This window comes from Sulfurospirillum sp. MES (genome assembly GCF_000789415.1).
Classification (GTDB): Bacteria; Campylobacterota; Campylobacteria; order Campylobacterales; family Sulfurospirillaceae; genus Sulfurospirillum; species Sulfurospirillum cavolei.
In genome coordinates this window covers 114,413-229,755 of record NZ_JSEC01000001.1, presented here as the reverse complement: position 1 = coordinate 229,755, position 115,343 = coordinate 114,413, and the positions used below count along the sequence as shown (strand labels likewise).

Here is a 115,343-nt window from a genome sequence, read left to right as displayed (position 1 = left end):
AAAACGGGCAAACCTACTACGTCAAATCCGCCATCATACCGATGCTAAGCGCCAAAGGCGAGGTCGAGGAGTTTATTGCGATTCGCTACGATATTACGGACCTTTTCGAACAAATGGAGCATCTCAAAAAAGAGAACGTTTTGGATCTTCCCGGACGTAAAATGCTTTTTGAATCCGTCGAGCAATGCCTCGATCCTCATCTTGCCATTTTAAATATTTGCGGCTTTCGCGATATTAATACCCTGCACGGACAAGCATTTGGGGACTCGGTTCTGCAACACCTCTGTTTTAAAATCAAAACGGCACTGACGCAATGTTTTCAGCTTTTCTACCTCCAAGGCGATGAATTTGCCCTTTTATGTTGCGAAACCCTCTCCTACGACGATTTTCTTCAAAAATGCGACACTTTGTTGACACGCCTGAACGATGAAGGACTCATCATCGCAGGCAAGCACTATGCGATCACGCTTCGTATGGGCATCGCCAACGGTAACGACTATACCTACAATCGAGCGGAAATCGCTCTGGAAGAGGCACGGAAAAGCCACAAAGCTTTAGTCGTCTACGACGATAACGAAGGTTTTTCCAAAAAACTTCAAGGCGACATCGCATGGAACGAAACGCTACGCGATGCCTTAGTGCACAACCGTTTTACCGTCTTCCTCCAAGAGATCGTCCCTTTAAACGATACGGCGGAGCGAAAAAAATACGAAGTGCTGATCCGACTTATCGACCGCAACGGAACGATTATCGCGCCGTTTCACTTTTTAGATTTGGCAAAACGCATGCACGTCTATCACCAACTAACGCGCTTTGTGATCCAAGAAGCGATCCAAGCGGCATTAGAACTTCATTGCGACGTCTCGATCAATCTTGCCAAAGAAGATATTCTCAATGTCGAAATCGCTTCATTTTTGCTATCGACGCTCCATCACTATCCGATGCTGAAAAAGCGTATTACGATCGAGCTGCTGGAGAGTGAGGGTATCGAGAATTCGCCCGAGGTCAAAGCTTTTCTGCAAACGGCACGGGCGGAAGGGTGTTTACTGGCAATCGACGATTTTGGCTCCGGATACTCGAATTTTGAATACCTCTTACAGCTTCAAGTGGATTTTATCAAGATCGACGGTTCGTTGATTAAGAACATCGATACGGATAGCAATGCCTACGAAACCGTCAAAGCCATCGTCACGTTCGCCAAAAGCTTGGGCATTCAAGTCGTTGCGGAATTTGTTCATAAACACGAAGTCTTAACGCGCGTGAAAGAGTTAGGCATCGACTTTGCACAAGGATATTATCTGCATGAACCCGCCCCTAAAACCAAACTCTAAAGTATACGAAGCGTTAAAACGCTTTTTGATCGTCGTCGAAAACGAAGACTTTGTCGAAGGTCATGAGGTTTTAGAGCCTTCGTGGCATGCTTTTAAAAAACTGCCCGAATCGCTCAACGATGCTTTAATTTTAAAAGGATTGATTAACGGTGCTACGGCATTGGCATTGGCGAAAAAAGGCAAAATTGAGGGAGCCAAGCGCGTTTGGACGACGTTTGAGAAATACACCCCGCTGATTGAGCTCTCTACTTCGGAACTAACGCCCTACTATCGCCAAGCATGTCGCTTACTGCAACATAAAAAACGTTTTGACATGTAAGGCTTTTAAGCGCGTTTATAGTACCACGAAAGCGTATCTTCTCCGATGGTTTCGCAATAACACAACTCTAAACCTTGCGGTAAAATCAACGCTTTTCCCTCTTTGGTATGCGGCGAGCGAAAAATCAAGTACCATTGAACGCTCTGTTGTACCGCATCGAGCATGCCCTGAGCACCCTCGATCATCACCATACGGTACGCATCTAACGCTAGCTCCTCCGAAATGCTTACATGTCGATTCGCAACGCTAAAAAGCGGGATACTGTGATCCCATGTTTTGTGATGTGAATAGATCAAAATATCGGGAGCTTTTCCTTGAACCAACCGTGCATCCAAAATCGGACGATCGACGCGTACCGTATTTCCGCCGATCACTAAAAGATCGCAACGATCGCGAAGCGCATGCACTCTTGTACGAGATTCCAAAGAGCTAATCGTTCCGCCCGTCGCAACGCCGTTGGCGCTCAACGCCACTTTAAAAAAGAGAAACGGCCGTCGATGAAGCTGACATGTAAAAGGTGCCAACAAACGATCGCATGCCTCTTTTTCACACCCGTATTCAACTTCAACACCGTATGTTCGCAAATAAGCCCCGCCGCCTTTGGCTTGTGTGCTCTCGTCGTAAGAACCGATAACAACGCGTTTGATCCCCAACGTTTGAATCAAATGCGAACACGGAGGCGTTTTTCCGTAATGATGACACGGCTCTAGCGTGACATGTAAGGTTAAAGGGTGAAATAACAAACGGTGGTGAAGGATTAAATAGTCGTGAATTTCTTGCGAATCTTCAAGAGCGTTTATCGCGTGATCGTGCGTCAATGCGACGTACGCTTCTTTAAGCGCGATCACTTCGGCATGAGGAGAGCCTGCTCGAACGTGGGCACCGATACCTAAAATAGTACCCGCATCGTCGCTGACGACGGCTCCGACGGCAGGATTAGGGAAGGTAAGAATCTGATACGCCCAAGCGGCTTTTAAAGCCTTTTGCATCAAAGGCGTATCACACGCCCTTACCATTCAAAATACGTTCGGGCTTTTTCGATCGATTCTAAAGGAATGCGTCTTACGTCATTATCGATACGAACCGACACAACGCCGTTTTCATACGCCTCCAACACTCCGACCATTTTTTCTTTATCGTTTAATTTCAGCTTGACTTTTTCACCGATCGAAGCGGCAAAATGTTCGGGTTTGACCAACTTACGCTCGATACCGGGGGAACTGACCTCAAAAAAGTATTCGCCCTCAAGCGGCGGTTCCAAATCAAAAATCGGCGATAAAATGCGGCTAATCTCTTCGCATTTATCCAAACCGATGCCCTCTTTTGAGCTAATGTAAATACGAAAAATTTTCTTGTCGAATTCGCTTGCGACTTCCGTATCGTATAAAGATACGCCGCAACTTTCGACGATTTTTGTAATTTGTTCTAGATTAATCATCGCTTTTAGTACCTTTTTTCAACTCTTCTTCTACTTTGGCAAACAGTGCATCCATCTTCGTGTAGCGTTCTAAACTATCATCAAAACGAAAACGAAAATTGGGACAACGAAACCAACCTTCCGTTTGCATACAATGGGTTTGAATATGCCTTTTCACGCGCTCAAGATGCGATAAAATATAGCTTTTTTCTTTTTCGTCGTACACCGAACCGTCTAAATAGACGATTGCGTCGTATTTTCCGCGACTGCATTCCACGTCCACGACGCAAACACCGCGTAAGAGCTCATCGTGAAGCGTGCATAAAGCCTCTGGAATCAGCTCTCGTAAAACGCTTTCGGTACGTTGGATTTTAATACTTTTATCTATCATAATTTCGCTTTTTCTTCAACCTCTTTGAAGCTTTCGATGTAGTCGCCGACCTTAATATCGTTGTATCCGTCGATGCCTACGCCGCATTCATACCCTTTGCCGACCTCTTTGACATCGTCTTTGAAACGTTTCAACGATGAAACGCTTCCTTCAAAAATAATAACACCGTCGCGAATAACGCGAATTTTCACGCCGCGATTAATCGTACCGTCCGTTACGATACAACCCGCAATCGCTCCAAGCTTCGGAACCATAAAGACTTCTCGAACCATCGCTTGACCGATATTCTCTTCACGAATTACCGGAGCCATCATACCCGTTACGAGATTGGTGACGTCATCGATCAGGTCGTAAATAATACTGTATGTTTTAATTTCGACGCCCGAACTTTTCGCCTTTTCTTTCACCGGACCCGTCGGTCGTACGTGAAATCCTAAAATAACACAGTTGGAGCTAGCACTTGCCAAAGCAACGTCGCTTTCGGTGATACCGCCGATTCCCGCACTGACGATATTGACTTTGGTCTCGGCATTACGAATTTTTTCAAGGCTTCCTTTGATCGCTTCAAGGCTTCCTTGAACGTCCGCTTTGATAATGACCGGTAACGTTTTCAACGCGCCCTCGGCAATCATATCGCTTAATTCGTCAAGGCTCACTTTAGTCGATTTGGAAAGCTCTTTTTGGCGGAGGTATTCCGCTTTTTTCTTCGCATACTCGCGCGCTATTTTATCCGTTTTAACGCTGATGAGCGTTTCGCCCGCACCGGGAACTTCGCTTAAACCTAAAACAACGACGGGCTCGCCCGGTTTTGCCTCTTTAACCGAAATACCTCTATCGTTAAGTAAAGCTTTCACTTTACCGAAGGCAATACCGGCAACGACAATGTCGCCGACGCGCATCGTACCGTCTTCGATCACGACGGTTGCCACGGGACCTCGTCCTTTTTCCAACGAACTTTCGATAACGGTCGCTTTAACTTCACGCGTAGGATCGGCTTTAAGCTCCAATAAATCGGCTTGCAATAAAATCACTTCCAAAAGTTCTTCGATTCCCATACCCGTTTTAGCCGAAACCGGAACAAATTCGTGTTCGCCGCCCCAATCGATCGGCGTAATGCCGAGTTCTGCCAATTGCGCTTTGACTAAATCGGGATTGGCGGATTCTTTATCCATTTTATTGACCGCAATAATAATCGGTACGTTTGCCGCTTTGGCATGTTCGATTGCTTCTTTGGTTTGAGGTTTAACTCCGTCGTCTGCGGCAACAACGACAATAACGATGTCGGTTACTTTCGCACCGCGTGAACGCATTTCGGTAAACGCTTCATGCCCCGGAGTATCGATAAACGTGATATTGCGTCCGTTTTTCTCGACCATATACGCACCGACGTGTTGCGTAATTCCGCCTGCTTCTCCGGCAGCGACTTTTGCGTGTCGAATATAATCCAAAAGCGACGTTTTACCGTGATCGACATGTCCCATAATCGTGATGACCGGAGCGCGTTCTACTAGATGCTCATCCATGCCCTCTTGCTCTTCGTCGTAAGCTTTAACGTAATCAAATGCCTCTTGATCGTTGACGGTCGTCACGTTAATACCGAAAGTTTCGGCCAAGATTTCAATCGAGTCTTTATCTAAAAAGTCGTTTTTCGTAAACATGACGCCCAAAGAGAACAACTCTTTAATGACTTCACCGACCGGTTTATTGATTTTTTCCGCAAATTCGTAGACACGAATCTCTTCGGCGATTTCAATCGCGCTGATCGCTTCGCTTTCTTTAGCTTGTACCGGACGGCGTCTTCGTTTACGTCCTTCTCTTTGAATGCTTTGCATCACAAAATTGGTTTTTTTCGTCGTACGAATTTGGCTCGGGTCGATCTGCTTTTTCTTTTTGACCTCTTCTTGGATATTTATTCCCATATTGAGATCCGGAAGAACGATCATCTCCTCGTCCTCGGCATCGATATTCGTATCCGCCATTTCGATATTAATCGATAGGTCTAATTTTTCCGCATTCGTTTTCTTCTCTGCCGGACCTTTTTTAACTTTCTTTTTCTTTTTTTGCATTTCGCTTTGTAAACTACCGGAAGCAAACATCGCTTCGATGCTTTTAGGCGCACTTTTAAAAGATGCTCCGTAAGATACGTTTTCATCTTCGTCATCGGCTTCGATTTGCTTCGTCTCGGGGCGCTTTTTCTTAACGATGACAAGGCCTCTTCGTTTACGCACGTTGGTCGGGTCGACTTTTTCTTCGCCCTCGTCGTCTTCGCTTACGACGTCGGTTTTACCTTCGTTAGGAAGCTCTTTAGGCATAACGCTTGCAGGTGCAATCCCTAATTCGCGCTCTTTTTCTTTCAATGTTTTGGTTTTAGGCTGAGGCATTGTCTCGACCGCTTTGGGGGCTTCGACCGGAATTTCTTTTTTCTCCGGTTTTTTCTCTTCAACCGGTTTGGTAGGAGCCGCGGATTTCGTCGTTTGTGCACCTTCGCCCGTTAAAATATAGTTGGCTAATTTTTCGGCATCTTCCGCGCTAATGGAGCTTGCATGCCCTTTCACGTCTAGTCCGATATCTTTGGCTTTTTCCAAAATATCTTTATTATTCATGCCTAATTCTTTTGCTACGTCGGTAATACGAACTTTATCCATTCGACCCTGTCTCCTTAAAAATTTTACCAAATTCACTTAATGCTTGGTGGTGAGTTTTGCATTTATGGTTGAGTACTTTTATAACTTTTTTCTCATTTTCTTTCATACATGTTTCGCAGAGATAAAAGCTCCTTCCGTTTCCCGAAAAAAGCACGAGTTCGCCCTTAAACTGTTGAAACCGTCGCAACGCTTTTTGTTCGATGCGCGTTCTGCATACAATACACATTCGGATAGGTTGACTCATTTTTGCGCCTGATTATATCAAAATTTAGCTGTTTTTCAGCTTTGTAGAATTTGAAAACCGCCGTTATCCAGCTCAAAAATTTCTACTCGGAACGATTCAAAACGATTTTTGAGTGCCTGCGCTACTTTAGCGGCGTTTTCTTGCTTGACTAAACTGAAAAACGAAGAGCCGCTACCCGAGAGCGTACTCATTAATGCTCCGTTTTGAAGAGCGACTTCTCTGACCTCAAACAACTCTCTTAATTGACGCATCCGGCGATGTTCGTGCATGCAATCTTTGGATGCCGCTCGTAAAACATCCCAATTTTCGCTAAAAAAAGCGGCACTCATTAACGATGCCCGAGAGAGATTGTAAACGACGTTTTTCATCAAATAGGATTTCGGAAGTAAGGTTCGTGAGTGCGCCGTCGACATCGGACGATCGGGAATGACCATAACTGCTCGTAACTGTGAACTCAACTCTTTTTTGAGTGTTCTGACTTTCGCGTTTTCGACGATAGAACTTGTAAAACCGCCGTATACGGCAGGTGCGATATTATCGGGATGGGTTTCATAGAGAATTGCTTTGTTCAAAACGGCTTCACGCGACACTTTAATACCCGCCATACTATACGCACTCGCAATGGCTCCGACGATAACGGCGGAACTGCTTCCAAGACCGCGCGAAAAGGGGATACGATTGTAAAATTCAAAACGAAACGGGTCTTTTTTCCCGGTTATTTCTTGGTAAATTTCATAAAAAATAGAGACAAAAATATTGTTGCTTTTGAGTTTGGCATTTTCTTCGCCCTCTCCTTTAACGGAGATACTTTGATAACGTGAGGGTTTAATCGTCACTTCGTTGTATAAGGCAATCGCAAGCCCTAAGCAATCAAACCCCGGTCCTAAATTCGCACTGGTTGCGGGTATACAAATTTTCACCTATTTTCTCCTAAACTGCCGGTAACATGTAAAGCGGTTCCGTCTCCTCGCCGAAGAGCGAAACATCGAGCAAAGTCGGCAACGTAAACGGTTGCGTCACGGGCTCGTCGAGACGGACAGTTGAAATCGTGTCGTTTTCTTTGATGAAATAAAGATTGCGCATCGCTCGAATCGGCGCAGAGCCGTTCAATGCAAAACCGTCGCATGCCAAAAGAGGAATTTGCAAACCGATGCTCATCGTTTTTAAAAAAATATAGCTGATTTTTATCGCCATAAAACTTCCGGGGCCTCGGGCAAAAAAGAGTCTTTTCGGTACGTAGTTTTTTAATACAACGTCAAAAAGTGCAGGCAATGCATCGCTTGTTTGTTCGTTCGATTCGTATGTTTGAATCAAACGATTGTTTTCGTATACGCCTATATAAAGAGGAGACGCTAATGTTATAACGACGATGTCGACCGATGTTTTTATGCAAAAACCTTTTCGAACGCTTGCGCTTTTTCGTCACTCAACGCTCTGACTTCATAATTACTCGGATCCCTTAAAATCGCTTTGGTTAATTCGTGATTGAGATGGTGGCTTCCGGCGAAAGAGGTATAATTTCCCGCAAAAGGCGAACCTAAAAGCGATAAATCGCCGATAGCGTCCAAAATTTTATGACGCACGAATTCATTGGAAAAGCGAAGTCCTTCGGGATTTAAAATCTTATGCTCATCCATAATAACGGCATTGTCTAAAGAACCACCGAGTCCGAGTCCTCGTGAACGCAACATCTGCACGTCTTTGAGAAAACCGAATGTTCGAGCTTTGGCGATCTCTTCAAGAAAATTTTTCTTGCTAAATTCAAAACTGTACGATTGTCGTCCGATAGAAGGGTGGGAAAATTCGATTTCAAAACTGTAATGAGGCGTTAAACTCGGACTCACGCGTACGAATTTTTTACCATCACTTACTTCGACTTCTTTTTTGAGGATCAAAACGTTTTTCGTCACGTCCAATTTACGAATACCCGCTTCGTCCAACATCATGCAAAAGCTGGCGCTACTACCGTCCATCACGGGAACTTCAGGACCGTCCAATACGACACGCACGTTATCGATACCGTAGGAATAGATTGCCGAGAGCAAGTGCTCAATCGTCGAAATCGACCCGCTTGCGTTACCGATGACCGTAGCCATTTGCGTATTAACGACGTTTTCGGGCTTAGCCTGAACCAACAAACCGATATCGCTTCGATAGAATACGACACCGCTGTTTGCTTCTAGGGGTTCTAAGCGGATTTGAATCGGTTCGCCCTTGTGTAATCCTATGCCTAAGCTACTAATCGCTCTTGCGAGTGTCGTTTGCTTCACACTACTTCCTTTATTTCTAACGCATGATCGCGTATAACGATTTTTTGCAATACGTTGGCTCGAATCTGTTCGCTATCCACGATTTGGCCGTTGAAGATCAAGTGCCCCCTTGGACCGATTCCGCTTAAGACAATGTATTCGCCGTCACACTGCACTAATCCGTCTATCATACCATAAATACTCATACTCTCTTCACAAAAGACTTTTGCGCCGCTGTTAATGCGTCCGAAAATAACCGTCGGAAGCGTCTCGTGCAACTCTTCACCCGAACGAATCGTTCTATCGTAAAGCTTTACTTTACGCTGTTGCGTTAATTCGTGCGACTCTTTAGATAAAGGTTTTTCGTCACATGTCTCTTTTTGGGACGGCTCTTCTACGGCTACCGCTTCTTTTTTAATCGACCCGAATCGAATACGGCACTGATTAATCTCTTTGTAACACACACCGCTTTGTTCTAAAACAAAGGCGATTTTCGGTGTTATTTCCCCTTCGATAAGCAAAAAGAATTCCTTCAAAAGAGGACTGTTTTTTCTAAAATATTCTAAAAAAGCACTCTCGTCGTCGATTTCGATATGAAATACCCGAACGTTCTTTTGGGTTACTTTCATCGATCGACCAACTTCTTCGCGGCATCGATCACGTTAAAGACGCTCTCTTTAAGCCATTGCTCGTCCATCCACTCTTCGGGTCTTACGTCTACGCCTTGCACGTACATGCCAAAATGCAAGTGATCTCCCAATGCCAATCCCGTCATACCGGTTTTTGCGATCGCATCGCCTGCTTTAAGCGCATCGCCTTCTTTCACGAGGAAACTAGAGCAGTGACCGTAAAGCGAATAAACCCCCAAGCCGTGATCGATAATAATATTGTTGCCGTAAATACCGTTCTCACGCGCTAAAACAACAACGCCGTCGTTGGAAGTTTGCATCGTCGCTTGAGCATTGCTCGCCAAATCCAGTCCGAGGTGATAGGATTCGCTGGTCGGTTGTTTTTGGTATTCGTAAAAACGATGATCTCCAAAGCTTGCAACGACTTTACCGTTACGCAACGGATAAAACGGCTTTAAGAAAAATCCTTGAACCGGCGTCGTGGGTACTTTGGAAGTTACGTTTAAGATCAACTCTTCATTACCGCCGCGCATGGTTTCGTTAACAAATTTAAATTTTTCCAAACGATCTAAGCTCGAGCGCTCCGGTGCCATTTCGGCGACCAAATCGGCAATTTTACCGTCCAAGAAACGATCTTCCAATTGAATCGTCGAAGTGCGGTATTTACGATCTTGTAGAAAATAGGGAATATGCGTTTTCGTGATATTTCCGGCGCGATCGATTGCGACGACCGAGGCACTAAAGTTTTCGACTTGCGTCGGCCATGCGACCAAAGAGAGATAATACCCTTCTTTGTAAAAAGGCGTAGGATAGAATTTTTTGCCGAAATTCGTCTCGATATAAAGCGACTTCATCGCTTCGTCTTGCGCTTTAAAAACGACGACGGCGGCACCGCCCTTCATAATTTTATACGAACTTCCCGCTATCGTCACTTCCGGGCGTTTGGTGTCGACTTTGACGATTGCTTTGACATGTGCGGCATTGCCCGCAAAAAAGTTCCATTTGCTTCGATCGATCGCTTCTACGGTTAATTCAAACAGTTTTTTATTAGCACCGAAGCCGGTTTTAGGGAACGTGACGTTCAAATCAAGAAGAGCCTCGGACGTTTTTAGCTCTTTACTTTCCAAATCGACGCTTTTTTCACCGTCGAATAACGAGACTTTCACACGTTTTAATCCGCTTTGATCGCTAATTTGAATATGAATAGGATCTTTTAAATTCCATTCGATCTCTTTGGGTAAATTGACTTGCGGTGCATCTCTTTCGAAAAGGCTTGAGTTAAAAACATACGCTACGCCGCCGACTAAAATCAAAAAAATCATCCCTAAGCTTAATGCCGCTAATGAAAATTTACGTTGTCGTTTCATACCTCAGTAATCCTTTTAATTTTTGCTACGATTTCGTCCCGCAATACCGTCGGATCACACGAGGGCACCTCAAAACCGGCTGCGGTTTTATGCCCTCCGCCTTGATACTCCAACGCAATTTGCGAGACGTTAATATCTTTACTTCTTAACGAGACTTTATAGCCTCCCTCTTTCTCTTCCAAAATCATAATCGCACTGGTCACGTTAACGATGCTTCGCAACATGTTGATGATATTTTTCGTATCGTGCCGCTTTGCACCGGTCGATTCCAATGCCGCTTTATCAAAGATAATCGTGGCAATCGTGCCGTTTTCATGCAAATCAAAATGATTTAACATGTAGCCGTAAAGCCTGATTTTCGATAAAGGTTCTCTTCGTTTTACTTTCGAAGCGATCTCTTGCGGATTGGCTCCGCATTTGACAAGATGCGATACGATCGAAAACGTTAATGCGTCCATATCGCCGTAGAGGAAAAACCCCGTATCATCGGCAATCGCCGTATAAAGGCATATTGCGCACTCTTTGCTTATCTCGATTTCGTTAGCTTTGAGAAGCTCGTAAACGACCATTCCGGCACTCGTAAAACGATCGACCACAAGGTTCATTTGCCCGAAATACCGATTGGTGATGTGATGATCGATGTTAATGATTTCGTAATCACCCTTGGGTAATTTCAAACGATCTCGCGTCGAACAATCGCAACTGACGACCAAATCAAATGTCTTCGGCAACACGTGCTTTGTTTTCGCAAAACCGGGTAGAAAATCGTACACTCTAGGCAATTCGTTATTGGTATTGTAATGCGTTACTTTTTTTCCGACGCGCGTCAATACGTCGTACAAAGCTAACGCACTGCCCAACGTATCTCCGTCGGGATGCACGTGGGAAACAATAACGATATGATTGGCTTCGAGCATTCGCTTCCACGCCTCTTGATACATCGATAAACCACCTTGAGATAAAGCCAAAATTATACTTAATAATTGCTAATAAGTAGATTATCTCATTTTTTTAGAACTTCGATAGACAAAGGCAAGTACTTCGGCAACCGCTTTGTACAGGGTTTCGGGAATGATTTCTCCCAAGTCGCATTTTTTGTACAGCTCGCGAGCCAAGGGAGGATTCTCGACGATTTGAATCTGATGGTTGAGTGCGATCTCTTTAATACGAAGTGCCACGTAATCAGTTCCTTTTGCGATCACTTTGGGCGCAGCCTCTTTTTCTTGGTTGTAGCGAATTGCAACCGCATAGTGCGTCGGATTGGTAATGACGACGTCGGCTTCGGGAATCTCTTGCATCATTCGCTTGCGGGTCATTTGCATTTGAATTTGGCGAATTTTCGCTTTGATTTTCGGATCACCCTCCATCTGCTTATACTCGTCTTTAATCTCTTGTTTGCTCATACGTAAATTTTTAAAATAGTTATAACGTACAAATAAAAGATCCATCAGCGCGATAACCAGAAAAATAATTAAAATAACCGCCGCAAGAATGAGCATCTTTTCTTTCAACCACGCCAGTTGGTCATATAAAGGGAAATAGATCACCGTCGGCAATTCTTTGGTAAACGACCATAAAAAGTAGTAGGCAACCCACATTACGATACTGACTTTAATCAAAATTTTAACCGTCTCAACCAATTTTTTTAACGAAAGAAGATTTTTAAGCCCTTTCATCGGATCTAATTTGCTGAGATCGGGCATCAGCGGTTTTGTGGTAAAAATAAAGCCCGTTTGAAGCACGTTTGCCAAAATACCCGCTATTGCGACGGCAACCGCTAAGGGAATAACCATAAAAATCACTTCTCGACACGATATAAGCGACATTTGTAAAACAACCTCTTTGGTAATCTCGACGCCGATGAGGGAGTGATAGTAGTAATACAAATAAACCGTTCGCGACTCGATCCACGATAGCATCGCTAAAAACGTTCCCAGCGCGACGATCAGCGTAATGAACGCCGACGTATCCATACTCTTGGGAACGTTTCCGTCTTTGCGCGCATCTTCTATTTTCTTGGACGTGGCTTCTTCGGTCTTTTCTTGGTCATCCGCCACGCATTATCCTTTGGGTATTAAATTACGGTTTTGTGCGTAATCTTCATCGAAAAATCAAGCCATGTCGCATGATGGATCAAACTGCCGCTGCTAATCGCGTCAACGCCCGTTTGTGCATATAAAACGATATTTTCCTTCGTGATATTGCCGCTTGCCTCCAAAAGGACATGCGGGAAAAACTGTTTTTTGTATGCGACCACTTCGCGAATCGTATCGTGAGACATGTTGTCGCACATAACGATATCGGCGCCGCATTGCATCGCAAACTTTGCAAAATCGACCGTTTCGCATTCGATTTCGATCTTACATGTAAAGGGAAGTTTTTCCCGTGCTTCTTCGATAAATCGTTTTAAATCGTCGATGGTTTGCAGATGCGTGTCTTTGAGCATCAAACAATCGTCAAGTCCCATACGGTGGTTGTTGCCGCCGCCGCAACGAATGGCGTATTTTTCGAAAATACGTAAATGGGGTCTCGTTTTTCGCGTATCTAAAAGTTTAAGCGTATACCCTTCCAACGCTTTTTTATACGAAGCAACGTTGCTCGCGATGCCGCTGGCATGTTGCATGAGATTCAAAATCACGCGTTCACACCGTAAAATATGGGTTGATTTTCCCTCAATAAGAGCGACCAAATCGCCTTTGTGAAGCGTATCGCCGTCTTCAAAATAAAACGTAATATCAAGCTTGTTCATTTTACACAATGCTTTGACGTACGGTTTACCGGCAAAAACGCCTTCGTCTTTGCAAATGATCGCAGCGGTGGCAAAACTCTCTTTTCCGACCAACGCAAATAAATCGCCTCTGCCGACGTCTTCTTCCAACGCCTTTTTGACAAACGTTTTAATCATAGTTCAAACATCCTGTGCAGTGCTTTGTGCGCCCAAAAACGCGTCTCTTCCGAAATCGATATTTCATTCTCGAATCGCCTCTCTTGAATGCTGATAAGTGTGCGATACACGTCCTCAAGCGTCGTTTCGTTCATGGTCGGACACTCGGGCTTAGAAGATGAGAGGACGTACGTATTGTCGTGGCGTAAACGTTTGATCATATTGTATTCGGTGCCTATCGCCACTTTTTGCTCTTTGGGAAGCTTGGTGACAAAATCGATAATTTGGCTAGTCGAGCCCACAAAGTCGGATTGGTCGCATACTTCGGGTTTGCATTCGGGATGCGTGACGATTAAAATACCCGGATACTTCGCACGGTAAAAAGCAATATCCTCAACGTCGAAAAGCTGGTGTACCGAACAAAACCCGTTGTAACAGATAATATCCGCCGCCTTTACGTCCGTCCCGTCTCCGATGACGCAGGAACGCAATCCCATCTCTTTGGCAATATTTTGACCCAAGCAACGATCGGGTACGAAAAGTATTTTTTTGCCGCTTTCACGTGCTTTAACGATAATTTTTTTAGCATTGGAGCTGGTGCATACCAATCCGCCCATTTTCCCGACGGCCGCTTTCACTTCCGCCGAAGAGTTAATGTACGTCACGGGCAAAATGTCTTCTTTGGCGATACCCGCTTCTTCCATGAGGCGAACGTTTTGCTCGTAATACGCCACGTCAATCATTCTTGCCATAGCGCAACAGGCGATTTTGGGCATCATGACGCGTTTGGTTGGAGCTAAAATTTTGACGCTTTGCCCCATAAATCCCACGCCGCAAAACAATAAATTTGGATTGGCGTCATTGGCGGCCCATTGGGCAAGTTGCAACGAATCTCCCGTAAAATCGGCTAATTCAAAAACTTCGTCTTTTTGATAAAAATGGGCAACGATACTGACATGTAAGGTTTTTTTGAGTTCTAAAATCGCTGCTTTTAACGCTTGATGATCCATGCTCCCATCCTTTGACTATCTCGAAAAACCGCATTATAGCGTTAAAGGAATAATAACAAAATAATTGCTATACTGCCCTCATCATCTTAAATGCAAGGACAGCATTCGTGGAGTTTTTGTTTAATATCAACGTTCAATTTTATATTTTAGCGTATCTAATCGGCGGCATACCTTTTGGGTTATTGCTCGCAAAAAGCCTTACGGGGAAAGATATTCGAGAGAGCGGAAGCGGCAGTATCGGCGCGACAAACGTTCTTCGCGTTTTAAAAGAGAGCAACCCCTCGTTGGCGAAAAAACTAGCCATTTTAACCGTCGTATGCGATGCATTGAAAGGCATCGTCGTTCTCTTGATTGCAAAAATGATAGGGCTCGAGAGCGAAACGCTTTGGGCGATTGCGGTTTTCGCGGTTATCGGACATTGCTACAGTCCTTACCTTAAATTCGAAGGAGGCAAAGGCGTCGCAACGGGTGCGGGCGTGCTCTTCGTGATGCTTCCTCTCGAGACGCTTATTGCTTTCATCGTTTGGTTTATCGTCGGCAAAGGACTCAAAATTTCTTCAATCTCTTCGTTATCGGCACTTTTAACGCTGATCGTTGCGTCCTATTTGATAACACCCGATATGCACGGCATTTATTCGCATGCACCTCTTTACATGATCGCATTTATCATCGTATACAAACATATTCCCAATATCGTACGACTTTTTCAAGGTAAAGAATCGAAAGTCGTTTAATGCGCATTCTCATCAAAGAGCTTCGGTTTGAAACCATTATCGGTATTTTGGATACGGAACGTGTAACGCCTCAACCAGTCGTTTTACATGTCACCATCGACTACACCTATCAAACGGGCTCTTTTATCGATTATGCCGAGATCGCAACTTTTTTAGAGCAAACGATGCAACGTGAACGCTACGCTTTGATTGAAGAAGCTCTTGAAGATTTATTGCAAAAATTGTTGGAAAAATATCCGCCGATAGAGAAAGTAAAACTCACCCTTTTAAAACCTACGATCTTAGCAAATGCCGTCGTAGGGCTTACGCAGAAAATCAAACGTAATAAAAATTAAATTCTCATTAAAAAAACTTTAAATCTAGCTAAAGTTGTGGTATAATCCCGTTTAAATTTTAGCAACTAAGGATTTTATAATGCGAATTTTAATCGTAGAAGATGAAGTAACCCTCAATAAAACCATTGCCGAAGGTTTGCAAGAATTCGGCTACCAAACCGATAGTTCCGAAAATTATAAAGACGCCGAATACTACATCGGTATTCGAAATTACGACCTTGTACTCACGGACTGGATGCTCCCTGATGGCGACGGTGTCGATCTCATCAACCTCATTAAACAAAAATCGCCTCGTACCGCAGCGGTCATTATCTCTGCCAAAGACGACAAAGAGAGTGAAATCAAAGCTCTTAAAGCAGGAGCTGATGACTATATCCGCAAACCGTTCGATTTTGATATTTTAGTCGCACGCATCGAAGCACGTTTGCGCTTCGGCGGTACGAACGTGATTAAAATCGACGATTTGACGATCGATCCGGATGAAGAAAAAATTACCTATAAAGGTCAAGAGATCGAGCTTAAAGGTAAACCGTTCGAAGTGCTAACGCATCTTGCACGCCATAGCGATCAAATCGTCTCTAAAGAACAACTTTTAGATGCGATTTGGGAAGAACCCGAACTCGTTACGCCGAACGTCATCGAAGTTGCTATTAACCAAATTCGCCAAAAAATGGACAAACCGTTGGAAATTTCGACGATTGAAACCGTTAGACGAAGAGGTTATCGATTTTGCTTTCCCAAAAAAGTATAAGAGATAGTTTTATTTTACAATTGGTGTCCGCTTCGGCGACACTGATTGTAATTTTTTCCGTTATTCTCTACAACTACATCAAAATTTCCATTTTTGAAGATATTATTCAAGAATTAACAAAGCAGGCTCATATTATTGCCACCTCGCGCGTGAGCTCGATTGAACGTATGGGAATTAATATTTTCGATCCATCCCTTAGCTCTATCAATCGTCCCTCCGATGTCCAAGTAACCATCGCCATACGCGTCAATCAGCCCGATGTCCCGACCTTTGAGCAGAGCGAACAAAACGGAGAAAACTTCTTAACGATTTTTTATCCGCTGGAAAAACGCCAACATCATTTCATTTCCATTACCAAGAACATCTCCAACACCTATGTTTTACTCGATAAAATCTTAAAAAACATCTTGATTATCAACTTAACGGCAATCTTTCTCATCCTTTTTTACGCACTTTTTCTTTCACGTATGTTAGTGCTACCGATACGCTCTTTAACCAGTAAACTTGCCAGTATGAACGAAAATTTTTTACAAAAGATCAACACCCAAAAACTCCCTAACGAATTTTTACCCTTAGGCAATAGTATCAATAAACTCGTCGAGCGTATTCAGATTTTCGTAAACTCTCAAAAAGAGCTTTTTATCGGTGCGGCACATGAGCTTAAGACACCTCTTGCCGTTATGAAAACAAAAAACGAAGTGACGCTTTTAAAGCCAAGAGAAAATGAAAAATACGTCGAAACACTCAAAAGTAACAACCAAACTATCAACGATATGAATAAAATGATCAGTAATATCCTAGAAATCGGACGCCAAGAGGGAGCCCAATTTGAAAAACCCGTCGAAATCGATTTAATAAACTTTTTAAAAGAACAGATCACCAACTACACGATTTTAGCGAAAATGGAAGAGAAAGAGATTGTCGAAGAGATTTCACCCGAACAATATAAAATTCTGACCCAACCGACTCTTTTAATGCATATCTTGCAGAATTTCGTCCAAAATGCCGTTAAATTTACTCCCAAAGGCGGAAAAATCTCGATTCGATCTTATCTGAATAAAGACGGTTTTTTTGTTCACGTCATTGACGAGGGTATCGGTATCGACGAAAGTAAAGACCTTTTTGCGCCCTTTAAACGCTACGGTAACCAAACGGGTGCCGGATTAGGGCTCTTTCTTGCCAAAAATGCTGCCGATGCTATCGGTGCTCGTATTTCTCTCAAAAATCGTGACGATGCTCAAGGTACGATTGCAACGCTTCTGCTTCCTCTACGAAAACACGCTCTTTAAATTTCGTTAAAGTATTTTTAGTGTATAAACTCGTCAACAAAATTGACTTTAGTCGTAAGGAAAGCCAATGTCTTTAATGATTACCGAAGAGTGTATCGCCTGTGACGCGTGTCGCGACGAGTGTCCAAACGGCGCGATTGAAGAATCTGATCCGATTTATATTATCGATCCCGATGTCTGTACCGAGTGTGTAGGTCACTATGACGAACCGGCATGTATCTCCGTATGTCCCGTAGAGTGTATCATCCCCGATCCCGATAATATCGAGAGCGTCGAAGAGCTTAAACTCAAATACGAACAACTAAACAGCGACAATTAATGTCTAAGCGAACGGCCATTATTGATATCGGATCTAACTCCGCTCGAATGGCTATTTTTGAGAAGAGCAGCCGTTTTGCTTTTCATTTGATTCATGAAACCAAAAGTCGCGTTAGAATCGGAGAAGGTGCCTACAATTTTAACGGCATTTTGCAAGAGCCCGCGTTAAAACGTGCTTATATTGCCTTGGAAGAGTTTGGACATATTATTAAGAGCTTTAAATGCACGAAAACACTTTGTCTTGCAACTTCTGCCCTTCGCGACGCACCCAATGCTTCTGCTTTTATTCGCAAAATCCACTCCGAGCTCAATATTCAAATCAAAATTATTGAAGGGCCTAAAGAGGCGTATTACGGTGCCGTAGGTGCCCTGAATTACCTTAAAGAGCTACAAGACGCCGTAACGATTGATATCGGAGGAGGCTCGACGGAACTTGCCAAAATCGAAAACGGAACGATTGTGGAGACTATCTCGCTTAATATCGGTACCGTTCGTCTTAAGGAACTATTTTTCGATAAAAAAATACCGCTTCAAAATGTTCGCGCTTTCCTTCACCAAGAGATAGAAAAAATTCCGCAACGTTTTAGCGCGCATGCAATGATCGGTATCGGCGGTACTTTACGTTCACTTTCCAAAATCATTATGGAGCGTATGAATTATCCTCTTAAAACCGTTCACGGGTTTGAATACGACGTAGAAGAATATGCCGAATTTATCGATGCCATCGTTAATTCGGACGTTTTAGGATTAAAAGATTTAGGAATTCGCAAAGACCGTCTCGATACGATGCGAGAGGGGTGTATCATTTTCCAATCTATTTATCAAAAATTGGGAATTTCGCATATCGTTACCAGCGGTGCCGGCATACGAGAAGGAGCTTATTTGTGTGATCTTTTACGCTCTTGTCACCATAAGTTTCATCCGGAATTTAAACTGAGCCTTCGAAGCCTCAAAGACCGTTTTAGTATGACCGAAAAAGAAAATCTTTTTATTAAACAAACAGCGTTAACTCTTTTTGACGTACTCTTACCGATTCACGGTATTTCTTCGGACTACAAACAAGAACTAGGTGTTGCTGCCGAACTTCATACGATTGGAACAAAGCTCGGCTTTTACCAAAACCAACTACACAGTTTCTACTTCATCTTAAATAACCTCAATTACGGCTTCTCTCACGAACAAAAAATGCTGATTGCGATGTTAGTGAAGTATCATGTCAATAAATTACCGAGTGTTGAAGATATGCTCATTTATAAAGCTTTGCTCCCCGATATACAAACTGTACAATGGCTGAGCTTTTTACTGGCTCTTTCCAAAGCCATCAATAGCGATTTACGGCAAAGCCCCGTTGTATTAAGCTATCAAAACCATACGCTCACGATTCAAAGCCAAAGTAAACTTTTCTTAGCAAAAGAACAAATCAAACAACTTCTGAAACCTGCATCGTTTGCAATCATTATTAAATCTTTATAAAAAATTGAGGGAACTAAGAAGAAGAGGGTTTGTAAAGCTCACCCTCTACAAGATAATTTAAAATTTTTGTCCGATCGTAAATTCAAACGTTGCGGTTCGATCGCCGGTTTCTTTCATTAAAGGTTCAGCAAAAATCAAGTTAATAGGACCAAGAGGCGAAATCCATTCTAAAGCAAAACCGGTGCCGGCTCGTTTAATGTCCAAGCTGTCCTCGCCGATCATACCGTAATCCAAGAAGAAAGCACCGCGCATTTTCAGACGCTCAATCAACGGTATACTCATCTCAATCGAATTCACGAACATTGTGTTGCCGCCAAGCAGGGTACTATGATCTTCCGGAGCTTTTGGAGAAATTGAGTTGGATTCATAACCGCGAATGGTACGCACGCCGCCCATATAAAACTTTTCGCCGAAAGAGTATTTTTCGTCAGAATCGTTAATCGCAAGGTATTTAAATTGCGCTTTGTAGCGTAAAATTAAATCGTAATCGATTAAATCTTGCAATCCGTAATAAATGGCAAACTTATTCACGCTGCTCATAAACTTTTCATCTCCGCCGAGACCTGCGATCTCCAATGTTGTACTCGCCGTCATACCGCTACGTGGAAGATAATAATCGTCGGTGTTATTAAAGGAGATTCCAGGAACCACAGAACTTTTAATCGTTGTTTCGTCTGTCCATAAAACGTCTTTATATTTTGTATACAATAAATCGGTACTGTCAATATCCAATTTACTTTGTTGGAGGATATATCCAAGAGAGACGCCCCAGTTACGGGCAATTTTGCGTCCTAAAACAACATTAAATCCGTATTTCTTTTCGTCGTAGTCGTAGTAGTCGTTATCGGCGGCATAAATTTTCCCGCTTAAGCTGTACACCGAATCAAACAACCTCGGATTCGCAAGAGAAATCGCTCCGTTAAGTTCTTTATCGCTTCTTTCGACGTCAATACCGGCACGCAAGCCCGATCCGAAGATATTACCGTCGGAGAGGCTGGCGCTCAAAAGCAATCCGTCTGAAGAACCGTAACCGATACCGCCGCTAATGGTTCCGGTCGAAGCCTCTTTAACGTTAATCACTAAATCAACGCTATTTTTGCTCAGACGCTCTTCTTTAATCTCGACGTCTTCGAAGTAACCGGTTCGTTTTAACGCTTTTTTCGTATCGTCTACGTCCGTACGACTGTAAAGATCACCGTTTGCCAAATAAACTTCACGTCGAACGACGCGATCGATCGTACGGCTATTACCTGCAATACGTACACTATTAATATAAACTTTTTCGCCGGGAACAACATGATAGACAATATTGGCAATATGGTTTGTTTTATCGTTTTTAACATCGGGAGAGACTTTTACAAAAGCATATCCCAGATCGGCAACTTTTGTTTCAATCAACGTCATATCTTTACGTAATTTGGCAACGTTGAAGACTTTACCGTTTTGAAGAAACATCTCTTCGATTACCGCATTCACATCGATAAATCCGTCCGGAATATCGATATTGATCGTACCGACTTTATATTGTTCGCCTTCGTTAATACTGTATGCTAAATCGGCGGTATAGCTGTCCATATACGTTCGAAGGAACGGCTGGCTGACTTCACAATCCAAATAACCTTTTTGCATATACGTATCTTTGATACGAGCCGAATCGTGTTCTAAATCGCCCGTGCGCAATTTTCCGTCGTTAAAACCCCACATCCACGGAAGCCATTCTGCCTCTTTATTGGCGATATTGGGTTCGACGTCGTCATAATCAAGGGCTTTGGAACCGCATAAAGTGACTTTTTTAATAACGATATTTTCACCGCGGTTAATGGCAAAGTCAAGCGATAACGATAGTTTTTCACTCATCGGCGACGTTTTAATTTCTACTACCGTGTCAAAATAGCCTTTGTCTTCGTAAAATTTAATAATTTTGAGCTTAGAGACTTCTGCACGTTCAGCATCGTACACTTCGCCTTTTTTAATACCGGCAAGCTTTGCAATTTCGTCTTTATCGCTATCGCTAATACCTAAAAAATCGACTTTGGCGATAACCGGTTTTTCTTTCACGTGAAAAAGGAGCGCTCCTTCACTAACTTCTTCAACCCACACATCCTCAAAGTAGTTTTGTTTATAGAGGGTTTTGATCGCTTTGTCGATCTTTTCCATATCGACGGAGTCGCCGGCTCGCATATCGATCATTTCCGAAGCCGTCTCAGGAGAGAGATGGATCAAACCGTCAAATTGAAGGCTTTTGAGTTGAGCCGCACACAATGAAGTGGCGACAACAAGAGACAACGCAGTTATTTTTTTCATACTGATTCGCCCTAGAATATAATTTTTAGATATTTTGAAATATAATACCATCTCTAGAATTAAGTGCCTATTAAACCTTTAAACGGTCTTGAAAAGGCACTTGGCAAGAGTGAATAAAGGAGAAAAAATGGTCGTCGGAATTGTCGGACTTGGGCTTATGGGAGGATCGCTCGGTATTGCCCTTAAACATACAAAATTTGTCTCTAAAATCGTCGGTTTCGATCATAATCTCAGCCACTGCGAAGAAGCTTTAAAATTAGGTCTTGTGGAAGAAATCGTCTCATTCTCGGAAATCAAACAATGCGACGTCATCTTTTTAGCTATACCCGTCGGGGGTATCATCAAAGCGATGCAGGAGATGCAAGACGTTTCTCCCGAAACGACGATTATTGATTTGGGAAGTACGAAAGCTCAAATCGTCGATTCCGTTCCCGAGTCTATTCGCCAAAATTTTATTGCGGCACACCCGATGACAGGTACGGAAAAATTTGGTCCGAGTGCTGCCGTCGCCGAACTCTATCACGATAAGATTGTTGTATTGTGCGACACGTATCACAATAGCGAACAACACAAAAACAGAGCGATTCAAATCTTTTCACATATCGGTATGAAAATCGTTTTTATGGATCCAAGCGCACACGATGCGCATGCTTCATTTATCTCCCACTTACCGCATGTGATTAGCTACGCTTTGGCCAATACGGTTATGGGGCAAGAAGACCCCAAAAGCATCTTGTCATTAGCGGCCGGCGGGTTCAAAGATATGAGTCGCGTCGCAAAGAGTTCGCCGCAAATGTGGTCGAATATTTTTAAGCAAAATAAAGAAAATGTTTTGCGTTCGATTGAAATTTTTGAAGAAGAGTTGGAAAAATCAAAACAGATGATTCAAGCGGAACAGTGGGATGAGTTGGAAGCATGGATGCGTAAAGCTACGACGCTTCATAAAATTCTTTGATGCACGTTATGCTTTACATGTAATGCCGAAAAGCTTACATGTAAAGATTATTCCTTAATTTAATTTCCGCCAAATCGTACGAGAGCACTCGCCCACGTAAAACCGCCTCCGAACGTATCAAGAAGCATCAAATCACCCTTATGAATACGCCCCGCCTCATAAGCGTCGTTAATCGCCATAGGAATAGACGCTGCGGAGGTGTTGCCGTATTTTTCAACCGTTAAAACGGTTTTTTCGATCGGAAAATTGAGTTTTTCCCGCACTGCATCAATGATACGGAAATTGGCTTGATGAGGAATAAAATGATCGACTTGCGACGCTTCAAGGCCGTTACTTTGCAAGATATCAACGACATCGTTGGTTAATGTTTTTACGGCGACTTTATAAACGTCGTTGCCCTTCATTTTAATAAAGTTGAGGCGTTCGTCTAAAGTCTCTTGTGAACACGGATATTTAGATCCACAACCGGGAGTAATAAGGTAATCGGCATAATTTCCGTCCGCCGACGCATGCACGTCTACGATTGCTTCGTTTTTATTGTCGGTTGCTCCGATAATAGCTGCACCAGCTCCGTCTCCAAATAAAATACACGTCCCTCTGTCGGTATAATCCACCACGCTACTAATCTTTTCGGCACCGACAAGCAGAATCTTTTTCTTCATGCCTGATTCGATATAAGCCTTTGCCATGGAAAGCATGTAGACAAATCCGCTACATGCCGCACTTATGTCGTAGGCCATAACGTTCGTAATTCCTAATTTTGCGGCAATAATGCATGCGGTTGAGGGCATGCAAAGATGATCGGGAGAGAGTGTCGCACAGATAATCAAATCGATCTCTTCTTTTGCGATACCGGATCGTGCAATGGCTATTTCAGCAGCTTTAGCTCCCAAATCACTGGTTGATTCTTCGGCACTGGCAATACGCCTCTCTTTGATTCCGGTACGTTTTTCAATCCATTCGTCGCTGGTATCGACCATTTTTTCAAGGTCAGCATTACTTAAAATGCATGAAGGGACATAAGCTCCGATCGATTTTAACGATGCGTACACGACTCTCCTTTATTGTGGGTGAGCTAAACGCTCTAGCTTAGTTTCGATATCGGTATTAATATTGGAATTGGAAAAGTTGATAGCTTGAAAAATCGCGTTTTTAACGGCTTTGGCGTTACTCTTTCCGTGTCCGATAATAGCACACCCGTTAATACCGATTAACGGCGCTCCGCCGTATTCCGCATAATCGACTTGCTTTTTTAAGACCGTAAATACTTTGCGCATTAATACGGCACCCGCAATTGCAAGAGGGGATCGCCTCACGTTTTGTTTGATAATCTTAGTAATCGAATCGGCAACGCCTTCACTGGTTTTGAGTAAAATATTACCGACAAAACCGTCACATACGATCACGTCGACGGAGCCGTCAAAAATATTGTTCCCCTCAACGTTTCCGACAAAGCTCTCCAATTTTTTTAAACTGAGAAATGCTTCTTTGGTTGTTTCGTTACCTTTGCTTTCCTCTTCACCGTTAGACAAAAGCCCTACTTTCGGCTTAGCGATTTTTAAAACGTCCTTAACGTACGTTTCGCCCATCACGGCAAACTGCACTAAATGCTCCGCTTTACAATCCACGTTAGCACCGACATCCAGAACCAAACTAAGTTTTCCGGATATTGCCGTCGGCATCATGGTCGCAATAGCAGGACGAAGTACGCCTTTGAGTCTTCCGATGCGAAGCGTTGCCAAGCTCATTGTTGCACCGCTGTGCCCCATCGATACGATGGCATCGGCTTGTCGGTCGCGCACTAAATCAACGGCTTTGTAAATTGAGGTTTCTTTACGTTTTAACGCATTGGTGGCCGCTTCATGCATGTCTAAAACGTCGTTTGCTTCAATAAAGCAGATTCGATCAAAAAAAGATTCGGGGATAAGCGGCTTTAAAAGGGTCGTATTTCCAACCAATAAAGCCTTAAACTGACGCTCTCTTAGCGCTTGGAGCGTTCCTTCAACAATAGGCGCGGGACCGAAGTCCCCACCCATGGCATCAATTGCTATTGTTAGCATTTAGTTTTTATATTCGCCTGTTGTTTTGTTAATTCTATGAGGCATTTTCCATGTGCCGTCATTGTCTTTAACCGGCATAGGAAGAGTTACTTTATAATGTGTTCTTCTTTTTGCGGCTCTGGTTTTGCTCACGCGTCTCTTTGGTACTGCCATTTTATTCTCCTTTTAATAATTCACATTGTCCACAATAGTGGTAATCGCTTTTAAATGCTTCAATCTCACTTTGCATCATCATGTCAAAATCGATAGAACCTTCAAAAAATTCTATTACGTTTAGAAGTTCTTCACCCTCTTTGTCGGTATACAACCCCTCGCTGGCAAAGACTTCAACCGTCTCTTCAATCGGCAAACAAAACGTTTCGGCACAACGATCGCAAGCATGTTGAAGCGTGCCTGAAAGTTTTCCGTTACATTTGACGAGAGTCTTGTCTACTTTGACGGCTTCGCCGCAAAAATGTACGTCTCCCGTATGTGTTTCAAAATGAATTCCGCTTACGGGAATCTTTTTGAATTCGACGACCATAAGGATTAGAGAATCTCTCTTCGTGCAAAAAAGAAATCAATTTCAATTTTTGCATTTTCCAAACTGTCGCTTCCGTGAACCGCATTGGCATCGATACTCTCGGCAAAATCGGCACGAATCGTTCCTTTTGCAGCTTCTTTGGGGTTTGTTGCACCCATAAGCTCACGGTTTTTTGCCACCGCGTTTTCGCCTTCTAGCACCATAACAACTACCGGACCGCTAATCATAAACTTAACAAGATCGCCGAAAAACGGTCTACTGGCATGAACGGCGTAAAAAGCTTCGGCATCGGCTTGGCTTAGTTGTACTTTCTTCATTGCAGCAATTTTTAATCCGTTTGATTCAAATCTGTCAACAATTTTACCGATAACGTTTTTAGCTACGGCATCCGGCTTAATAATGGATAGTGTGTTTTCCACAATTTTCTCCTAAATAGATCATTAAATTTTATAAACTTTACAGGGAATTAGAACGTGGGAGTATAGCAGAATTTTTTTTTAATATCAATTAAATTTTATTTTTGATCAAAAACAAAGAGGGAAGTCCCTCTTTGCATATGAGCTTATTCAGCACAAGGCGTCGTGCCTTTTCTCATCTCGGCACCGATTTCGTCACGGCTAGGTTGACCGGGATATGGCGCATCCCATACGATACAACCTTCCGTTGGACAGGCTTCCGCACAAGCGGGCGCATCATGATGACCTACGCATTCAACGCATTTATCTGCATAAACATAATAAATATCGGCACCTGTCGGGTTATCGCTATCGTCAACGATTGCACTTACAGGACACTCATCAATACACGCACCGCATGCGATACAAATATCACTAATCTTTACTGCCATTATTTCTCCTTTACTCGATGGGTTTACTCACAAAAAACTATATCGAAACTAAATTAAAATTGATATTAAATCCAAATGCTCGTTTTGAACGCACAAATGGCTTAATTTAACCGGCTTCAACCGGAACCTTTTCTCTCCGTAGCAACCAAGATATCTTGCCCGACACTATTGTATCAGAGAAATCTTACATTAATTGCGTAGCATGAAAATAGCTTACTGACTTCATTTTTTATTTTGTATGCTTGTAGTAAACAAGTGTTGCATTTCTTTACATGTTACGATTTATAAGGTTCTTTTTTCTAAAAAGGTAAATAATAATTTATCTTTTTGCGTGTCGTTTAACTTATCGAAAGGTTTTTTTTCATACTATTATTCCAACATAATTTTAATGCGAGGTTCCAGATGAATTCATTAGCTAAAAAAGTGACGATTTTACAAGTCCTAATCGTTTCAATTTCTATTTTCGCATTTATCGTATATATCAACTTTTATTTAGGTACGTATATCAAACAAGAGACCGAACAAAAAATCACGATGAGTATCACCGAACTTGAAAGAACCGTACAAGTCTACAACAGTGCATTGGAAGATACGGCTTTGAAACTCTATAGAATCTTTGAATCCCGATTCGGTAGCTTTGCACTCCATCCTAACGAAACTATCAATGTAAACGGGGTTAAAACTCCGCGCATCACCGCCGGTGATTTTACGCTCAATAACAATTTTGCTTCCGTCGACGCTTTCACGAGTTTAACGGATGCCGTTGCAACCGTTTTCGTCAAAAGCGGCGATGATTTCGTCCGTATTTCAACTTCTTTGAAAAAAGAAGACGGTTCCCGTGCTATGGGTACTTTTTTAGGAAAAAACAGCCCTGCTTATACTCCGATTATGAGTAAACAAAACTATATCGGCAATGCCCGTCTCTTCGGTAAAGACTACATTACCGTTTATGCGCCCATTATCGAAGACGACCAAGTTTTGGGTATTCTTTTTATCGGTTACAACTTCACCGACGGTTTAAAAAACCTTAAAAAACAGATTAGCCAAATGAAAATCGGCGAATCGGGTTATTTCTACGCGATTAATACCAAAGGCGAATCTTACGACATTCATCCCCAATACGATACGAAAAAAATCGCATCTGAATTGGATAAAAAAATTCTGACGCAAAAACAAGGCTTATTTCATATTTCGCAAGACGGTGCAGAAAAAATCGTCAGCTTTAAACCGTTTGACAAATGGAATTGGATTTTAGTCGCAGAAGCAAACGAAGCCGATTTTCAAGTCGCCAACCAAAAACTGCTCAATACCCTCATTATCGCATCGCTTATCATGACAATCGTTATGTTAATAATTATTTGGCAAATTATCAACCGCATTATCGCAAAACCGCTTCATCATTTAATTGTGAAAGCAAAAGAGCTTTCAAGCGGTAACGGAGATTTGACGCGTAAATTGGAAGTCAAAGGAACAGATGAGATCGCACAGGCGAGTGAACAAATCAATCGATTTATCGATAAAGTCCATGATTTGATTTGTAATGCCAAATCTATGTCAAGCGAAAACTCTTCTATCTCCTACGAACTTTCAACAACTTCGTTACATGTCGAAAAATTAGTCGAGCAATCAACCGATATTGTTTTGCAAACAACGACGCAAGCAGAGCAAGTCAAAAACAATATGACGCAATCGATGTCTTATGCCAAAAACAGCAAAGAGGATATGACAAAAGCTAACCAATCCCTCCGATCTGCCAGTCAAGCCGTTATCGAACTAACCAAAGAAATTCAACAAAGCTCTATGACCGAAATAGAACTTGCGCAAAAACTCAGCCAATTAAGTGCCGATGCGGAGCAAGTGAAAAGCGTCTTAACGGTTATCAGCGATATCGCCGACCAGACAAATCTTTTGGCTCTCAATGCCGCAATAGAAGCCGCACGCGCGGGTGAACACGGACGAGGCTTCGCGGTCGTTGCCGATGAAGTACGAAAACTAGCCGAAAGAACGCAAAAAAGTCTTTTTGAAATTAACGCGACCATTAACGTTATCGTCCAAGCCATCGTCAACTCAAGCGATCAGATGAGCCAAAACTCTCACAAAGTCGAAGACCTCGCCAATCGTGCTCATAAAGTAGAATCAAGCCTACAAGAAAGCTTCCAATTGATTGATGCTGTAACGAAAATTACCGAAAATACCGTTGACGATTACCTCAAAACAGGTAATGAAATCGAAATTATTATTGCTAAAATAGCTCAAATTAATAAAATCTCAACCGAAAATAGCCGTAGCGTTGAAGAGATTGCTTCTGCGGCAGATCATTTGAGTAAAATGACGGAAAATCTCAATCAAAAACTCGGCGAATTTCGAACTTAAAAGTTGGGAAAAAGCTTATGGGAGCTAATTAGTCTTATTTATTAAAAACGATTTTTTGTATTTAACTATATAATTTCCGTATCAATAAAAATTCTTATTTAAAGGATATACATGTTAGTTACCAATAAAGCTCCGGATTTTACGGCGACGGCTGTTTTAGGCGATAATCAAATTGTGGATAATTTCAACCTCTATCAAAATTTTGGCTCCAAAGGAACCGTACTTTTCTTTTACCCTTTGGATTTTACGTTCGTATGCCCTTCCGAAATTATCGCTTTCGATAAGCGTTTAGGAGAATTTACAAGCCGCGGTATTAATGTTATCGGCGTATCAATCGATTCTCAATTTTCGCACTTTGCATGGAAAAATACACCGGTTGACCACGGTGGAATCGGACAAGTTAAATTCCCACTGGTTGCGGATATTACTAAACAAATTTCCCGTGACTACGACGTACTATTCCAAGAAGGTGTTGCACTACGCGGATCGTTTTTGATCGACAAAGACGGTACTGTAAGACATGCAGTCATTAACGATTTACCGCTTGGTAGAAATATCGATGAAATGCTAAGGATGATCGATACGATGCTCTTTACGAACGAGTACGGTGAAGTATGCCCTGCCGGTTGGCAAAAAGGCGATAAAGGCATGAAGGCGACGACTGAAGGTGTTGCAGACTATCTTGCACATAACTCCGATAAACTTTAATCTTTAAGAAAGAGAGCATTAGCTCTCTTTCTTTTTCTTTAACTCTCTCAACATTCTCTATTTACAAAATCGACAATGCGAAACGGAAGCGATAACATCCATGCGTAAAATATGAATATTTTGCTTTTCTTCCAATGCCGCTTGATAATCGAATAAATTTTGATCGTAATCGCTATCCTCGATCGCGCCACAAGACGCACACACTACATGAATATGAGGTTTTGAATAAATATCGTAACGCATTTTACCGTCGGCGACATTAACTTCAATAACAATACCTTTTTCTTTTAACATCGCAAGGTTTTTATAAACCGTCGCAAGCGACATAGAAGGATTCTCTTTTTTCAGGGAATCGTATAAATCGTCGATGGTCGGATGCGTTTTTTTGTCCAGTTCTTTTAAAACAGAAATGCGTTGGGGCGTTGCTTTAAGCTCTTTGCTTTTGAGTAGCTGAATAAAATCATTCATCTCATTCCCCTCCTCTTTAAAAATTTTCTATATCATGCCATACGATCGTTCAAATTAGATGAAAAATTTCTAATTAATATTTTTTATTTATTATTATACAATAGTAGAATTTTCTGAGCGATTTGAGGTGCCGAAATGCCGAGCCGCTCTTCAACAAGATGCGTTTCTCCATGTGTAATAAAGGCATCTTCGTACTCAAAAGTATGGATTTTAGCGGATAAATCGTGTTTTTCTTTAAACGATAAAAGCAACGTGCCGATACCGCCTATTTTAGCGCTATCGCTTATTACGTACCATGTTGCGTAATGCTTAGAAAGTGACAATAATGTTGTCTCGTCTAACGGCTTGGCAAAGCGTAAGTCAACAAGACCGACTTGAATGCCTTGTGCTTTTAAAAGGTGCGCAACCTCAATCGCTTTTCCTACGCCGCTTCCGTAGCCGACCAAAAGAATCGAGTCTTTTCCTTCTTGTAAGGTTTGTGCTTTTGCATATTCAAACGGTAGAGAGGCAAAAGCACTACAGTCGCCGAAAGAACCTCTTGGATAGCGAATAGCAAGAGGACCTTCATGCATATACGCATAGCGTAGCGCTTCATGCATACTTGCTTCATCACGCGGTGCCATCAGCGTCATATTCGGAATTGCGCTTAAATACGAAATATCAAAAGCTCCTTGATGCGTTTCACCGTCTTCACCGACAATGCCGGCTCTATCAATCGCAAAAACAACGTTCAAATTCAAAATACAGGCATCATGAATCACTTGGTCGTATGCTCGTTGTAAAAAAGTAGAGTAAATACTTACGAAAGGTTTAAAACCCTCTTTTGCCATAGAACACATCGACGTAACGGCATGTTGTTCGGCAATCGCTACATCCCAAAAACGATTGGGATACGCTTGAATTAACGGAGACAAACCCGTTCCACTCGGCATTGCGGCAGTAACACCGACGACATTGTCATGCTCTTTTGCCAGAGCCATCAATGCTTCCGAATACATCGTTGTGGCATTTTTACTTACACCTTGCTTGATCGCTTCGCCGCTTGCAACGTCAAATGGTCCCACGCCGTGCCATTTTTCATAATACCCTTCCGCCATTTCATACCCTTTTCCCTTAAGGGTCTGTGCATGAATAATAACGGGCTTTTTAAGGCTACGAGCCGATTGCATCGCGCGAATAAGGCTTTCTAAGTCATGTCCGTCAATCGGACCGATATAATCGATACCTAACTCTTCAAACAAAATTCCCGGCGTAATCAGTTTAAAACTCTCTTCAAATTTTTTCGCCATATACGTGGCACTTTCGGGGAGGTACTGTAAAATCTGTTCGGTTGTTTTTTTAATTTTTTGATAAAAATCTCCGGCCATGGCTTGAGAAAGAAATTTACTGATAGCTCCGATAGGTTTTGCGATACTCATTTTATTATCGTTCAGGATAATTACGACAGGATAACGTCTATCGCCTAACTCGTTTAATGCCTCATACACCATCCCCGCACTTAAAGAACCGTCGCCGATTAACGCGACCGGAAGACGTTTGGCCTGTTCGCCCTTTAATGCAATAGCTTTAGCGGCTCCTACGGCTAACGAAATCGATGTCGAACTGTGTCCGGCAATAAAATAATCGTAAGGAGATTCATCCGGCCTTGTATAACCGCTAATGCCGTCTAAAGTTCGAAGCGTATCAAACCGTCCCCATCGATCGGTTAAAAGCTTGTGCGTATATGCCTGATGGCTCACATCGAAAATAAAAGGATCATTTTGGGCGTCAAAGACGTAATGCATCGCAACGATAAGCTCAACGGCACCGACGTTACTGCTTAAATGTCCCCCGTTATGGCTGACCGTTTGAATAATTTTTTGCCTAATCTCTTCACATAAATGGGTTAATTCTTCAATCGATTGTTTGCGTAGCTCTTTCATAGTTTCCAATACTTCTTAATTTTCTTGTAATAAATATTTTACTTTTTCCAAACGCACGGCTAGATTACCGTCAAGATTCCCTACGTCGCTCAAAACGATAACGCCGCCTAAAGTAACGGCATCGTCGGAAACCACCGTAATTTTCTCTTCTCCCGCATAAAGTTCTTTGAGAAAATCAAAATCTTTCGGGTTGACTTTAAGTTCGATTTTCATCGCCTCTTTAACTTCTTTGAGCAAAGCTTTTGCCAAAGAAGCCGCCACTTGGGAGCTTGAGCTTGCTATCTCTTTTTTAATCACTTCTTTTGCGATTTCAAAAGCACTGACGCTCATATCGGTTTCAATTTTTTCTAACTTTTCATCGATACTTTTATAAAGCGTATCTAAATGCATAATAGACTTGAGATAACGCGATTTTATCTCGGAGAGCACGCCCTCGGACTCTTCTTTTGCTTTTTGATACCCTTGTGCATAGGCATTTTCTCTTTCACGCGTTAACTCTTCCGTGAGTCGCTTGCTAAAATCTTGTTCTTGTTTTTCGATTTGAATTTGTAACTTAACGACATTTGACGTCAATTCATCGGTTTTTTTTAAAAGTTCTTCGATAAATTGATTTTGCGCGCCCTCTTCAATACGCGTAATCGTAACGACTTCGTCGGAAGGCGTCTTTATCTCTTGCGGTTCAAAAGCATCTTGCATGTATTCGTCTTGCGTCGTGACGATAGCATCGAGATTCCCGTTCGTACCTAAGACTTTAAAACGATAGCGCTGAATCGAATGGTCGTCAATGCGATCTTTATCAATAATATTATCTGCCATCTTAACCTATCATTTCTTCGGCTTCGCCGATTTGTAATATGCCTTGCTCGGCCAGTTTTTGCACCTCTTCGACAATTTTACGTTGAGCTTCTTCAACGTCCTTGACGCGCACCGCACCAAGGAAGTTCATCTCCTCGACAAATGCTTCTTGAGCACGTTGAGACATGTTGTCGAAAAATTTGCGTTTGAGATCGTCGATTGATCCTTTTAAAGCAATCATCAAATCGCGTTTATCGGCAACTTTTAGAATTTCTCGTACCGCATTTCCGTCAAGTTTCATAATATCTTCAAACGTAAACATCATATCTTTGATAACCGATGCTAATTTTTCATCGGCCTGCTCAATATAAGCAATGGTTGTTTTAGATGCTTTTTGCCCCAAACGGTTCAAAATTTCGGCAACGGCTCTTGGACCGCCGACTTCGACCTTATACGATGTCAACGATTCGAGTTTGTTTTCCAACACTGCCGAAACACGTTTCACGACGGAGGGTGAAATTTCACCGAGGTTTGCCATTCTGATCGTTACTTCGCTTCTAAGCTGATCGGGGAAAAAAGAGAGCGTCTCTGCCGCACTCGTAGGATCCATATGCGCCAAAATAAGTGCCACGGTTTGAGGATGCTCATTGATAATAAAATCACCCAACTGTTGAGGCTTAATTTGGGAAAGATACCCAAAGCTTTGCGAATTTTCCATCGATTTAGAGAGCTTATCTAAAATTTTTTGTGCATCTTCGGCACCGAACGTTCGGTATAAGATCTCTTTTGCGTATTCCAAGCCTCCGCTTCGAATATATTGATTAGACTGAAGAATAACGTAAAACTCTTCTAACACGGCATTGGCAACGGCTTTATCAATATTTTTTGCCGTTGCGATATATTTGGAGATATCCGTTACGACATCGATTTCCATATGTGAAAAAAGATTTGCCGTAGAATCTTCCCCGAGTTGTATCAATAAAATAGCCGCTTTTTCCGCCATAGTTAGTTCATTGTAAAGGGTTTTTTGTTCTTCCGTTAATTTCATTATCCAAGATCCTTTGAACTATTACGCGTATCGAAATCCCCCTCGTTACGAATCATCGATTGCAATAAAGAGGCAAACTCCTCGCTCTTTTGTTCCGCCAAGTGTTTCAGTTTCTCAAGTAAGACGTCGTATTTTAAACTTTCTTCATTAAAGTCTTGCCCGATACCCAATTGATCTTCGACTTTTTTACGTGCCTGTTTGAATTTTTCTAATGTATCTTCCGCACCCTCTTCTTCGTCTAGTTTAATCGGTTCAACTTCATCTTCGAAATCGTCCAACTTTGTCTCAACCATTTTTTGACTAAACGGAAGAATAACTTTTTTGTAAAAAACGAAGAGTAAAATTGCAACCATAAGATATTTAAGCAAAGGAACCAACGGCATAACGTAACGAGAAACTTTTTCCATAAAGTCTTTCGTCGCAACACGCGTTCCATCGCTTGAGAGCGGTTTAAACTCGAAATTGCTGACGGTCACTTCATCGCCTCGCGTCGCGTTATACCCTACCGTTTGGCGTACGATATCACGAATAGCGTCCATCTGCTCTTTGCTCAAAGGCGTATATTCTAATTCGCTTTTTTTATTTCCTTTTTCGTCTAAACCGTATTTATACGCACCGTCAACGACGACTGCGGCAGTAATGCGTTTAATTTTGGCAAATTCGTCTTTGGAGTTAACAACTTTTTTAGAAATTTCATAATTCGTCGTGGTCGAACTTTTTTGGTATGTTTCACCCTTTTTCGTACTCTCTAACCCTTGCACCGGACCGATATTGCTAATAGCACCCGGTACGCCTCCGACGTCTTGAGGTTCTTTGCCTTCACGTTTCTCTTCGATGCTTTGTTCGCTTCTCGGTACCGAATTGGGATCGTAAATTTCACTGACGGAATCTTGTTGCGAAAAATCAAAATCAATCGTTACTTTAGCGTTGACTTTATCGATACCGCCGATAACAGGGGCTAATACGTTAATAATTTTCTGTTCGATATTGTGTTCAAACTCTTTTTTATAGCGGATTTGACTCTTAACAAGTTCGCCCTGAAATAAATTGCTGTCGTTATCGCCTAAAGGTTCTCCGTCTTGATTAACAATCGAGACGTTTTCTGCCGTAAGGTTGGCAATCGACGCGGCAATAAGATTTTTAATACCCGTAATTTGTTTTAAAGAAAGGCTCATGCCCGATCGAATATTTAAAACGACCGATGCAGTAGGCGATGCTTGCTTTTGTGCAAAAACCGTCTCTTTGGGTACAGCGATATGAACGCTTGCATTGGCGATCGGTCCTAAGCTTTCGATCGTACGGGCAAGTTCGCCTTCCAAAGCACGGATATATTTGATTTTTTGTTCAAAATCGGTTGCGCCGAATTCCGTTTTATCAAAAATTTCAAAACCGACTTTGCTGTTTTTCGGGATACCTTGTGCGGCGATAGCGATACGTTGTTTATGCACCATCTCCGAGGGAACGGCTATCGTTCCTTCGTTTAAAATTTTATAAGGCACTTTATCTTTTTCGAGTTGTTGAATAATCAACGCCGAATCGCCCGCGGTAGTATTTTCAAACAAAACACTATACCCACTCGTATTGGAAGAGTTGCTGTTTTTATACAACATTAAAAACACTAGAAAACCGATCAGCACGACAATAGACATAGCCGCAACGATGCGCTGGCGTAACGTTAAGTTTTGAATAAGCGTCGCTATCTGATTTAAAAGCGTTCTAAACTCCATGTATCTCTCTTATTTATAAAGGGTTTTAAAGCATTCAAAAAAGCGTGCGTTTTGTTCCGGCATTCCGATAGTGACACGAATCGCATTCATACCGTACGAGCCTAAGTTTCTAACGATTATACCTTTTTCCATCAACTTTTGTGCTATCTCTGCGGAGTTTTTCGTAGCATCAAACTCTAAAACGATAAAGTTTGTGTAACTTTCCATCGATTTAAATCCGAGTTCTGCGGCAAACGCTTCGTACGCTTTCATTTGCTCAAAATTTTCACGAACGGAAGCCTCAACAAACGTTTGATCGCTCAATGCGACAATGGCGGCTTTGAGCGTCAGGCTGGTAATATTAAAAGGTGCTCTCAGTTTTAAAAAAGCTTGAATCATCTCAGGCTGAGCAATGCCGTATCCGCAACGCATACCGCCCAATCCGTATGCTTTTGAAAACGTTCCCGTATAGATCGCGTTAGGATATTTGCTAATCAAATCATGCGCATCGATATTTTTAGCGGGGTCTTTAAAACGTGCGTATTCCAAATACGCCGCATCGACAACTACCAAGGTTTCGCGATCGATCTGATCTAAAAATGCGTACACGTCTTTAGCGTCTAAACACTCGCCCAAAGGATTGTTTGGAATACAAAGCATAATGATAGAAATATCCGGATTGGCTTTGTAAATTTCCAACATCTCTTTCAAATTGTGTCTGGCGGATGGCGTTTTAAGTACTTTGGCACCTGTTTGTAACGTATAAATTTCATACATCGCGAACGTAATTCCCGCCATTAAAACTTTCGTACCGGCATTGGCTTTAGCATGAATCGCCATTTCAATCACTTGGTCGCTTCCCGAGCCGATGATAATATTTTTATCTTCGACGCGATACATGTGCGCTAAAGCCTCTTTGAGTTCATACATACTATCATCGGGATAACGATTCATATGTACGGCTTCCGCACGTACCGCTTCGATCACTTTCGGGCTGCATCCCCTCGGATTTTCGTTGCTCGCCAGTTTGATAACGTCTTTGGCCTCAATACCGTACTCTCGTACGACAAGTTCAATCGGTTTACCCGCTTCATACGTCTTTAAATTTGCTAAAACCCCGTTAAATTGCATTCTTCATCCTCCGCAAATATAGCTACCGAGCCATTTAATATCATAACGATCTTTATTTTCTTCGATCACTCTTTGGACATTTTCGTCATCGATATGTCCCTCAAAATCCATATAAAACATCGATTGAAAGCCTCGTTCTTTCGTCGGACGCGATTCGATCTTCGTAAGATTCACTTTTTGGGCTTGAAACGTCTGCAAAAATTCGACCAGTCCGCCCGGTTTATCGTCCGTCTTTGCCAAAATCGACGTTTTGTTATGAATACCTTTTTTATTTTTAAAATCGCTGAGAATTAAAAAGCGCGTTTGATTCGCTAAATTGTCTTCGATTTTTCCGAAAAGTATCGGTAAATTGCACAATTTTGCCGCAATATGCGAGCAAATCGCCGCAGCACCCTCTTCTTCACTCGCCTTTCGCGCGGCTTCAGCCGTGGATTTTGTAGGTACGAACTCAATACCTAAGAGCATATGTTCTTCTAAAAATCGTCGGCACTGATTGTAGCCCTGCGGATGGGAGTAGATGCGTTTTACCTTTTTAATATCCTCGCACGCGGTTGCGAACGAGTGATGAATATCCATGTAAATTTCCGCAACAATTTTGGCACTAAATTTCCCCAAACAATCAAGTGTCGTTCCTACCGCACCTTCGGTATTGTTTTCGACCGGAACGACTCCGTATTTTGCTTCTTTGTTTTCCAGCGCATGAAAAACCGCTTCAATCGAACTTACGCCGATGTAATTGCCCATAGCTCCGAAACGACTCTCCGCTACTTGATGCGTATAGCTTCCCTCCGGCCCTAAATACGCAATCTTTTCCGGAAATTCCAAATTGCGGCTGACGGCAAAAACTTCCAAAAAAATAGCGTCGATCGCCTGAGGATTGAGTGCGCCTTTGTTCAGCAATTTTAGACGATCCAAAATCTCTTTTTCACGTTCAGGACGGTAAATTGACGTCCCGCTCGTTTGCTTGACACGTCCAATCTCTTTGACGATTTCCATACGATCGTTTAAAAATTTTAAAATTTGGTTGTCGATCTCATCGATTTGTTTTCGATACGTCTCGATCTCTTTCATACCATACCCTTTAATCATACACTCATTTTTTTCACATGTAAGGCTTACCCTTACATATACGCTTCTTCCAAAGCGATCATATCCTCGAAACTTTCGCGTCGACGAATCAAACGTCCTTCTCCTTGCTCCAACGCAACCTCGGCGACACGCGCACGAGAATTATAATTGCTACTCATTGCAAAACCGTAGGCACCGGCACTCTTTACGATCAAAAGATCGTCGTGTTCCAGAGGCGGCAATGCAATATTTTTCGCAAAAAAATCACCGCTTTCGCAAATCGGTCCAACAACGTCGCACAGACTCGTATGCTCCTTCGATTTTCCTTCGGCTTCAATTTCGTGATACGCTTGGTAAAGGCTCGGACGAATCAGATCGTTCATAGCGCCGTCGATAATCACGAAACGCTTATGACCGTTTTGCTTTTCGTACAAAACCCGTGTTAAGAAGAAACCGCAATCGCCGACCAAATAGCGTCCCGGCTCGCATACTAAGGTGACGTCAAGCCCACTCATCGCACTAAAAATCGCTTGGGCGTAATCGTAAAGCGCGATTGTCTCTTCGTCGTTATAACGAATGCCGATTCCGCCGCCGACGTCGAAAAATTTAATGTCGACGTTCAAAGCTTTCAAGCTGCGCACCAGATTCGCAAGTACGACGGCCGCTTCTTTAAACGGCGTTACGTCGGTAATTTGACTTCCGATATGAAAATGGATTCCTACGGGATCAAGCGAAGATACATTTTTAGCGTAAAGGTACATACGTTTTGCGCTTTCAACATCGACGCCGAACTTGTTTTCATGCAATCCCGTCGAAATATACGGATGCGTTTTGGGATCGATATTGGGATTGACGCGAATACTAATACGTGCGACTACGCCTAAATTCGACGCAATGGTTTCAACACGCTTCATCTCTTCTTCACTCTCTAAATTGAGCATCAAAATATCGCTTTTAAGCGCTTCTTCGATCTCGTCGTCTCGTTTGCCGACACCGCTAAAGATAATTTTATATTTAGGAACGCCTGCTTTTAAAGCACGTTTGACCTCTCCGATCGAGACACAATCGCATCCGGCGCCTAAATCTGCCATATGCTTTAAAACCGAAAGATTAGAATTGGCTTTTAGTGCGAAGCAAATTAACGATTTACGCGCTTTAAAAACCTCTTTAAGCGCTAAAAATTTTTGGGAAATCACGTCAAAATCGTAAACGTATAAAGGCGTACCGTATTGTTGAGCTAAAGCAGAAAATTTCGTCATTGTGAACCTTAATAGAGATAACTGCTTTATTTTATCGAAAAGTTCAACAAAAAACGATTAAACCCTTTAACGTTTGGTGTAGAAATAAAGAGCGGTAAACACTAAAAGAACAATCGGAAGTAAAATAGCAACTTCCGAAAATAAAACGCCGCTAGCGGCTAAACGGCTCAATAAAAAAAGTCCGCTCCAAACAATTAGCGTAATAAAAGCGAACAAGGAAGCGATCAGCGCACTGTTGTAATACCTGCCCATAATAGGGGCTTTAAAATACAAAATAACCAGCAAAAGCGGTGCGAAAAACGGAAAAAAGAGCTGATAGAACAGCGTCGCTTTAATTTTACTCGTATTGATACCCTGAGAATCGAAAAAATGTAATGCGTCGATGCCGTCGCTGATGGACAAAGCATATTCGCTTTGATAGACGTTATCCATAATTTTAGGCTTAAAATCTTGCATTGTTTGCAGTTTAGCGACCTTCTCGATTTTTAAGCCCGCATCGTCTAAAGAAGCGACATGCGGTTTATGCGTGATCGTGACATTTTCCAATACCCAATAATGATCGATAAACGTCGCCGTATCTGCGCGTATCACTTTTGATAAATCCGTGTGGTCGACTTCGAAAATCGCAATATCGTATGCAATTTGTTTGAGCGGATCTAGTTTTTTAAAATAAACGTATTGATTATTGTGTTTGAGAAACAGGTCTTCGGAATTGCTTGAGATACGATTGTACTTTTTAAGATTGGAACCGTATTCATACGCATACGCAAAATCGGTACTGTTGAGCCCGATATAGCCTAACGTAATCGCTAACGCCGTAATCACGAAAGGGCGAATAAACGCTCTTTGAGAAATACTCGATGCGTACATACAAATAAGCTCATTTGTTTTCAGCATACTAAAATAGGTCACGATCATTCCGAAAACAACCGAAAGAGGCAAAACGTAATTGACCGCATTCATACCTTGAAACAATGCGTACAATAATTGTAAATTTGCAGAATCCGGAATCGTATTGTAGTTGGTTAGGATATCGACGCCGACGTAAAAAAGATCGAGTGCGATAAAGATAATAAAAAAGTTTTTGAGATAATTGACAACAATGTATTTCTCAAAAAGTTTCATACCTCATCCCCGCCGCATAACGTTTGTTTGAGGGAGTATTGTAGCGAAACTTCTTTTAAATCGTGCAGGAGCAATGCTTGAACGCTTTTGGTGACATGTACAAGAATTTCGGGTAGAAATTTTCTTTGACAGGCCGAGAAATCGGAAAGTACGTATTTTGCCACATCGCTTTTGTGTGCCGGTTTCCCGATACCGATACGAACCCGCGTATACTCGACTCCGATATGCGCGTCAATCGAACGAAGCCCGTTATGCCCTCCGTGTCCGCCGCCGATTTTAAAACGCAGGGTTCCGAAAGGAAGGTCTAAATCATCGTGAATGACGATCACGTGGTCGGGTTTAAAATAATCGCTTACCGCCCGTACGCTCTCTCCGGAAAGGTTCATATAGGTCGAAGGTTTAAGCAAAAGCATGGAAGGCGCTTTGAAAAGCTCGCCTTTAAAATTGGTTTTGGTAATTTTTTCACACGAAGTTTGGCCGTCGATAAGTCCATCGACGACCATAAAACCGACGTTATGTCGATTGTTTTTATACTGTAAGTCAGGGTTACCTAAGCCTACGATCAGTGTCATTAAGCGTTACTTCGCTTTAATAACTCCGGCTACGGAAACGCGGGTTTCATCAACGATTTTAACATTAGCGGGAACCGTAATATCGCGAACAAGAACCGTATCGCCTACGTCAAGATCGCTTACGTCGATCGTAAAGTCGTTCGGTAAATTCTCAGCCGTACATTTAACCGCTAAACGTTTTTTAGATTGAATCAAAACGCCTTTATTTTTTGTACCTTTCGGTACGCCGACAAGTTTAACGGGAACAAGGTATTTCGTCAATACGCCCGGAAGTGCAATACGCAAATCTACATGTAAAAGATTACTGTTGACTGGATCTCGTTGGTAATCTTGAATCACGACGTTGTACTCGGTACCCGCAACTTTAACAGGGAAAATGAGGCTGTCTTTGCTCTTTGCTGCTTTGATGAATTCGTTTGCTTTAAATGCAGCATTGATGTTTTGTTCACCTTTACCGTAAATATTAGCAATTAGATATCCATCTCTACGAAGCGCTTTAGTAGCCTTTTTTTCGATACTATCTCTAATGATGCCTTCTAACATAGTTTTCCTTTGTAAAAAATAAGGGAGATATTATATAAAAACAAATCTAAAAACTCTCTAAATTATTTTTTAAGACTGATAATATCTTTATCGTACGTTTGCAACTCTTTGATGTTGGTCGCAGATTCGGATTTTCGGATCTCTTTTTGACTCTTATCGGCATCGTAAAAATCGAGTGCCATCGTAAGATCGTTGCGGCTGGTTGCGCTTTTGAGAGCTTCGTCACGGGAAATTCTTCCTTCCGCATAGAGGTTTAAAAGCGATTGATCAAACGTTTGCGTTTTATAAACCTCTTTTCCTTCTTTGAGCGCATCGGGAATTTCACTCTCTCTTCCTTCCAAGATCAGCGATTCGATTCGAGCGTTTTTTACCAATATTTCCACTGCCGCCGTTCGACCGTGATTCACGGTTTTAACCAGACGTTGCGCAATGACGCCTTGCAAAACCGATGATAAAGACATCTTAATGCGGTTTTGTTCGTTTCCGGGAAACATTCCGATAATACGCCCAACCGTCTCTTTGGCATCGATCGTATGCAAGGTTGAAAGCACCAAGTGACCCGTTTCTGCGGCATGTATCGCAGTTTCTATCGTCTCCAAATCCCGCATCTCGCCGACGAGAATGACGTCCGGATCTTCACGTAATGCCGCGCGCAAAGCATCCGAAAACGTTAACGCATCTTGTCCGATCGCACGCTGGTTAACAATACATGCTTCGTCTTGATAGATAAATTCTACCGGATCTTCGATCGTGATAATATGCTTTCTTTGAGTTTTATTGATGCGGTTGATAATCGAAGCAAGGGTCGTCGTTTTACCGCTTCCCGTAGGTCCCGTGACCAAAATCAGTCCTCTGGAAAGATCGCTTAACGTATTAATAATCGGCGGTAAATGAAGCGACTCCACGGTCGGCAAAACCATCGGAATCGTTCGAAATACCGCCGAAACGCCGTCGACTTGGAAGAACATGTTAACACGGAAACGATAATCGTCGTTGAGCTTAAATGTAAAGTCGATGTTTTTCTTTTCGACCAGCTCGCCGAAACGACTTCGTAACAACTCTTTTGCCAACGTTAAACCGTCGGCATGGCTCAACGCTTCTTTCGTAAAAGGAACGATTTCACCGTTAATTCGCCCTCGAATCGTCGTTCCCGTTTTGATATGTAAATCGCTGCCTTCATGCTCGACTAATTTACTCAAATAAAATTTAAGCTTTTTCGTCATTTCAAACGTGAGTTCATTAACGTTGACTTCAACACTCATTTTGAAACTCCCTTGTCTTATTTTAGTGCGTCTAAAATCTCCGTAAACGCCTCTTTAAAGGCATCAAGTCCTTCGTGCATTAGCTCCTCGCAAACGCTTTCGATTGCAATACCGTTTGCCGCTAACGCATTAAAAAAGTTATCGATTAAGTCCGTACGAACCTCGACTACAAGATTGTCTCTCGTATCGGCGACAAAAGCGTAGATCGTTCCAAGAGGAGCCGTATTAATCGCATTTTTAACCAAAAGTTCTTTAATATAATAATCCGGACTTAATGCATTGCCCTTCACGCCCGTACTGGCAAATAACGCTCTAACGTTAGGCATAGCGTCGTGCTGAATCGCGGCATAACATCGTAATGCATTCATGACGCCGACTCTTCCGGTCGGGAAATCGATCGCTTTTAGCGCATCGTCGAGTTTGCGATCGAAACGGCTGACAAAAATACTGATGACGGCTTGCGGCAATGCATGAACGTTTCGTGCCTTTAAAGCGTCGTTCGCTTTGCGAAAAGCTTCCAAACAACGATGTGTTTGCTCGATGGAAAAAATGAGCGTCGCATTGACGTTAATGCCTTCACTCAAAAGTGCTTCCATCGCAACGAATCCCGCTTGCGTCGCCGGAACTTTGATCATCACGTTAGGGTATCCGATCGCCTTAAACAGCCTTTTCCCTTCCTCGATCGTCTTTTGAGCGTCGTCGCATAAAAAAGGATCGACTTCGATACTAATAAATCCGTCATCGTTTTTTTCATAAGACGGTAAAAGTTTGCTTGCGGCCAAAGTCACGTCTTGAATCGCTAAAGCCTCATAAATTTCCTTAGCCGGTCGACCTTTTAAAGCGGCTTTATCTTCGGCGTAAGCCGAAGAGCTTAAAAAAGCCGACTTGAAAATTGCCGGATTGCTTGTTGCCGCGTTGATAATTTTTTTCTCGATTAATTCCGTAAATTCGCCCTCTAAAAAACTGCGTTCGACAAAATCGCACCACAATGAAAACTTGATATCGTCTTTATACATGTTAACTACCTACTTACTTAAATAAAATCTAAAAGACGGCGCATATCTTTTTCGTCAATGACGATATTAGCCGCATTTTTTAAAATCGGTTTTGCGCAAAACGCTACTTTTTTTGCCGCGCATTCGAACATCGAAATATCGTTAGCTCCGTCACCTACCGCAACGGTATTTTCGTAGCTGACATGTAACAAATTTTGAAGACGGCGTAACATGTCGCCTTTGGAGAAGCCGAACATCATATCGCCGCCAACACGGCCGCTGAGATGATTATCTTTCACATGTAAGACATTCGCAAAATCCGCATCAAAATCCAAAAACGCTTTAGCCGGCGTTGTAGCAATGCGAAAACCGCCGCTAAACACGACAACGTTGTAGCCTTGCGCTTTCAGTCCCTTAATGGCATCTTTCGCACCGTTCATCAATGGAAGCGAAGCACAAATTTCTTCCGCTTTTTTGGCGTTCATCCCTTTTAAAAGTCCTACGCGCGTGCTCAAACTTTCAAAAAAATCGAGTTCTCCGCGCATCGCCGCTTCGGTAATCGAAGAAACTTCGCGAAATACTCCGTGTTCTTTTGCCAAAAAGTCAATCGTTTCTCCGTCCATAAGCGTTGAATCAAAATCAAAAACGCATAACTTCATTCCGTACAAGCTCCTTTACGACTCTTCGCATTTTTTATGCGGATAAAAGAAACTATTATAACACGTGCTTGCTTACAATCTTTATTGGACAAACAAGCAAAGAAGCACGGGATAAAAGTGCAGGCGTTATTTGAAAAAGGTATCAGCCAATGTTTTAAGCCAGCCTTCATTTGCCGTCTGCTTTGCGGCTGAAATCTGTTTTTTTTCTAACATGTCGATCACGGCTTCTTGATAATCTTTGTCGTCATGCTGAATATGGTTAATCAGCCAAATTTGAAGTTCGTTCATCAATTGCCGCGTAATTTCTTCGCCGTTTAAAGAGCGCTCTTTAAAAAAATCGATTCGCTTGATAAACGACTCATGAACTTTTTTATGGGGCTCCAACATCGCATATCCGGCTTCTTGCATCAAACTTTCTTCAAACGAAAAATGCGAAAGCGTGTAATCGACGAGGTAAGACAATACTTCTTTTGCCTTTTCCGAATCACGGTACACGAGTGCGTTATTTAATTCGTTAATGTAGTCGATAATACGTTTATGCTGGTTATCAATCACGGCGATTCCCACTGAAAATGCCGGCTCCCAGACCCAATACGCCATGCGAAAACTCCTTTAATCCGGTCTCGTAACGTAGTACTAAAATGGTTAAGTATACCACAAAAATAATTTAAACTCACAAACCTAATTTTTAACGATACCGGCTTTTTTCGTTTTCGAATACAATTGGTTATAATACGGAAAAGTTATACGTATTGGATATAAAATGGTTGAATCTTTCATCGAAAAACTACGCAGCGATACTTTCTTAAGTCTAGAGACGACACCGATGCACGAGCCGACGTTCGAACCGATTATCGAAAAAATAGCTTCTTTGAAATTGGATCAAAAAGTAGACGGCTTTAGCACGACCGACAATCCCTTAGCGCGTTTAAAGTACAATGCTTTAATGGGTGCCCTCAAACTCCAGCATCGTTTTCACAAACCCGTCATTGCAACGATGAGTATGCGTGATCGCAACAAATTGGCGTTGCAATCTGATTTATTGGGAGCCAATGAACACGATTTGCGAACGATTTTATGCCTTACGGGCGATCCGGCCGGCGCAAGCGACCAGCCGCAGCTGAAGGGTGTTTTTGAGGGAAACAGTACGCTTTTAATGGAGATTATCCAATGCTTTAACGCAAGCATCGACTACTCCGGAAAACCGTTTAAGACGCCACCTAAGCCGATCTATCCGTTCGCCGTATGCAATGCGCATGCCAATACGCCTAAGCATCTCGCAAAAAAAATGGCGACAAAAATTAGCCACGGAGCGATCGGAATTATCACGCAACCCGTTTACAGCGAAGAAAATGCGCGTATGCTTTTGGAACTTTTTGACGAAGCAAAAACACTCTCCGGAAAGAAAGAGTCTCCGTGCGAATTGATTTTAGGCTTTTTCCCAATCGTGCATCTTCGAACGGCCCAATTTTTAAGTGCTCACGTACCGGGCGTTCATGTTCCCGATATATGGACGGAAAAGCTTTTACATGCAAAAAAAATCGGTGAAAACGAAGAAAAAAAAGTAGGGTTTGAACTTTCGCTTCAAACGTTTCAAACGTTGCGACGCGTGCATCCGAAAACACACATCATGAGTGCCAACCATTTTGAACTGATTGCAGATATTTTAAATGCGTAAGAAAGAGACTACAAGCCTCAAAACGGTTTGTAGTCTCTTTTAATTAGAAATCGCGTTTGAGCAGAGCTTCGACTTTAAGAATCGTCAAAATATTTTCATCGCGCATACCGATACCGTAAACAAGCCCTTTCTCGGCATGAATCGTTTCCGGCGGCGGTCCGATACGACTGCTTTTAATACGAATCGCCTCAGTCAGACGATCGATCACGAAACCGGCGGTATTGTCTTTACCTTTCATCACGATGTAACGCGTCTCTTCGGTCACTTTAGAAGGATCCATCTTAAACTTGCTACGAAGATCGATCAACGGGATCACGCTTCCTCTGAGGTTAAAGACACCCAAGATATACGTCGGGACACTCGGAACACGCGTATATTCAATCGGTTTGATGATCTCTTGAATGCTCAAAATGGGCACGGCGTACTCTTCTTGCCCGATAATAAATCCTACCAATTGGACAACGTCATCCTCTTTTTTTTGAGGCTCTTCAATCTGTTTTTGTTGCTTTTGAAGAATTTGATTGAGTTTATCGTTCATCTTCTTGCCTCACTTATAGTTTAATATTTTTTCGTACGACACTCTCAAGATATTCCGGAGAGTACGGCTTGGTGATATATTCACTCATACCCGATTCCACGCCTCTGAGTCGATCGGATTTTGAGGTACGCGACGTCACCGCAATAAGCGGTAGGTTTTTGTATTTGGAATACTTACGGATCTCGCTCGCCAAGGTATAGCCGTCCATACGCGGCATTTCGATATCGATTAAAACCGCATCGATACTGTATTCTGCCGATTTGAGCATATTTAAAGCCTCTTGACCGTTGCTGGCTTCGATCACCGTTAAGCCGATAGGTTCCATCGATTTTTTCATAATATTGCGATCCATCGCACTGTCGTCTACGGCAAGTACGACGTAATCACTCGGTACACTTTTCGTTTTAACCGTCGTTTCCGCCGTTGCACGAATATCGACCGTAATGCCTTTGGCAAGATTCATTAACGCCGCTACATCCACAATCAGCGTAACGCGTCCGTCGCCTCGAATCGTCGCACCCGCAATACCCTCAATGCCTTGGAGGTAATCGCCCAAAGATTTAATAACAATCTCTTCTTGTCCGACCAAAGTATCGACGACGACGCCGAGTTTGGATTCGGCAAGTCCGATAACGACGACGTAGGTGTGTTCTCCGCCCTCATAAACTTGTTTCACTCCGAAAATATCGGAGAGTCTAACAAGAGAGAGCACCTCGTCGCGAAGGCGTAAAACATTTTTGCCTTCAATCGTATAAATCTCGTCCAAAGGAATGCGAACGGTTTCTAAAACCGATGCCAACGGAATCGCGTAATACTCTTCTTGCGCACCGACCAATAGGGCTTGAATAATCGCCAACGTCAACGGAATTTTAAGTTTGATAACCGTACCGCGCCCTAACTCGCTGTCAACGTCGATAATGCCGTTTAATTTTTCGATATTCGTTTTGACAACGTCCATACCTACACCGCGACCTGAAACGTTGGTTACCACTTTTGCCGTCGATAGAGAAGGTCTAAAAATCAATGAAAACGCCTCTTTATCGCTCATAGCGTCGGCTTCACGCTCGCTGATCATTCCTTTTTCAATCGCTTTGGAACGTAAAAGATCGGCATCCAAACCTTTACCGTCGTCGGTAATTTCGATGACGATATGGTTACCCTCGTTGTACGCTTTAAGCTGAATGAGACCCATTTCGGGTTTGCCTTTAGCACGTCTAGACGCAGCGTCTTCAATGCCGTGGTCGCACGAGTTACGAATAATATGCACCAAAGGATCGCCGATCTCTTCTACGATCGATTTATCAAGCTCCGTCTCTTCACCCGAAATTTCAAGCTCGATTTGTTTACCGAGCTCGCGAGAAAGGTCGCGAACCATTCGCGGGAACTTGTTGAAAACTTTTGCGATAGGAAGCATTCTTGTTTTCATAACCGCAATTTGAAGGTCGGTCGTTACGAGTGAAATCGACGATACGACTTGGTTGAGTTCTTCCAAGAATTTCTCGCCCTCGTAACGTTCTTCGACGTCGTCGTAGATTTTTAACAATCTATTTTTGCCCAAAACAAGCTCGCCGATAAGGTTCATCAGATGGTCGAGTCGTTTTACCTCGACGCGTATCGTCTGCTCCATCGTACTTGCGGACTCTTTTTTAGCCGGAGCGTTAGTGCTCTCGCCGCCGCTTCGTTTTGCCGTCGATTTTTCCGCCGGAGCTTCTTCACTCTCGTCGTGATCGCCAAGTCCCGCAAACGAAGGTGCCGCAGAAGGAGTCGGTGCGACCGGAGTCGGTGCGGCGCTTTCTTTCGCATGGCCTTCTTTACGCTTACGATCTTCTTCTTTACGCATTTTCAATAAACGTTCGATCTCTTCTTCAACCTCTTGATCGCTAAGTTTAGAATAGTCCGCATTGTCGTCTACCGCTACCGGTGCCGTTGCTTCTTCTGCGGATTGCGTTGAAACTTCGACAACCTCTTCACCGTTTGAAATGATGTCCAAGCGACGGCAAATATCGGTAATATCTAATCCGATAGACGTGTCGTCTCCGTTATCGCGAATGGAATGTAACAATGTCTTCATCAAATCGATCGACTCCAAAACGACGTCCATAACTTCCGGCGTCAATTTCAAGTCTCCATGGCGTGCTTTGTTTAAAACATCTTCCATATGATGCGTTAATTGCGTCAAAATGTTAAAGTTAAGAAACGATGAAGAGCCTTTAATCGTATGGGCAACCCTAAAGATGCTATTGAGGAGTTCCAGATCGTCGGGATTGGACTCAAGCTCCACTAAGTTTTGATCGAGTTGTTCAATAAGTTCGAACGCTTCAACCAAAAAATCTTCTAAAATTTCTTGAATATCTTCCATCGTTCTACCCCTATTGTGCAGTTTTTACATGCGATTTTATTACTTTAGAAACTTCTTTGTAAAAAATCGACGCATCAAATTTCGTTAAATAAGCCTCTCCGCCCGCCTCTTTGCCTCTGATCTCGCTGAAGTGATCGCTAATGGAGGAGTTGAATACGATCGGAATATTTTTAAACCTCGTATCTTCTTTGACGTTTGCGGCAAAGTGGAATCCGTCCATTTGCGGCATTTCGACGTCGCTGATAATAATCTTAACTTCGTCGCCGATACGCTCATTGTAGGTCGTGTAAAGCTCATTGAGCCTTTGAATTCCCTCCAAACCGTCTTTGGCTTCCACGACGCGCATTCCCATTTTTTTCAACGCATCGCTTACGAGTTTTCGCGCCGTCATACTGTCATCCAAGATGAGTGCCGTTCCTTCGACTTTGACGATTTGATGGTCGTCGATGTCCATTTTGGGCTGGTAAATTCCCAACGCCTGTACGACGCTTTCCAAGTCCAAAATCAACAGTACGTCGTCGTTTTCGATGCGCGTTACGCCCGTAATTTGGCTTTTATCCAAAGAACCCATGCCAGCAACGAACGATGCGGGTTCGATGTCTTTCCAGCTAATGCGACGAATTCGTTTTGCTTCGTGAACGACAAAACCGATCAAAATATCGCTAAACTCGGTAATGATTATACGCGGTTTAATCGATCCGTCGTCAGGCTCTTTAATATTCATCCACTTCGCAAGGTTAACGACGGGTATGACGATACCGCGAAGATCGAAGATGCCTTCGATGTACTCGGGAACTCCGGGGAGTTCGGTTAGATTGGGGATTTTGATGATTTCACGAACCTTGGCGACGTTGACGCCGTAGATTCCCTCATACACACCCTTCTCTTCCTTTTTGAAAATACGAAAATCCACCAGTTCCATTTCATTGGAACCTACTTTTAAAATACTCTCTTTAGCCATTGCTGCCCCTTATTTACTTGGACATGACCTCAATTGCATGGATGCAAAGTGTGTCTCTGGAGAGGATTGTACACTAAAATAGCTTTGATTGCACGCAAAAGAAGAAAAATTGACATAATGAACGCTAGATACCGTAAAATCGACGTTTTGATGGTAGTGCCCTTCGGCAATGACCTCGGTTTTTGGGTAAAAAGAGAGTTTACGTTGTATTTGCGTTGCAAAGTCTTCGATTTTCTTGCAGAGATTTTTTTTACGTTGATCGTTTTGAATCTTTTTGGAGATCGCATGCGAGAAGAGTCGATCCAAAACGTTCAAAACACTTAAAAGCTTTGGATGACGAATCGCTTTCGTATAACAACGGTTCAGCAAAGTTCCGTATTTGTCGCCGTGCAACAGCAAGCATGCTCTGCCGTCGGGAAGCCGACATGCTAACGGTTGGCGTTCAATGGGAACGACCGTGACATGGGAAAAGACTTTGGCTAGATTAAAATCGTGATTGCCTTCAAAATAATAGACTTCGCATCGCGCGGCAATCGTGTCGATCAGGTCGATATAAGGGCGGTATTGCTCAACGCCGTAGTCCACGTTCCCGACCAAAAGATCGAACATATCGCCCATCAAAAAGAGTTGCGGGGGAGGATTGTGCTTGACATGTAAAAGAAAATCGAAGAAGAAAGAGCGCTCGCTTGAATCATGCGCGTCGGCAATGAAAAGCGCTCCTTCTTGAATGTACAGATTAAGGGACATACGCGATCATAGGAATACCGGCGGTTTCGTCCAAACCGCACATCAAGTTGGCATTGACCACCGCTTGGGATGAAGCACCGCGTAAAAGGTTATCGATAGCAGACGAAACGAAAAGGGATTTGCCTTTTTGCGTCACGAAAATATCGCAAAAATTGGTTCCCGCCGTCGCTTTAATCTCTACAGGTGTTTCGCGCACGCGTACGAACGTCGCATCGGCGTAATACGCCCTCAAAACCGCCTTCGCATCAATCGTCTCGTCGGTTTGCAAATAAGAACTTACCAACATTCCGCGCGTCAGGGGAAGCAAATGCGGAATGAAGTTGACTTCAAATGCATGCGTGCTTATCTGGCGCAATTTTTCCGCAATTTCGGGTTCGTGGCGATGCTTTAGCGGATTGTAGGCAAACATATTTTCGTTAATAGCAACAAAATGCGCCGTAGGCGTTAACTTTTTACCTGCACCCGACACACCGCTTTTCGCATCGATAAAAATCGGTGCTTCTTTGTTCAGATACGGCAAAAACGGCAAAATTCCCAAAATCGACGCCGTAGGATAACACCCCGGATTGGCGATCAAACGAGCGTTTTGGATGCGCGCTTTGTGAATTTCGGGCAATCCGTAGACCGCTTCGCTTAAATGCTCTTTATCCTCGTGTTCGCAATAGTGTTTTTCGTAGGCTTCCAACTCCAAGCGATAATCCGCCGAAAGATCGACAACCTTGACATGTAAGTCTAAAAGCTCTTTCGCAAACCCCATCGCGGCTTTGTGAGGAAGTGCTAAAAATGCCAGCGTCGCATGTTTTGCCACCTCTTTGGCATCGGCTTTTTGCACGTCTTGTTCAAAAACGCAAGCGAGCGAGGGATGAAGCTCGCTTGCACTCACGCCTCCTTCGCTCGTTGCGATATAACGAATCGTGAAATGAGGATGGTTGATCAAGATTTTGATCAATTCCAATCCCGTATATCCGCTAGCCCCTATAATAGCTACATCGATTTTAGGCATGCTTATCCTTCAAAGTCGATCTCGCGATAAGCGATTTCTAGGATTTCGTACTCTTGCGAGCCGTTCGGTAATTTAATCGTTACTTCTTCGCCTTCGCTACGTCCCATGAGCTGTTTGGCAAGCGGAGAGTGAAACGAAATCAACCCGCGATCGGGATTGCTTTCGGTACTACCTACGATGGTATAGCTTACCTCTTCGCCGCTGTCCGTATTTTCCAACATCACGCTCGAACCGAATCGTACTTTATCGTGTTCGTACGAGCTAGGATCGATCACGTGGGCACGTGCCAAAAGATCGCTTAGTTCGCCGATGCGCGTATCGATAAACGCTAAACGATCTTTGGCTGCGTGGTATTCGGCATTCTCTTTAAGATCCCCGTGACTGCGCGCAATATCCAATTCTATGACCGTCTCGGGACGTTGTTTTTTTCGTAAATCTTGTAATTCGTTTGATAATTTTTGATAACCGAACTCGGTCATCGGCTCTTTATTTTCCATTGAGTTCTCCTTCAAAAAGCACCTATTATAGCTTCATTATACTTATCATTGCCTCTTTGCTTCCGTGTTCCAAAAGCGTTCGAAGTTTCGTGGCACGTTCGAAAAAAACCTCTTGATCGGTTTGCTCGTAAACGTGAAGCAAGTTGTCCGCATAGACTTCTTCTTGAAGCAACTCTACATGTAAAGGCTCCTCTTGTTCAAAATCAAACAAAATATTCGCCAATCCGACATGTTTAAGCTTAACAAATTGCTTCGCAATCCAATAATCAAACGCTTTGGCTTTGTACGCCAACACGAAAGGCACCCCCACAAGAGCCGCTTCCAAGGTCGCCGTTCCCGAACAGACAAACGCAAACTCGCTTTGTAAAAATGCGTCGTACGTATTGCGTGAAATTTTAAACATACCCAAATCCCCGTATATATCGACGATTTCCCGATACGTAAAATGCGCCGGAATGACCAGAAGCTTCTCTTTATCCTCGATTTTTGCCGCAAGTTCTTTGTAGATAGGCAATAGAGCCCTTATCTCACTCTTGCGGCTTCCGGGCAGAAAGGCGATCGTTCCCGTTTTTTCATGGCGTATCTTGAAGTGCGGTATCTCGTCCAACAAGGGATTGCCCACATACGTCGATTTGGTATAACATAAATTCTCAAACGGGAAAATCGACGCCAAAATATCGCAATATTTCTCCAATTTCGCCGCGCGTTTGGGTCTCCAAGCCCATACTTTCGGCAAAATGTAGTAAATGATCTGGACGTTCGGATTGATCGTTTTAATCGCTTTTGCCAAAGGTAAATTAAAAGCCGGAGAGTCGATCAGCAAAACCTTATCCACAAAAAAACTCATACGCGCCATCACTTTAATCGCCCGTTTCGCCTCGCGAATTTTAGGAAGTGCATCCAAAAAACCCATAATCGAAAAAGCACCGGAAGACAAAAACGGCTTCCCGAAACGCTCGTCGAAAATACCGAAAATTTCGCAAGACTCCAAGCCTTCTAAAATAGGTTCGAGATGCAAATTTGCGGAGGGTTCCAATGCCGAGATTAAAAGTTTCAAACGCATACCTTCTTTTTTGTATAAGTCTATACAAAAATCTCTTAAAAATAGACGCGCTTTGGAGCTTTAAACGAAGTCTACTATAAGCCCGTTTCGTTATAATGTTTTAAAAAAGACAGGTCTTTTCATGAAACGTATTTTAATTACCAACGACGACGGATTTGAAAGTCCGGGCTTACATGCGCTTGCACGCGCGCTTCGTCCTTTAGGGCATGTCACGATCGTAGCTCCCACCACCGAAAAATCAGCATGCGGACACTCTTTAACCTTAACGCGTCCGCTTCGCTTTATCTCCATTAGCGACGATTTTTTTAAACTCGACGACGGCACGCCGACCGATTGCATTTACCTCTCGCTCAACGCACTTTTTGAAGGAGAGAGCAAACCCGATCTGATCGTTAGCGGCATCAACAAAGGCTCCAATTTGGGCGAAGACATCACCTACAGCGGTACGGCGAGCGCGGCGATGGAAGGTACACTTCACGGCGTTCCGTCCATCGCGATTTCGCAAGTTTACGAAGGTAGCCCCCAAAACATCGAATTGACGCACGGCTATGATTTGGCGGAGCGCGTCGTGTACGATCTTTCCAAAAAGATTTTGGAAAAAACCTTTCCTTTGAACGAACGTCGCTTTTTAAACGTCAACGTGCCGCCGTTGAAACCCGAAGAGTGCAAAGGCTATAAAATCACGCGCGCGGGATACCGTATGTACGGAAACGACGCGCATCTGCACCGCAATCCTAGAGGCGAAGAGTTCTACTGGCTAGGCGTTCACACGCTGGAGTGGAAAAAAGGAGCACTTAGCGACTGCGATTTGAGTGCTATCGAAGAGGGCTACGTCTCGATTACGCCGATTCAACTCGATATGACCGCGCACGATGAACTTGAAGCCTTAAAAGAGTGGATAAAATAATGGACGACCGTTACTCTCGTGTTAGACGCGTTTTTGGCGACGACTTTGAAAAACTCCAAAGCGCCAAAGTCCTTCTTTTAGGCATTGGCGGTGTCGGAAGTCCCTGTTTGGACGCACTTTATCGCACAGGTATAAGCGACATCACCATCGTTGATTTTGATACCTACGATGTGACCAATCAAAATAGACAGCTAGGCTCAGAAGCCGTGGGTGAAGTCAAAGTCTTGCATATGGCAAGCCTCTATAAAGGTGTTACGCCTATCGTGGCAAAAGTCACCCCTGAATGGGTCGAGAGTTTTGACTTTGAACCTTATGACATTGTCATTGACGCGATCGATGATATGGAAGCGAAAATCGCCGTAGCACACAAAGCCCACACTAAACTGCTAAGTTCCGCAGGTGGCGCTAAAAAGATCGACCCAACCAAAATTCACTATGCCCCTATTTGGGATACGTATGGCGATGCACTGGCGAAAAGTTTTCGTGAAGGACTTAAAAAGACAGGCTTTCAAGGCACATTCTTAACGGTATTTTCCGATGAAAAGCCGATTTGTAAAGAGATGGGAAGTTTGATGTGTGTCACCGCTTCGTTTGGTTTGACACTCGCTTCACTGGCGATTCGGAAGATTACGGGAAAGATGTAGGGTTTTTTATATATTAAGAAGAGAGGCTATTTTAATTTATCAATCTGATCTAGTAAATATTTTTCTTTTTTCTCTCTAGGCATAATATTTTCATAATAAATTGCATAAGAAAAAAACAAGATAATTATAAAAATTAAAATCCATGTTGCAATTTTGTACATATAAAGTACTTCTTTAGACGGTCCATTATCATATACAGCCAATACATCTTTAGATGTTACACGCACTCTTTCCAAACTATAACTAGATAAATAGATGCTACCAGATTCATTGTATATAAACAATTTAATTGAAACTTTTTCTTTTGGTTTTATTGAATCTATAGTTAGTAATAAGTCATCTTTCCTTTCTTCCAATTTAGTTAATGGACTATCAGATTCCATTAAAATTTTTGGCTTCACTTCAATGATATTGATTTTACCGTCTTTATCTCTTTCAGTTTTTGTTGTACTATAAATTTTAATAGGAATCCATGCTTCTATTTTTTCTTCTGCTTTATTTCCCCTATTTTCTATCAAAAATTCAAGAGATAGAGAGTTTTTTACTGAAATAGGACCTTGAAAGGAATATATTAGTGCATTGTCAGGAAAAATACGATTTATTAACCAAGGCATTACACTAGCAAGAAGTGGGATTAAAATACCAATGATTATTCCACTTAAAAATTTAATATTGCTATTTTGAGAAGTACTGTTCTCCAAAATTTTTCTCCTACTAGATATCCGTCATACTCACAAATTTATGATTTGATCTTAAATTTTATTTAATAGCTATTTTAACGTAATTTTTAAATCTTAGGACAACTAAATTTTTAATTTTTTCTCTATTTAATCTTTACATGTAAAGACAAAAACTCTATTTGAAATTTAACTACTCTTCCATTGCCATCATTAAAAACCCTGTAAATCCTGCATTGTCATGAGGACTTATCTTCTCACTGACTTCTGCTCTCATGCTCTCTAAGACTTTTTTATACTTCTCGTAAAATTCATAGCTCGGTTTAGACTTATAAGCCAAACCTTCTATCTCAAAAAATGTGATGATATTTTTAGTGGTTGTAGGCTTGATGAAAAACTCTTTGTCTCTGTAAAAATAATATGAAATCAACGTTACGATAGACCATTTTGCCAACCCATAAAAAGAAAGTACCTCTACCAAAGTTTCAAAGCCTTCTTTTTGATCGCCATAAAGCAGTTCGTACAGACCAATAGCGAACATATCTCTTCGCTCCATACGCATCGACTTAATCATGTCTCTTACTTTTGGTTTTTCAAAGAGTGAAATTAGGGTCGATTTTGAGACGATTTTGGCAAAATTTTCGCAGATAAGCTCAGGCTGAGAAAAGTTCTCTTTGGCGAACAATTCACCAACTTGCTCGCCAATTTTGGCGGTATTGTGTCGTTTGATGATAGGCAAAAGTCCAACATCTTCAAAACCTTGTGGGTAAAGTTCAAAAAAGTAGGCTTCTGCCTCTTTGAGCTTTTGCAGATTCATGGTTGTTACTCTCTTGCATAAAGAAGTAGTCAACGCTTTACATGTAAAGCGTTGACTTTGCTCATTTTACATCAACTATTTTACGTTTTACGTTCTAAATTGATTGAGCATCGTATTGAGCCCTTCGGTCATTTCGTTTAGATGTTCAGCCGCACTAGCTATCTCTTCAACACTGCGAGCATTGGCACTTGAGAGGCTATTGATATTTTCTATTTTATCCACAATCTTGTCAATATTATCACCTGTTGCAATATAATCTTCAATCATTTTTTCATTCATAGTCGTAGCTCGATTCATCACTCCAACGGTACCAGTTATTTTTGTTTCAACGGCATTGGCGTAAGTGGTTAGCTCTTGAATCGTTTTTGAGTTAATATTCATCTGCTCACTCGAATTAAAGATAGACTGAACAATAACGCTGATTTTTGCATTGATTTCTAAAAGGCTTTTTTGCGTGCGTTCAGCAAGCTTTCGGACTTCATCGGCCACAACAGCAAATCCTCGCCCATGCTCCCCTGCACGTGCCGCTTCAATAGCCGCATTGAGCGCAAGTAAGTTGGTCTGGTCGGCAATGTCATTAATCACTGTCAATATCTCCTTAACTTGCCCCGCATCTTGGCTGAGTCCATCCATGCGTTGTGCCATTTCCATTTCGATACTGGCCGCTTTTTCAACATTTTGAACCATCAGCATAATCTCTTTTTGAGCCTCGTACAATGAACGGTTGGCTAGCTGAATCTCCTCTTTTGCATCTTTTGATTCAGCGACAGATGCGTTAATCTCAGCCTTAATGCCTTGTGAGATTTTTGTCGTATCAACGATTAAAGAAGTTGAGCTCTCCACCCTTGCACCAACTTGAATCGTGGTTGCAGAAAGCTCATGTGCAACAGAGAAATTCTCGCTTGAAAGGCTTTTCGCGTCTTGAATAATCGTGCGAACTTTTTGAATAAAGGTATTGATCTCTCGACTAGCATCGGAAACTTCATCATTGTTATTCACAACAAGTTCACGCGTCAAATCACCATCTCCTGTTGCTAAGTTGTTTGCATGATTTTTCATGTCGACTAAAGAGCGCAGGGAACGGTTAATTAAAACATAAACGACCATCAATGAGAGCATTAAAGCAAAAATGCCAATCACAACAAATTTTAATACTAATGTACTCAGTGGCTCGTTCACTTCATCCAAATTGACTGTAGCCACCACAATCCAAGGGACTTCCTCTAAGCTCTCAAAATAGGCAACTTTATCTGTTGTATCTTCATAACGATACATTATATGCCCTTCTTTTTTCCCTTTGATTTGCTGAAAAATATCTTCTATTACCTTCTTCCCTACTCGCTCATTGTCAGGATGCGATAAGATGATACCCGTCTCTTTATTCATCACAAACAAATACCCTGTTGATAAAATTTTTACTTTTGACAATGCCTCATTGATAGCATTGGTATGAATCTCGCTTCCTACAACCCCAAATGGTTTGCCCTCTTTAAACACCGTTTTATTCACAGAGATATAATAAACATTCTTGCCTTCGTTATCCTTATACACATCAGGCCCAAGAACAACCGTATCTCGAGTAGAAATTGTTTTGCTATACCACGGTTCTGTTTTGTAATCCCAATCAGCAGGAGGAATCCAGCCTGCAGTATCAAAATAATGAGCATCCTTAAAAACACTAAAAACACCATAGATATTCATAGCGTTCTTTGCTTGTTCCATATACGTAAGATGTGTTTCTTTGTCATAAGAAACTGTTTCTAAAACAGGGGCGAGTAACTCCATAACGCGTTTTTTTTCTGCAATAAATTTATCAATGTGCTGGGCATTAAGTGTAGTGATATTGGCGAGTTGATTGTCAACTTTTCCCATTAGGTTTTCTTTTGCTGTAGCGTACCCCATGTAGGATAAGACTACGACTATAACGGTTACAATGATCGAGACTACTAACAAAATCATTTGTTTGATTTTCATACCCACTCCCCCTTAATATTTTTTTAAAAAAAATTATAGCGTATCAGGAATACAAAATTATAACTCCCGTTACGTACTCTTAATGTGACTGGTTGTATACGCTAACTGTTTGCATTTTTCTGTGACTTCGAAACCACTGGATACAAAGCCATTTTTGTTAAGAATCCTATCAATAGAAATCTAGCTTTAGCCTTTGCAACGGGTAGTTTTACCCTGTTTGATCAGATGATAACCTACAACGCCATCAACGACTCTTTAGCGCAAGCGATGCGTTTAGTGATGTCTTGGCCCTCTTTATCCATAAAATCAATTTGCATTTTATACACCAAATCGGCTCCCTTGTAAAAGCTAAAAACCAAATACCCTGCATAGAGTTTTGCTTCTTTGGTTTTTTTCCCGGGGTCTAAAGGGTCGTTTTCATAAAGTAATACATACAAACGAGGTGCGTCTTGCGATGAAGCGTTCCCAAACTCCTTTAGCATATCATTGCGAACGGCTTCAAGGTCTAAAATTTCAAACAGTTTTGAAGGTGAATAGTGTGCTTTTTGCGTTTCAATCTCCAAAAAAACACCTTTTGAGCGAATCGTTTCTTTCAAAGCTTTGACCTCGTCTTGGAGGTAAATACGTTCAAACACGACCGTTTCTTTGTGGCATTCAAGGCGCATTGCACGGCAACCGCTTTTGGTAGCCTGCGTATAAATAGCATGGCTTAAGAGCAATATAACTCCAAATCCTAGTACAAAACCAAGCTTTTTAAGCATTTTTAGTCCTCTTTATTATGAACATATGTTAAAAAAATTATACCCGCATCACTTCTACATGTCAATGACACATGATAACAATTTTTGAGCATATGTGTATTATAATCCTTGACATTATGCACTTAAGTGTATTATAATGATCCCAATCTATTCAAAAGTGAGACCTTATGGCACGCAATCCAAAAGCAAGAGCGATTAGTCATCCTCCCTTATTTACAACCTTTAAACCCGCAGGCGTTGCAGGCACGAAGCTAACAACCATCACACTTGAGCTGGATGAGTATGAAGCGATTCGCTTAGCGGATTATGAAGGGCTTGAACATGAAAAAGCCTCTGATGCCATGGGTATTTCTCGATCAACCTTCACCAGACTCGTGGAACGGGCTCGTAAAAAAATGGCTTTGATGCTTGTTGAAGGCTCAAAAGTGGTTATTAATGGAGGAAGCGTTCATTTTAAAGAAAATGTTTACCAATGCAAAGCATGCAACCATCGCTTTAGAGCGAGTATATTGGAAGAAAAAAAAGAGTGTCCTCTTTGCCATTCAAGCGAACTTGTAGATTTTGCTAAGGGCTTTGGGCATGGAGTATGTTGTCATACAAAAAAGGAAAAAGAATGAAAATAGCTATTGCCAGTGGCAAAGGTGGAACGGGGAAAACGACCCTTTCCACCAACCTTGCCGCTTTTTTAGGAGAGCACGAAGCTGTCGTGCTTGTTGATTTGGACGTGGAAGAGCCAAACTCCAACCTTTTTTTAAACAAAGAGTTGTTAAAAAAAGAGGATAAAATGAAGATGATTCCTCGTTGGGATAGCACTTCATGCACCCTGTGTGCGGATTGTGTCCAAAACTGCAATTTCAACGCTTTGCTTTTCATTGCCAATGAAATTTTAGTCTTCCCCAATCTCTGCCACAGTTGCTACGCCTGTTCGGAACTTTGCCCGACAGGCTCACTCCCGATGGAGCCTCAAAAAATGGGAGAACTCAGCCATTTTCTTGCGGGAAACATTGAGTTTGTGGAAGGGCGTTTAAACATCGGGGAAGAGCAAGCCGTCTCCTTAATTGCTCAGACTAAAAAATACGTTGATGCGCATTTTGAGGAAGAAAGCATCAAAATTTTTGATTCACCTCCAGGAACTTCTTGCCCCGTCATGGAAGCGATTAAAGATGCGGATTTTGTTATTTTAGTGACCGAACCTACCCCTTTTGGTTTGCACGATTTAACGTTAGCAGTAGAAACCACACGCATTTTAAAGAAAAATTTTGGCGTGGTCATTAACCGTTATGGCATGGGGAATGACGATGTTGTGAACTATTGCGAAAGAGAATGTATCCCTATTTTAGGAAAAATTCCTCACCTTGTTGAAGCGGCAAAGCTCTATTCGACGGGGAAACTCATCTACCAAGAGATTCCTTCCTTTAAAGATGAAATCGAAAAGATCGCTTTACATGTAAAGAACTTCTTACAAGGAGTGGGACAATGAAAGAGATAGTGGTTATTTCAGGCAAAGGCGGCACGGGTAAAACGTCGATTACCGCCGCATTGGCGAGTTTAGCCCAAGAATCGTGCGTGGTGGTGGATTGCGATGTGGACGCTGCGGATATGCACCTTTTACTTCAACCTGATTTTGCACACAAAGAGGATTTTTACAGCGGATTACTGGCGCACATTGATGAAAATACGTGCAGAAATTGTGGACGATGTGCAAAAGTGTGTCGCTTTGGTGCAATTGTTTTGCGAAACGGTCGTTACGTTGTCGATGAGCTCTCGTGTGAGGGATGCGGATACTGTGAGAAAGTCTGCCGTCCAAAGGCAATTTCGATGAATGAACGCTTAGCAGGAGCGTGGTTTGCTTCTCAAACCAAATACGGAAGCGACATGGTACACGCCAAGCTTGGTATTGGGGCGGAAAATTCTGGCAAACTCGTCGCTAAAGTGAAAAAAGAGGGCAAAGCCATCGCCTTGGCAAAAAATAAATCATTGATGATTGTCGATGGCTCACCTGGTATTGGTTGTCCTGTGGTCTCTTCACTCAGCGGTGCTCATTTTGCCTTGCTCGTGACGGAACCAACGCTTTCGGGTTTGCACGATTTGAAACGGGTCTATGAAGTGGTCAAACGATTTCGCATTAAAGCGGGGTGCATCATCAACAAATCCGACCTAAACCCTGAAGTGCGTGAACAAATTGAAGCCTTTTTGAGAGAAGAATCTATCTTACATGTAAAGAATATTCCCTACAACAAAGCCTTTACACAAGCGATGGTGGAAGCAAAAACCATCACTGAATACACCGATGCACCTTTAAAAAAATTACTTGAAGAGAGTTTTGAAACCATAAAAAAGACATTAGGAGTCTAATATGAAAATCGCCTTTACAACAAAAGAGCCCTCATGGGATTCGATGATGGAAGCACGTTTTGGACGTGCGGAGTACGTGTTAATTTACGATGAACAAAGCGGTCAAATCACCTTTCACGACAACCGTGAAATCGTCAATCAAGAACACGGAGCAGGTCCAAAGATGGCAAAAGCGATGGCGGATTTGAGTGTTGATGTCATCATCACAGGCAATGGACCGGGAGAAAATGCCCGTGCGGTCTTAGCACAAATGAAAACGGTCATTTACGTCGGTGCGGGGGAGTTAAGTGTCGCCGAGGCGTACAAAGCGTACCAAAATAACACCTTGGAAAAGTTTTAGCCAAGCAGTGTTAAAATAAGTGTGACAAAAAATAAATAAAAGGATAAATTATGATTATTGTTTTTCCGACAATGAAAGAAGACGGGTTAAGCGCTAAACGAGGAGCTCACTTCGGTCGAGCCAATTTTTACACGGTCGTTAATGTTGAAGAAAATATCGTTAAAAAAATTACGATCCATAAAAATCCGGGACATGTTACGGGAGCATGTGCAGATGCCGTTACCAACATTCAGTCTTTAGGCGCCGATGCGCTGATTGTTTCCGGTATAGGCGGCGAACCTTTAAAAAAGTTTTTAGCAGTCGGTATTGATGTCTATTTTGACGATAAAAATGAAGTTTTAGAAGACTCTTTACGTGCCTTTTTAGCAGGAAACGTTGCTAAAATCGATCCTAATCATACATGTAGCCACCATTAAATTCAGAAGGCTACACCCTGTAGCCTTTTTACTACCGTAATTTCCGCATCTTTTGTTTTCCGAGTTTGAAAATCTTTGAGGGTTTATCTTCGAAAAAACCTTTACATGTAAACACAACGACATCTGCTTTTTCGATGGCAAAGGCTTCATCAAAGCCCTTTCCGCTGGGGTTAGACGAAGTGGAATAACTCCATGTCAGTTTTCGTAAAAATGCTAGGTGATCCGTGTCTTGGATCACACGAATTGCCAGTCCACACGGATAGGCGAAGGTAGTTTTTTTGGCTCTTCGGATACGGTTTTTATGCTCTTTTGGAACGCGGGTAAAAGTACGAAGTGTCTGTAAGCTGTCCACACTCATCAAAAACGCTTTACCGTTTGGGCGGTTTTTGATACGAGCAAGCGCCTCGGCATTTTGAGAGAGAAACCCCGCCGTTGTTTCTGTTTGGGCTAGATAAACAAGGTCGGGGTTCATGGTTTTAGTTGAGATAGTCTTGTAAAGCACGTGGTTCAAGCGCGCTTTTGTCTTGAATATATGCGATAGATTCCGTTGCCGCCGCTGCCGCCGCTACGGTCGTAAAATAAGGAATTTTGAAGCGAAGAACGGCTTGGCGGATCTTTTTCGCATCGTCTTTGCTCGATTTGGCGTCACTCGTGTTAATCACTAAAGCGATGTCGCCGTTTTTGAGTTTATCTTCGATATTCGGACGTCCTTCGGAGATTTTATAAACAAATTCCGCTTCCACGCCCGCATCGCGCAAGGCTTTATGCGTTCCGCCGGTCGCGACGACTTTAAAACCGAGCTGAACAAATTTTTCGCCGATCTGCTTAGCATAGCTTTTATCGATATCGACTAAAGAGATAAACACCACGCCGCTTTTCGGTAAGATATTCGCCGACGCGATCTGACTTTTCGCAAACGATGCCGGAAAGTTCTTGCTAATGCCCATAACTTCGCCGGTAGATTTCATTTCAGGACCCAAAATCAAGTCCGCGCCTTGAAGTTTATTGAACGGAAAGACCGCCTCTTTGACCGCAACGTGGCTGAGCGGCTTGGGTTTTAAAAGTCCGCCGACTTCGGTTACCATGTTAAATTTGTCGTAAAATTTAAGCGCTTCGCGGAGATTGCCTTGGAACATCACGCGCGTTGCGACTTTTGCCATCGGAACGCCGGTGGCTTTACTGACAAACGGTACGGTACGACTGGCTCTTGGATTGACTTCGATCATGTAAACGTCGTCTTGATAAATGGCATATTGAATGTTCATCAGTCCTACGACACCGAGATTTAAAGCAATTTGGCGTGTTTGCGTTTCTATTTTTGCCAAAATCGTTTCGCTGAGGCTAACGGAAGGCAAAGAACACGCACTATCGCCGCTGTGAATACCCGCTTCTTCGATATGTTGCATGATGCCGCCGATGTAGACGTCTTTACCGTCGCTGATCGCATCCACGTCGACTTCGATCGCACGATCTAAAAACTGATCGATCAAAACGGGCGAATTGTGACTCACACTGACCGCTTCGTTCATATAGGTTCTTAGTTCGCTTTCATTGTAAACGATGCGCATCGCACGACCGCCTAAAACATAACTTGGGCGAACCAAAACGGGATAGCCGATGATCTTAGCTTTTTCGATCGCCTCTTCTTCGCTGGTCGCCGTTGCGTTATTGGGCTGTTTAATATGATTTTCTTTAATAAATTGCGAAAACTTTTCTCGATCTTCCGCCATATCGATCACGCGAGCGGTCGTTCCGATGATTTTTGCACCCATAACGGTCAATTTCTTCGCTAATTTCAACGGTGTTTGTCCGCCGAAATGCACGATAATTCCATCGGGTTGTTCTTTTTCGACCACGCTTCTGACATGTTCAAAATCGATCGGTTCAAAATAGAGAATATCGCTGGTGTCGTAGTCGGTTGAAACGGTTTCGGGATTGCAGTTGTACATAATGGTTTTCACGCCCATATCGCCTAACGCGTATGCCGCGTGAACGCAACAGTAGTCAAACTCGATGCCTTGTCCGATACGATTCGGACCGCCGCCGATAATCATCACTTTTTTCTGTGCATCCGTCGTCTTAGACGGTTGAGGCACTTTCATAATATTCGTCGTCGAATACAAATACGGCGTTAAGGCTTTAAATTCCGCCGCACACGTGTCGACTTCGTTGTATTCAAAGTCGATACCGAGCTTATTACGCGCAAAATAAATATCGTTTTCGGTTAACTCTAAATTGTCCTCTTTGTTGATCAATTTTGCGATCATCTTGTCCGAAAAACCCATCGTTTTTGCTTTGCGTAACATCGTTTCGTTATTGAGGATAAACATGTCGATCTCTTTTTCAAAATCGACGATCTCTTTAATCTGTCCTAAAAACCATGGATCGATTTTACTCAAACGATACACTTCTTCGACGTCATAGCCTCTTCGAAACCCTTCCGCGACGTAAAGCGCGCGGTCACAATTAGGGCGTCGAATCTCGTTTTTAAGTTTTTCTTCTTCGACTTTTTGAATTTCAAAACCGCTCAAACCGGTTTCCAAAGAACATAACGCTTTTTGAAACGACTCTTTAAACGTTCGCCCGATCGCCATGACTTCGCCCACGCTTTTCATCGACGTGGTCAACGTCGAATCGGCAAGCGGGAATTTTTCAAACGTAAAACGAGGAATTTTTGTTACGATATAATCGATGACCGGTTCAAAACTCGCCGCCGTACCCGTAATGTCGTTTTTAATCTCGTCAAGCGTAAATCCGACGGCTAAAAGCGTGGCGACTTTGGCAATCGGGTACCCTGTTGCCTTCGAAGCCAATGCCGAGCTACGGCTCACGCGCGGATTCATTTCGATAACGGTCATGCGTCCCGTTTGGGGGCAAATCGAAAACTGTACGTTACTGCCGCCCGTATCGACGCCGATTTCACGCAAAATCGCAAACGAGGCATTTCGCATACGTTGGTACTCTTTATCGGTGAGCGTAAGGGCGGGAGCAATGGTAATAGAATCGCCCGTATGCACGCCCATCGGGTCGAAATTTTCGATCGAACAAACGATGATGCAGTTATCGGCACGATCGCGAATAACTTCCATCTCGTACTCTTTCCAACCCAAAAGCGACTCTTCGATTAAGATTTCGTTGATCGGACTCGCATCCAAGCCGGCACTCGCCAACTCTTTAAACTCGTCGATATTGTACGCGACGCCGCTTCCGCCGCCCGCTAAGGTATACGAAGCGCGGATAATCAAAGGAAAGCCGATTTTTTCCGCCGCCGCGTACGCATCTTCCATCGTATAAGCATACGCGCTGATCGGTAAATCCATACCGATTTTCATCATGGCTTCTTTAAACGCTTGTCTGTCTTCGCCTTTTTTAATCGCAGTAGGATTTGCGCCTAAAAATTTGACGTTTTCGAGCAAGCCGAGATCGTGCATGCGCATGGCAACGTTCAAGGCCGTTTGTCCGCCCATCGTCGGCAAAATCGCGTCGACATTCTCTTTCTCGATAATACGCGCGATAACCTCTTCGGTAATCGGCTCAATATACGTGCGATCGGCGAATTCCGGATCGGTCATAATCGTTGCGGGATTTGAATTGACCAATACGACGCGGTATCCAAGTTCTTTAAGTGTTTTTGCCGCTTGCGTTCCCGAATAGTCAAATTCACATGCCTGTCCGATAACGATAGGACCTGATCCGATTAATAATATGGTTTTAATATCTTGGCGTTTTGGCATCTCTTTCCTTTAATCTACATGTAGTATTCAACCCAACACCTTTTAGGTTCTGGGTTCAAGACTAATTTTGTAAAATCACATGCATAAATGCAGGGACATGAGCATTGGCATAAGGCTTAACGACCACGGTTTTGGATGACTCCTCTTCGATGACCTGCGTCACGGTTCCGACTTTAATTCCCTCGAAGAAAAGACCGTCCAGTCCGCTGGTGACCACTTCGTCTCCGACTTGCGGTTGCAACCATTGCGAAATATATTTCACTAAAATCTCTTTGCGGTTTCCTTGTAAAACGCCTTGCATTTTTTGATCTCCCACGTAAACCGAAAAAATCGATTTGGGATCGCTCAACAACAAACCTTGCGGATGCCCGTCATTTGATACGACGATACCCGCGGCATACCCTTGAGTTAAAAGGCCGTAAATTTTACTTTGATTAAAGTCTTTAAAATCAAGCCATACTTTACCGTAATCGTTAAGGTCGGTATAGCCGATCGACTGAATCAATGCAATTTTAGGAGAGTATGCCGTAACGTTGTTTTCTTTTAAAAGATCGTTTAATTTGCTCGCAAACGCGATGGATAATACGGCCGATTTTTGCAACGTCTGATTCTCGGCACGCAACCGTTTAATCTCTTCTTGTTGGGCAAAATGTTCGTTCACACGATTTTCAATACTCGTTTTTAAATCAACGTAAGCGGATAATACTTTCGTATTTAATCCGCCGATATAATGCTTTGCTTCCGTTCCGTACCGAAACGATACGAAAACAAAAGCCGCTAAGAGTATAAGAATTTTAAATTTATTCATTCGATAGTTGTTGCAATATCTCTATCTCTTCCAAAGCTTTTCCCGTTCCTTTAGCAACGGCTAAAAGCGGTTCGTCCGCTACGAAAACGGGGAGTTTGACGATGTCGGAGAGGTATTTGTCAAATCCGCGAATCAATGCACCGCCGCCCGTTAACACGATACCGTTTTCCACAATATCGCCCGCCAAATCGGGAGGCATAACCTCTAAAACGTCTTTGAGCGCATCGGCAATCTCTTTCAAAGGCTCTTTAATAGCGTCGCGTACATCCTCGCTGGTCAACTCGATACGGCTTAAAAGTCCGCTGACTTGATCGCGGCCTTTGACCATCATCGAAAGCGGTTCATCCATAGGCACGGCTGTTCCGATAGCAATTTTTATCTCTTCTCCGGTTCGTTCGCCGATCAAAAGGTTGTATTTTTTCTTCACATAATCTACGATTGCCAAGTCGATTTTATCACCGGCAACGCGAATCGATTTGCTGATAACCAAACCGCCCAAAGAGACTACGCCTATTTCGGTCGTACCGCCGCCGATATCGACAACAAGGCTTCCTTGCGGCTCTCGTACCGGAAGTCCGGCTCCAATAGCCGCCGCCATCGGCTCTTCGATCAAGAAGACTTCGCGCGCGCCCGCACTCATCGCCGACTCACGTACCGCCTTACGCTCGACTTGCGTCAAACCGTAAGGAACACAGATAATAATGCGCGGTCGTAAAAAACTTTTTCTGCGATGGGCTTTTTCAATAAAATAGCGAATCATTTTTTCGGTCATATCAAAATCGGCAATCACGCCGTCACGCATCGGACGAATCGCTTCGATATCGCCGGGAGTTTTACCCACCATATTTTTAGCCTCTTTACCGACAGCCAAAATACTCTGTTTTCCCATGCGATTTCTTTGTACGGCGACAACGGAGGGTTCGTTAATAATGATACCCTTGCCTTTGACGAGAACAAGCGTATTGGCCGTTCCGAGGTCAATACTCATATCGCTTGAAAAAAAGCCTATCACTTTGTCTAAAATCATCTCTACAATCCTTTATTTACGCACTTTTTTTATCTTTTTTGACATAAAGCGGTTTATCGCCCTTTAAAACGACGTCTTCGGTTATCACGACTTCGTAACCGGCAAGCTCGGGAAGTTCGTACATAACGTCAACCATAATATCTTCCATAATACTTCGCAGTCCTCGAGCACCCGTTTTACGTTTAATCGCAAGCTCCGCAACCGCACTTAATGCCTCTTTCGTAAACGAGAGAAGTACGTTGTCGATGGCAAAGAGCTTTTGATATTGTTTGAAAATAGCATTTTTAGGTTCCGTTAAAATGCGTACCATATCTTCTTGCGTAATAGCAGAAAGCTTTGCGGTGACATGTAAGCGACCGATCAACTCCGGAATCAAGCCGTAATGTACAAGATCGTCGGGCTCGACTAAATCAAAAAGTCCTTCATCTTGACTTTTGGTACGTTTTTCCTGCTCAAATCCGAGTACGTTTTTGCCGATACGACGTTTAACGATCTCTTCGAGTCCGTCAAAAGCACCGCCGCAAACAAATAAAATATTGGTCGTATCGATTTGAATAAAATCTTGGTTCGGGTGTTTACGTCCGCCTTTAGGAGGAATATTAACGACGCTTCCTTCGATAATTTTTAAAAGTGCTTGTTGTACACCCTCTCCCGATACGTCTCTGGTAATCGAACGATTTTCGCTCATGCGGGCAATTTTGTCGATCTCATCGATAAACACGATCCCTTGTTCGGCTTTTTTAATATCGCCGTTAGCACATTGAAGTAACTTCGTCAAAATATTTTCGACGTCTTCGCCGACGTATCCGGCTTCGGTTAAACTCGTCGCATCCGAAATAGCGATGGGCACGTCTAAAAAGCGCGCCAACGTTTGCGCCATAAGCGTTTTACCGCTTCCGGTCGGTCCGATTAATAAAATATTGGATTTTGAAATTTCCGTATCGTCTTGAATCGTGCTTTGTTTAAAAATACGTTTATAGTGATTGTAAACGCCCACCGAAAAAATCTTTTTCGCTTGGTCTTGACCGATGACAAAATCGTCTAAAACTTTTTTGAGCTCTTTGGGGACGAGAAGTTCTTGATTAAACGCTTCATCATGGCTTAATGCGGCGGTCGTCTCCGGAATATCGCCGAAGAAAATTTTATACGCCGAAATGACGCAATGTTCGCAAATAAAAACATCGTCGCCCGCAATCAACCTCGTATCGTTGCTCTCTTTCGTTCCGCAGAAACTGCACTCTCTATTCACCATTATTTTTCCTCTCAAATGGAATGCCGCGTTTGGACTCCATAATAAATCGACACATTTGCACGACGTACGCGTTAGAAGCGCTTTGCAATAACAAGGTCGCCGTCTCTTGAATGGGTTGACCCGATTCAAACAATTTTCGATACGCCGCCTTCAGCTCGTCGATATCTTGACGTTCCAAATGACGGCGAAGCCCCGTAAGGTTTAAGCCGCGTAACATCGCACGATTGCCTTCGGCTAAGCAAAACGGCGGGATATCTTGCGATAAGGCCGAAGCTCCCGCGATCATCACGTAATCTCCGACTTTAACGAACTGATGAATCGGCGTCATACCGCCGATTACCGTGTGATTCCCCAATTCCACGTGCCCCGCAAGCGTCGCCGCGTTGGCTAAGATACAGTGATTACCGACATGAACGTCATGTCCGATATGCACGTATCCCATAAATAAATTGTAACTACCGATAACGGTTTTTCCGCCGCCGCCCGCCGTTCCGGGATTGAAAAGCGTGAACTCTCGAATTTTATTGTAATCTCCGATAATCAGCTCGACTTCTTCTCCCGCATACTTTAAATCTTGAGGAATCGACCCCAAAACCGCATGCGAAAAAATCTGGTTATGTTTACCGATCGTCGTATTACCGTAGATGTGTGCGCCTTGCGCTATTTTTGTGCCTTGCCCGATCTTCGCTTGACTTGAAACATAGCAAAATGCGCCTATTTCGACGTCTGCGCTAATCAAAGCCCCGTCCTCTATGATAGCAGTCGGATGAATGTTCGACATGTTATTTATCCACGATCATTGCTTTGAGTTCCGCTTCCGCCACAAGCTTTTCGTCAACATACGCTTTGGCGTCGAGAACCCAAATATTTCCTCTATGCTTGATCACGCCGAGTTTATACACCAGCTGATCGCCTGGGCGAACCGGATTCCTAAATTTTGCATTATCGATACTCATAAAATAAACGACTTTGTTTTTCGTATCTTCTTGTTTTTCGCTATCCATACTTTGAAACGCTAACACGCCGCCGGCTTGCGCCATTCCCTCGATAATCATGACTCCGGGATAAATCGGGTGTTCAGGAAAATGCCCTTGAAAAATATGTTCGCCGATCGTCACGTTTTTGAATCCTTCGATGGATTCTCCCGGCGTCAATCCCGTAATACGATCAATCAACAAAAAAGGAAATCGGTGAGGAAGTATTTTTTGAATCTCTACAACATCCATTAACATCTTTAAAAACCTTATTAACAAAATTCAAATATTTTAGCTAATAAATACTAAATTTTCTCTAATGTCCGGGTAGCTTACGCTCTCGAGAAAAAGCGTATATTCCCTCGCATCAAGCGTGTCAACAATAATGATCGGGCTTAAAGAGAGTACCGCGGAGGGGAAAAGATGCGCACGAACTTTCATTTCACATTCGAGATCGGGAGGATTTCTTAGCATCTCTTTGACATCGCAAAAGCATGTATTTGCCGTCTCGTTAAACCGATCGATCGTTACGAAACGTATCTCTTCTTTGGTTGCGTACCCCACACCCGACGCCATAAAAGCTACTCGCGTTTTAGATATTTTTTTCTGACATGTCGAATAAAAAAGGATATAACTCGGCACGATTTCTTGCGCATCGTTTTGTAACCATGCCCGCAAAAGACGGTAATTTAAAAATTTTTCCCGTACAAGACGAAACGGCCGACGTTCTTCCTCCGCACAAATCACCGCTTCGTAAAGACGCAACCGCTCTTCGATCGAACCGGATAAACATTGCGGACGCAAAGGAGAACATAATTCGTCGGCAAAACGTTTTTGCTGTTCGCGTTGCTTAGCAAGAGCAAACACGCACCCGCAATAGTTTTGATGATAAAGCATCGCGTCTCGCGCTAAGGCAAATTGCGCTTGCGTACCGCCGTCTTTTCGAAAATCGGGCACGACGATTGCTAAACCGTATTTTTGTGCTATCGTTTCTAACGCTTGTTCTAACTGCTGTAAAGACTTTTTCGGACTTGTTAGTAAAGTGGTCGTAATGATTTTTTCCCCAAGTTCCAGTGCTTTTTTAGCACTCTCTTCTAACCTGTTATCAAAACAAATATTACAACGTTTGCCTTTTTCGGGTTCATATTCCAAGCCCCTTACCGCATTGATCCATGCTTCATAATCATACGAACCTTCCCATAAAACGATGCCTAATTTTCGGCAACTGCGGCGAACGTCCAAAAGACGTAAACGGTACTCGTCGTAAGGATGAATATTCGGATCGTAAAAAAAACCGATTAGCGGTTCGTCAGGATACGCTTCGCGTAATTTTTGAAGAAAAAAATGGCTATCGACCGAGCAACAGATATGAACGAGCATGCATGGTTTCTTTACGGAATAAATTTGCTAAAAGTATACCATCTCTTTGCTCTCATTCGTATATGCACTGGGTAGTATTCTCCTTTACGTAATGATGTATAAAAGACCGTATCGCGCTAGCAAAAGCAATGACAACCTCATAAAACTCATAGTTTTAAAAAGATTTTTTTGTTTTTAGTGTATAATAATTTCAATCGATAACAGGAGTGTTTTATGCTCACAAAAAATATGAAAACGATTGTATTTTGGCTGATTAGCCTCCCGTTGTTTTACACACTGTGCGGTTTCGTGATCCTTCCGTGGTGGGTACGCACGCAACTTCCTTCACTCTTGCACGAAAAAGTCGGTATTTTTATCAACGTCGAGCACGTTCGCTTTAACCCTTTTACGTTTGAAGTCAATCTCGAGTCGTTGGCACTGTTAGACTCTAATGCCGCTAAAGCCATTAGCATCGGACATATCTATCTCAATTACGATCCTTCGGCTCTGTTTAAAAAAGAGTTTTCGATCAAAGCGGTTCGTATCGACAATCCCGATATCGATCTAAGCCTCGATCAAGAAGGTTCGCTCAAACTTCTCAAACTTTTCCCTAACACGCAAACGCAAGAGAACAACGCATCCGAAACGTCGACCTCTCTTACTATGCCGCTCATCGTCAAACATGTGGAAATTCACAATGCGCATACGCTTTTTCAAGACCCAAGAGGTGAGCATCCTTTCCACTTTGAAATCGGACCTATCTCCTATACGGCCGATAATTTGAGTTTCCATAAAGACGATTTGAGCCTTCATGCGATCAAAGCCGTTTTACAAAATGAAGAAAAACTCTCCATCGCGAGCAGCCTTATTATTGAACCGCTTATTTTTTACGGAGAGCTTAACCTAACGAAGCTACCGCTTTCTACGCTTTGGGGATATACCTTAAGCACTCTTCCCGCACGGCTTTCCAAAGGCGATCTAACGCTTCGCATTCCTTTCTGGATCGATTTAAGTAAAAGCTCGCCTTCCGTGCTCATCGAAAAAGGCTCCTTACTGGTCGAAAATACCGAATTTACCGATGCAAATCAATCCGTGATTCACATCCCTTCGCTCAAGCTGGACGGAATCGATTTTGATCTACAGGCTTCACATGTCAACATTGCGGAAGCATCTTTGACACAACCGAATATTCGTTTGCAACTCGAAAAAGCGTATCGCGTCAATTTTGAAAGATTGTTTACGCCTGCTTCCAAAACAAACCCAGCAAGCGAAAACACAGTAGCCTCGTCCTCTTCCGCTACGCCTTCACCGTGGAGCTTTTCGCTCCGTCGACTCTACGTCGATTCGGCTCGCGTACATGTCGTCGATCAAAACGTGAAATCTTCGCCCATCGATTGTGCTCCGCTTTCTTTAATCGTCGATAACATCACCAATGATACCAATCAAACGGTTGCATTCGATCTCAACGGCACGATCGATCAAGATGCTTCCTTGAAGCTCAAAGGCACGTTTCTTCCCGCTCGTTCCTCCTTGGATATGCGTGTTGTTGCCGATACGCTCTCGTTAGAAAAAGTACAACCTTATCTTAAACCCTTTACGACGGTACTGATCCAAGACGGTTACGTTTCGCTCGATACACTGCTTAAAGCCTCGTTTGATCGACAAACCAAGCTTGACGTTCAAGGCGATATTACGGTTTCAAAGTTTTCGCTTGCAGATCGTTTTAAAACGCCTTTGGTTGCCTGGGAGAGCTTGAATTTAAGCGCATTATCGTATACCTTAGACCCTGAAGTATTGCGTATTCAAAAAATAGCACTTGACAAACCGTACGTAAATTTGGATATCAAAAAAGACCATAGCACGAATTTTGCCGACCTTCTTGTCCAACAAAAAGCCCCTCCTACGACGACTCACGATCAAAAATCCGTCTCCAAAGAGAGTGCTTTGACACTTTTTTTAGGCAATATCTCTTTAAAAAGAGGAACGGCGCATTTTCAAGACGCTTCATTGCCGATCCCTTTTGCAACGTTTGCGGATAATCTCAACGGCTCACTCTCCACGCTCGATACGAAAAGTACGAAACCGTCCACGTTAAAGATAGAAGGAAAGGTCGATAAGTACGGCTATGCAAAAATCGACAGCACCTTATTGCCGTTTGACATCAAAAACCATGCCAATCTCAAAATAATCTTCAAAAATATCGCGATGCCTAAATTAACGCCTTATTCAGGAAAATTCGTCGGGTATGCGATTAAAGAGGGAAAACTTTCATTGGATTTGAACTATAAAATTAAAAAAGGACTTATGGAGGGTCAAAACAAAATCAATTTAGACTCTTTGGTCTTAGGTGAAAAGATCGAAAGCGAAGATGCCCTCAATCTACCGCTAGACTTAGCGATAGCTCTTTTAAAAGATTCGAAAGGACAAATCGATCTGGATCTTCCGGTCAGCGGAGACCTTAACGATCCGGAGTTTCGTTACGGAAGCGTCGTCTGGAAAGCACTCGGCAATCTCATCGGAGGCATCGTTACCTCCCCGTTTAAACTTTTAGGCTCTCTTTTGGGCATTGAAGCCGAAAATCTTCAAAGCATCGACTTCGCGGCGGGTGAAGCCGTACTGATTGCTTCGGAAGAAGAGAAAATGGCACAGTACCGACAAATTTTGGAAAAACGATCCGCCTTAAAGTTGCTTATTACTCCTAGCTACAACGAAACACTCGATATGCAGGCTTTAAAAGAAAATAACATAACCGCACAAATCGAACAAAAGCTCTCTAAAAATAGCACGGAAGATGCTTATGCCCGAGCCGTGCAAAAACTCTTCATTCAAAAATACGGAGACGTTGCATACGGTACGCTGATGAAACAGTATAAGGAAGAACAACTCGATCCTCCCGCTATTAACGACCGCCTAATCACTAAAATTGCCGAAACGGTCGTAATCGATCCAGCGGTCCTTCACGCCCTTGCGCAAAAGCGCGCCGAGGCGATTGTTCAAAAGCTTACAAATTCCTACAACATCGCTCCCGAAAGACTCATTAAACAAGAGGCTCAAGCGGTAGACGCACAACGGGAATCATGGGTAGGCTGTGCCATTTCGATCAGCAATTAAGAAGGCGCTTTATACGAGCGCCTCTAATACTTTTTTCACTTCACTTGCGTGATCTTTCACTTTGACGTTGGACCAAATCTTTGCGATTTTTCCTTCGGGATCAATCAAAAACGTCGAACGCACGATTCCCATATACTCTTTACCGCAAAACTTTTTCAATTGCCATACGCCGTAGCGTTGTGCAATCTGGGTGGTCGAATCGGACAAAAGCGTAATATCTAGTTTTTGCTTTGCGATAAACTTTTGATGCGACGCTGTGCTATCGGGGCTAACGCCCAAAACGACCGCTCCTAGAGTATCAAATTGCGGCAAAGTTGCCGTAAAATCGCATGCTTCCGTTGTGCATCCGGGAGTGTTGTCTTTGGGATAAAAATAAAGAACAATCCACTTCCCCGCCAAATCGCGAAGCGAAATTTCAACGTCGTCTTGGTTGGGAAGCGTTAATTCTGGGGCATTATCGCCGATCTTAAGCATCAATCATCCTTACATGTAGAATTTTTGTAGCATCTTAACATAGATTAGCACGATCTTCTTTAAGATTGCAGCGTTGATTTTAACCATAAAACTATCTTTAATTAAAGTTTAGCTACTATAATTTCTCTTTACAAACGACTTCACGATAAGGCTAGACAATGGATAAAGCACAATTTATTTGGATGGACGGCAAACTAGTTGCGTGGGATGATGCAAAAGTACATATTTTAACCCATACGCTTCACTACGGTAACGGTGTTTTTGAGGGTACACGTGCTTACATGACCAAAGAAGGTTTGGCCGTTTTCAAGCTTAAAGAACACACGAAACGCCTTTTGAACTCGGCGAAAATTACACGGATTAAGGCCAATTTTTCACAAGAAGAGTTAGAGCAGGCTCACCTTGATCTTTTAAGAGCCAACCGTTTTACCGCCAACGTTTACATTCGTCCTCTGATTTATCTCGGATACGGCGTCATGGGACTTAATCATATCCAAGCACCCGTTAATACGGCTATTGCGGCATGGCAATGGGGAAGTTACCTCGGCGACGAAGGATTGGAAAACGGCATTCGCGTTAAAATCTCTTCGTTTACCCGAAATCCTGCCAAATCAATGATGGGCAAAGCCAAATCGGCTGCTAATTATCTCAATTCACAAATGGCTAAATACGAAGCTTTGGAAGCCGGTTATGAAGAAGCTCTTTTACTTGACGACGAAGGATTTATCGCCGAAGGCAGCGGGGAGTGCTTTTTTATCGTCCGAAACGGTACGTTGATTACGCCTCCGAACGATACGTCTTTAGAGAGTATTACGCAAGCAACCGTACTGGATTTGGCTAAAGAGGCGGGTATTCCTATCGAGCGTAGACGCATCACTCGCGATGAAGTGTATATTGCAGACGAAGCATTTTTTACGGGAACCGCCGCAGAAGTAACGCCGATTAAAGACGTCGATAATTACGTCATCGGCGATGGAAAACGTGGATCTATAACCCGCCAACTTCAAGAGGCTTATTTTGACGTCGTTTACGGACGCAATCCAAAATACAAGCACCTCTTAACATTTATTTAACCAAAGGAAAGATATGCCAGCAGATTTGAACGACTATTTTAAGAAAAAAAATAACGGCGGCGGTTTTGGAGGCGGAGGCGACAACGACAATCGTACGCCTTTCAACGTTGAACCTCCCGATTTTATGAAAAACTTGGGGAAAAAAGCCGGATTGATTTACGCCGTCATTGCGATCATCGTTATTTTTATTATCGCTAAACCGTTTGTCATTATTAATTCCGGTGAAATGGGAATTAAAGCGACGACGGGTAAGTTTGAACCGATTCCGATGGAACCTGGATTTCATCTTTTTCTTCCGTTTATTCAACAAGTTTTTATCGTCGACACGAAAGTACGTATTATGAACTACTCTTCAACCGAAGATTTGGGCGAAGTGGTACAACGCGGTTCCGGCATTAAGCGCAATGCCGCTATTTCCGTTTTGGATGCTAGAGGGTTACCCGTTTCGATCGAACTGACCGTGCAATACAAGCTCGAGCCTTCGACCGCACCGCAAACCATTGCAACATGGGGTATGTCATGGGAAGATAAAATCATCAATCCCGTCGTTCGCGATGTGACGCGAAGCGTTGTCGGTAAATTTAACGCAGAGGAACTTCCGCAAAAGCGCAATGAAATTGCCGTCAATATCGAAGAAGGTATTCGCAAAGCGATCGATGCCCAACCGGGTCAACCCGTCGAGCTTTTAACGGTTCAACTCCGTGAAATCGTGCTTCCGGCTAAAATTAAAGAGCAAATCGAACGCGTACAAGTCGCACGCCAAGAAGTCGAACGTACAAAATACGAAGTCGAGCGTGCAAATCAAGAAGCTCTAAAACGTGCCGCAGAGGCAGAAGGTCAAGCTAAAGCCAGAGAAATTAACGCGCAAGGTCAAGCCAATGCGATTAAAATCGAAGCGGACGCTGATGCTTATGCCAATAAAAAAATTAGCGAAAGTATCTCCGCTCCTTTGTTGAACCTCCGTCAAATCGAAGTTCAAGGCAAATTTAACGAAGCGTTAAAAGAAAACAAAGACGCAAAAATTTTCTTAACGCCGGGCGGCTCGGTTCCTAACATTTGGGTCGATACGAAAGATAGCCAAAAAGCTGTTAGCGTCGCCAAATGAGTACCGAACTTTTAAAAACAATCGATTGGGGGAAATTTTCCCTTCTTCCGGTAATCGCTCAAGCGTATGATACGCAAGAAGTTCTGATGTTCGCATACATGAACGAGGAAGCGTTGAAACTGACGTTGGAGACGGGAATTGCACACTATTTTTCACGTAGTCGCCAAACGCTATGGAAAAAAGGCGAGACGAGCGGGCATTTACAGTATGTCAAAGAGGCTTATTTAGATTGCGATAACGATACCTTACTCATCAAAGTCAAACAAGAGGGCGTCGCATGCCATACGGGACGTATGTCGTGCTTTTTTAATCGCGTCGATATCGATGAAGCACCTAAAGAACCTCAAAAAACTATCGAAGCATATTCGATCGCCGATACGCTCTATCACATTGTTCAAGAACGAAAACATGCCGATCCGAAAAGTTCTTACGTTGCTTCGCTGCTTCAAAAAGGCGATAATAGCATGTTAAAAAAAGTCGTTGAAGAAGCGGGCGAATTTTGTTTTGCATGTAAAGACGGAGAGCAAGAAGCTATCATTTACGAAGCGGCGGATTTGATGTTCCATACGATTGTAGCGCTCGGAGCAAAAAATATTCACCCCGATCGTATTAAACAAGAGCTTAAGCGTCGATTCGGCTTAAGCGGCATCGAGGAAAAAAACAGTCGCAATGCTCATTGACGCGCTTAAAATTTCACTCTTAACCTATTTTAGAAATTTAGGTTTGTATGATTATCTAGCGTTTGCATGGCTTATCGTGACGTTTTTAATGCTGATTGCGTTTGCGATTTTGATTGCTAAACGCTCTTCAGCGCTCTCCGTACTTATCATTATTCTCTCTTTGATCTTTTTTGCAGCCTCGCCTTTTTTGATTCACTACAAACTCAATACGCTTTTACGCCAAAATGTTACGGAAATTACGATGGTAAAAAAATTGGTTTTTTCGGATACCCTCATTGTCGAAGCCACCCTTCAAAACCTCTCTAAAAAACCCTTCAAACGTTGTTTGGTTCAAACAAGCGCAATCAAACAAACTTCGGCAAAAGGAATTAAAGCTTGGATGACTCGATTAAAGCCTATCGCAAATCAGTCGATACTAGTTCAAGAGAGTCTTTCCCCGAATGAGTTGACGAATATTCGCATTCTCTTTGATGATTTTACCTATCAAGGAGATGTCAACGCCACTTTAAAGGCGGAATGTTATTAAGGAGACCCAATGACTTATTTTACGATTTTACATTGGATTGCCGTTTCTATTATTGCCGTACTGTTTATACTTTTTTTGGTTTTGACAATCCAAAACCGTGACGAAAAATCTTCTTTAGCGGCACCTATTTTAACCAATATTTTAGCGATGTCGATTTTAACCTTTTTCAGTATTTATGTTTTGGACAAATACACCAAATTGGCACAACTTGATAACGTGATTCAGAAAAAAATGCTCGTGAACGAATCGTTTGCCATCAGCGGTCAAATTCGCAATATCGGAAATTTTCAGATTGCACAATGCACTTTAGAAGTCAAAGTTTCCAATAACGCTATCGAAAAAACGGGAACCGATAGTGCTATTTTTGTGCCCAAATCGGCGTTAGATAGTTTATTTAAACGCAAAGACGATGATATCGGCGTCGAGACGACCAAAGAATTCGTCATTGCCGAAGATCTTCGCCCCGGAGAATTACGTAACTTTACGGTCTTTATGCGCTATCCGTCCTCTTTTAGCAAACCTTATACGCGTTACGAACTTTTCTGCCACTAATATAACCAGCCCTGATGGGCAAACGCTTGACGAATATTGAACATTTGTCGATGTTTATCGTAACACCAATCGGGTGCTAACAACGACGTATCGCCTATGCCGGCACTTACGCGCTGAATCATGACATGTGAGGGAAGAAGCGCTACCGCTTTGACAAGTGTATCGATATATACCTCTTCCGTGATCGGCGTAAACGTCCCTTTATTTAAATCATGCGCAAGAGCCGTTTTTTTGACGACATAGAGCGGGTGAAACTTGAACGATTGTACATCAAGACTAAGCGCAAATTTAACGCTTTCAAGCATCATTTCCTGTGTCTCTTGCGGTAATCCAAAAATCATATGCGTGCAGACGTTCAATCCGTACCGACGCGTCAACTTAATACTGGAAGCAATATTGGCGCTATCATGCCCGCGATTGATACGTTGCAACGTTGTATCAAAAGACGATTGCACGCCGTACTCCACCCAAATTTCATGTGTTTGCGCCAACTCAGCCAAATATTCTAAAATGTCCGGTGAAATGCTATCGGTACGCGTACCGATACTCAAACCGATCACGTCTTCAAAACCAAGCGCCTTCGTATACAACGCCTTTAGAGTCTCCAAAGGAGCATACGTATTGGTAAACGATTGAAAATAGACGATAAATTTTTTTGCTCCAAATTTTTTACGCAAACTGTTTTGAGTTTTTTTAAATTGTGTTTCAAGCTGTAAAAGCTGAAAGTCTAAATAAGGGTTATGGGAAGTATTCGGTTGTAAAAAAAAGCGCTTTGGCCGCTCTTTACTATGCTCCAAATTGGGGCTAAAGGACTCATTTTCGCAAAAAATGCATCCGCCTTTAGCCACACTTCCGTCAATATTCGGACATGTAAATCCAAAAATTGAAATCGGAACTTTATAAACGTTAACATTAAATTTTTCTCTAAAATACCGTCCTGCGGTTAAAATAGCGCGCATTATTTAATAAAATAGTTTCCATCAAAACTCACGAGCGAATAGTTCATATCGTTCCCGATGCTCTCTTTAAGGGCTTCGATGCTTAAAAAAGCTAACGAATCGGCTCCGATATACTCGCGTACTTCTTCCACGTTTTTATTGGCGCTAATTAGTTCTTTGTAGCTTGGAGTATCGATACCGTAAAGACAAGGATGTTCGATCGTAGGAGAAGCGATGCGCATGTGAACTTCTGCCGCACCGGCACGCTTGAGCATTTTAACAATCTGGCGCGACGTCGTTCCTCGAACGATACTGTCGTCAATGACGACGATTCTTTTACCTTCTAGAATTTTATGAATCGGAGAGAGTTTAAGCTTAACTTTTAAATCGCGTACTGCTTGCGTAGGCTCGATAAACGTTCTACCGACATAATGATTACGCACGATCGCCATTTCAAAAGGAATACCGCTTTGCTGAGCGTAGCCTAATGCCGCACTCACGCCGCTGTCTGGAACGGGAATCACAAAATCCGCTTTCACGGGTGAGAGATCCGCCAATTTCATTCCCATTCTTTTACGTGCCGCATAAACGTTTTTACCCTCGATCACACTATCGGGACGAGCGAAATAGATAAATTCAAAGGCACAAATATGCGGATCGGGTTCAAAAAGTTGAATGCTTTCAAACGCTTCTTGTCCGTGTCGAAAAATAACCATTTCCCCCGGTCTGACGTCTCGAATAAATTCGGCATCAACCAAATCAAGCGCACATGTTTCGCTAGCAACAATGTATCCACCCTCTTTGAGTTTTCCGATCGAAAGCGGTCTAACCCCGTAACGATCACGAATTGCAAACATTTTGGTACGGCTTTGAATTAAAAGACAATACGCACCCTTAATGACGTTTAACGCTTCGACAATACGGTCTTTAAGTTTATCCTGCTGAGAACGTGCGATCAAATGAATGATATTTTCGGTATCCATCGAAGATTGGAAAATAGCACCTTGTTCAATGAGGCGACTGCGAACTTCGTGCTTATTGATCAGATTTCCGTTATGCACGATCGAAATATCGCCGAGTTTATAACTTGCCGCAACCGGTTGCGCATCTTTAACCGAATCGCTTCCCGCGGTTGAATAACGGTTATGGCCGATTGCCATATCGCCGTCTAAAAAAGTGAGTTTTGTTTCGTTAAAAACTTCGGTAACAAGTCCGTTATCTTTAATCGTACGGATTCTTTTTCCGTCACTTGAACTGATTCCTGTTGCCTCTTGACCTCTATGTTGCATCGCAAATAACGCATAATACGCTATTTTGGAAGCATGTTTTACATCAAATACACCGACAATTGCACACATACGCTTCTACCTTTTTAAAGACCCAAACAATCGCTAATCGTATAGAGACCGTTTGGTTGATGGACAATCCATTTTGCCGCTTTAATCGCGCCTTTTGCAAAGGTATCGCGACTGGTCGCCGTATGGTTCATCTCTATAAATTCCCCGTCATTATAAAAACCGACGGTATGGCGACCGACGATATCGCCTCCGCGTAACGCCATAATTGCAATTTCGTTTTTACTACGTTCACCGATCAATCCGTTACGCCCGCTAACGCGCACGTCGTCTAAGACCAATCCGCGAGCACGTGCGGCATGTTCGCCGAGCGTCAAAGCCGTTCCGCTTGGAGCGTCTTTTTTATAACGATGATGCTGTTCTACGATTTCGATATCAAAATCGCTAAGGCTTTTGGAAGCGAGTTCAACCAAACGATTTAAAACCGCAACGCCTAGAGACATATTAGTCGAATATAAAATCGGCATATGATTAGCCGCCTCTTTTAAAAGATTATGCTGATGTTCGTTTAATCCGGTTGTACCGATAACAAGAGGCGTAGGAGATTTGAGTGCATTTTCCAATAAAGTTTCCGTCCCTGTCGCAATCGTAAAATCGATCACGACATCGCTTCTCTCTAACAAAATACTCACGTCGTTTGTCGTGGAAATTTCCGAAGGTACGGAAAAACTAAACGCCTCAATAGCATGTAAAATATAAGGACGGGCTTGAGCGTCTTTCATAAGATTTTCAATTAATAATCTTCCGACTCTACCGGTTGAGCCGTGAATTCCGACATTGATCATACGTCTGATTCCTTATGCATGGTGATTAACGTATTCAAGGGCTTGAATACCCGCGGTTGCTCCGTCTCCGGCGGCACAGACGACTTGTTTTGAGGCTTTTGTCCTCAAATCTCCGGCGGCGAACAGACCTGCAACGGAAGTTTTCATCGAAAGATCGACGATCACGTTTCCGTTTTCATCCATATCGCACAGAAACGTTCCGTCTTGCTGTTTTAAGATACCGTTGTTAACATTCATACCGACAAAAACAAACACTCCCGGAACTGCAATATCACGCTCTTTTCCCTCTTTATCAACGACAATAATTCCGTTAAGTCCCATTTTATCGCCGTACGCTTTTTTAACCGAAACGTTTAATACCAATTCTATCTTCGGATTGTTTTTCACACGTTCGACGGTACTCGGACTGGCTCTAAAACTATCGCGTCGATGCACCAAATAGACTCTTGAACAAATATGCGAAAGATATAAAGCTTCTTCCAAAGCCGTATCACCGCCGCCTAAAGCGACAACTTCTTTATTTTTGTAAAAAAACCCGTCACATGTAGCACATGTACTAATACCTCTACCGAAAAACTCGGCCTCGCCTTCAAATTCGGCACGTTTAGGCGTGCTTCCGGTACAAACGACGACGCTTTTAGCTTCTTCGCTTTTACCGCCTGCAAGGCTGAGGGTAAATGTCCCGTCACTGTTTTTTGAAATGCGCGTGACTTCGTCCATTGCATGTTTAAGCCCAAAGCGCATGCACTGTTCGGACCACGGCGCCATGAAGTCTAAGCCGCTAAGGACTTGCGCCGAACCGGGATAATTTTCTATTTCGCTACTGCTCGTAATTTGGCCTCCGGGCATTCCTTTTTCAAACATAACCACGTTTTTAAGTCCGCCTCGCGTCGCGTACAATCCGGCACTAAGTCCTGCGGGACCTCCGCCGACAATCGCTAAATCTAACATGCTGATTTCCTTATTCGTTTTCGGACTGTTTTGCGAATGACCGGCAAAAGGTCATCTACCATTTAGTCTCAAGAAGTCGAGGATACAAAAGAGTGCTGTCTCTCCTTGGTATCCTCGGTTTTAATAATTAAAGAAGAGAGTTGATTTTATCCGCTAATACTTGTTTAGACGATGCACCGATCATTTGATCGACTAATTCCCCGTTTTTAAAGAATAAAATCGTCGGAATCGAGCGAATACCGTATTTAATCGCAACGTCTTGCTCTTCGTCGGTATTAACTTTACAAATTTTTGCTTTTCCGTCGAAATCGCCGGCAAGTTCATCGATAACGGGAGCAATCATACGACAAGGTCCGCACCAAGGTGCCCAGAAATCAACTAATGCGACGCCTTCGGCAACGGTGCTATCAAAATTTGAAGCGTTTAATTCTAGATATTTACCCATTTTTTTCCCCTAAAACGTTATTTTATAGATACTCAATTATACTCACTCTAACTTTAAAATTACCATAGCGAGTAAAGTTATTTTTTTAGTAACTAATATTTTTTATTATTTCTATAGTTTCAGGCGTGACGAGAATCGCATCGATTTCATAATCGTAAGAAGAGGGATGTCGCATAAAATAGTATTGAACGGTTTTGATAATTTTTTGCATTTTAGAAGGCGTAATGCGCGGAAGCGGATCGTAATGATGCGAAAATTTTACTTCGCAAAAATGTAAAATGTCGCCTTTAAGCGCAACAATATCAAGTTCGCCGAATTTAGAATGAAAATTACGCTCTAAAATACGGTAACCTAACGATTGAAGGTATAAAGAGGCTTTTTCTTCGGCCTCTTTTCCCTGTTCAAGTCCCATTTACGACTCGATACGAATCATTGTCGGTTTGCGTTCGACAAACTCTAAATCACTAATGTCGCATAAAGCTTTTTGAATATCTTTTTCTTTACATGTATGCGTCGAAAAAAGTAAAACGGCACATTCGCTCTTCTTCGAATCTTGCTTTTGAATAAAGCTACTGATAGAAATAGAGTGTTTGCCTAACACTTCCGAAATTTTCGAAAGAACGCCGATCTTATCGATAACGCTCACGCGAATATAGTACTGCGTGGCGATATCGTCCTTACACATTAAGGTCAAGCCGCTTTTTTCCAAAGAGCTAATAAACCCTAACATCGGCGAATTTTGCGTATGGCGAGCAATATCGATCAAGTCGGATACGACCGCACTTGCCGTTGCACTTCCGCCGGCTCCGGGACCGTAATACATCGTCTCGCCGACACGATCGCCGATAACGCTAATACCGTTCATAACGCCATCAACCTTGGCAATCATCTGTTGCATCGGTACCAGTGCCGGATGAACGCGAAGTTCGACTTGATCGCCGCTTTTTTTAGCAATCGTCAAAAGTTTGATGTTGTAACCGAACTCTTTGGCAAAATAGATATCTTCACTGTTAATCTGCTCAATGCCTTCGATGAGAATTTCTTCGGGTTTAACGTCGATACCGTAAGCGATGCTCGCCAAGATCAGCAATTTATGCGCCGCATCGAATCCACCGACGTCAAAACTCGGATCGGCTTCGGCATAACCTAACGCTTGTGCTTCTTTTAAGACGTCCGCAAATTCGGCTTTTTCATTCATCATTTTCGTCAAAATAAAGTTACATGTACCGTTCATAATGCCTTTGATCGCTTCAATATGATTGGCACTTAACCCTTCTCTTAACGCTTTAATAATCGGAATTCCGCCTGCGACGCTCGCTTCGTATCCGATCGGCGTCTCTCCCGCCAAATCTTTCAGTTCGTAGCGATGATACGCCAACAACGCTTTATTGGCGGTCACGACCGCTTTTTTATGTTTAAGGGCTTTTGTTACGATTGCATACGCCTCTTCTACACCGCCCATCAACTCGACGACGACATCGATTTCCGGATTTTCCAAAATGGCGTCTACCGAATCGCTTAAAGGGAGATCAACCTCCCTTGGTTTGTTTAAATCTCTCACGACACCGAGTACCGGAACAATTTTTTTACCGGTGCGTGCGGTAATAATATCTTCGTTTTCACGTAAGATTTTTACCACATGGCTACCGACGGTTCCGACACCGATGATTCCGACTTTGATCATACGTTTGTACCTTCTAAACTTTTCAAATATTTCTTGACATTGCGCGCGGCTTGGCGAATGCGGTTTTCGTTTTCGATCAACGCAATTCGCACGTATCCGTCTCCGGCTTCCCCGAAACCGATACCGGGGCTTACGGCAATTTTGGCTTCTTGGAGCAGTTGTTTTGCAAATTCCATACTTCCCAAATGTTCGGCAACTTTAGGAATTTTAGCCCATACGAACATAGTCGATTTGGGTTTTTCCATCGGCCAACCCGCATGGTTGAAACTCTCAACCAAAACGTCGCGTCTTTTTTTATACGTTGCGCGAATCTCGTCGACACACTCTTGCGGACCGTCCAACGCTACGGTTGAAGCGACTTGAATCGGCGTAAACATACCGTAGTCGAACCACGACTTAATTTTTTGAAGCGCACCGACCAATTTCTTATTACCGACGACGAAACCGACGCGCCAGCCTGCCATATTGTAACTTTTGGAAAGCGTATAACACTCTACCGCCACGTCTTTAGCGCCTTCGACTTGAAAAATAGAAGGTGTTTCGTATCCGTCGAACGAAAGATCGGCATACGCAATATCGCTAATAATATAAAAGCGCTCCTCTTTCGCATAAGCAACTAAAGCCTCGTAAAACGCTTTATCCGTCGTTACGCACGTCGGGTTGTGCGGAAAATTGACGACGACGAATTTCGGTTTGGGTGCCGATTCTTTAAACACTTTTTTGAGTTTGGTAAAAAATTGTTCTTTATCCAGTTCATAATGCTCGTTATAATCCAAGGCAAACTTATGCACGTTTCCGCCCGCAATCATAAATGCATACGCATGAATCGGATAGGCCGGATCGGGAACAACGGCAACGTCGCCCGGATTCATAATCGCTTGAGCCAAGTGTACAAAACCCTCTTTACTGCCGAGCGTTGCTACCGCTTCGGTATTAGGATCAAGCGTAACGCCGTATTTTCGTGCATACCAATTACAGATAGCTAAACGAAGTTTGTAAATACCTTTACTGACGGAGTAACCGTGAGTTCCGTCTTTTTGTGCCGATTCGACCAATTTGTCGATAATATGCTGCGGCGTTCTTCCGTCAGGATTTCCCATCGAAAAATCGATAATATCTTCGCCGGTTCTACGTGCGGCTAATTTTAACTCGTTAATTTCTGCAAAAACATAACCCGGTAATCTCTCAATCGTATTAAATCGAATTTCGTCAAACATTGCTTATCCTTTACTCTTTGACATTCAATGATAACCCGTGCTTAATATTTTCCAGCAAAAAAGCATCGCTTATTTTCAAATAAGCGGCACCGCTTGGAACTTTAAGCTTGAGTATACGCGTCGACTCTTCTGATTTGATATCGCTTAAAAGGTGTAAGTGCTCATCAAAAAAGGCAACATCCGGAAACCATTTGTCTCCCGATTGAACCGTCAAACTGATCTCTTTGAGATTGTGCACGTCGATCCAATAAGGTTTTAAAGGCTTTCCTAAACTTGTCGTACCGACCTCGACTTTGCGTGCCGAAAGATACGCATTGCTTGAGTCGATATCGTAAAACCAATAGTGTTCATCGTTTTTCACGATATTCGTTATAGTACATCCCCTAGCCCCAAGGGCACGGGCGAACGCTTCGGGATCAACGACATGTTCGGTTTGAAGGTAAATTTCCCATACAAATCCGGCACTGTCGCGTAAAGCGTTATTGGTTAAAAAATAGTTATACCCCATCGTCTCGAGCGATTCGTTAATAATTTTCAAAAAAATAAGCGGATCGCTTTGCGTACGAAACGCCAGACGAAGTTGTATCGGTCTATCGTACAGCAATTGCACTAAGCCGTTTTTCTTCAAAACGGAAATGACCTTAACACTGTCCACTTCACCGTTAGGTAAAGTAAAAGCGGCAGGTTGTGCAAATAAGACTTGGATCAAATTGATCTGTTTGTCGTATTGCGTTGCGCCGACAAAACTTTTAACTTTTTCCTGAACGCTCTGTGCGCCGAATAACGAAAGACTCGCTATTAGGATCAAAAATAATTTTTTTACCAATTTTTACCTCGATTCAACTCGATAAACTTCTCTTCGGAAATTTTTTGTATTTTGCCGTTTTCCACCAAGAAACGGGTACTGCCCTGTTCACCAAAATCCTCGGTGCTCCCATCGTAAGAGAGCTTGAAAAAACCGTTACCCGTTTTAATCAGTTGGCGTTTGGTTAAATCGATCGTGATATTTTGATCGCCCGTAGTCTCTTTGCGACTCATATCGTCCAAGGAGACCCTACCGATCCAAATACGCTTTGTCGGTACGATAATCGCTCGGTTTTGAGGAATATTCGAGACCAATGAGACATTCGTATCGACGGGAGAAAGCGGAAGCGGTAACGAAACGTTACTTTCATTGCGCTCACCGCTCATATTCGCTTCTGATGCGCGCGTCAAATTTTCGTCGATTCGAACGACAACCGCACGAACGGTGGCATTGGAACTATTGGTTTCCACACTGCGTTCTTCAACTTTGACACCCAAAGAGCTTGCCGCTTCCTGAACGACGGGAGCGTTTTGAAATGCGGACGTTTGATTGGTTTCGCCTTTGACTTGATCTAACATGTTCCCTAAATCAAAATCGATTTTAAAAATAGAAAAGATACCGAACATTCCGGCAATAAAGGCAATGAATAAAAAAAGAATTGCCGCTTTTTTAGAACTTCGATCGCTCTTGGCACGAACAAAAATTTTTTCTTTTTGCTCGTCTTCTTCCGATTTATGTTCTGCCCAATAGTCGTAGAAACCCTCTAACCAATCGCTCAAATCCAGTTTATACTCGCGAGAAAGAATTTTGACGAATCCTAAAGTATTGATCTTATTGAGCTTTTCGTATTGATTGTTGATCATATACTCTAACTGAGCGACTTCGATATGTGTTCGCTTACAAACTTCTTGCAATCCGATTTTTTCCAATACCCTGATATCTTTATCCATTGGCTATCCTATCACACAGTACCGCAGCTGCCGCACTTACGTTTAAAGAGTCGAATGCTCTTGCCATTTTGATTGAAATAATCTTGTCTAACCGCTCTTTGATTTTAGGAGAAAGTCCTTTTCCTTCACTTCCCATCACTAACACTTTTTTAGAAGGGAAGCTAACGTCTTTTACGTCTTCACCGCCCATATCGGCTCCGTAAAGCGTAAAACCCATCTGTTTCAATTCGTTAAGCATATCACGCGTCGAAGGACACAGCGCGATCGGTAGTTCAAACGCCGCGGCACTGCTCGTACGTAAAATGGCTTCGAGATTACAATTTTTGACGCCGCTGAGAATCAATCCGTCCGCACCGAATGCGTAGGCACTTCGTACGATTGCTCCGATATTTCCGACATCGGTTACCTCATCAAGAACCACCAAAAACGAGCCGTGCTTAATCTCGTTAAAAGGCGTTAAGTTCATCGCGTCGATTTCGGCAATAAACCCTTGATGATTTCCTCCGTGACATAAGGCTTGCGCTTTACGTTCATCGATGCTACAAATTTTTGATGTCACGTTGGCAATGCGTGAAAAAAGTTTCGGATCGCATTTTTTGGACAAAAAAACCGTTTGGAGCTTTGAAGGATAGTGCTCTAACAGATGTAAAAATAGTTGTTTACCGTAAATAATCATGACAATTATTGTATCTAAAATGGCTTAAAATAATACGAGTTTGGCACAAAAAGTAGCGTCGATCGCTAAGGCTTATAGCAAAAAAGTTACTTACTTTTGAAGCGCGTTATACCACTCTTTGACGCTTTTTCCTGTGAGCTTCGAGAGAAGTTTCGCTTTTTGTTTCGGAGGTAAATCGAGGCTTAGAATATCTTCTTTGGTAATTGCTTCTGCATTCTCTTGTTTTTCGGGAGTCACGATCACAACCCATTCGCCTTTTAAATTAGCGTTTTTAAAGGCACTTTGTACCTCTAAAGCCGTTCCTAAAAAGCGTTTTTCATGCAATTTTGTCGCTTCTTTAATCGCAAAAATACTACGCTCTGGCGCAAAATGGGCTAACTCGTCCATTAGCTTTTCGATACGATGCGGCGATTCGTACACGATAACGGCGTAAGGAAGATTTAAAACTTCCGTCAATTCGTTATAGCGGTCATTTCCTTTATGCGCTAAAAATCCGTAGAAAATGAAACGGTGCGTCCCCAACCCGCTTGCAACATACGCCAAAAGTGCAGCATTGGCTCCGGGTAAAATTTCATACGCAATGGCGTGTTCTTGACAGTAACGTATCAAAACGCTTCCGGGATCGCTAATACCGGGCATTCCGGCATCACTTAAATAGCCGACGTTTTCTTGAAAAACGGCCGAATCGATTTCGCTCAAAACGCTTTGTTCGTTGTGTGAATGCATGGAAATAAAACGTTCGACGTGAAACATAACGCGGTGTTTGTCGCTTAAAAGTGTAAGGAGTTTTTTCGTAATGCGGGTGTCTTCGCAAAAGAGCGTTTTACATTCGGCAAGAAGTTTGAGGCTTCTTACCGAAATATCATCTAAGTTTCCTATGGGAGTAGGAATAAAATAGACCAATGTTTTATTCGAGAATTATTTTAAGTTGTATTTTTTCTTAAATTTCTCAACGCGACCTGCGGCATCCACGATTTTCTCACTGCCCGTAAAGAAAGGGTGGCATGCGCTACAAATGTCGATTTTGATCTCGGATTTATTCGAGAGCGTCTCAAAGCTGTTACCGCATGCGCAAGTAACGACACACGGTACGTATTCGGGATGAATATCTTTTTTCATAACGTTTTTCCTTAAATTGTTTATCATAAAAATAAAATCTGTTATTTGGCATGTTTTGCCAAAGGGTGCAAATTATAGCACAAAAGATTGATTATTTCAAGTCATGCCAAGATTTTCGAGACGGCCGCCGTGACCGCTGTTTCGCTTCTTAATATACTCGAGCACGAAAGACCCAAAATACGGTGCGCGTCAAACATCGCTCTCTCTTTGTCGCTAAAACCTCCCTCAGGTCCCACGACGAGCGTTCGAACGTCATCGTGAGCCGTGAGTTTACGTTCGCTAAAATCGATGATCGTCGCTTCGGGATACGCGCTTAGAAACGCTTTCAAGTTCGGGAGCATTTCAAACCGCATCAAACGGCTTCGTCCGCATTGTTGCGAAGAATTGATCACGATGCGCTCCATACGTTCACGATCGAGTTTAAACTGTTTTTGCGAAAATTCGGCGTAAAAAAAAGTCATTTTCTCGACACCCAATTCATTGAGCATCGGTAACGTTTTTTCAACGATTTTCGGATCGACGATACTCCAACCGACATGTAAAGATCGTGCAGAAAAAACGGGAGCGTACGTTGGGTGCGTTAAGCGCAAGAGAGCCTCTTTTTTTCCGATGCTCTCGATGACGTATTCGTATAAAATATCGTCTACAGCATTGCGCCAAAAAAGCGTCATACCGATCCCGATACGCCTAACTTTAAAGAGATGCTCGTAAGCTTTGACGTCTACATGTAATGTTTCCTCACCGGCATGAGAATGATACACAAACTGCATTTTATCGCACCGTGTAAAACAGAAGCGACGTGATAACGATTAAGAGGGCATCGATAAGGTACTTACGAATCGTGAGCGTTTTGTAACGGTTCAGATCCATTTGCGCGATGCGCACCTTTTTATAACTTTTATGGTTTCGAATGCCAAACGCGACGATATAAACCCAAACGCCGATCATTACCCACACTAAAGGCGAAAATGTAAACTGGCGTACCGCCATCACGATCAAGCCCGTAAAAAAAATTGCTGCCAATACGATGTAATATTGCGGTGCCAACAGTTCGAGTCGTTTGGACAACGAAACGAACGAGCGATCGCTTTTAAGCAAATAAAGATTCCCTCCGATTAAACCGACTAAAAGAACAATAAATAAAAGATGCAAGTCGGAAGAGAGTGCGATAAGTTCTTCCATGATGAAAATTCCTTCACAAAAAATAGTCTCAAATTTTACCCGTTTTAGTATAATATCCCGCATAAATCATAAGGTTTTCCCATGCCCGTTTTATACCAAGAAGCACTCAAAACAATTCAAACCGCCGTTGCGCCTTTACGAAAAACACAAACGCTCTCTTTATTGAAGGCGATGCATCGCATTTCGGCGGCAAACGTACACGCCCACTTTGCGCTACCGAAATACCCTATGAGCCTCAAAGAGGGATACGGATTTATTCTCAAAGAGCCGACGGACGATGCTTTATGCATTCCTTGGAGTCAAACCGTCAGGCTTTCGACGGGCGATTTCGTTCCGGCGGGCATTAACGCCGTCGTTGCCGAAGAAGACGCTCATATCGATTACGAAACGAACCGTATGATTTTAAACGCTAAACCTTCACTCTACCAAAATATTAAACACCAAGGCGAAGATATTGCCAAAGGCGAAATCCTGCTTCAACGTTTTGAACGGATTAGTGCCTATAAAATTACCGCCTTATCGTCGCAAGGCATTCATCGCATTAAAGTTTTGAAAAAACCCGTTATCGGTATTATTAGCATCGGAGAAGCCCTTGCAAACGGGCATGTCGCCAACTCAAACGCCATGAGCCTTGCCGGACGCATTATCGAGCTTGGCGGAACGATCGAAACAATGGTCGTTTGTCGGGAGAATACCGAAACCATTTTGGAACACTTACACCGTTTAAGCTCCGTGTGTGATTGCATCGTCACCACCGGTGCGTTAAGCCATAAAGATGCTATGCGCGCGTTGATCAATCAAAACGTCTTTGAGACGCTGTTTGATCGCGTCAAACTAACGCCTTCTCAGCCGAGTGCACTTTCGCTTTTAAACGCAACGCCGATTTTGCACCTTCCGGGCTTGCCTCTTTCGTGCATGCTCGGCTTTGAAATGCTAGGCGTTCCGCTCTTGCGCCACTTGCAACATTACACCTGTATGCTTCCCGATATGATTACGTGTATCAACCAAAAACGTTTAACATGTAAGGCTTCAAGTATGAATGCCGTTCCCGGATTTAGCGACGGTAGGCATTTTCTTCATGCGCCTTATTACGAAGCGGGACGTTTAAATATTTTAAGCGCGTGTAACGGTTATACGTTGATCGAAAACAAAGAGGTGATTGAAGAGGGAGAAGAGATCGCTTTTTTCTATTTTTAATACGAGGCTCGGGCAAAGCCCGAACCCCTACGCTGCGCTATGCACTAAAGCTTGCCTCGTGCGAGGCAGAATATTTGCTTACGCTTTCTTGACATGTAAGCTTTTATCCTTACATGTCAAAGCCTTATCATCCGCCGGTTTCGTAAAAAGCGCGATTGGAAGTCTCGTTTTGGTCGTCTTCGCTCCATTTATTTTTTTCGGGCTTATTGCGTAAAACCTCTTTTAAAATCTCCGTAGCTTTTTCGATATTTCCGTGTTGTACGGCTTCTTTAATGCTCATCGCTTCATCAAAGTAAAGACACGGTATCAACATCCCCTCCGCCGTCAGCCTAATACGATTGCAATCTTCGCAAAAATCGTGTTTATGCGGATCGATAATGCCGAACACGTACCCGTCTTCCAACTCAAAAAGATGTGCCGGACTCGGACCGGAACGACCGATCGCTTTAAACGGATATTTTTGGGCAATAATCTCTTGAACTTCTTGCGCGCTTAAGCCTTGAAGCTTCTCTTTAGCATGCGTGTTTTCCATATATTCGATATAACGAACGCTCATACCGCGTTCTTTGCAGAACTCTAAAATATCGACGACTTCGCTATCGTTCACGCCTCGAATCGGAACCATATTGATTTTGACGGTAAGCCCGACTTTCAAAGCCTCTTCGATACCCGCTTTGACTTTGCCCAGAACATCTTTTTGCGCCATTTTTGCCGCCACGTCGGCTTTAAGGCTGTCTAACGAAACGTTAACGCGCTGAAGTCCCGCATTTTTGAGTTTTAACGCCACGTCCTTGAGTAAAAATCCGTTGGTCGTTAACGCCAGATCAAGACCGCTTTTATGGTGGTTAATCATCGCGATAAAACGATCAAGATCGGCTCGCAAAAGCGGCTCACCTCCCGTGATACGAATCTTGGTAATCCCCTCGTCTATCGCCGTTTTAATAAATAAAAAAAGGTCTTCAAAACACAATAAATTTTCTTTAGGTACCCAAGAAAAGGGCTTTTCCGGCATACAATACAAACACCGAAAATTACACCGTTCCGTCACCGAAACACGCAAATACGTTACTTCCCTTCCAAATCCGTCAATCAGCATCTTTTCCCCATTTGTTTAAATCCGAAGAGGTATTATACATAAAATGTCACTTTGAAGCTATTTATAAAATGTTTTCGCCTACAATACTAAAGTCTACCCTAATTTTTAAGGAGCAAGCACGATGCAAAAAATTGTTCTGACTTCCAAAGAACACGATGTCAAACTCGATGCCTTTTTAGTCTCCAAAACCGATACGAAGGGACATATTACCTATTGTAATCAACCCTTTTTGCAAATCGTCGGTGCGCAAGAGTCCGACCTCTTGGGCCAACCCCATCGCATTATTCGCCATCCCGATATGCCCAAAATTATCTTTAAATATTTGTGGGAAAAAATTGCGCGTCAAGAAGAAATCTTTGCTTATATCAAAAATCTGAGCTTCGACGGAGGCTATTATTGGGTTTACGCCAACGTTACGGCATCGACCGATTCAAATCGGCGTATCGTCGGATACTATTCGATTCGACGCAAAGCCAATCCCAAAGCCTTGGAGATCATCAAACCTTTATACGAAAAGCTGCTTTCGTTGGAAAAAACGGGAGGTATCGATGCCTCTTCGGAATATTTAACGCACTATTTACACGAAAAAGGAGTCGATTATGACGAATTTTCAAACGCTCTTCAACGCTTATAAATTTCCCTTAGCGGGATTGTTCGTCGTTTTGCTGGCACTGAACTTTTTGTATCCGATTCCAAGCGTCGTCGACTCGTCTCTTTTGATTACGGGACTGGTTGCAGGATCGTTTTGGGGCAGTCAAAAAACAATGCAGTGCGATAGCGCGTTGTACGAAAAAACCTTACATGTCATTCGCGAAGCCGCACAAGGGAACTTGGAACCGCGCGTGATTGGGGCGGATCCTAACAAACCGATGGGGAAAATCGCCTTAGAAATTAACGACCTTTTAGATCAAATCGAAGCGTTGATGCGGGAAACCAAAACGTCTATCGAATTGGCGGGTGCGGGAAAAACGTATCGCAATATCTTTAACGAAGGTTTTCGCGGTCTGTTTTCGGTAAACGCGCGTTACATCGCTTCAGGCGTTCAAGGTATTTTAGAAGGACAAAAAGGTAAAGCCAAAGGCATGCTTTCTTCGGCTTTTGCCGACTTGGGCAACGGGAACAACGGTGTCGTAAGCATTCAAAAAGACTTGATGTCAAGCATCGAAGAGATGGGGAAAATCACGCAAATTTCCGATGAAACGGCACATAAATCGGACGAGAGTCTTCAAACCGTCACCGAATTGACGCAAGGCATTCAAGAGTTATTGGAACTTTTAAACAGCTCGAACGAAGCTATTACCTCGCTTAGCGCACGCACTTCCGAAATCTCGTCCGTCGTCAACCTCATCAAAGATATTGCCGATCAAACCAACCTTTTAGCGCTCAATGCCGCCATCGAAGCGGCGCGGGCGGGGGAACACGGCAGAGGCTTTGCGGTCGTTGCCGATGAAGTACGCAAACTGGCCGAACGTACGCAAAAAGCGACGCAAGAGATTGCCATGACGATTCAAACGCTTCAACAAGAGACCAACGGCATCTATGCCAACTCCGAACGCATCAGCGTGATAGCCGATACCAGCGGTCAAAACGTCGTTCATTTCGAAGAAGCGTTAAAAGCGTTCAATCACGATGCCAACCGCACGGCAGATACGTCTTACCGCTTGGAAAATAAAATTTTTACCATTTTGGCAAAAATCGACCATATCGTCTACAAAACCAACGCCTATTCCGCGGTGCTCAACGAAAAAACGGATACGCATTTCGTCGATCATGAAAATTGTCGCTTAGGCAAATGGTACCTTAACCCTTTTACCAAAGAGCGCTTTAGCGTTACAAAATCGTATGCGGCACTCGAAGCACCGCACAAAACCGTTCATAGCTGTGTTTTGAAAAATTTAGAAACCTTGAGAGAAACGGATAATCGCATGCAAAATATTGAAATTTTTATCGACAATTTCAAGCAGATGGAAGAGGCGAGCATGACCTTGTTTAAAACCCTCGATGCGATGATCGAAGAGTGTACGACGCACTGTCGCCATTCCCGCTCTTCGTAAAAAAATGAAGCTTACATGTAGGATTTTACGATCGTCAAAATCTTACATGTAACGCGTTAAATCCCCTCGAACGTTCTACTTGAGGTTGGCCAGTTTGAGCACCAAATCCACTTCGCCCACGCCGATACGCAAATCTTTTGCGATTTCCGCTTCGCTTTTACCTTTGGCAAATAAAGATAAAATTATCTTTTCATTCGAACTGGAAGGTACGACCGAAGCAAAGCTCATCTCTTTGGTACGGCTTTCGATACGATCGATACGTGCACTTTGTTCGTCTCTGAAATGCTGCATGATCTTTTCGACGTCTTTAAGCGAAGCAACGACCGGAAGAAGGCTGTGTTGCACTTCTTGTTTTGCCTGATCGAGAATTCTCTTTTCCAACGCTTTAGGGTCGGTTTGTTCTTGCGCCTTCATCTCCGTGAGCGTTTTATTGAGTACATGGTTTTGGTAGTTGAGCTCTTCAATGCTTTTTTCGTAAATCAAAAGTTTTTTATTGACTTCAACGTCTCGAATGTAAACCATCAAAAAAATAATGACGATCAACGCCGCCAATGCGATAAACGCCAATGTCTCAATACTCATCGTCAAATCCTTTCATCTCTCGAATCATCGCTCTCTCGCATGAAGCCACGTAAGTGTCCCACTCCCGCTCGTCTTCGTGATGCATCGTCGTGATCTTGGCAAGCGTGGGCGACAACGCTTGAAAAAAAAGCGGCGTGACGCGTTTGGGAAAGCTCGGAAGCGTAAATCGTCCGTAGTACGAATATTCCGTTTGCAATACGGGAACGTCGCATTCAAAATAACCGTCGTAACCTACGGCATGAATCGTTGCTTCACCGCGCAAAGGAAGATGCAAAGGCTGCTCTTTTTGTTCCACCATACGCGTTAACATGTCAACCTTTCGATGCAACTCGATGATCAACGCCAATAAAACGGGATCGCTTTCTTGCACCTCTTTGCGCGTTTTCGAAGACTTGAGCCATGCGCCCAAAGCATCGTCGTTTAAAACGGAGAGCTCTTCATATTCGTGCGTAAAACGTTGTTCTTCTTTATAGACGCCTTCTTCAAAAAAGAGCGTTAAGCACGCGTTGACCAAGCGAATCGAATCCATGCTAAAACCTATCGATCAAAATACAGATAAAAAAGAGAATGCCTAAATAACCGTTAAGCGTAAAAAAAGCACGGTCGATTTTCGTAAAATCGCGCGCGACGATGCGGTGTTCGAAAAAAAGCACTACCGCAGAAAGTGCGACACCGACGTAAGCGAAAAAGCCCAACGACGCACTCAGAGCAAATAAAAACCAAAAGAGAATCGTTTGGGCATGAAAAAGCCGCGAGATAAAAAACGTCGCGTCTTTACCGAAACGCGAAGGAATCGAGAAAAGCCCGTTAGCCTTGTCGTATTCCATATCTTGCAGCGAGTACAAAAGATCAAATCCCGCGACCCAATACATCACGCCGATCGAAAGTAAAATCGCCCAAAGCGGCGTCGCTTCTTGTACGGCGATCACGCCCGCGATCGGGGCAAGGCCTAAAGACATACCCAAGACCAAATGGGCATACGGCGAAAAGCGTTTGAACAACGAATACCCGCCTAAGACGATCAAAATCGGTACGCTCAGTCCAAATGCGAGATCGTTAATGAGATAAGCGACTCCAATAAAGACACCTGCATTGATTGCGATAAACAGTAAGAGGTTAGAGCTTCCGATGCGCCCGTCCACGCTCGGACGACCGGCGGTTCTTGGATTGTATTGATCGATATCGCGATCGGCGTATCGATTAAACGCCATGGCAAAATTGCGCGCGCTCACGGCGGCGGCTAGACCTAAAATCAATAATTTAAACCCGAACCAAACCGTATCGTTTTGTGCTTTAGAGGCAACGATCATGGCCGTAAAAATAAACGGAAGGGCGAAGATAGAGTGTTTAAAGACGATCAAATCGCCGATATCTTTCAGTTTTTGCCAAAACGATTGCACGCGAAACCTTTTTAGAGTAAGATAGCTCGATTTTACAACAAAACCCTTTAAAAGTGTTATAATTGCCCATTACCAACCCCTCATACGAAAGAGATATTCGTGAAAACCGTCGCTATTTTAGGTCCGACCGCATCCGGTAAAACCGCCCTTGCCATTGCACTTGCCAAACGCCATAACGCCTTAATCCTCTCGTTGGACTCCTTAAGCATCTATCGTTACATCGATATTGCTTCGGCAAAGCCTAGCCTTCCGGAAAGAGAAGGCATCACGCATTTGGGAATCGACGTTTTATTTCCGGACGAACATTTTGACGTGACGATGTTCTTCGGACTCTACGAAGAAGCCAAAGCGTGCGCCGAAGCGGAAGGGAAAAATCTGATTATCGTCGGAGGAACGAGCTTTTACCTCAAGGCCATGATGGAAGGGCTCAGTCTTAGACCCGAGATTTCAGATTCCGCCCAAGACGAAATTCGACGCTTGATGTGCGATATACCGTTGGCGTACGATCTCATACGACGCACGGATCCTTCGTATGCTTCCAAAATCGCGTCTAGCGATCGCTACCGAATCGAAAAATGGTTGGAAATTTTTATCGCGACGGCAGAGATACCCTCCGTCTATCTGGAACACTCTAAACAAGCGCCTTTAATCAGGGAGCTTGCCCTCTTCGAAATCGACGTCCCAAGAGAAGTTCTCGCGCAAAAGATTACGTTACGCACGCAAACCATGATCAAACTCGGCTTGGTTGATGAAGTTTTCGGCTTGGAAAAACGTTACGGCAGAGCTCCTCAATGCATGAAAGCTATCGGTATTAAAGAGGTCTTGGACTATTTTGACGGAAGCTTGAAATACAACGATCTTGTCGAGCGCATCAGTTTCAATACGATTCATTTGGCCAAGCGCCAACGCACCTTCAACGCTTCACAATTCCCCTTACATGTCAAAGGCGATATTGAACATCTTTTCGATACGATTACACGATATTTTACTTCCGAAACAAGGTCTATTGTCGTATGAAAATTATCGATCACAATTACATCAACGGCGCATTTACGCCTATTCGTTCTCACGAAAGCCTTATCCTTAAAAATCCGACGACCGAAGAAGCCATCGCGCAAATTTACCTGAGTACGCCCCAAGCGATGGACGAAGCGATTACCTGTGCCGCACAAACGTTTGAAACGTTTTCAAAGACGTCGATCGAAGAGAGAATGCAGATGCTTGAACGCCTTCACGACACATTGAGCGAACGCGAGAGCGAGCTGATTGATCTGGCGGTTTTAGAATTCGGGGCAACGATTACGACGACGAGGCGACGAACGAAAAATGCGATTCGCCTCTTTTTAGATATTAAAGACGAGCTTCAAACCTACGATTTTATCAAGCAAGATGCTTTTTCCATTACCCTTAAAGAAGGCGTCGGCGTTATCGGCGTCATTATCCCGTGGAATGCCAATCTTGCCCATCTTTGCGGCAATATCGCTCCGGCCATCGCCATGGGGTGTACGCTGGTCATTAAACCGAGCGAACTGAACGCCCTCGAAACGCAAGCCTTTTTGGAATGCGTTCACAAAGCCGGCATTCCTAAAGGCGTTATCAACGTCGTGCAAGGAACCGGAGAGGGCGTCGGCGAAGCCTTAACTTCCCATCCGCTGATCAATGCCGTCTCGTTTATCGGAAGTACGAAAACGGGAAAGCGTATTTTTGAAAAGTGCGCCAAGAGCGTTAAGCGTATGACCTTAGAACTCGGCGGAAAATCTCCGACGGTTCTTCTAGAAGACGCCTCTTTTGAAAAAGCCATTCCGCACGTTTTAAGCAGTGCTTTTAGCAATAGCGGACAAGCCTGCCACGCCGGTAGCCGACTTTTGGTTCCCAAAGCCAGACTTGCAGAAACGGAACGTTTGCTTCTTGAAGCCGTTGCACGCCTTCGTATCGGCGATCCCAAAGAAGAAGCGACTCATATCGGACCGATGATCACGCAAACACAGTTTAATACCGTTCAATCGTATATTCAAAGCGGTATCGACGCAAAAGCAAGACTTTTGTGCGGCGGACTCGGAAGAGCGGAAGGCTTAACGCGCGGCTATTTCGTCAAACCGACGATTTTTATTTGCGAAGACGAAGATCTCAAAATCGTTCAAGAAGAGATTTTCGGTCCGGTGTTATGCGTGCTTACGTATGAAAACGAAGCCGAAGCCCAACGCATGGCGAACCATACGATTTTCGGCCTCTCGGCATACGTTTTTTCCGACGACGAGCAAAGAGCTTTGGCGTTTGCCAAACAGATACGAAGCGGAAGGGTTTTAATCAATACGGCAACGTCCAACGCTAAAACACCGCCTTTTGGAGGCATGAAACAATCGGGTCTGGGGCGCATGGGAGGAAGATACTCGATGGACGCTTTTAGCGAGATAAAGTCGATCCTTTTTTAGGGCAACAAATCGAGATTTTGTTGGCAAATGCTTTTCCACGAGCTTTGGTCGTTCACCGCGACGCATTGCGTGAAATAAGCTTTTGCTTTTTCGGTATTTTTCAATTTCATACTGAGCTCTCCCGCGTGGTACAAGAGGCGTATTTTATCTTTAGGTGCGACATGGACGTTTAATAGCGGCTCAACAATACTCAACGCCTCTTCGTTACGCTCTAAGCGTTTGAGGGCGTCAATATACAAGAGCTCCACGCTCGGCGTATATGCGGTCGTTTTAAACTGCGCTTGCATCTGCATAATAATCTTGGCGTATTGGCTCAAAAGCAGATCGTTTTTAGCGTCGTTTGCCATTTTAACGATTTCATAATACAGATCGATCGTTTCGGCTTCGTTAGGGTATAAAATGCGAATACCCTCCGCCAACGAAGAAGCTCCTTCTAAATCTTTCAACCCCGTATAAGCAAAAAAGAGATCGCGAAGCGTCGCCAAGTCGATCTTTTGTCGCAGCGAAAACGTTAAGGTTTTCAAATCTTCTTTAAACGCGATCGCCTCTTTAAAGCGTCCCGTTTTCACCAACGCCTGTACCTCTTTTTGCGTCCATTCGTAACGCTTTTGAAGCGACGCGTCTTTCAAATGCGCACCGGATATTTCTCTAGCACGATCAAAGCGCGATTGGCGCATAAAACACTCAAAAAGCTTATCGTCGTGCGTGCCGTCGCTCAATTGCAATTTATAGGTTTCGATTAAGTCGATCGTCGTTGGACATTCGCTTTTTTCCAACGCTTGCAGCGCAAGGGATTTTGCCGCTTCGTAAACGAGTTCTTCACCTTTAAGATCAAAACGATCGGGAACTTTCGCCAATGCGTCTTGCATTCCCAAAATGTCTTGATACCGTTTTTGTTTCATCAAAAGATTGGCTTTTTCCAAAAGGGCTTTTTGACCGATTTCGTTATTGTACTTTTCGATCAATTTATCGTAATAATTTTCCAATTTCGTTTCGTTATTTTCCGGACGTTTAAAGAAGAGTTCGTCCAAAGCTTCGTTCACGTCTTGTAGGTATTCGCCGTTTGTTTTATAGTCGCTTAGGTACTCTTGGTAGCGTCCGTATGCTGCTTCCGTTTCGTTGGCTTTGGCGTGCCAATCGCCGCTTTCTTTTAGGAGCAACTCGCGATTTTCCTCTTTTTTAGACATATTCGCCAATAAAAGATCCGTAATCGACGCCGCAAGATCGTACAATTTATGCTCGTACAACCGCTTTGCCAATTTATAGCTTGCCGACGTATCTTTGAGTAAATACGCCGCGTTGACGTTCAAGACTTTGAGTAAATACTCTTTCGCCTCTTTTAACTTACCCGCATCCATTTGATAATCGCTCAGTCGAATCGCGGCTTCGGAAGCAACGTCGATGTCTTGCGCGCCGTACAGAACGTCTAAGTAAAGCTTCATCGCTTTTTCTTTCTCTTTTTTGGCAAAGAGATGGTCGGCATACAGTAAAATAGCTTTTTTCGTAAAAATGTTATCGGGATGTTCGCTGACTAAAATATCCAAAAAGTAATTGGCGTCCGATTTGGAACCGCTTTTCAGATACGCTTTGGTCATCAGCATTAAGACTTCGGGTAAATTTTCATCGCTCGTAAACTCTTTACTCCAACGTTTGGCGATCTCGGCAATCGTCGTATCGTTAAAGCTAAGCTCCGCCGAATCTTCGCTCCGTGCACTTAATATTTTATCCATAGAGCGCATTTGAAACAACTCGAGTTCACTACGGAAAATCGAATTGGGAAAAGCGTTTAATACGCGCGTTACGTCCTTGACGACGCTTTCGTAGTCGCCTTTTTCGTAGGCTTGTTTAATATCCAAATAGAGGGTTATGTCTTTACTTTGCGCATACGAAATCGGTTTTCCGTTCAGATCCAACGCCCCGACGTAAGGCATCTCTTGTTTGGAATAAACGACGGGAAAATCAATAGCGTCAAGCGGTTTTTTTTGCGTGTATAGCGGTTTTTCTTGAAAAAGAATTGTCCAATGTGCGTAACGTTTGAGTTTAGGCTTACCTAACACCTCTTTCGTTTCGAACAAGCTCTCTTCGACCGCGATTAATTGAGAATCGACCTTGGGCTCGATAGCAATATAAAAAGCACCCTCTTTCTCATAAAAATCGAGCTCGGCAAACTTCATCTTTTTCGGCTCAATCGGTTTATCGATCGCTCTTTCGATTTTGCATAAGTAGCGTTTGTGTTCTAAAGCGTCGGGAATCGTCTCACATGTAAAGGGCGATGCGTCGATAAGGTGTAAAATAGCATAATTGATTTTATTCTCTTTGCCGCTGTTAAATACGATCTCTAAAGCAAAAAGTTGTGCCGATAAAACCCAAAGAAGAAAAATGTATTTCATGCCTACATTATAGCAAAATAAGGGGATTTTCTCCCCTTATCTAAAAGCCGCTGGAAGCGACGTAGTGCGTAATAACTTCTAAAAGCGGTTCCACAAAAGCAATCGAAAATATCGTCACGATAGCGGCAAAACCTACGATGACTTTGAGCGATGTCGAAGCATTGGTCGCATAAAGTCTTGCATCGATCGTGACCGGTTCGTGCAAGAACATGTAAACGACCAATTTCATATAATAATAAACGGCAACGGCACTGTTAAGTGCGATCACGACGGCGAGCCAAATATAGTCGCTGTTAATTGCGGCACTGATCAAATACAGTTTTCCCCAGAAAACCGAAAACGGCGGCATTCCCGCAAGCGCAAACATAAAAATACCCATAATCGTCGCCGTCATCGGCATAATTTTCACTAACCCCGAAAATTTCGTATAAGGATGTTGATAACGCTCGTCCCATAGATTCTCGCGGTGTCGCACGATCCACAACATCGTAAACGCACCCAAATTGGTAAAAAGAAAGAAGATCCAATAGACAAACAACGCCGTATTGGCTTGGGTTGTTCCGATCAAAATCGCCGCCATCATAGAACCCGCATGCGAAATCGAACTAAACGCCAACATACGTTTAACGTCTTCTTGCACCAAGGCCGTGATATTGGCTAAGGTCATCGTCAGCACCACCGCAGCGTACAATACGTATTCCAACCAGACCACGCCCGAAGCAATGAGCATTTCAAACAAACGCATCGCGACGACGAAACCCGCAATCTTCGGAACGATTGACATGTAACCGGCAAGCGGTGCGGAGCTTCCTTCGTAAACGTCGGGCGTCCACGTATGGGAAGGGACTAGCGAGAGTTTAAACCCAAGAGCCGCCACCATAAAAATCGTAGCCGCTAAAACGCCGACCAGCGGTTCGAAGTGACGTTCTTGTAACACTTGTTCGATCTGATGAATTTCGACGCTTCCGGTCAACGCATAGAAAATCAATGCGGACATGCCGTAAAAACCCGCCGCCAAGGCACCCATCGTAAAATACTTAATTGCCGCCTCAAACGCTTTTGCGCGATTGTGAAGAGCGATCAGCGTATACAGTGCAAGGCTTGACGTTTCCAAACCGATAAAAATTAAAATCAAGTTATCGCTGGTCACCATGCATTGAAAGCCGACGATCATAAACATAAAAAGTGCGTAAAATTCCGCCATCTTAAATTCTCTAAAATGGCGATGGCTCATGGAGAGCGGTAAAAAGAGCGCGGAAGCAACCAAAATAATGACTTGCGCGATCAACGAAATACCGTCGATCAAAAGAACGTCGAAGAAGCCGCGTACGTCGCCTTTGTATCCGATAACCGCCCCAAAATCCAAGACAATGAACAAAATCGTAATCATCGTTAGAAAGCTACGATTCAGCCCTTTAACCGCCAAGTCGACGCAAATAAGCGCTAACGCGCCGATCGTCAAAATCGCCATCGGCAAAAGCGCTTGTAAATTTAGCCCTGCGATATCGATTGAAATAGGCTCTAACATTAGTGATTCCCTCCTATCGTATTCGCTTTCATCAAGAGCTCTTTGGTCTTATCTTGAAGGGCTTTTTGATCCATTAAAACCAACATTTTTTCGACGCTCGCATCGATAGTCGTTAAAATCGGTTTAGGGTAAATGCCCAAAATAGCGACTAAAGCGACTAAAGGAATCAGTGCGCTTAGCTCTTTAGCATTTAAGTCTTTGAGGGTTTTGTTTTCCACATGTACGACTTCGCCGAAGAAGGACTTTTTATAGAGCACCAACATATAAACCGCACCTAAGATAATGCCCGTTCCCGCCAAAAGCGTCATCACCCAATTGATACGGTAAAAACCCGCCAAAGAGAGGAACTCTCCGACAAAACCTACGGTCAAAGGAAGTCCCACCGAAGCCATCAGCATAATGCCGTAAATCGTCGCAAAATTGGGCATTACCGAAGCCAAACCGCCGAAGTCTTTCATCATCTTCGTATGACGTCTATCGTAAATGACGCCCACTAGCATAAACAATGCACCGCTCACGATGCCGTGACTGAGCATTAAAAAAATCGAACCGGTAATTCCCTCGCCGTTCATCGCAAACGTTCCTAAAATCACGATACCCATATGCGAAATCGAACTGTACGCGATGACTTGCTTCATATCCTCTTGTGCGTAAGCGATCATCGCCGCATAAATCACCATAATAATACAAATGATCGCAACCGGAATCAGAAAATAGACCGATGCGTCCGGAAAAAGCGGCAGTGAAAAACGCACAAAACCGTAACTTCCCATTTTTAAAAGCACCGCCGCCAAGATGACCGAACCGATGGTCGGAGCTTGACCGTGGGCATAGGGCAACCACGTATGAAACGGGAACATCGGTACTTTAATTGCAAAGCCTACGAAGAAAGCTCCGAAAAGCCATAATTGTGCGTCAAACGGTACTTGTAAAGCGTACCAATCGGGCAATGCGAAGCTCCAAATACCCGTTGCATCGTGGTACAAATACCCCATATACAAAATACCCACCAACATTAAAACCGAGCCGGAGAAGGTGTAAAGGAAAAATTTGATCGCCGCATACATACGATTGGCACTACCCCACGCACCGATGATGTAGAGCATCGGAATTAAGGAGAGCTCCCAAAACGCATAAAACCATACGACGTCCAAAATAACGAAAACGCCGACCATCGTCATTTCTAAGAATAAAACGGTAATGACGAGATTTTTAATCTCTTTTTCAATACTCAATCCGATTAATGCGATCATTGTGATAAACGTCGATAATATAATCAAAAAGAGCGAAATACCGTCAACGCCCAGATAATAATTCATACCGTAACTGGGGACGAAAGGAAAAAACTCGACGAACTGATACCCCGGATTGCTCGTATCAAAAACCATCCATAAGATTAAAGACAAAACAAACTCGATAGCACTCACGCAAATACCGTACGCACGAATACTCTCTTTTACAACCAAAAAGCCTAAAAGTCCGGCCATCGCCGGAAAAAATACCAAAAGGGATAAAATATGCTCCATTACCTCACTCCTACATCATCGCGCTATAGACGATTGCAAACGCAAGGAGAACCAGCATCCCTACGATCATCCATCGTAACATATCGGAAAGATTTCCGCTTTGAATCTTTCTCGCCTCTTGACCGCTTGCATAAATGCATTTAGCGATGATATCTACCGTAAAATCCACCACTTTCATATCGATTTTTTGCCATACGAATTTGGAGAGCACCGTAAACGGTCGCATAATATAGTATTCGTATACCTTAGGAATATAGTATTGATTGCTTAATAATCGATAGCACGCCTTCTCTTCCAACGATTTGGAAAAACCGCCCCGTTTGTATTTGTACACGGCAAAACCGATACCGCTTAGCGCGATTCCCAGCGTTGCGGCAATTAAAAGATACTCGGTTGCGTGCGGAATATGAATATGGTATTCGCTAACCAAGCGGGTAACGAACGCTTCAAACATCGGTTCAAAAAAGCCCGCGACGATTGCCAATAAACCTAAGGGTAAAAGGGCGTAAATGACGAAAGGTTGCGCATCGTGAGGATGAATGCCGTATTTGACATGTTCTTTTTCGCCGAAGAAGACCAACATAACCAAACGAAAGCTGTAAAACGCCGTTAAGCCCGCACCGATGAACAAAGCGAGCCATAAACCGTACGCCCCTTCGTTAAACGCGACTTCCAAAATTTTATCTTTAGAGAAAAATCCCGCAAACGGATAAATACCCGCCAAAGCGACGGAAGCAATGCTCATCAAAATTGCGGTGGCTTTCATGGAACCGTAAAGCCCTCCCATCTTTTTGATGTTCAGCTCGTCGTGCATCGCATGCATAACGTTACCTGCACCTAAGAAAAGCAACGATTTAAAAAAGGCATGCGTCATTAAGTGAAACAGTGCGATCCAGTAAGCACCCAAGCCTGCCGCAACGAACATATATCCAAGTTGCGAAAGCGTCGAATAGGCGATAATGCGTTTTAAGTCGTTATTGACCAATGCCATCGAAGCCGCAAAAACGGCAACGAAAGCACCTAAAGAAGCGATAGCAAATCCTACATGTGGGATTAAACTGTACAACTCGCCGGCACGAATCACCAAATAAACGCCCGCAGTAACCATCGTTGCCGCATGGATCAACGCCGAAACGGGTGTCGGACCTTCCATCGCATCCGCAAGCCACGTATGAAGCGGAAACTGTGCCGATTTACCCATCGCACCGATAAATAAGAAAATGCCGATCGTGACGACGATGCTAACGGGAAGTTCCGGTGCAGCGGCAAAAACGTCGTCGTATTGAAACGATCCGACGTTCCAGTAAATCAAGAAAAGACCCATCAACATTCCAAGATCCGCGATTCTGTTCATAATAAACGCTTCGTTTGCCGCCCAAGATGCGGAGTGTTTGTGATACCAAAATCCGATCAACAACCACGAACAAAGTCCCACGCCTTCCCATCCGATAAAAAGTCCGACGAAGTTGTCGCTCATGACCAAAATCATCATCGAGAACACAAATGCGGAAAGGTACGAGAAAAAGCGGTTAAAGCTTTTATCGTGATCCATATAGCCGATGGAGTAAATATGCACAATCGTCGAAACCAGCGTGACGGTTACCATCATAATGACCGAAACCTCATCGACGACGAAACCGAAAGGTATTTCCAAATTGCCCGCGGCAATCCAATCCATCATCGTTACATGTAAAGGTCCGTAGGTATTGACGTCGATGAGCAACACAAACGAGCAAATCATCGAAACGGCAATCAGCAGCGATGCGACGATCCCCGTAAAAAGCATTTTCGGACGTGCCGCAAACACGGCGACGAACAGGGAACTGACAAGCGGCGAGAAGAGCGCCGTATAAAGATAGTTTTCCATGCCTTATCCCTTCATCATTTGTAAACTGTTTAGATCGACCGAACCGTTGCGTTTATACCACAAAATTAAAAGCCCAAGACCGACGGCGACTTCGCTTGCCGCTACGGCGATAATAAAGAAGGCAAACATTTGACCGCTCAAATCGCCGTAAAATTTAGACACGGCGACAAAACCGATATTGACGGCATTGAGCAAAATTTCCGTTGAAAAGAAGAGCATCAAAAGGTTGGTTCGACGCATCACGCCGACAAGCCCGATCGAGAATAAAATACCCGTCAAAACAAGGTAATGCGTTAATCCTATCATCGACTCTCCTTTACGTTTCCAATCTCTTCGTCTTCAATGTTTAAATGTTCGTCCATCTTTTTACTCGCCAAAACGATGCCGGCAATCATCGCCACTAAGAGCATAATCGCCGCCAGTTCGAACGGAATGAGGTATTTTGTAAACAAAACCAATCCGATCATTTGTACGTTACCGACATGCTCTACGATCGGAAAGTTTGCCTGCACGCTCGAAGAAGCAAGCGGTGCGGCCAAAATGACGACCATTAAGGCGGCACTTAACACAAAAAGCGTGTACGCGATTTTTTTGGAACGCATTTTTTCGCTCACGTCCCTCGTGGTATCGAAAAACATCATACCAAACGCATACAACGCCATAATCGCACCCGAATAAACGACGATCTGCACGACACCTAAAAATTCGGCATCCAAGAGAAAAAAGAATCCCGAAATAAAAATCATACCGCCCGCTAACGCACTCATGGCGTAAAGCGCATTTTTACTCATCACCACAATCGTAAACATTGCGATCGTCAGTGCGGCAAAAAGATAAAAAGCTATCACTTCATACATGCTAACCTCAATACGCTAATGGTGTTTGTTTAACGTTTTCGTCGGCATTGGCACTTAACGCGCCGAAGCCTTGAAACTCTTTTTGTTGTTTGGCTTTGAACGTATCCAAAGGCGTTAACATATCTTCTTTCAATCCAAAATGCGCACGTTGTTCACCGGCGTTTTCATACTCCGCTCCGTGAACGATCGCAAGTTCGGGACAAACCTCCGCACAGTAACCGCAAAAGATACAACGCCCAAAATTGATGCTGTATTCGCTCACGACTTTGCGACTTTTTTCATCCACGTGCGTGTCCATACGAATACAATTGGAAATGCAAATCTTTTCGCATAATCCGCACCCGATACAACGCTCGCTCCCGCTTTCAAACAAGCGTAACAAACGATGAATCGCACGGTATCTCGAACCCATTTCGATCTTTTCCAAAGGATACTGTAAGGTATGAATATCAAAACGAATCATCTCTCGCAAAACGATCCAAAGACCGACGAAAAGCTCGCCTTTGAGCGTTCGCTTAACAAAACGTTTGAACGCTTGCCAGCCGTCGTTAGGCGTCGCTTCGGTCTTTAAAAAAATATACGCGGAACCGACATCCCTGCGTTTGAAATCTTTGAGCTCCATCATCGCCTCCTAAAGTAGCGCAAAGCCGGTAATGACAATATTGACGACCGATAAAGGCATCAACACTTTCCAGCATACCCACATCAATTGATCGGGACGTACATGCGGCCATGCGGCTCTAACCCACAAGAACAGAAAAATCCAAAACGAGACCTTAAGAAGCATCATAAGACCGCCGGGGATAAACCAAAACGCATTGTATCCGCCCATAAAAATGATGCTGACTAACACTGAAATCGTAATCATATTGGCATATTCGCCGATAAAAAAGAGCCCCCAACGCATACCCGAATACTCCGTCGCATATCCGGCGACGATTTCGGCTTCAAACTCGACCGTATCGAAAGGTGCGCGGTTAGTCTCCATAAAACCCGCAATTGCAAATAGCACAAACGCCAACGGTTGCTTCCAAATCAACCAATCGCCGATACCGCCCGTTTGCGCATCGTTAATATCGATCAAGGAGAGCGAACCTATCATCATAATCGGAGCTAAAACGGAGAGTCCGCTGACCACTTCAAACGACAACATTTGCACCACGGCACGCGCCGCACCCAAAAGAGACCATTTATTGGCACTGCTCATACCCGCAAGCAGAGGCCCGTAAATACCGACCGACGCTACGCCCATAACGTAAAGCAACGCAACGTTGATGTCGGAGATAATCGGATGAATCGTGTATCCAAAAAGCGTAAATTCCGGAAAATAAGGAACCGCCGCCATTGCGACGAATGCCGTCGTTGCGGCAATAACCGGAGCAATCATAAAAATCGGCTTGATGGCATTTTGAGGAATAATATCTTCTTTCGTAAACAGTTTAATTCCGTCCGCCGCCAATTGCAATAATCCGTAAGGTCCGACGTGCATCGGTCCCAAACGACGCTGCATAAAGGCCAAGACTTTACGTTCGATAAACGTCGCAAACCCCGCCAATGCCGCGATAACGGCAACGACGATAACGGCTTTTACGACAGTTTCAATGATAACGGCCGTATCAAACATGATGGACTCCTTTGATCGTTACGTCGGCAAATCGATACCCCGTTTTGAAAAACGGCGTCGTATCGATTTTCGTATCAAAACTCGGCAAGTAAGGGATCATTCCGCCGAGTGTTTTATCTTCTTTCACGGCGATCACCAAGCGATCGCCCTCTTTGTTTTCCAGTACGACCGTATCGTTATTTTTTAAATTTTTTGCTTCCAAAAACGCCGCCGAAGCGTACAACGCTCCCGCTTCGTTAAGTTGGTGCGCTTGGTTCGTAAAAGCACTAAATTGGTGTACGGGATTGGCGTTATACACAAAATCGCTTCCCTGACATGTAAGGTTTTCGATCGGCTCGACCTCATCGTGACATGTAAGATCGTGCATCGTTAAAAGATACCCTCTTTGTTCCGTTCCGTCGTTTTCGAAACGATTGGGTAAAGCATCGAATTTTTCGGCTTTAAAGCCCTTTTCGCTCGGTAATAGAGGCGTATAATCAATCGTCCATTCCGCGTCCAGCCCCAAGGCGTTGGCTACGTCGTTCAGACAATATCCGTTAAACGCCAATGCGGCATTGGTCGGAACGACGCGTTTGTTCATCGACGTAAACGTTCCTTCTTGCTGATTTAAAGCGGGCATCGCCAAATCGCCTTTTCCCAAAGCGCTCAACGTGACATCGCCTTGAACGTTGTAGCCGAGCGTAAAGTTACCCTGAGCGTCCTCAAGTTCACATGTCAAGGCAACGCCTAACGTGTTGGTTCGCGAAGGAACGATTAAAACCTCAAACGGCGTCAATCGCTCGATCAGTCCGAGCAGTGCGGCAATATTGTGTGCACGCGGATGCGTGTACAAGTCGGCTCCTGCAATCAAACTGAAACGATCTTTCTTATCCGACAACTTTGTTATCGCCTCGAGAAGGTCGTCTTGCGCTCCGATCATAGCGACCAAAGCGTTGGTATCGACTTCGATCTCTTTTTCGATCGTTTTCGTCACGCTTTTGACGACCTCTTTTTCTTCACCGCTCTCTTCGTCTTTGAGCATCTCTTTGATCTCTTCTTGGACGCTCTCTTGAATTTTTTTCTTTTCTACCGTGTGAAAGGAATTCAAATAGGTTTTCAAGCCCTGCGACATACGCTCTTTATCACCGAAAAGATCGAGTAACAGATACGCGATTGCTTCCTCGGCGCCGATTTTGTGCGTAATACTCAGAAGGTTTTTTGAATAGCCCGCTACGATAGGGTCGAAAATCGGATGAAAATAAAGCCCCGCTCCTTTGTTCATAACGAGCGCGTTGTTCATCGCATAACCGGCGTTGGGACTGTCGGTTTTGATCGCACCGCCGAAACTAACGACGAAATTGCTTGCTTTAACGCTCTCTAAATCTCCGCCGTAGAGGCTTTTTCCCGAAGTGCTAGCATACGCTTTTAAAAAATCTTGATAGGCTTTAGCGTCTTTGTTGACGAGCTTGTATCCGTACTTTTCTTTCAGTTTTTGTAAAATCAACGCTTCTTCGTTGGTAATGTAACTGTCAAAGGCAATCGTATCGACTTTTGTTTTGAGCAACTCGACGACCTTGCGAAATGCCGCTTCGTCTTTACCTTCCGCTTCGTTTTGAAAATCAAATCCGTAGCGTGCCGCCGCATGAAGCGGTGCATAATTGTGTTCGCTGCTCACGCGGTAAATTTTCGGTTTTGCATCGTGAATGCCGGTATGTTTGACGTCGTAATATAAAAGCGAACAATCCGAACTGTGCGGATTTGCCGCAGGGATTTTTTTCAGCTCCCACGCATTGGAAGTGTATTGAAAATCCGTTCCGACCAAAGCGCCCACCGGACAAACAGCCGTACATTCGCCGCACTGCGTACAGTCCAAGCTCTCCGCACCGCTGGCAACGCCGATAATGGATTTTTGCAGTTTGTTCCACATCGCGTATGCGTCTTTTTCGGTTTTATCTTTCCATGCCTTATCGAGTTCCGCTCCGCCTCTTGGCGTCGTTTTCAAAGCCGATTCGCCGATCATATCTTTACAGACGGTCACACAGCGTTCACATACGATGCATAACGAAGCATCGTAATGAATTTTACCCCAGTTTTTAGTCGGTCGATGCGTATCGGCGATACAATGGCGTTGGCTATCGATGCCCATATGCAAAGTATAATTTTGCAATTCACACTCACCGCTTTGATCGCATACGCCGCACTCTAGAGGATGGTTAATATCGTAAATCTCCATGATCGCGCGACGCTCTTTTTCGATCTCTTCGCTGGAGGTCATAATTTGCATACCCTCTTTGGCTCGGGCGTTACAGCTATAGGCTCTTTTGCCGTCGATATCGACCAAGCATAAACGACATGCAAGCGTAGGGGAACATCCCGTCACATAGCATAAAGCGGGAATAAAAATCCCGTTTCGGCGCGCGACACCTAAAACATACTCTCCCTCTTGGGCTTTGCACTCTTTCCCGTCAATCGTAATGACTACTTCGCTCATGGCACTCTCACTTCACTATTTTTGTTACATGGTAAGGATAAGCGTTGTTCGCTTTGGCTAAAGGCAATAAAGCGATGACGCCTTTTAGACGCTCGTCGCGTACGAAAACGCGAGGATACGTTTCGCGCTCGAAAACGACGTGAATCGCCTCGTCGTGTTGAACCTTAGCGGCCGCTTGAAATTGAGAAGAGCCGATTAAAAAACGCTCTTCTTCCGTATCGAGGCACGGACATTCATACACGACGACGCCGTCAAAGCTGGCAATATCTTCCACCTCTTCGACCATCGTCTCTTCCGCAGCGATCCAATCGTATTGCGTTGCCCCCGAAATTTGAAGCTTTATCGGCGTATGGCGAGCGATTAATCCCGCAAAACGTGCGATCTGCTCGGCTCTTGGATGGTAAAAAAGGTCTTCTCCCAAAATCAAAACGCCCTTTGTGACACCGGCGCATAACGTTTCGATCTCTTCGATCTCCTCTTCTCCGATATTGCTCTCGGCACTGACATAACCGTCGTCCAAGGTTGAAAAGTAGGTTCGATAGGCTTCAGAAAGGCTATTCTCGGCTAAAAAGCTTTTGGCAAGCAAGGCCAAAACACCCTCTTCCGAACCGACTTCGTAACGGCTAAAAAACGTGCTTTTCGGGCTTAAAATCGGATCTTCCATCGTAAAAAGATAGATCAATTTTGCACCAGAGTCGACGCACGAAACAATCTCTTGGGCTAAAGCACGATTATGACGCGAAGGCAAAGAGCCGATCAAGAAAATAACGTCGCAATCTTTACATGTCGTCGTAAAACGGGATAAATCGCTTTGACCTAAAGCGCTTAAAAATGCTCTATTCACCGCTTACGACCTTGACTTTTTTAACCACGATCGTCCAATCGGTCTCATTGAATTTCAACGAATTTAAAAGCGTCCAACCCGCTTCCTTAATCACGTCGGCACTCTTTTGTACCGCAGAAAAATCGCCGATTTCAAACATGAAGATAGACACTTCGCCTTCACTCGTTTCATCGATAATTTCGAGCATTCGCCCGTAAAAATCATCTCCTAAATGACGTAAATCGTAACGTTGCATCCTCTCTCCTATCTGTCGATTTCGCCGAAGACGATATTGGCGTTACCGATAATCGCCACCACGTCCGCTAAATACTCTCCTACGAGCATCTCTTGCAAGAGAGCCGTATGAAAAAAGCTCGGCGCGCGAAGTTTTAAACGGTACGGATACGGGTCGCCTTGTGAATTGATATAAAAACCGAGTTCCCCTTTGGGCGATTCGGTCGGTACGTACACTTCTCCTACCGGCGGTCTCATACCTTGCGTTACCAAAACGAAATGTTGCATTAACGAATAATTTTGCGTCATAATCTGCTCTTTGGGAGCCGAAACGTACTGCGGCGCATGCGCGATAATTTCCGGTGCGGTTTCGTCGTACATCGGCATCAATTGTTTTAAGATGCGGATACTTTGACGCATCTCTTCCATATGCAGTTTATACCTTCCGTAACTATCGCATGTCGTACTGACGGGTACGTCGAACTCCACTTCGTCGTACAACTCGTAAGGCTCTTCTTTTCGAATATCCCACGCAATGCCGCTTCCGCGAAGCATCGGACCGGAACAACCCCAACTTTGCGCTTGTTCGGGTGTTACGATACCGACACCCTCCAAACGCATTTTCCAAATACGGTTTTGATCCAGCAAACCTTCGTAATCTTCGATGTCGTACGGTAAACGATTCACGTAGGCGTTGAGTTTTTCAAGCCAGCCCTTAGGCAAATCAAGCGGTACGCCGCCGATACGAACGGACGAATGCGTTAAACGTGCTCCGCAATAGTCCTCAATCAAATCAAGCGCATACTCTCTTTCCCTAAACGCATACAAGAAAATCGTCATCGCTCCGACGTCTAGGGCATGCGTTGCAAGCCAAAACAGATGCGAGGTAATGCGGTTGAGCTCTAACAACAACATACGAATGACTTTTGCACGTCTTGGCACTTCCAAACCGATCAGCGTTTCGACCGCCAACGCAAAGCCGTAGTTATTAGACGTCGCCGCGATGTAATCCATACGGTCCGTCGTCGGTAAAAATTCGTTGTAAATCATATTTTCCGCCATTTTTTCCATACCGCGGTGCAAATAGCCGATGTCGGGAGTGGCTTTGGAGACTTTCTCGCCGTCCAATTCTAAAATCAACCGCAACTGTCCGTGCGCGCTGGGGTGTTGCGGACCAAAGTTGACGATCATATGATTGTCTTCGCGTTCAAACGCAATGTTTTCGAAAAAGGGCTTTAAACGATTAACTTTTTGCATATTTAGGGCCTCTCTTTCACAATTTTACTCTCGCTTTTCTTGAGCGACTTCACGATCGTTACGCCGCCTTCTTCTTGGTAATCATGGAAGGTTTTTTCACGGCTCGGTTCGGCACCGAAAGGCACTTCATGTCCCAAACGCGCAAAGCGATACGTATCGTTTTCGTCCACACGGGCACTATCGCGCTCTTCAGGACCGATAATATCGCGATACTCTTTACCGAAAATCTTATCGATTTCATACCAGCGCGCCGCTTCGTCGCCGTGTAAAGGATAGGTTTTTAAGAGCGGATACCCGAACCAATCGTCCGGCATTAAAAGACGTTTCATGTACGGGTGTCCGTTGATGACGATACCGAACATATCGTACATCTCGCGTTCCGCCCAATCGGCACTTTTATACACGCCGTAAACACTTTGAAGCACCTCTTTTTCGTGAATGAAACATTTGACGCGAAGGCGTTTACGTTTGGAGGTTGAAAGCAGTTGATAAAAAAGTTCGAATTCGTTACTTTTTGCCAACCAATCAATCGCACTGTGTTCGCTCAGAATATTGTAGGCACACTCGTCTTTCAACGTCTGTAAGAGCGCGACATTGTCCCTCGCATCGATATAAACGACCAATTGTCCGCGTTGAATATACGCCTCTTTAATTTCGAATTTCGATTGGAGCACTGCAAGGTCTTGTGCAAAAACTGCGTCGCCCTCTACCGCTTCTTTGGGTATTTGCGGTGCTACGAAATAGCGATCCGAATAGTAAGGTTTTTTTTGTACGTTTTGTTTATCGCTGTACGGTCTCATTACACTAACCTTTTGGGAGCTAATTTGCGTGATGCTTTTTCGGAGCGAATTTTCTTTTGTAACAACATCAACGCATATTGAAGGGTTTCGGGGCGTGGAGCACATCCGGGTAAATAAATATCGACCGGAACGATACGATCGGCACCTTGAACGGTAGCGTACGTATTGAACATACCGCCGGTATTGGCGCAACTGCCCATACTAATAACCCATTTGGGATCGGGCATTTGATCGTACAAACGGCGCATAAACGGCGCGTGTTTTTTGGTCAGTGTTCCGGCAATAATCAAAACGTCCGACTGTCTCGGACTCGCTCTAAAAATCGTTCCGAAACGATCGAAGTCGTAACGGCTTGCACCCGTCGCCATCATTTCGATCGCACAACAGGCAAGTCCGTACGTAAGCGGCCAAAGCGAGTTACTACGACCCCATTGCACCAGTTTGTCAACCGTCGTTAAGGCAACGGGAAGACCTGCTTCTTGAAGGTAATTTATTTTATGCTGTGCCATTCAAGCGCTCCTTTTTTCCATGCATAGACAAATCCGATCGTTAAAATAACGACGAAAAGAATCATTTCGATAAATCCGAACATTCCTAAAACCTTAAAGTCGACCGCCCACGGAAACATAAAAATAATTTCCACGTCAAACAAAATAAAAAGCACGGCAAAAAGGTAAAAATGCGCCGAGATTTTATTGGGTTGTTTGGTGACCTCAGGGCCGCATTCGTAAATCGTCAGTTTCAATTTTTCCGTATCGAGACGTGCCATATTGCGACTGACGCGACGCGCTAAAACCGTAATGCCGTAAAAGACGACCGCACCGAAAACAAAGAGGAAAAACGCTCCGAAATAGGGATGCGCAAAATCCATATGGGTCATACCAAATCCTTCGATAATTTTTCAAAACAACGCTGTTGCCAAACTTACATGTAAGCTTCGCAATAGCACGTTTGACGTGCCTTAACTCATAAAACCGA

General features: G+C 43.4%; 121 protein-coding genes (2 of these 121 running past the window's edge). 30 read left to right on the top strand and 91 right to left on the bottom strand.

Annotated elements, in window-relative coordinates:
* Positions 1-1,331 carry the 3' portion of an EAL domain-containing protein gene (locus tag OA34_RS13415; protein ID WP_286682782.1) on the top strand. The gene continues 1,165 nt to the left of window position 1, outside the view, so the window shows 1,331 of its 2,496 coding nt (coding positions 1,166-2,496); the start codon falls outside the window, past its left edge; its stop codon occupies positions 1,329-1,331.
* Positions 1,303-1,650, top strand: a complete 348-nt coding sequence (locus OA34_RS01200; RefSeq protein ID WP_039672006.1) for a DUF309 domain-containing protein — start codon at positions 1,303-1,305, stop codon at positions 1,648-1,650. The genes OA34_RS13415 and OA34_RS01200 overlap by 29 nt, the downstream gene beginning before the upstream one ends.
* A gap of 5 nt (positions 1,651-1,655) precedes the next feature.
* Here OA34_RS01200 and ribD read toward each other — a convergent pair whose 3' ends face one another.
* The 14 genes from ribD to nadA all read right to left on the bottom strand — a co-directional run bounded on the left by ribD (position 1,656) and on the right by nadA (position 14,486).
* Complete coding sequence (gene ribD / locus OA34_RS01195) at positions 1,656-2,666, bottom strand: bifunctional diaminohydroxyphosphoribosylaminopyrimidine deaminase/5-amino-6-(5-phosphoribosylamino)uracil reductase RibD (protein ID WP_286682781.1); 1,011 nt, start codon at positions 2,664-2,666, stop codon at positions 1,656-1,658.
* Positions 2,660-3,088 carry an LSm family protein gene (locus OA34_RS01190; RefSeq protein WP_039672005.1) on the bottom strand — a complete coding sequence of 143 codons (429 nt, stop codon included), beginning with the start codon at positions 3,086-3,088 and terminating at the stop codon, positions 2,660-2,662. Before OA34_RS01190 ends, ribD begins: the two co-directional genes overlap by 7 nt.
* Complete coding sequence (rbfA, locus tag OA34_RS01185; RefSeq protein ID WP_039672004.1) at positions 3,081-3,458, bottom strand: 30S ribosome-binding factor RbfA; 378 nt, start codon at positions 3,456-3,458, stop codon at positions 3,081-3,083. Before rbfA ends, OA34_RS01190 begins: the two co-directional genes overlap by 8 nt.
* Complete coding sequence (infB, locus tag OA34_RS01180) at positions 3,455-6,103, bottom strand: translation initiation factor IF-2 (protein WP_039672003.1); 2,649 nt, start codon at positions 6,101-6,103, stop codon at positions 3,455-3,457. The genes rbfA and infB overlap by 4 nt, the downstream gene beginning before the upstream one ends.
* Positions 6,096-6,329 carry a YlxR family protein gene (locus tag OA34_RS13875; RefSeq protein ID WP_353681533.1) on the bottom strand — a complete coding sequence of 78 codons (234 nt, stop codon included), beginning with the start codon at positions 6,327-6,329 and terminating at the stop codon, positions 6,096-6,098. The genes infB and OA34_RS13875 overlap by 8 nt, the downstream gene beginning before the upstream one ends.
* A 53-nt stretch (positions 6,330-6,382) precedes the next feature.
* Entirely contained in the window at positions 6,383-7,267 is an 885-nt protein-coding gene (gene thrB / locus OA34_RS01170) for a homoserine kinase (RefSeq protein WP_039672001.1), read from the bottom strand.
* 10 nt (positions 7,268-7,277) lie between these two features.
* Positions 7,278-7,661, bottom strand: coding sequence for a hypothetical protein (locus tag OA34_RS01165; RefSeq protein ID WP_254376827.1), 384 nt, complete (start codon positions 7,659-7,661; stop codon positions 7,278-7,280).
* Positions 7,662-7,732: 71 nt separating this feature from the next.
* Entirely contained in the window at positions 7,733-8,617 is an 885-nt protein-coding gene (gene lpxC / locus OA34_RS01160) for a UDP-3-O-acyl-N-acetylglucosamine deacetylase (protein ID WP_039671999.1), read from the bottom strand.
* Complete coding sequence (gene minC, locus OA34_RS01155; RefSeq protein ID WP_039671998.1) at positions 8,614-9,225, bottom strand: septum site-determining protein MinC; 612 nt, start codon at positions 9,223-9,225, stop codon at positions 8,614-8,616. The genes lpxC and minC overlap by 4 nt, the downstream gene beginning before the upstream one ends.
* Positions 9,222-10,592, bottom strand: coding sequence for a peptidoglycan metallopeptidase Pgp6 (pgp6, locus tag OA34_RS01150; RefSeq protein ID WP_039671997.1), 1,371 nt, complete (start codon positions 10,590-10,592; stop codon positions 9,222-9,224). The genes minC and pgp6 overlap by 4 nt, the downstream gene beginning before the upstream one ends.
* Positions 10,589-11,533: a DHH family phosphoesterase gene (locus OA34_RS01145; RefSeq protein WP_039671996.1), complete on the bottom strand. Its 945-nt coding sequence runs from the start codon at positions 11,531-11,533 to the stop codon at positions 10,589-10,591. The genes pgp6 and OA34_RS01145 overlap by 4 nt, the downstream gene beginning before the upstream one ends.
* Positions 11,534-11,590: 57 nt before the next feature.
* Entirely contained in the window at positions 11,591-12,649 is a 1,059-nt protein-coding gene (gene flhB, locus OA34_RS01140; RefSeq protein WP_039671995.1) for a flagellar biosynthesis protein FlhB, read from the bottom strand.
* Between the two features lie 17 nt (positions 12,650-12,666).
* Positions 12,667-13,497, bottom strand: a complete 831-nt coding sequence (gene nadC / locus OA34_RS01135; RefSeq protein WP_039671994.1) for a carboxylating nicotinate-nucleotide diphosphorylase — start codon at positions 13,495-13,497, stop codon at positions 12,667-12,669.
* Positions 13,494-14,486 (bottom strand): quinolinate synthase NadA, encoded by a 993-nt coding sequence (gene nadA, locus OA34_RS01130; RefSeq protein WP_039671993.1) that lies wholly within the window; start codon positions 14,484-14,486, stop codon positions 13,494-13,496. The genes nadC and nadA overlap by 4 nt, the downstream gene beginning before the upstream one ends.
* 107 nt (positions 14,487-14,593) lie before the next feature.
* On the opposite strand from nadA, the gene plsY reads away from it, so the two are divergent.
* From plsY to OA34_RS01100, 6 genes are all read left to right on the top strand, one after another.
* Positions 14,594-15,220, top strand: coding sequence for a glycerol-3-phosphate 1-O-acyltransferase PlsY (plsY, locus tag OA34_RS01125; protein WP_039671992.1), 627 nt, complete (start codon positions 14,594-14,596; stop codon positions 15,218-15,220).
* The gene (locus tag OA34_RS01120) at positions 15,220-15,555 is read left to right on the top strand and encodes a dihydroneopterin aldolase (protein WP_039671991.1); all 336 of its coding nucleotides are present in this window, start codon (positions 15,220-15,222) and stop codon (positions 15,553-15,555) included. The genes plsY and OA34_RS01120 overlap by 1 nt, the downstream gene beginning before the upstream one ends.
* Before the next feature lie 79 nt (positions 15,556-15,634).
* On the top strand, positions 15,635-16,306 hold the full coding sequence (hsrA, locus tag OA34_RS01115) for a homeostatic response regulator transcription factor HsrA (RefSeq protein ID WP_012856039.1): 672 nt from the start codon (positions 15,635-15,637) through the stop codon (positions 16,304-16,306).
* Positions 16,285-17,595, top strand: a complete 1,311-nt coding sequence (locus OA34_RS01110) for a sensor histidine kinase (RefSeq protein ID WP_082709206.1) — start codon at positions 16,285-16,287, stop codon at positions 17,593-17,595. The genes hsrA and OA34_RS01110 overlap by 22 nt, the downstream gene beginning before the upstream one ends.
* A gap of 67 nt (positions 17,596-17,662) precedes the next feature.
* A complete protein-coding gene (locus OA34_RS01105) occupies positions 17,663-17,914 on the top strand; it encodes a YfhL family 4Fe-4S dicluster ferredoxin (RefSeq protein ID WP_012856037.1) in 252 nt (83 codons plus the stop codon).
* Positions 17,914-19,386, top strand: a complete 1,473-nt coding sequence (locus OA34_RS01100; RefSeq protein WP_039671990.1) for a Ppx/GppA phosphatase family protein — start codon at positions 17,914-17,916, stop codon at positions 19,384-19,386. Before OA34_RS01105 ends, OA34_RS01100 begins: the two co-directional genes overlap by 1 nt.
* 57 nt (positions 19,387-19,443) lie before the next feature.
* On the opposite strand, the gene bamA is transcribed toward OA34_RS01100, so the two are convergent.
* Positions 19,444-21,690, bottom strand: a complete 2,247-nt coding sequence (bamA, locus tag OA34_RS01095; protein WP_039671989.1) for an outer membrane protein assembly factor BamA — start codon at positions 21,688-21,690, stop codon at positions 19,444-19,446.
* A gap of 127 nt (positions 21,691-21,817) precedes the next feature.
* Between bamA and OA34_RS01090 the strand changes: the two genes are divergently transcribed.
* Positions 21,818-22,645, top strand: coding sequence for a prephenate dehydrogenase (locus tag OA34_RS01090; protein ID WP_039671988.1), 828 nt, complete (start codon positions 21,818-21,820; stop codon positions 22,643-22,645).
* 59 nt (positions 22,646-22,704) lie between these two features.
* Here OA34_RS01090 and OA34_RS01085 read toward each other — a convergent pair whose 3' ends face one another.
* The 6 genes from OA34_RS01085 to OA34_RS01060 all read right to left on the bottom strand — a co-directional run bounded on the left by OA34_RS01085 (position 22,705) and on the right by OA34_RS01060 (position 26,075).
* Positions 22,705-23,697, bottom strand: coding sequence for a beta-ketoacyl-ACP synthase III (locus OA34_RS01085; protein WP_039671987.1), 993 nt, complete (start codon positions 23,695-23,697; stop codon positions 22,705-22,707).
* A 9-nt stretch (positions 23,698-23,706) separates the two neighbouring features.
* On the bottom strand, positions 23,707-24,705 hold the full coding sequence (gene plsX / locus OA34_RS01080) for a phosphate acyltransferase PlsX (RefSeq protein ID WP_039671986.1): 999 nt from the start codon (positions 24,703-24,705) through the stop codon (positions 23,707-23,709).
* Entirely contained in the window at positions 24,706-24,858 is a 153-nt protein-coding gene (gene rpmF, locus OA34_RS01075; protein ID WP_039671985.1) for a 50S ribosomal protein L32, read from the bottom strand.
* A gap of 1 nt (position 24,859) precedes the next feature.
* Positions 24,860-25,228 carry a DUF177 domain-containing protein gene (locus OA34_RS01070; protein WP_039671984.1) on the bottom strand — a complete coding sequence of 123 codons (369 nt, stop codon included), beginning with the start codon at positions 25,226-25,228 and terminating at the stop codon, positions 24,860-24,862.
* A gap of 5 nt (positions 25,229-25,233) precedes the next feature.
* The gene (gene ndk, locus OA34_RS01065; RefSeq protein ID WP_039671983.1) at positions 25,234-25,647 is read right to left on the bottom strand and encodes a nucleoside-diphosphate kinase; all 414 of its coding nucleotides are present in this window, start codon (positions 25,645-25,647) and stop codon (positions 25,234-25,236) included.
* 143 nt (positions 25,648-25,790) lie between these two features.
* Positions 25,791-26,075 (bottom strand): NADH-quinone oxidoreductase subunit I, encoded by a 285-nt coding sequence (locus OA34_RS01060; protein WP_039671982.1) that lies wholly within the window; start codon positions 26,073-26,075, stop codon positions 25,791-25,793.
* A 402-nt stretch (positions 26,076-26,477) separates the two neighbouring features.
* On the opposite strand from OA34_RS01060, the gene OA34_RS01055 reads away from it, so the two are divergent.
* Complete coding sequence (locus OA34_RS01055) at positions 26,478-28,448, top strand: methyl-accepting chemotaxis protein (RefSeq protein ID WP_039671981.1); 1,971 nt, start codon at positions 26,478-26,480, stop codon at positions 28,446-28,448.
* 111 nt (positions 28,449-28,559) lie between these two features.
* Positions 28,560-29,156, top strand: coding sequence for a peroxiredoxin (locus tag OA34_RS01050; RefSeq protein ID WP_039671980.1), 597 nt, complete (start codon positions 28,560-28,562; stop codon positions 29,154-29,156).
* Positions 29,157-29,213: 57 nt separating this feature from the next.
* Here OA34_RS01050 and OA34_RS01045 read toward each other — a convergent pair whose 3' ends face one another.
* The 15 genes from OA34_RS01045 to OA34_RS00975 all read right to left on the bottom strand — a co-directional run bounded on the left by OA34_RS01045 (position 29,214) and on the right by OA34_RS00975 (position 44,309).
* The gene (locus OA34_RS01045; RefSeq protein ID WP_039671979.1) at positions 29,214-29,624 is read right to left on the bottom strand and encodes a Fur family transcriptional regulator; all 411 of its coding nucleotides are present in this window, start codon (positions 29,622-29,624) and stop codon (positions 29,214-29,216) included.
* Between the two features lie 83 nt (positions 29,625-29,707).
* On the bottom strand, positions 29,708-31,546 hold the full coding sequence (gene dxs, locus OA34_RS01040; RefSeq protein ID WP_039671978.1) for a 1-deoxy-D-xylulose-5-phosphate synthase: 1,839 nt from the start codon (positions 31,544-31,546) through the stop codon (positions 29,708-29,710).
* A 15-nt stretch (positions 31,547-31,561) separates the two neighbouring features.
* Entirely contained in the window at positions 31,562-32,362 is an 801-nt protein-coding gene (gene fliH / locus OA34_RS01035) for a flagellar assembly protein FliH (RefSeq protein WP_039671977.1), read from the bottom strand.
* Between the two features lies 1 nt (position 32,363).
* A complete protein-coding gene (fliG, locus tag OA34_RS01030) occupies positions 32,364-33,392 on the bottom strand; it encodes a flagellar motor switch protein FliG (RefSeq protein WP_039671976.1) in 1,029 nt (342 codons plus the stop codon).
* Entirely contained in the window at positions 33,389-35,116 is a 1,728-nt protein-coding gene (fliF, locus tag OA34_RS01025) for a flagellar basal-body MS-ring/collar protein FliF (RefSeq protein ID WP_039671975.1), read from the bottom strand. Before fliF ends, fliG begins: the two co-directional genes overlap by 4 nt.
* A gap of 9 nt (positions 35,117-35,125) precedes the next feature.
* On the bottom strand, positions 35,126-36,226 hold the full coding sequence (gene hisC / locus OA34_RS01020) for a histidinol-phosphate transaminase (protein WP_039671974.1): 1,101 nt from the start codon (positions 36,224-36,226) through the stop codon (positions 35,126-35,128).
* A gap of 3 nt (positions 36,227-36,229) precedes the next feature.
* On the bottom strand, positions 36,230-37,297 hold the full coding sequence (gene pheA / locus OA34_RS01015) for a prephenate dehydratase (protein WP_039671973.1): 1,068 nt from the start codon (positions 37,295-37,297) through the stop codon (positions 36,230-36,232).
* A 50-nt stretch (positions 37,298-37,347) separates the two neighbouring features.
* Complete coding sequence (gene lysA / locus OA34_RS01010; RefSeq protein ID WP_039671972.1) at positions 37,348-38,553, bottom strand: diaminopimelate decarboxylase; 1,206 nt, start codon at positions 38,551-38,553, stop codon at positions 37,348-37,350.
* 66 nt (positions 38,554-38,619) lie between these two features.
* Positions 38,620-39,678, bottom strand: coding sequence for an LptF/LptG family permease (locus tag OA34_RS01005; protein ID WP_039671971.1), 1,059 nt, complete (start codon positions 39,676-39,678; stop codon positions 38,620-38,622).
* Positions 39,675-40,250 carry an aminoacyl-tRNA hydrolase gene (gene pth, locus OA34_RS01000; protein ID WP_039671970.1) on the bottom strand — a complete coding sequence of 192 codons (576 nt, stop codon included), beginning with the start codon at positions 40,248-40,250 and terminating at the stop codon, positions 39,675-39,677. The genes OA34_RS01005 and pth overlap by 4 nt, the downstream gene beginning before the upstream one ends.
* Positions 40,251-40,256: 6 nt before the next feature.
* Complete coding sequence (locus OA34_RS00995; protein WP_039671969.1) at positions 40,257-40,793, bottom strand: 50S ribosomal protein L25/general stress protein Ctc; 537 nt, start codon at positions 40,791-40,793, stop codon at positions 40,257-40,259.
* Positions 40,794-40,855: 62 nt separating this feature from the next.
* The gene (locus OA34_RS00990; RefSeq protein WP_039671968.1) at positions 40,856-42,055 is read right to left on the bottom strand and encodes a type IV pilus twitching motility protein PilT; all 1,200 of its coding nucleotides are present in this window, start codon (positions 42,053-42,055) and stop codon (positions 40,856-40,858) included.
* A gap of 17 nt (positions 42,056-42,072) precedes the next feature.
* A complete protein-coding gene (locus OA34_RS00985; RefSeq protein WP_039671967.1) occupies positions 42,073-43,071 on the bottom strand; it encodes a transaldolase in 999 nt (332 codons plus the stop codon).
* 17 nt (positions 43,072-43,088) lie between these two features.
* Positions 43,089-43,709 (bottom strand): phosphoserine phosphatase SerB, encoded by a 621-nt coding sequence (gene serB / locus OA34_RS00980; protein ID WP_039671966.1) that lies wholly within the window; start codon positions 43,707-43,709, stop codon positions 43,089-43,091.
* Between the two features lie 126 nt (positions 43,710-43,835).
* A complete protein-coding gene (locus OA34_RS00975; protein ID WP_039671965.1) occupies positions 43,836-44,309 on the bottom strand; it encodes a bacteriohemerythrin in 474 nt (157 codons plus the stop codon).
* A 163-nt stretch (positions 44,310-44,472) separates the two neighbouring features.
* On the opposite strand from OA34_RS00975, the gene OA34_RS00970 reads away from it, so the two are divergent.
* Positions 44,473-45,387: a methylenetetrahydrofolate reductase gene (locus OA34_RS00970; RefSeq protein ID WP_039671964.1), complete on the top strand. Its 915-nt coding sequence runs from the start codon at positions 44,473-44,475 to the stop codon at positions 45,385-45,387.
* Positions 45,388-45,430: 43 nt separating this feature from the next.
* On the opposite strand, the gene OA34_RS00965 is transcribed toward OA34_RS00970, so the two are convergent.
* Genes OA34_RS00965 through lpxB form a run of 7 tightly spaced genes read right to left on the bottom strand, consistent with a single transcriptional unit; the run spans position 45,431 to position 52,549 of the window.
* Positions 45,431-45,925 carry a chemotaxis protein CheW gene (locus OA34_RS00965; protein WP_039671963.1) on the bottom strand — a complete coding sequence of 165 codons (495 nt, stop codon included), beginning with the start codon at positions 45,923-45,925 and terminating at the stop codon, positions 45,431-45,433.
* A 13-nt stretch (positions 45,926-45,938) separates the two neighbouring features.
* The gene (locus OA34_RS00960) at positions 45,939-48,284 is read right to left on the bottom strand and encodes a hybrid sensor histidine kinase/response regulator (RefSeq protein ID WP_039671962.1); all 2,346 of its coding nucleotides are present in this window, start codon (positions 48,282-48,284) and stop codon (positions 45,939-45,941) included.
* Between the two features lie 10 nt (positions 48,285-48,294).
* Positions 48,295-49,245, bottom strand: a complete 951-nt coding sequence (locus OA34_RS00955) for a chemotaxis protein (RefSeq protein WP_039671961.1) — start codon at positions 49,243-49,245, stop codon at positions 48,295-48,297.
* Positions 49,246-49,254: 9 nt separating this feature from the next.
* The gene (locus OA34_RS00950; RefSeq protein WP_039671960.1) at positions 49,255-49,992 is read right to left on the bottom strand and encodes a UDP-2,3-diacylglucosamine diphosphatase; all 738 of its coding nucleotides are present in this window, start codon (positions 49,990-49,992) and stop codon (positions 49,255-49,257) included.
* A complete protein-coding gene (gene argC / locus OA34_RS00945; protein ID WP_286682780.1) occupies positions 49,982-50,995 on the bottom strand; it encodes an N-acetyl-gamma-glutamyl-phosphate reductase in 1,014 nt (337 codons plus the stop codon). Before argC ends, OA34_RS00950 begins: the two co-directional genes overlap by 11 nt.
* Before the next feature lie 2 nt (positions 50,996-50,997).
* Positions 50,998-51,492 carry a transcription elongation factor GreA gene (gene greA, locus OA34_RS00940; RefSeq protein WP_039671959.1) on the bottom strand — a complete coding sequence of 165 codons (495 nt, stop codon included), beginning with the start codon at positions 51,490-51,492 and terminating at the stop codon, positions 50,998-51,000.
* A 25-nt stretch (positions 51,493-51,517) separates the two neighbouring features.
* Positions 51,518-52,549: a lipid-A-disaccharide synthase gene (gene lpxB / locus OA34_RS00935; protein ID WP_039672442.1), complete on the bottom strand. Its 1,032-nt coding sequence runs from the start codon at positions 52,547-52,549 to the stop codon at positions 51,518-51,520.
* Between the two features lie 127 nt (positions 52,550-52,676).
* Between lpxB and surE the strand changes: the two genes are divergently transcribed.
* Both surE and OA34_RS00925 read left to right on the top strand, forming a co-directional pair.
* Complete coding sequence (gene surE / locus OA34_RS00930) at positions 52,677-53,462, top strand: 5'/3'-nucleotidase SurE (RefSeq protein WP_039671958.1); 786 nt, start codon at positions 52,677-52,679, stop codon at positions 53,460-53,462.
* Entirely contained in the window at positions 53,462-54,106 is a 645-nt protein-coding gene (locus OA34_RS00925) for a tRNA threonylcarbamoyladenosine dehydratase (RefSeq protein ID WP_039671957.1), read from the top strand. Before surE ends, OA34_RS00925 begins: the two co-directional genes overlap by 1 nt.
* 26 nt (positions 54,107-54,132) lie before the next feature.
* Here OA34_RS00925 and OA34_RS00920 read toward each other — a convergent pair whose 3' ends face one another.
* The 4 genes from OA34_RS00920 to OA34_RS00905 form a co-directional block, all read right to left on the bottom strand.
* A complete protein-coding gene (locus OA34_RS00920; RefSeq protein WP_039671956.1) occupies positions 54,133-54,807 on the bottom strand; it encodes a hypothetical protein in 675 nt (224 codons plus the stop codon).
* Between the two features lie 169 nt (positions 54,808-54,976).
* Complete coding sequence (locus tag OA34_RS00915) at positions 54,977-55,600, bottom strand: hypothetical protein (RefSeq protein ID WP_039671955.1); 624 nt, start codon at positions 55,598-55,600, stop codon at positions 54,977-54,979.
* Between the two features lie 87 nt (positions 55,601-55,687).
* The gene (locus OA34_RS00910; RefSeq protein ID WP_286682779.1) at positions 55,688-57,574 is read right to left on the bottom strand and encodes a methyl-accepting chemotaxis protein; all 1,887 of its coding nucleotides are present in this window, start codon (positions 57,572-57,574) and stop codon (positions 55,688-55,690) included.
* Between the two features lie 233 nt (positions 57,575-57,807).
* A complete protein-coding gene (locus OA34_RS00905; RefSeq protein WP_039671954.1) occupies positions 57,808-58,335 on the bottom strand; it encodes a hypothetical protein in 528 nt (175 codons plus the stop codon).
* Between the two features lie 167 nt (positions 58,336-58,502).
* Between OA34_RS00905 and OA34_RS00900 the strand changes: the two genes are divergently transcribed.
* Genes OA34_RS00900 through OA34_RS00880 form a run of 5 tightly spaced genes read left to right on the top strand, consistent with a single transcriptional unit; the run spans position 58,503 to position 61,446 of the window.
* Entirely contained in the window at positions 58,503-58,952 is a 450-nt protein-coding gene (locus tag OA34_RS00900; RefSeq protein ID WP_039671953.1) for a DUF134 domain-containing protein, read from the top strand.
* Positions 58,949-59,815 (top strand): ATP-binding protein, encoded by an 867-nt coding sequence (locus OA34_RS00895; RefSeq protein ID WP_039671952.1) that lies wholly within the window; start codon positions 58,949-58,951, stop codon positions 59,813-59,815. The genes OA34_RS00900 and OA34_RS00895 overlap by 4 nt, the downstream gene beginning before the upstream one ends.
* A complete protein-coding gene (locus tag OA34_RS00890) occupies positions 59,812-60,690 on the top strand; it encodes an ATP-binding protein (RefSeq protein WP_039671951.1) in 879 nt (292 codons plus the stop codon). The genes OA34_RS00895 and OA34_RS00890 overlap by 4 nt, the downstream gene beginning before the upstream one ends.
* 1 nt (position 60,691) lies before the next feature.
* Complete coding sequence (locus tag OA34_RS00885) at positions 60,692-61,030, top strand: NifB/NifX family molybdenum-iron cluster-binding protein (RefSeq protein WP_039671950.1); 339 nt, start codon at positions 60,692-60,694, stop codon at positions 61,028-61,030.
* 50 nt (positions 61,031-61,080) lie between these two features.
* Entirely contained in the window at positions 61,081-61,446 is a 366-nt protein-coding gene (locus OA34_RS00880) for a NifB/NifX family molybdenum-iron cluster-binding protein (RefSeq protein WP_039671949.1), read from the top strand.
* A gap of 31 nt (positions 61,447-61,477) precedes the next feature.
* On the opposite strand, the gene OA34_RS00875 is transcribed toward OA34_RS00880, so the two are convergent.
* From OA34_RS00875 to OA34_RS00840, 8 genes are all read right to left on the bottom strand, one after another.
* Complete coding sequence (locus OA34_RS00875) at positions 61,478-61,918, bottom strand: Sua5 YciO YrdC YwlC family protein (protein ID WP_039672440.1); 441 nt, start codon at positions 61,916-61,918, stop codon at positions 61,478-61,480.
* 4 nt (positions 61,919-61,922) lie between these two features.
* Complete coding sequence (gene carB, locus OA34_RS00870; RefSeq protein WP_039671948.1) at positions 61,923-65,180, bottom strand: carbamoyl-phosphate synthase large subunit; 3,258 nt, start codon at positions 65,178-65,180, stop codon at positions 61,923-61,925.
* 61 nt (positions 65,181-65,241) lie between these two features.
* Positions 65,242-65,988, bottom strand: coding sequence for a rod shape-determining protein MreC (mreC, locus tag OA34_RS00865; RefSeq protein ID WP_039671947.1), 747 nt, complete (start codon positions 65,986-65,988; stop codon positions 65,242-65,244).
* Positions 65,981-67,015: a rod shape-determining protein gene (locus OA34_RS00860; protein ID WP_039671946.1), complete on the bottom strand. Its 1,035-nt coding sequence runs from the start codon at positions 67,013-67,015 to the stop codon at positions 65,981-65,983. The genes mreC and OA34_RS00860 overlap by 8 nt, the downstream gene beginning before the upstream one ends.
* 16 nt (positions 67,016-67,031) lie before the next feature.
* Entirely contained in the window at positions 67,032-68,267 is a 1,236-nt protein-coding gene (gene clpX / locus OA34_RS00855) for an ATP-dependent Clp protease ATP-binding subunit ClpX (RefSeq protein ID WP_254376854.1), read from the bottom strand.
* The gene (gene lpxA / locus OA34_RS00850; RefSeq protein WP_039671945.1) at positions 68,257-69,048 is read right to left on the bottom strand and encodes an acyl-ACP--UDP-N-acetylglucosamine O-acyltransferase; all 792 of its coding nucleotides are present in this window, start codon (positions 69,046-69,048) and stop codon (positions 68,257-68,259) included. Before lpxA ends, clpX begins: the two co-directional genes overlap by 11 nt.
* A gap of 1 nt (position 69,049) precedes the next feature.
* On the bottom strand, positions 69,050-69,499 hold the full coding sequence (gene fabZ / locus OA34_RS00845) for a 3-hydroxyacyl-ACP dehydratase FabZ (RefSeq protein ID WP_039671944.1): 450 nt from the start codon (positions 69,497-69,499) through the stop codon (positions 69,050-69,052).
* Between the two features lie 33 nt (positions 69,500-69,532).
* A complete protein-coding gene (locus OA34_RS00840) occupies positions 69,533-70,621 on the bottom strand; it encodes an epoxyqueuosine reductase QueH (protein WP_039671943.1) in 1,089 nt (362 codons plus the stop codon).
* A 213-nt stretch (positions 70,622-70,834) separates the two neighbouring features.
* Here OA34_RS00840 and OA34_RS00835 point away from each other — a divergent pair, with 213 nt between their 5' ends.
* Positions 70,835-73,711 (top strand): DUF748 domain-containing protein, encoded by a 2,877-nt coding sequence (locus tag OA34_RS00835; protein WP_039671942.1) that lies wholly within the window; start codon positions 70,835-70,837, stop codon positions 73,709-73,711.
* A gap of 9 nt (positions 73,712-73,720) precedes the next feature.
* Here the strand turns inward: OA34_RS00835 and bcp are convergent, their stop codons facing one another.
* The gene (gene bcp, locus OA34_RS00830) at positions 73,721-74,185 is read right to left on the bottom strand and encodes a thioredoxin-dependent thiol peroxidase (RefSeq protein WP_039671941.1); all 465 of its coding nucleotides are present in this window, start codon (positions 74,183-74,185) and stop codon (positions 73,721-73,723) included.
* Between the two features lie 158 nt (positions 74,186-74,343).
* On the opposite strand from bcp, the gene OA34_RS00825 reads away from it, so the two are divergent.
* Genes OA34_RS00825 through OA34_RS00805 form a run of 5 tightly spaced genes read left to right on the top strand, consistent with a single transcriptional unit; the run spans position 74,344 to position 78,121 of the window.
* A complete protein-coding gene (locus tag OA34_RS00825) occupies positions 74,344-75,258 on the top strand; it encodes a branched-chain amino acid transaminase (RefSeq protein WP_039671940.1) in 915 nt (304 codons plus the stop codon).
* Positions 75,259-75,271: 13 nt separating this feature from the next.
* The gene (locus OA34_RS00820; RefSeq protein ID WP_039671939.1) at positions 75,272-76,363 is read left to right on the top strand and encodes a prohibitin family protein; all 1,092 of its coding nucleotides are present in this window, start codon (positions 75,272-75,274) and stop codon (positions 76,361-76,363) included.
* A complete protein-coding gene (gene hisIE / locus OA34_RS00815; RefSeq protein WP_039671938.1) occupies positions 76,360-77,043 on the top strand; it encodes a bifunctional phosphoribosyl-AMP cyclohydrolase/phosphoribosyl-ATP diphosphatase HisIE in 684 nt (227 codons plus the stop codon). The genes OA34_RS00820 and hisIE overlap by 4 nt, the downstream gene beginning before the upstream one ends.
* On the top strand, positions 77,033-77,569 hold the full coding sequence (locus OA34_RS00810; RefSeq protein WP_039671937.1) for a DUF2393 family protein: 537 nt from the start codon (positions 77,033-77,035) through the stop codon (positions 77,567-77,569). Before hisIE ends, OA34_RS00810 begins: the two co-directional genes overlap by 11 nt.
* A gap of 9 nt (positions 77,570-77,578) precedes the next feature.
* Complete coding sequence (locus OA34_RS00805; protein ID WP_039671936.1) at positions 77,579-78,121, top strand: DUF2393 family protein; 543 nt, start codon at positions 77,579-77,581, stop codon at positions 78,119-78,121.
* Here OA34_RS00805 and mnmL read toward each other — a convergent pair.
* From mnmL to OA34_RS00730, 15 genes are all read right to left on the bottom strand, one after another.
* The gene (gene mnmL / locus OA34_RS00800; RefSeq protein WP_039671935.1) at positions 78,118-79,080 is read right to left on the bottom strand and encodes a tRNA modification radical SAM protein MnmL/YtqA; all 963 of its coding nucleotides are present in this window, start codon (positions 79,078-79,080) and stop codon (positions 78,118-78,120) included. The two genes, OA34_RS00805 and mnmL, sit on opposite strands and share 4 nt — an antisense overlap.
* Positions 79,080-80,417, bottom strand: a complete 1,338-nt coding sequence (purF, locus tag OA34_RS00795) for an amidophosphoribosyltransferase (RefSeq protein WP_039671934.1) — start codon at positions 80,415-80,417, stop codon at positions 79,080-79,082. The genes mnmL and purF overlap by 1 nt, the downstream gene beginning before the upstream one ends.
* A 14-nt stretch (positions 80,418-80,431) precedes the next feature.
* On the bottom strand, positions 80,432-81,199 hold the full coding sequence (gene dapB, locus OA34_RS00790; protein WP_039671933.1) for a 4-hydroxy-tetrahydrodipicolinate reductase: 768 nt from the start codon (positions 81,197-81,199) through the stop codon (positions 80,432-80,434).
* A gap of 12 nt (positions 81,200-81,211) precedes the next feature.
* Complete coding sequence (trxB, locus tag OA34_RS00785; RefSeq protein ID WP_039671932.1) at positions 81,212-82,150, bottom strand: thioredoxin-disulfide reductase; 939 nt, start codon at positions 82,148-82,150, stop codon at positions 81,212-81,214.
* A 127-nt stretch (positions 82,151-82,277) separates the two neighbouring features.
* Positions 82,278-82,595 carry a thioredoxin gene (gene trxA, locus OA34_RS00780; protein ID WP_039671931.1) on the bottom strand — a complete coding sequence of 106 codons (318 nt, stop codon included), beginning with the start codon at positions 82,593-82,595 and terminating at the stop codon, positions 82,278-82,280.
* Between the two features lie 85 nt (positions 82,596-82,680).
* The gene (locus tag OA34_RS00775) at positions 82,681-83,007 is read right to left on the bottom strand and encodes a YraN family protein (RefSeq protein ID WP_039671930.1); all 327 of its coding nucleotides are present in this window, start codon (positions 83,005-83,007) and stop codon (positions 82,681-82,683) included.
* Entirely contained in the window at positions 83,008-84,279 is a 1,272-nt protein-coding gene (locus tag OA34_RS00770) for a homoserine dehydrogenase (RefSeq protein ID WP_039671929.1), read from the bottom strand.
* Complete coding sequence (locus OA34_RS00765) at positions 84,276-85,496, bottom strand: LL-diaminopimelate aminotransferase (protein WP_039671928.1); 1,221 nt, start codon at positions 85,494-85,496, stop codon at positions 84,276-84,278. The genes OA34_RS00770 and OA34_RS00765 overlap by 4 nt, the downstream gene beginning before the upstream one ends.
* Positions 85,497-85,506: 10 nt before the next feature.
* Positions 85,507-86,322 carry a hypothetical protein gene (locus OA34_RS00760; protein WP_039671927.1) on the bottom strand — a complete coding sequence of 272 codons (816 nt, stop codon included), beginning with the start codon at positions 86,320-86,322 and terminating at the stop codon, positions 85,507-85,509.
* Positions 86,316-87,251, bottom strand: a complete 936-nt coding sequence (locus OA34_RS00755; protein WP_039671926.1) for a hypothetical protein — start codon at positions 87,249-87,251, stop codon at positions 86,316-86,318. The genes OA34_RS00760 and OA34_RS00755 overlap by 7 nt, the downstream gene beginning before the upstream one ends.
* Positions 87,244-87,927, bottom strand: a complete 684-nt coding sequence (gene rlmB, locus OA34_RS00750) for a 23S rRNA (guanosine(2251)-2'-O)-methyltransferase RlmB (protein ID WP_039671925.1) — start codon at positions 87,925-87,927, stop codon at positions 87,244-87,246. Before rlmB ends, OA34_RS00755 begins: the two co-directional genes overlap by 8 nt.
* A gap of 90 nt (positions 87,928-88,017) precedes the next feature.
* A complete protein-coding gene (gene rsmI, locus OA34_RS00745) occupies positions 88,018-88,830 on the bottom strand; it encodes a 16S rRNA (cytidine(1402)-2'-O)-methyltransferase (RefSeq protein ID WP_039671924.1) in 813 nt (270 codons plus the stop codon).
* 15 nt (positions 88,831-88,845) lie between these two features.
* Positions 88,846-89,046: a 50S ribosomal protein L31 gene (gene rpmE / locus OA34_RS00740; protein ID WP_039671923.1), complete on the bottom strand. Its 201-nt coding sequence runs from the start codon at positions 89,044-89,046 to the stop codon at positions 88,846-88,848.
* A 101-nt stretch (positions 89,047-89,147) separates the two neighbouring features.
* Positions 89,148-89,816 (bottom strand): 16S rRNA (uracil(1498)-N(3))-methyltransferase, encoded by a 669-nt coding sequence (locus tag OA34_RS00735; protein WP_039671922.1) that lies wholly within the window; start codon positions 89,814-89,816, stop codon positions 89,148-89,150.
* A gap of 1 nt (position 89,817) precedes the next feature.
* A complete protein-coding gene (locus tag OA34_RS00730) occupies positions 89,818-90,228 on the bottom strand; it encodes a hypothetical protein (RefSeq protein ID WP_039671921.1) in 411 nt (136 codons plus the stop codon).
* Positions 90,229-90,309: 81 nt separating this feature from the next.
* Between OA34_RS00730 and OA34_RS00725 the strand changes: the two genes are divergently transcribed.
* The gene (locus OA34_RS00725; protein ID WP_039671920.1) at positions 90,310-91,425 is read left to right on the top strand and encodes a molybdopterin molybdotransferase MoeA; all 1,116 of its coding nucleotides are present in this window, start codon (positions 90,310-90,312) and stop codon (positions 91,423-91,425) included.
* 127 nt (positions 91,426-91,552) lie between these two features.
* On the opposite strand, the gene moaA is transcribed toward OA34_RS00725, so the two are convergent.
* Positions 91,553-92,521: a GTP 3',8-cyclase MoaA gene (moaA, locus tag OA34_RS00720; protein WP_039671919.1), complete on the bottom strand. Its 969-nt coding sequence runs from the start codon at positions 92,519-92,521 to the stop codon at positions 91,553-91,555.
* A 121-nt stretch (positions 92,522-92,642) separates the two neighbouring features.
* On the opposite strand from moaA, the gene OA34_RS00715 reads away from it, so the two are divergent.
* A complete protein-coding gene (locus tag OA34_RS00715; protein WP_039671918.1) occupies positions 92,643-93,155 on the top strand; it encodes a PAS domain-containing protein in 513 nt (170 codons plus the stop codon).
* Complete coding sequence (locus OA34_RS00710) at positions 93,121-94,575, top strand: methyl-accepting chemotaxis protein (RefSeq protein WP_286682778.1); 1,455 nt, start codon at positions 93,121-93,123, stop codon at positions 94,573-94,575. The genes OA34_RS00715 and OA34_RS00710 overlap by 35 nt, the downstream gene beginning before the upstream one ends.
* A 75-nt stretch (positions 94,576-94,650) precedes the next feature.
* Here OA34_RS00710 and OA34_RS00705 read toward each other — a convergent pair whose 3' ends face one another.
* From OA34_RS00705 to mqnP, 3 genes are read right to left on the bottom strand one after another with little or no spacing between them, the layout of a single operon-like run.
* A complete protein-coding gene (locus OA34_RS00705) occupies positions 94,651-95,157 on the bottom strand; it encodes a DUF6115 domain-containing protein (RefSeq protein WP_039671917.1) in 507 nt (168 codons plus the stop codon).
* Complete coding sequence (locus OA34_RS00700) at positions 95,147-95,686, bottom strand: hypothetical protein (protein ID WP_039671916.1); 540 nt, start codon at positions 95,684-95,686, stop codon at positions 95,147-95,149. The genes OA34_RS00705 and OA34_RS00700 overlap by 11 nt, the downstream gene beginning before the upstream one ends.
* A gap of 1 nt (position 95,687) precedes the next feature.
* On the bottom strand, positions 95,688-96,557 hold the full coding sequence (mqnP, locus tag OA34_RS00695) for a menaquinone biosynthesis prenyltransferase MqnP (protein ID WP_039671915.1): 870 nt from the start codon (positions 96,555-96,557) through the stop codon (positions 95,688-95,690).
* Between the two features lie 99 nt (positions 96,558-96,656).
* Here mqnP and miaA point away from each other — a divergent pair, with 99 nt between their 5' ends.
* Positions 96,657-97,574: a tRNA (adenosine(37)-N6)-dimethylallyltransferase MiaA gene (miaA, locus tag OA34_RS00690; RefSeq protein WP_039671914.1), complete on the top strand. Its 918-nt coding sequence runs from the start codon at positions 96,657-96,659 to the stop codon at positions 97,572-97,574.
* Positions 97,571-98,989 carry an aldehyde dehydrogenase family protein gene (locus tag OA34_RS00685; RefSeq protein WP_039671913.1) on the top strand — a complete coding sequence of 473 codons (1,419 nt, stop codon included), beginning with the start codon at positions 97,571-97,573 and terminating at the stop codon, positions 98,987-98,989. The genes miaA and OA34_RS00685 overlap by 4 nt, the downstream gene beginning before the upstream one ends.
* On the opposite strand, the gene OA34_RS00680 is transcribed toward OA34_RS00685, so the two are convergent.
* The 16 genes from OA34_RS00680 to OA34_RS00605 all read right to left on the bottom strand — a co-directional run.
* Complete coding sequence (locus OA34_RS00680) at positions 98,986-101,379, bottom strand: DUF7494 domain-containing protein (RefSeq protein WP_039671912.1); 2,394 nt, start codon at positions 101,377-101,379, stop codon at positions 98,986-98,988. The genes OA34_RS00685 and OA34_RS00680 overlap by 4 nt on opposite strands.
* Before the next feature lie 40 nt (positions 101,380-101,419).
* Positions 101,420-102,907: an NADH-quinone oxidoreductase subunit NuoN gene (gene nuoN / locus OA34_RS00675; protein WP_039671911.1), complete on the bottom strand. Its 1,488-nt coding sequence runs from the start codon at positions 102,905-102,907 to the stop codon at positions 101,420-101,422.
* Positions 102,907-104,433 carry an NADH-quinone oxidoreductase subunit M gene (locus tag OA34_RS00670; protein ID WP_039671910.1) on the bottom strand — a complete coding sequence of 509 codons (1,527 nt, stop codon included), beginning with the start codon at positions 104,431-104,433 and terminating at the stop codon, positions 102,907-102,909. The genes nuoN and OA34_RS00670 overlap by 1 nt, the downstream gene beginning before the upstream one ends.
* Positions 104,434-104,443: 10 nt before the next feature.
* On the bottom strand, positions 104,444-106,300 hold the full coding sequence (gene nuoL / locus OA34_RS00665; protein ID WP_039671909.1) for an NADH-quinone oxidoreductase subunit L: 1,857 nt from the start codon (positions 106,298-106,300) through the stop codon (positions 104,444-104,446).
* A 3-nt stretch (positions 106,301-106,303) separates the two neighbouring features.
* Complete coding sequence (nuoK, locus tag OA34_RS00660; protein ID WP_039671907.1) at positions 106,304-106,606, bottom strand: NADH-quinone oxidoreductase subunit NuoK; 303 nt, start codon at positions 106,604-106,606, stop codon at positions 106,304-106,306.
* A complete protein-coding gene (locus OA34_RS00655; RefSeq protein WP_039671906.1) occupies positions 106,603-107,157 on the bottom strand; it encodes an NADH-quinone oxidoreductase subunit J in 555 nt (184 codons plus the stop codon). Before OA34_RS00655 ends, nuoK begins: the two co-directional genes overlap by 4 nt.
* Before the next feature lie 7 nt (positions 107,158-107,164).
* Positions 107,165-107,779 carry an NADH-quinone oxidoreductase subunit NuoI gene (nuoI, locus tag OA34_RS00650; protein ID WP_039671905.1) on the bottom strand — a complete coding sequence of 205 codons (615 nt, stop codon included), beginning with the start codon at positions 107,777-107,779 and terminating at the stop codon, positions 107,165-107,167.
* Between the two features lie 9 nt (positions 107,780-107,788).
* Entirely contained in the window at positions 107,789-108,781 is a 993-nt protein-coding gene (nuoH, locus tag OA34_RS00645) for an NADH-quinone oxidoreductase subunit NuoH (RefSeq protein WP_039671904.1), read from the bottom strand.
* Positions 108,774-111,251, bottom strand: coding sequence for an NADH-quinone oxidoreductase subunit G (locus tag OA34_RS00640; protein WP_039671903.1), 2,478 nt, complete (start codon positions 111,249-111,251; stop codon positions 108,774-108,776). Before OA34_RS00640 ends, nuoH begins: the two co-directional genes overlap by 8 nt.
* A gap of 7 nt (positions 111,252-111,258) precedes the next feature.
* Complete coding sequence (locus OA34_RS00635; RefSeq protein WP_039671902.1) at positions 111,259-112,095, bottom strand: hypothetical protein; 837 nt, start codon at positions 112,093-112,095, stop codon at positions 111,259-111,261.
* Positions 112,088-112,330, bottom strand: coding sequence for an NADH-ubiquinone oxidoreductase subunit E family protein (locus OA34_RS00630; RefSeq protein ID WP_039671901.1), 243 nt, complete (start codon positions 112,328-112,330; stop codon positions 112,088-112,090). Before OA34_RS00630 ends, OA34_RS00635 begins: the two co-directional genes overlap by 8 nt.
* An 8-nt stretch (positions 112,331-112,338) precedes the next feature.
* Complete coding sequence (nuoD, locus tag OA34_RS00625) at positions 112,339-113,565, bottom strand: NADH dehydrogenase (quinone) subunit D (RefSeq protein ID WP_039671900.1); 1,227 nt, start codon at positions 113,563-113,565, stop codon at positions 112,339-112,341.
* 2 nt (positions 113,566-113,567) lie between these two features.
* Positions 113,568-114,365: an NADH-quinone oxidoreductase subunit C gene (locus OA34_RS00620; RefSeq protein WP_039671899.1), complete on the bottom strand. Its 798-nt coding sequence runs from the start codon at positions 114,363-114,365 to the stop codon at positions 113,568-113,570.
* The gene (locus tag OA34_RS00615) at positions 114,365-114,874 is read right to left on the bottom strand and encodes a NuoB/complex I 20 kDa subunit family protein (RefSeq protein ID WP_039671898.1); all 510 of its coding nucleotides are present in this window, start codon (positions 114,872-114,874) and stop codon (positions 114,365-114,367) included. Before OA34_RS00615 ends, OA34_RS00620 begins: the two co-directional genes overlap by 1 nt.
* Entirely contained in the window at positions 114,856-115,245 is a 390-nt protein-coding gene (locus OA34_RS00610) for an NAD(P)H-quinone oxidoreductase subunit 3 (protein ID WP_039671896.1), read from the bottom strand. The genes OA34_RS00615 and OA34_RS00610 overlap by 19 nt, the downstream gene beginning before the upstream one ends.
* Positions 115,246-115,326: 81 nt before the next feature.
* Positions 115,327-115,343, bottom strand: partial view of an ATP-binding protein gene (locus OA34_RS00605; RefSeq protein ID WP_039671895.1) — the final stretch only. The gene runs 1,717 nt beyond the window's last position; 17 of the gene's 1,734 nt are visible here — the last part of the coding sequence; its start codon lies off the right edge, out of view; the stop codon is at positions 115,327-115,329.

Excerpts from the sequence above, each read along its gene's own strand:
- OA34_RS00680 (WP_039671912.1), bottom strand. The coding sequence starts at position 101,379 with ATGAAATACATTTTTCTTCTTTGGGTTTTATCGGCACAACTTTTTGCT.
- OA34_RS01050 (WP_039671980.1), top strand. The coding sequence starts at position 28,560 with ATGTTAGTTACCAATAAAGCTCCGGATTTTACGGCGACGGCTGTTTTA.
- trxB (WP_039671932.1), bottom strand. The coding sequence starts at position 82,150 with ATGTTAGATTTAGCGATTGTCGGCGGAGGTCCCGCAGGACTTAGTGCC.
- OA34_RS00995 (WP_039671969.1), bottom strand. The coding sequence starts at position 40,793 with ATGTTAGAAGGCATCATTAGAGATAGTATCGAAAAAAAGGCTACTAAA.
- argC (WP_286682780.1), bottom strand. The coding sequence starts at position 50,995 with ATGCCTAAAATCGATGTAGCTATTATAGGGGCTAGCGGATATACGGGA.
- OA34_RS01190 (WP_039672005.1), bottom strand. The coding sequence starts at position 3,088 with ATGATTAATCTAGAACAAATTACAAAAATCGTCGAAAGTTGCGGCGTA.
- OA34_RS01105 (WP_012856037.1), top strand. The coding sequence starts at position 17,663 with ATGTCTTTAATGATTACCGAAGAGTGTATCGCCTGTGACGCGTGTCGC.
- fliH (WP_039671977.1), bottom strand. The coding sequence starts at position 32,362 with ATGGCAGATAATATTATTGATAAAGATCGCATTGACGACCATTCGATT.
- OA34_RS00700 (WP_039671916.1), bottom strand. The coding sequence starts at position 95,686 with ATGGATTCGATTCGCTTGGTCAACGCGTGCTTAACGCTCTTTTTTGAA.
- surE (WP_039671958.1), top strand. The coding sequence starts at position 52,677 with ATGAAACGTATTTTAATTACCAACGACGACGGATTTGAAAGTCCGGGC.
- pgp6 (WP_039671997.1), bottom strand. The coding sequence starts at position 10,592 with ATGAAACGACAACGTAAATTTTCATTAGCGGCATTAAGCTTAGGGATG.
- rpmF (WP_039671985.1), bottom strand. The coding sequence starts at position 24,858 with ATGGCAGTACCAAAGAGACGCGTGAGCAAAACCAGAGCCGCAAAAAGA.
- nuoK (WP_039671907.1), bottom strand. The coding sequence starts at position 106,606 with ATGATAGGATTAACGCATTACCTTGTTTTGACGGGTATTTTATTCTCG.
- nuoL (WP_039671909.1), bottom strand. The coding sequence starts at position 106,300 with ATGGAAAACTATCTTTATACGGCGCTCTTCTCGCCGCTTGTCAGTTCC.
- OA34_RS00755 (WP_039671926.1), bottom strand. The coding sequence starts at position 87,251 with ATGGATAAAGATATCAGGGTATTGGAAAAAATCGGATTGCAAGAAGTT.
- lpxA (WP_039671945.1), bottom strand. The coding sequence starts at position 69,048 with ATGTCGAACATTCATCCGACTGCTATCATAGAGGACGGGGCTTTGATT.
- OA34_RS00825 (WP_039671940.1), top strand. The coding sequence starts at position 74,344 with ATGGATAAAGCACAATTTATTTGGATGGACGGCAAACTAGTTGCGTGG.
- OA34_RS00840 (WP_039671943.1), bottom strand. The coding sequence starts at position 70,621 with ATGCTCGTTCATATCTGTTGCTCGGTCGATAGCCATTTTTTTCTTCAA.
- OA34_RS00705 (WP_039671917.1), bottom strand. The coding sequence starts at position 95,157 with ATGAGTATTGAGACATTGGCGTTTATCGCATTGGCGGCGTTGATCGTC.
- OA34_RS01055 (WP_039671981.1), top strand. The coding sequence starts at position 26,478 with ATGAATTCATTAGCTAAAAAAGTGACGATTTTACAAGTCCTAATCGTT.
- dapB (WP_039671933.1), bottom strand. The coding sequence starts at position 81,199 with ATGATCAATGTCGGAATTCACGGCTCAACCGGTAGAGTCGGAAGATTA.
- OA34_RS01145 (WP_039671996.1), bottom strand. The coding sequence starts at position 11,533 with ATGTATCAAGAGGCGTGGAAGCGAATGCTCGAAGCCAATCATATCGTT.
- OA34_RS13875 (WP_353681533.1), bottom strand. The coding sequence starts at position 6,329 with ATGTGTATTGTATGCAGAACGCGCATCGAACAAAAAGCGTTGCGACGG.
- purF (WP_039671934.1), bottom strand. The coding sequence starts at position 80,417 with ATGTGTGCAATTGTCGGTGTATTTGATGTAAAACATGCTTCCAAAATA.
- OA34_RS00630 (WP_039671901.1), bottom strand. The coding sequence starts at position 112,330 with ATGCAACGTTACGATTTACGTCATTTAGGAGATGATTTTTACGGGCGA.
- OA34_RS00670 (WP_039671910.1), bottom strand. The coding sequence starts at position 104,433 with ATGGAGCATATTTTATCCCTTTTGGTATTTTTTCCGGCGATGGCCGGA.
- OA34_RS00770 (WP_039671929.1), bottom strand. The coding sequence starts at position 84,279 with ATGATCAAAGTCGGAATCATCGGTGTCGGAACCGTCGGTAGCCATGTG.
- minC (WP_039671998.1), bottom strand. The coding sequence starts at position 9,225 with ATGAAAGTAACCCAAAAGAACGTTCGGGTATTTCATATCGAAATCGAC.
- OA34_RS00875 (WP_039672440.1), bottom strand. The coding sequence starts at position 61,918 with ATGAACCCCGACCTTGTTTATCTAGCCCAAACAGAAACAACGGCGGGG.
- mnmL (WP_039671935.1), bottom strand. The coding sequence starts at position 79,080 with ATGCGCGCTATTTTAACCGCAGGACGGTATTTTAGAGAAAAATTTAAT.
- OA34_RS00685 (WP_039671913.1), top strand. The coding sequence starts at position 97,571 with ATGAAAATTATCGATCACAATTACATCAACGGCGCATTTACGCCTATT.
- bamA (WP_039671989.1), bottom strand. The coding sequence starts at position 21,690 with ATGAAAAAAATAACTGCGTTGTCTCTTGTTGTCGCCACTTCATTGTGT.
- OA34_RS00735 (WP_039671922.1), bottom strand. The coding sequence starts at position 89,816 with ATGCAGTTTGTGTATCATTCTCATGCCGGTGAGGAAACATTACATGTA.
- mreC (WP_039671947.1), bottom strand. The coding sequence starts at position 65,988 with ATGAATAAATTTAAAATTCTTATACTCTTAGCGGCTTTTGTTTTCGTA.
- OA34_RS01045 (WP_039671979.1), bottom strand. The coding sequence starts at position 29,624 with ATGAATGATTTTATTCAGCTACTCAAAAGCAAAGAGCTTAAAGCAACG.
- OA34_RS00925 (WP_039671957.1), top strand. The coding sequence starts at position 53,462 with ATGGACGACCGTTACTCTCGTGTTAGACGCGTTTTTGGCGACGACTTT.
- OA34_RS00950 (WP_039671960.1), bottom strand. The coding sequence starts at position 49,992 with ATGTCCCTTAATCTGTACATTCAAGAAGGAGCGCTTTTCATTGCCGAC.
- clpX (WP_254376854.1), bottom strand. The coding sequence starts at position 68,267 with ATGGTGAATAGAGAGTGCAGTTTCTGCGGAACGAAAGAGAGCAACGAT.
- OA34_RS00885 (WP_039671950.1), top strand. The coding sequence starts at position 60,692 with ATGAAAATCGCCTTTACAACAAAAGAGCCCTCATGGGATTCGATGATG.
- OA34_RS00765 (WP_039671928.1), bottom strand. The coding sequence starts at position 85,496 with ATGTTTGACGAAATTCGATTTAATACGATTGAGAGATTACCGGGTTAT.
- pth (WP_039671970.1), bottom strand. The coding sequence starts at position 40,250 with ATGACACTGATCGTAGGCTTAGGTAACCCTGACTTACAGTATAAAAAC.
- OA34_RS00990 (WP_039671968.1), bottom strand. The coding sequence starts at position 42,055 with ATGAGTGTTGAAGTCAACGTTAATGAACTCACGTTTGAAATGACGAAA.
- infB (WP_039672003.1), bottom strand. The coding sequence starts at position 6,103 with ATGGATAAAGTTCGTATTACCGACGTAGCAAAAGAATTAGGCATGAAT.
- lysA (WP_039671972.1), bottom strand. The coding sequence starts at position 38,553 with ATGACGAAATTTTCTGCTTTAGCTCAACAATACGGTACGCCTTTATAC.
- OA34_RS00860 (WP_039671946.1), bottom strand. The coding sequence starts at position 67,015 with ATGATTTTAGACAAAGTGATAGGCTTTTTTTCAAGCGATATGAGTATT.
- hisC (WP_039671974.1), bottom strand. The coding sequence starts at position 36,226 with ATGCAATTTAACGGGGTTTTAGCAAATTTAAAGACGTATGAAGCGGGT.
- OA34_RS01090 (WP_039671988.1), top strand. The coding sequence starts at position 21,818 with ATGGTCGTCGGAATTGTCGGACTTGGGCTTATGGGAGGATCGCTCGGT.
- OA34_RS00895 (WP_039671952.1), top strand. The coding sequence starts at position 58,949 with ATGAAAATAGCTATTGCCAGTGGCAAAGGTGGAACGGGGAAAACGACC.
- rlmB (WP_039671925.1), bottom strand. The coding sequence starts at position 87,927 with ATGATTATTTACGGTAAACAACTATTTTTACATCTGTTAGAGCACTAT.
- greA (WP_039671959.1), bottom strand. The coding sequence starts at position 51,492 with ATGGAAAATAAAGAGCCGATGACCGAGTTCGGTTATCAAAAATTATCA.
- nadA (WP_039671993.1), bottom strand. The coding sequence starts at position 14,486 with ATGGATCATCAAGCGTTAAAAGCAGCGATTTTAGAACTCAAAAAAACC.
- OA34_RS00960 (WP_039671962.1), bottom strand. The coding sequence starts at position 48,284 with ATGGAAGATATTCAAGAAATTTTAGAAGATTTTTTGGTTGAAGCGTTC.
- nuoH (WP_039671904.1), bottom strand. The coding sequence starts at position 108,781 with ATGTTTGATACGGCCGTTATCATTGAAACTGTCGTAAAAGCCGTTATC.
- OA34_RS00880 (WP_039671949.1), top strand. The coding sequence starts at position 61,081 with ATGATTATTGTTTTTCCGACAATGAAAGAAGACGGGTTAAGCGCTAAA.
- fliF (WP_039671975.1), bottom strand. The coding sequence starts at position 35,116 with ATGGAGTTTAGAACGCTTTTAAATCAGATAGCGACGCTTATTCAAAAC.
- bcp (WP_039671941.1), bottom strand. The coding sequence starts at position 74,185 with ATGCTTAAGATCGGCGATAATGCCCCAGAATTAACGCTTCCCAACCAA.
- OA34_RS00710 (WP_286682778.1), top strand. The coding sequence starts at position 93,121 with ATGACGAATTTTCAAACGCTCTTCAACGCTTATAAATTTCCCTTAGCG.
- OA34_RS00640 (WP_039671903.1), bottom strand. The coding sequence starts at position 111,251 with ATGAGCGAAGTAGTCATTACGATTGACGGGAAAGAGTGCAAAGCCCAA.
- nadC (WP_039671994.1), bottom strand. The coding sequence starts at position 13,497 with ATGATTAAAACGTTTGTCAAAAAGGCGTTGGAAGAAGACGTCGGCAGA.
- OA34_RS00725 (WP_039671920.1), top strand. The coding sequence starts at position 90,310 with ATGCCCGTTTTATACCAAGAAGCACTCAAAACAATTCAAACCGCCGTT.
- OA34_RS01100 (WP_039671990.1), top strand. The coding sequence starts at position 17,914 with ATGTCTAAGCGAACGGCCATTATTGATATCGGATCTAACTCCGCTCGA.
- hisIE (WP_039671938.1), top strand. The coding sequence starts at position 76,360 with ATGAGTACCGAACTTTTAAAAACAATCGATTGGGGGAAATTTTCCCTT.
- OA34_RS00655 (WP_039671906.1), bottom strand. The coding sequence starts at position 107,157 with ATGTATGAAGTGATAGCTTTTTATCTTTTTGCCGCACTGACGATCGCA.
- OA34_RS00805 (WP_039671936.1), top strand. The coding sequence starts at position 77,579 with ATGACTTATTTTACGATTTTACATTGGATTGCCGTTTCTATTATTGCC.
- OA34_RS00970 (WP_039671964.1), top strand. The coding sequence starts at position 44,473 with ATGGTTGAATCTTTCATCGAAAAACTACGCAGCGATACTTTCTTAAGT.
- OA34_RS01060 (WP_039671982.1), bottom strand. The coding sequence starts at position 26,075 with ATGGCAGTAAAGATTAGTGATATTTGTATCGCATGCGGTGCGTGTATT.
- rpmE (WP_039671923.1), bottom strand. The coding sequence starts at position 89,046 with ATGAAAAAAGATATTCATCCCGAATACGTACCGTGTGTCGTTACTTGC.
- OA34_RS00975 (WP_039671965.1), bottom strand. The coding sequence starts at position 44,309 with ATGGCGTATTGGGTCTGGGAGCCGGCATTTTCAGTGGGAATCGCCGTG.
- plsX (WP_039671986.1), bottom strand. The coding sequence starts at position 24,705 with ATGCTAACAATAGCAATTGATGCCATGGGTGGGGACTTCGGTCCCGCG.
- OA34_RS00715 (WP_039671918.1), top strand. The coding sequence starts at position 92,643 with ATGCAAAAAATTGTTCTGACTTCCAAAGAACACGATGTCAAACTCGAT.
- dxs (WP_039671978.1), bottom strand. The coding sequence starts at position 31,546 with ATGAAAGAGCTACGCAAACAATCGATTGAAGAATTAACCCATTTATGT.
- OA34_RS00910 (WP_286682779.1), bottom strand. The coding sequence starts at position 57,574 with ATGAAAATCAAACAAATGATTTTGTTAGTAGTCTCGATCATTGTAACC.
- nuoN (WP_039671911.1), bottom strand. The coding sequence starts at position 102,907 with ATGTTAGAGCCTATTTCAATCGATATCGCAGGGCTAAATTTACAAGCG.
- rbfA (WP_039672004.1), bottom strand. The coding sequence starts at position 3,458 with ATGATAGATAAAAGTATTAAAATCCAACGTACCGAAAGCGTTTTACGA.
- OA34_RS00610 (WP_039671896.1), bottom strand. The coding sequence starts at position 115,245 with ATGACCCATATGGATTTTGCGCATCCCTATTTCGGAGCGTTTTTCCTC.
- OA34_RS01070 (WP_039671984.1), bottom strand. The coding sequence starts at position 25,228 with ATGGTCGTCGAATTCAAAAAGATTCCCGTAAGCGGAATTCATTTTGAA.
- OA34_RS00775 (WP_039671930.1), bottom strand. The coding sequence starts at position 83,007 with ATGGGACTTGAACAGGGAAAAGAGGCCGAAGAAAAAGCCTCTTTATAC.
- OA34_RS00955 (WP_039671961.1), bottom strand. The coding sequence starts at position 49,245 with ATGGCTAAAGAGAGTATTTTAAAAGTAGGTTCCAATGAAATGGAACTG.
- OA34_RS00965 (WP_039671963.1), bottom strand. The coding sequence starts at position 45,925 with ATGAACGATAAACTCAATCAAATTCTTCAAAAGCAACAAAAACAGATT.
- OA34_RS00620 (WP_039671899.1), bottom strand. The coding sequence starts at position 114,365 with ATGAGACCGTACAGCGATAAACAAAACGTACAAAAAAAACCTTACTAT.
- ribD (WP_286682781.1), bottom strand. The coding sequence starts at position 2,666 with ATGGTAAGGGCGTGTGATACGCCTTTGATGCAAAAGGCTTTAAAAGCC.
- trxA (WP_039671931.1), bottom strand. The coding sequence starts at position 82,595 with ATGGGTAAATATCTAGAATTAAACGCTTCAAATTTTGATAGCACCGTT.
- OA34_RS01005 (WP_039671971.1), bottom strand. The coding sequence starts at position 39,678 with ATGAAACTTTTTGAGAAATACATTGTTGTCAATTATCTCAAAAACTTT.
- nuoD (WP_039671900.1), bottom strand. The coding sequence starts at position 113,565 with ATGCAAAAAGTTAATCGTTTAAAGCCCTTTTTCGAAAACATTGCGTTT.
- serB (WP_039671966.1), bottom strand. The coding sequence starts at position 43,709 with ATGAAGTTATGCGTTTTTGATTTTGATTCAACGCTTATGGACGGAGAA.
- OA34_RS00900 (WP_039671953.1), top strand. The coding sequence starts at position 58,503 with ATGGCACGCAATCCAAAAGCAAGAGCGATTAGTCATCCTCCCTTATTT.
- OA34_RS00890 (WP_039671951.1), top strand. The coding sequence starts at position 59,812 with ATGAAAGAGATAGTGGTTATTTCAGGCAAAGGCGGCACGGGTAAAACG.
- OA34_RS00985 (WP_039671967.1), bottom strand. The coding sequence starts at position 43,071 with ATGTATAAAGACGATATCAAGTTTTCATTGTGGTGCGATTTTGTCGAA.
- OA34_RS01200 (WP_039672006.1), top strand. The coding sequence starts at position 1,303 with ATGAACCCGCCCCTAAAACCAAACTCTAAAGTATACGAAGCGTTAAAA.
- OA34_RS00835 (WP_039671942.1), top strand. The coding sequence starts at position 70,835 with ATGCTCACAAAAAATATGAAAACGATTGTATTTTGGCTGATTAGCCTC.
- carB (WP_039671948.1), bottom strand. The coding sequence starts at position 65,180 with ATGCCAAAACGCCAAGATATTAAAACCATATTATTAATCGGATCAGGT.
- hsrA (WP_012856039.1), top strand. The coding sequence starts at position 15,635 with ATGCGAATTTTAATCGTAGAAGATGAAGTAACCCTCAATAAAACCATT.
- OA34_RS00905 (WP_039671954.1), bottom strand. The coding sequence starts at position 58,335 with ATGCTTAAAAAGCTTGGTTTTGTACTAGGATTTGGAGTTATATTGCTC.
- OA34_RS00615 (WP_039671898.1), bottom strand. The coding sequence starts at position 114,874 with ATGGCACAGCATAAAATAAATTACCTTCAAGAAGCAGGTCTTCCCGTT.
- OA34_RS01120 (WP_039671991.1), top strand. The coding sequence starts at position 15,220 with ATGCGCATTCTCATCAAAGAGCTTCGGTTTGAAACCATTATCGGTATT.
- pheA (WP_039671973.1), bottom strand. The coding sequence starts at position 37,297 with ATGAAAGAGATCGAGACGTATCGAAAACAAATCGATGAGATCGACAAC.
- moaA (WP_039671919.1), bottom strand. The coding sequence starts at position 92,521 with ATGCTGATTGACGGATTTGGAAGGGAAGTAACGTATTTGCGTGTTTCG.
- OA34_RS00820 (WP_039671939.1), top strand. The coding sequence starts at position 75,272 with ATGCCAGCAGATTTGAACGACTATTTTAAGAAAAAAAATAACGGCGGC.
- fabZ (WP_039671944.1), bottom strand. The coding sequence starts at position 69,499 with ATGTTAATGGATGTTGTAGAGATTCAAAAAATACTTCCTCACCGATTT.
- OA34_RS00915 (WP_039671955.1), bottom strand. The coding sequence starts at position 55,600 with ATGAATCTGCAAAAGCTCAAAGAGGCAGAAGCCTACTTTTTTGAACTT.
- OA34_RS00810 (WP_039671937.1), top strand. The coding sequence starts at position 77,033 with ATGCTCATTGACGCGCTTAAAATTTCACTCTTAACCTATTTTAGAAAT.
- nuoI (WP_039671905.1), bottom strand. The coding sequence starts at position 107,779 with ATGGAGCTCAAAGATTTCAAACGCAGGGATGTCGGTTCCGCGTATATT.
- OA34_RS00730 (WP_039671921.1), bottom strand. The coding sequence starts at position 90,228 with ATGGAAGAACTTATCGCACTCTCTTCCGACTTGCATCTTTTATTTATT.